96 protein-coding genes (2 of these 96 running past the window's edge) are annotated in these 115,343 nt (G+C 40.8%); 36 read left to right on the top strand and 60 right to left on the bottom strand.

Annotation, left to right across the window (positions count from 1 at the left end; translation table 11 throughout):
* The 5 genes from M5X66_RS08335 to M5X66_RS08315 all read right to left on the bottom strand — a co-directional run.
* Positions 1-1,375 carry the 5' portion of an SWIM zinc finger family protein gene (locus M5X66_RS08335; protein WP_270104006.1) on the bottom strand. It extends 695 nt beyond the left edge of the window, so the window shows 1,375 of its 2,070 coding nt (coding positions 1-1,375); it begins with the start codon at positions 1,373-1,375; the stop codon falls past the left edge of the window.
* Positions 1,372-2,532, bottom strand: a complete 1,161-nt coding sequence (locus M5X66_RS08330; protein WP_036948005.1) for a VWA domain-containing protein — start codon at positions 2,530-2,532, stop codon at positions 1,372-1,374. The genes M5X66_RS08335 and M5X66_RS08330 overlap by 4 nt, the downstream gene beginning before the upstream one ends.
* Positions 2,525-5,083, bottom strand: a complete 2,559-nt coding sequence (locus M5X66_RS08325; RefSeq protein ID WP_270104029.1) for a DUF5682 family protein — start codon at positions 5,081-5,083, stop codon at positions 2,525-2,527. Before M5X66_RS08325 ends, M5X66_RS08330 begins: the two co-directional genes overlap by 8 nt.
* A 78-nt stretch (positions 5,084-5,161) precedes the next feature.
* On the bottom strand, positions 5,162-6,271 hold the full coding sequence (locus M5X66_RS08320) for an ATP-binding protein (protein WP_108478133.1): 1,110 nt from the start codon (positions 6,269-6,271) through the stop codon (positions 5,162-5,164).
* 37 nt (positions 6,272-6,308) lie between these two features.
* Positions 6,309-10,043: a DUF4132 domain-containing protein gene (locus tag M5X66_RS08315; RefSeq protein WP_270104005.1), complete on the bottom strand. Its 3,735-nt coding sequence runs from the start codon at positions 10,041-10,043 to the stop codon at positions 6,309-6,311.
* Positions 10,044-10,432: 389 nt separating this feature from the next.
* On the opposite strand from M5X66_RS08315, the gene M5X66_RS08310 reads away from it, so the two are divergent.
* The 3 genes from M5X66_RS08310 to M5X66_RS08300 all read left to right on the top strand — a co-directional run bounded on the left by M5X66_RS08310 (position 10,433) and on the right by M5X66_RS08300 (position 12,577).
* Complete coding sequence (locus tag M5X66_RS08310) at positions 10,433-10,849, top strand: RidA family protein (RefSeq protein WP_036948013.1); 417 nt, start codon at positions 10,433-10,435, stop codon at positions 10,847-10,849.
* A gap of 44 nt (positions 10,850-10,893) precedes the next feature.
* A complete protein-coding gene (locus M5X66_RS08305; protein ID WP_036948014.1) occupies positions 10,894-11,862 on the top strand; it encodes a threo-3-hydroxy-L-aspartate ammonia-lyase in 969 nt (322 codons plus the stop codon).
* An 85-nt stretch (positions 11,863-11,947) separates the two neighbouring features.
* Positions 11,948-12,577 (top strand): helix-turn-helix transcriptional regulator, encoded by a 630-nt coding sequence (locus tag M5X66_RS08300; protein ID WP_036948015.1) that lies wholly within the window; start codon positions 11,948-11,950, stop codon positions 12,575-12,577.
* Here the strand turns inward: M5X66_RS08300 and M5X66_RS08295 are convergent.
* Positions 12,574-13,500, bottom strand: coding sequence for a LysR family transcriptional regulator (locus M5X66_RS08295; RefSeq protein WP_036948020.1), 927 nt, complete (start codon positions 13,498-13,500; stop codon positions 12,574-12,576). The genes M5X66_RS08300 and M5X66_RS08295 overlap by 4 nt on opposite strands.
* Before the next feature lie 110 nt (positions 13,501-13,610).
* Here M5X66_RS08295 and M5X66_RS08290 point away from each other — a divergent pair, with 110 nt between their 5' ends.
* Together M5X66_RS08290 and M5X66_RS08285 are read left to right on the top strand one after the other, a co-directional pair.
* A complete protein-coding gene (locus M5X66_RS08290; RefSeq protein WP_270104004.1) occupies positions 13,611-14,798 on the top strand; it encodes an MFS transporter in 1,188 nt (395 codons plus the stop codon).
* A 136-nt stretch (positions 14,799-14,934) separates the two neighbouring features.
* Positions 14,935-15,828, top strand: coding sequence for an alpha/beta fold hydrolase (locus M5X66_RS08285; protein ID WP_036948025.1), 894 nt, complete (start codon positions 14,935-14,937; stop codon positions 15,826-15,828).
* A 43-nt stretch (positions 15,829-15,871) separates the two neighbouring features.
* Here the strand turns inward: M5X66_RS08285 and M5X66_RS08280 are convergent, their stop codons facing one another.
* The 3 genes from M5X66_RS08280 to M5X66_RS08270 form a co-directional block, all read right to left on the bottom strand.
* A complete protein-coding gene (locus tag M5X66_RS08280) occupies positions 15,872-16,756 on the bottom strand; it encodes a 4Fe-4S binding protein (protein ID WP_154610131.1) in 885 nt (294 codons plus the stop codon).
* Positions 16,757-16,846: 90 nt separating this feature from the next.
* Entirely contained in the window at positions 16,847-17,509 is a 663-nt protein-coding gene (locus M5X66_RS08275) for a CerR family C-terminal domain-containing protein (protein ID WP_036948028.1), read from the bottom strand.
* Positions 17,510-17,546: 37 nt separating this feature from the next.
* Positions 17,547-18,809, bottom strand: a complete 1,263-nt coding sequence (locus tag M5X66_RS08270) for a M24 family metallopeptidase (protein WP_195848061.1) — start codon at positions 18,807-18,809, stop codon at positions 17,547-17,549.
* 289 nt (positions 18,810-19,098) lie between these two features.
* On the opposite strand from M5X66_RS08270, the gene M5X66_RS08265 reads away from it, so the two are divergent.
* Both M5X66_RS08265 and ydeE read left to right on the top strand, forming a co-directional pair.
* The gene (locus tag M5X66_RS08265) at positions 19,099-20,256 is read left to right on the top strand and encodes an iron-containing alcohol dehydrogenase (RefSeq protein ID WP_270104003.1); all 1,158 of its coding nucleotides are present in this window, start codon (positions 19,099-19,101) and stop codon (positions 20,254-20,256) included.
* A 450-nt stretch (positions 20,257-20,706) separates the two neighbouring features.
* On the top strand, positions 20,707-21,900 hold the full coding sequence (gene ydeE, locus M5X66_RS08260) for an efflux MFS transporter YdeE (protein ID WP_036948034.1): 1,194 nt from the start codon (positions 20,707-20,709) through the stop codon (positions 21,898-21,900).
* 99 nt (positions 21,901-21,999) lie between these two features.
* Here ydeE and M5X66_RS08255 read toward each other — a convergent pair whose 3' ends face one another.
* The 3 genes from M5X66_RS08255 to M5X66_RS08245 all read right to left on the bottom strand — a co-directional run bounded on the left by M5X66_RS08255 (position 22,000) and on the right by M5X66_RS08245 (position 26,231).
* The gene (locus M5X66_RS08255) at positions 22,000-23,406 is read right to left on the bottom strand and encodes an aminotransferase-like domain-containing protein (protein ID WP_230082444.1); all 1,407 of its coding nucleotides are present in this window, start codon (positions 23,404-23,406) and stop codon (positions 22,000-22,002) included.
* Between the two features lie 499 nt (positions 23,407-23,905).
* Positions 23,906-24,970 carry a bifunctional DNA-binding transcriptional regulator/O6-methylguanine-DNA methyltransferase Ada gene (gene ada, locus M5X66_RS08250; RefSeq protein WP_036948039.1) on the bottom strand — a complete coding sequence of 355 codons (1,065 nt, stop codon included), beginning with the start codon at positions 24,968-24,970 and terminating at the stop codon, positions 23,906-23,908.
* A gap of 76 nt (positions 24,971-25,046) precedes the next feature.
* Positions 25,047-26,231 (bottom strand): MFS transporter, encoded by a 1,185-nt coding sequence (locus tag M5X66_RS08245; protein ID WP_036948041.1) that lies wholly within the window; start codon positions 26,229-26,231, stop codon positions 25,047-25,049.
* Between the two features lie 107 nt (positions 26,232-26,338).
* Here M5X66_RS08245 and M5X66_RS08240 point away from each other — a divergent pair, with 107 nt between their 5' ends.
* On the top strand, positions 26,339-27,238 hold the full coding sequence (locus tag M5X66_RS08240; RefSeq protein ID WP_036948044.1) for a LysR family transcriptional regulator: 900 nt from the start codon (positions 26,339-26,341) through the stop codon (positions 27,236-27,238).
* On the opposite strand, the gene M5X66_RS08235 is transcribed toward M5X66_RS08240, so the two are convergent.
* Positions 27,235-28,077 (bottom strand): AraC family transcriptional regulator, encoded by an 843-nt coding sequence (locus M5X66_RS08235; protein ID WP_154599274.1) that lies wholly within the window; start codon positions 28,075-28,077, stop codon positions 27,235-27,237. The two genes, M5X66_RS08240 and M5X66_RS08235, sit on opposite strands and share 4 nt — an antisense overlap.
* A gap of 174 nt (positions 28,078-28,251) precedes the next feature.
* Here M5X66_RS08235 and M5X66_RS08230 point away from each other — a divergent pair, with 174 nt between their 5' ends.
* From M5X66_RS08230 to M5X66_RS08220, 3 genes are all read left to right on the top strand, one after another.
* Positions 28,252-28,794, top strand: a complete 543-nt coding sequence (locus tag M5X66_RS08230) for a GNAT family N-acetyltransferase (RefSeq protein ID WP_036948047.1) — start codon at positions 28,252-28,254, stop codon at positions 28,792-28,794.
* Between the two features lie 200 nt (positions 28,795-28,994).
* Positions 28,995-30,422: a Na+/H+ antiporter NhaC family protein gene (locus M5X66_RS08225; RefSeq protein WP_154634037.1), complete on the top strand. Its 1,428-nt coding sequence runs from the start codon at positions 28,995-28,997 to the stop codon at positions 30,420-30,422.
* A gap of 15 nt (positions 30,423-30,437) precedes the next feature.
* Positions 30,438-31,427, top strand: a complete 990-nt coding sequence (locus M5X66_RS08220; protein WP_270104002.1) for a D-cysteine desulfhydrase — start codon at positions 30,438-30,440, stop codon at positions 31,425-31,427.
* Between the two features lie 45 nt (positions 31,428-31,472).
* Here M5X66_RS08220 and M5X66_RS08215 read toward each other — a convergent pair whose 3' ends face one another.
* Positions 31,473-32,396 (bottom strand): DMT family transporter, encoded by a 924-nt coding sequence (locus tag M5X66_RS08215; RefSeq protein ID WP_051422539.1) that lies wholly within the window; start codon positions 32,394-32,396, stop codon positions 31,473-31,475.
* A 108-nt stretch (positions 32,397-32,504) separates the two neighbouring features.
* On the opposite strand from M5X66_RS08215, the gene M5X66_RS08210 reads away from it, so the two are divergent.
* On the top strand, positions 32,505-33,374 hold the full coding sequence (locus tag M5X66_RS08210; protein WP_154636960.1) for a LysR family transcriptional regulator: 870 nt from the start codon (positions 32,505-32,507) through the stop codon (positions 33,372-33,374).
* On the opposite strand, the gene yqfB is transcribed toward M5X66_RS08210, so the two are convergent.
* Positions 33,371-33,700 (bottom strand): N(4)-acetylcytidine aminohydrolase, encoded by a 330-nt coding sequence (gene yqfB, locus M5X66_RS08205; RefSeq protein ID WP_270104001.1) that lies wholly within the window; start codon positions 33,698-33,700, stop codon positions 33,371-33,373. The genes M5X66_RS08210 and yqfB overlap by 4 nt on opposite strands.
* 118 nt (positions 33,701-33,818) lie before the next feature.
* Here yqfB and M5X66_RS08200 point away from each other — a divergent pair, with 118 nt between their 5' ends.
* Entirely contained in the window at positions 33,819-34,601 is a 783-nt protein-coding gene (locus M5X66_RS08200) for a GNAT family N-acetyltransferase (protein ID WP_270104000.1), read from the top strand.
* A 49-nt stretch (positions 34,602-34,650) separates the two neighbouring features.
* Here the strand turns inward: M5X66_RS08200 and M5X66_RS18720 are convergent, their stop codons facing one another.
* Positions 34,651-35,580, bottom strand: coding sequence for an acyl-CoA thioester hydrolase/BAAT C-terminal domain-containing protein (locus tag M5X66_RS18720; protein ID WP_270103999.1), 930 nt, complete (start codon positions 35,578-35,580; stop codon positions 34,651-34,653).
* 522 nt (positions 35,581-36,102) lie between these two features.
* Between M5X66_RS18720 and M5X66_RS08190 the strand changes: the two genes are divergently transcribed.
* Positions 36,103-36,891: a GNAT family N-acetyltransferase gene (locus tag M5X66_RS08190; protein ID WP_036948060.1), complete on the top strand. Its 789-nt coding sequence runs from the start codon at positions 36,103-36,105 to the stop codon at positions 36,889-36,891.
* A gap of 70 nt (positions 36,892-36,961) precedes the next feature.
* Here the strand turns inward: M5X66_RS08190 and ddlA are convergent, their stop codons facing one another.
* On the bottom strand, positions 36,962-38,065 hold the full coding sequence (gene ddlA, locus M5X66_RS08185; protein ID WP_154609368.1) for a D-alanine--D-alanine ligase: 1,104 nt from the start codon (positions 38,063-38,065) through the stop codon (positions 36,962-36,964).
* A gap of 135 nt (positions 38,066-38,200) precedes the next feature.
* Positions 38,201-39,076, bottom strand: coding sequence for a LysR family transcriptional regulator (locus M5X66_RS08180; protein WP_270103998.1), 876 nt, complete (start codon positions 39,074-39,076; stop codon positions 38,201-38,203).
* Positions 39,077-39,278: 202 nt separating this feature from the next.
* Here M5X66_RS08180 and M5X66_RS08175 point away from each other — a divergent pair, with 202 nt between their 5' ends.
* Entirely contained in the window at positions 39,279-39,902 is a 624-nt protein-coding gene (locus tag M5X66_RS08175; protein ID WP_036948068.1) for a LysE family translocator, read from the top strand.
* Positions 39,903-39,908: 6 nt separating this feature from the next.
* Here the strand turns inward: M5X66_RS08175 and M5X66_RS08170 are convergent, their stop codons facing one another.
* A complete protein-coding gene (locus M5X66_RS08170; protein WP_036948071.1) occupies positions 39,909-40,388 on the bottom strand; it encodes an NUDIX hydrolase in 480 nt (159 codons plus the stop codon).
* Between the two features lie 28 nt (positions 40,389-40,416).
* Positions 40,417-41,754 carry an aminotransferase-like domain-containing protein gene (locus M5X66_RS08165; protein ID WP_270103997.1) on the bottom strand — a complete coding sequence of 446 codons (1,338 nt, stop codon included), beginning with the start codon at positions 41,752-41,754 and terminating at the stop codon, positions 40,417-40,419.
* 86 nt (positions 41,755-41,840) lie between these two features.
* Between M5X66_RS08165 and M5X66_RS08160 the strand changes: the two genes are divergently transcribed.
* The 3 genes from M5X66_RS08160 to M5X66_RS08150 all read left to right on the top strand — a co-directional run bounded on the left by M5X66_RS08160 (position 41,841) and on the right by M5X66_RS08150 (position 47,039).
* Positions 41,841-42,752, top strand: coding sequence for a DMT family transporter (locus M5X66_RS08160; protein ID WP_036948077.1), 912 nt, complete (start codon positions 41,841-41,843; stop codon positions 42,750-42,752).
* 112 nt (positions 42,753-42,864) lie between these two features.
* Positions 42,865-43,956, top strand: coding sequence for an efflux RND transporter periplasmic adaptor subunit (locus M5X66_RS08155; protein WP_230083117.1), 1,092 nt, complete (start codon positions 42,865-42,867; stop codon positions 43,954-43,956).
* Positions 43,953-47,039: an efflux RND transporter permease subunit gene (locus M5X66_RS08150; RefSeq protein ID WP_270103996.1), complete on the top strand. Its 3,087-nt coding sequence runs from the start codon at positions 43,953-43,955 to the stop codon at positions 47,037-47,039. The genes M5X66_RS08155 and M5X66_RS08150 overlap by 4 nt, the downstream gene beginning before the upstream one ends.
* Positions 47,040-47,124: 85 nt before the next feature.
* Here M5X66_RS08150 and M5X66_RS08145 read toward each other — a convergent pair whose 3' ends face one another.
* Positions 47,125-47,931 (bottom strand): tetratricopeptide repeat protein, encoded by an 807-nt coding sequence (locus tag M5X66_RS08145; protein ID WP_270103995.1) that lies wholly within the window; start codon positions 47,929-47,931, stop codon positions 47,125-47,127.
* Between the two features lie 165 nt (positions 47,932-48,096).
* Complete coding sequence (gene leuE / locus M5X66_RS08140; protein ID WP_036948086.1) at positions 48,097-48,738, bottom strand: leucine efflux protein LeuE; 642 nt, start codon at positions 48,736-48,738, stop codon at positions 48,097-48,099.
* 460 nt (positions 48,739-49,198) lie between these two features.
* Between leuE and M5X66_RS08135 the strand changes: the two genes are divergently transcribed.
* The 3 genes from M5X66_RS08135 to M5X66_RS08125 all read left to right on the top strand — a co-directional run bounded on the left by M5X66_RS08135 (position 49,199) and on the right by M5X66_RS08125 (position 50,780).
* On the top strand, positions 49,199-49,900 hold the full coding sequence (locus tag M5X66_RS08135) for an AzlC family ABC transporter permease (RefSeq protein ID WP_036948088.1): 702 nt from the start codon (positions 49,199-49,201) through the stop codon (positions 49,898-49,900).
* Positions 49,897-50,211: an AzlD domain-containing protein gene (locus M5X66_RS08130; RefSeq protein ID WP_036948090.1), complete on the top strand. Its 315-nt coding sequence runs from the start codon at positions 49,897-49,899 to the stop codon at positions 50,209-50,211. Before M5X66_RS08135 ends, M5X66_RS08130 begins: the two co-directional genes overlap by 4 nt.
* A gap of 101 nt (positions 50,212-50,312) precedes the next feature.
* Positions 50,313-50,780: a DUF1456 family protein gene (locus M5X66_RS08125; protein WP_036948092.1), complete on the top strand. Its 468-nt coding sequence runs from the start codon at positions 50,313-50,315 to the stop codon at positions 50,778-50,780.
* 57 nt (positions 50,781-50,837) lie between these two features.
* Here the strand turns inward: M5X66_RS08125 and M5X66_RS08120 are convergent, their stop codons facing one another.
* From M5X66_RS08120 to M5X66_RS08105, 4 genes are all read right to left on the bottom strand, one after another.
* Entirely contained in the window at positions 50,838-51,728 is an 891-nt protein-coding gene (locus M5X66_RS08120; protein WP_270103994.1) for a LysR family transcriptional regulator, read from the bottom strand.
* A 44-nt stretch (positions 51,729-51,772) separates the two neighbouring features.
* Positions 51,773-52,732: an acetyl-CoA carboxylase carboxyl transferase subunit alpha gene (gene accA / locus M5X66_RS08115; protein WP_036948095.1), complete on the bottom strand. Its 960-nt coding sequence runs from the start codon at positions 52,730-52,732 to the stop codon at positions 51,773-51,775.
* 107 nt (positions 52,733-52,839) lie between these two features.
* Positions 52,840-53,361: a GNAT family N-acetyltransferase gene (locus M5X66_RS08110; protein ID WP_108478156.1), complete on the bottom strand. Its 522-nt coding sequence runs from the start codon at positions 53,359-53,361 to the stop codon at positions 52,840-52,842.
* 18 nt (positions 53,362-53,379) lie between these two features.
* Entirely contained in the window at positions 53,380-54,807 is a 1,428-nt protein-coding gene (locus M5X66_RS08105) for an AMP nucleosidase (RefSeq protein ID WP_442959376.1), read from the bottom strand.
* Between the two features lie 490 nt (positions 54,808-55,297).
* Between M5X66_RS08105 and M5X66_RS08100 the strand changes: the two genes are divergently transcribed.
* Positions 55,298-55,630, top strand: a complete 333-nt coding sequence (locus tag M5X66_RS08100; protein WP_132495912.1) for an MliC family protein — start codon at positions 55,298-55,300, stop codon at positions 55,628-55,630.
* Between the two features lie 78 nt (positions 55,631-55,708).
* On the opposite strand, the gene M5X66_RS08095 is transcribed toward M5X66_RS08100, so the two are convergent.
* Positions 55,709-56,617: an AEC family transporter gene (locus M5X66_RS08095; protein WP_036948104.1), complete on the bottom strand. Its 909-nt coding sequence runs from the start codon at positions 56,615-56,617 to the stop codon at positions 55,709-55,711.
* A 216-nt stretch (positions 56,618-56,833) separates the two neighbouring features.
* Between M5X66_RS08095 and M5X66_RS08090 the strand changes: the two genes are divergently transcribed.
* On the top strand, positions 56,834-57,373 hold the full coding sequence (locus M5X66_RS08090) for an NADAR family protein (protein ID WP_036948323.1): 540 nt from the start codon (positions 56,834-56,836) through the stop codon (positions 57,371-57,373).
* A gap of 63 nt (positions 57,374-57,436) precedes the next feature.
* Here the strand turns inward: M5X66_RS08090 and M5X66_RS08085 are convergent, their stop codons facing one another.
* Positions 57,437-57,895: a GNAT family N-acetyltransferase gene (locus M5X66_RS08085; protein WP_036948107.1), complete on the bottom strand. Its 459-nt coding sequence runs from the start codon at positions 57,893-57,895 to the stop codon at positions 57,437-57,439.
* Between the two features lie 102 nt (positions 57,896-57,997).
* On the opposite strand from M5X66_RS08085, the gene pdxR reads away from it, so the two are divergent.
* The 3 genes from pdxR to M5X66_RS18715 all read left to right on the top strand — a co-directional run bounded on the left by pdxR (position 57,998) and on the right by M5X66_RS18715 (position 60,734).
* Complete coding sequence (pdxR, locus tag M5X66_RS08080) at positions 57,998-59,485, top strand: MocR-like pyridoxine biosynthesis transcription factor PdxR (protein WP_036948110.1); 1,488 nt, start codon at positions 57,998-58,000, stop codon at positions 59,483-59,485.
* A gap of 94 nt (positions 59,486-59,579) precedes the next feature.
* Positions 59,580-60,161, top strand: coding sequence for a YebB family permuted papain-like enzyme (locus M5X66_RS08075; protein ID WP_036948113.1), 582 nt, complete (start codon positions 59,580-59,582; stop codon positions 60,159-60,161).
* Between the two features lie 246 nt (positions 60,162-60,407).
* Entirely contained in the window at positions 60,408-60,734 is a 327-nt protein-coding gene (locus M5X66_RS18715) for a hypothetical protein (protein ID WP_154599289.1), read from the top strand.
* A 108-nt stretch (positions 60,735-60,842) separates the two neighbouring features.
* Here the strand turns inward: M5X66_RS18715 and ahpF are convergent, their stop codons facing one another.
* The 6 genes from ahpF to M5X66_RS08040 all read right to left on the bottom strand — a co-directional run bounded on the left by ahpF (position 60,843) and on the right by M5X66_RS08040 (position 69,191).
* Positions 60,843-62,417, bottom strand: coding sequence for an alkyl hydroperoxide reductase subunit F (gene ahpF / locus M5X66_RS08065; RefSeq protein WP_154609875.1), 1,575 nt, complete (start codon positions 62,415-62,417; stop codon positions 60,843-60,845).
* Positions 62,418-62,543: 126 nt separating this feature from the next.
* Complete coding sequence (ahpC, locus tag M5X66_RS08060) at positions 62,544-63,107, bottom strand: alkyl hydroperoxide reductase subunit C (RefSeq protein ID WP_006659869.1); 564 nt, start codon at positions 63,105-63,107, stop codon at positions 62,544-62,546.
* A 222-nt stretch (positions 63,108-63,329) separates the two neighbouring features.
* Positions 63,330-64,457 (bottom strand): ABC transporter permease, encoded by a 1,128-nt coding sequence (locus M5X66_RS08055; protein WP_036948121.1) that lies wholly within the window; start codon positions 64,455-64,457, stop codon positions 63,330-63,332.
* A 2-nt stretch (positions 64,458-64,459) separates the two neighbouring features.
* Positions 64,460-67,201, bottom strand: coding sequence for a ribosome-associated ATPase/putative transporter RbbA (gene rbbA, locus M5X66_RS08050; protein ID WP_270104028.1), 2,742 nt, complete (start codon positions 67,199-67,201; stop codon positions 64,460-64,462).
* 41 nt (positions 67,202-67,242) lie between these two features.
* A complete protein-coding gene (locus M5X66_RS08045; RefSeq protein WP_108478161.1) occupies positions 67,243-68,313 on the bottom strand; it encodes an HlyD family secretion protein in 1,071 nt (356 codons plus the stop codon).
* Positions 68,314-68,714: 401 nt separating this feature from the next.
* Positions 68,715-69,191, bottom strand: a complete 477-nt coding sequence (locus M5X66_RS08040) for a GNAT family N-acetyltransferase (RefSeq protein ID WP_036948127.1) — start codon at positions 69,189-69,191, stop codon at positions 68,715-68,717.
* Between the two features lie 414 nt (positions 69,192-69,605).
* Here M5X66_RS08040 and M5X66_RS08035 point away from each other — a divergent pair, with 414 nt between their 5' ends.
* Positions 69,606-71,351: an ABC-F family ATP-binding cassette domain-containing protein gene (locus tag M5X66_RS08035; RefSeq protein ID WP_270103993.1), complete on the top strand. Its 1,746-nt coding sequence runs from the start codon at positions 69,606-69,608 to the stop codon at positions 71,349-71,351.
* Positions 71,352-71,550: 199 nt separating this feature from the next.
* On the opposite strand, the gene M5X66_RS08030 is transcribed toward M5X66_RS08035, so the two are convergent.
* The 7 genes from M5X66_RS08030 to pntA form a co-directional block, all read right to left on the bottom strand.
* The gene (locus M5X66_RS08030; protein ID WP_036948133.1) at positions 71,551-71,769 is read right to left on the bottom strand and encodes a hypothetical protein; all 219 of its coding nucleotides are present in this window, start codon (positions 71,767-71,769) and stop codon (positions 71,551-71,553) included.
* 1 nt (position 71,770) lies between these two features.
* A complete protein-coding gene (locus M5X66_RS08025) occupies positions 71,771-72,367 on the bottom strand; it encodes a PadR family transcriptional regulator (RefSeq protein ID WP_051422547.1) in 597 nt (198 codons plus the stop codon).
* 249 nt (positions 72,368-72,616) lie between these two features.
* Positions 72,617-73,765 carry a tyrosine transporter TyrP gene (gene tyrP / locus M5X66_RS08020; protein WP_270104027.1) on the bottom strand — a complete coding sequence of 383 codons (1,149 nt, stop codon included), beginning with the start codon at positions 73,763-73,765 and terminating at the stop codon, positions 72,617-72,619.
* 82 nt (positions 73,766-73,847) lie between these two features.
* Positions 73,848-75,788 (bottom strand): pyridoxal phosphate-dependent decarboxylase family protein, encoded by a 1,941-nt coding sequence (locus M5X66_RS08015; protein ID WP_036948139.1) that lies wholly within the window; start codon positions 75,786-75,788, stop codon positions 73,848-73,850.
* Between the two features lie 402 nt (positions 75,789-76,190).
* Positions 76,191-77,201, bottom strand: coding sequence for an NAD(P)H-quinone oxidoreductase (locus tag M5X66_RS08010; protein WP_080675593.1), 1,011 nt, complete (start codon positions 77,199-77,201; stop codon positions 76,191-76,193).
* A 516-nt stretch (positions 77,202-77,717) separates the two neighbouring features.
* Positions 77,718-79,106, bottom strand: coding sequence for a Re/Si-specific NAD(P)(+) transhydrogenase subunit beta (pntB, locus tag M5X66_RS08005; RefSeq protein WP_036948336.1), 1,389 nt, complete (start codon positions 79,104-79,106; stop codon positions 77,718-77,720).
* Positions 79,107-79,119: 13 nt separating this feature from the next.
* Complete coding sequence (gene pntA, locus M5X66_RS08000; RefSeq protein WP_154599294.1) at positions 79,120-80,649, bottom strand: Re/Si-specific NAD(P)(+) transhydrogenase subunit alpha; 1,530 nt, start codon at positions 80,647-80,649, stop codon at positions 79,120-79,122.
* Between the two features lie 387 nt (positions 80,650-81,036).
* Here pntA and ydgH point away from each other — a divergent pair, with 387 nt between their 5' ends.
* Positions 81,037-81,987: a DUF1471 family protein YdgH gene (ydgH, locus tag M5X66_RS07995; RefSeq protein WP_036948148.1), complete on the top strand. Its 951-nt coding sequence runs from the start codon at positions 81,037-81,039 to the stop codon at positions 81,985-81,987.
* A 331-nt stretch (positions 81,988-82,318) separates the two neighbouring features.
* Positions 82,319-83,710: an amino acid permease gene (locus M5X66_RS07990; protein ID WP_036948151.1), complete on the top strand. Its 1,392-nt coding sequence runs from the start codon at positions 82,319-82,321 to the stop codon at positions 83,708-83,710.
* 395 nt (positions 83,711-84,105) lie between these two features.
* Here the strand turns inward: M5X66_RS07990 and hrpA are convergent, their stop codons facing one another.
* Positions 84,106-88,005 (bottom strand): ATP-dependent RNA helicase HrpA, encoded by a 3,900-nt coding sequence (gene hrpA, locus M5X66_RS07985; RefSeq protein WP_270103992.1) that lies wholly within the window; start codon positions 88,003-88,005, stop codon positions 84,106-84,108.
* 222 nt (positions 88,006-88,227) lie between these two features.
* Here hrpA and M5X66_RS07980 point away from each other — a divergent pair, with 222 nt between their 5' ends.
* Positions 88,228-88,827 (top strand): FMN-dependent NADH-azoreductase, encoded by a 600-nt coding sequence (locus tag M5X66_RS07980; RefSeq protein WP_036948157.1) that lies wholly within the window; start codon positions 88,228-88,230, stop codon positions 88,825-88,827.
* 99 nt (positions 88,828-88,926) lie between these two features.
* On the opposite strand, the gene M5X66_RS07975 is transcribed toward M5X66_RS07980, so the two are convergent.
* The 4 genes from M5X66_RS07975 to M5X66_RS07960 all read right to left on the bottom strand — a co-directional run bounded on the left by M5X66_RS07975 (position 88,927) and on the right by M5X66_RS07960 (position 92,864).
* Complete coding sequence (locus M5X66_RS07975) at positions 88,927-89,256, bottom strand: YdbL family protein (protein ID WP_036948161.1); 330 nt, start codon at positions 89,254-89,256, stop codon at positions 88,927-88,929.
* Positions 89,253-89,438, bottom strand: a complete 186-nt coding sequence (locus M5X66_RS07970; protein ID WP_036948339.1) for a YnbE family lipoprotein — start codon at positions 89,436-89,438, stop codon at positions 89,253-89,255. The genes M5X66_RS07975 and M5X66_RS07970 overlap by 4 nt, the downstream gene beginning before the upstream one ends.
* 38 nt (positions 89,439-89,476) lie before the next feature.
* A complete protein-coding gene (locus tag M5X66_RS07965) occupies positions 89,477-92,119 on the bottom strand; it encodes a YdbH family protein (RefSeq protein WP_336432855.1) in 2,643 nt (880 codons plus the stop codon).
* A gap of 235 nt (positions 92,120-92,354) precedes the next feature.
* Positions 92,355-92,864, bottom strand: coding sequence for an AAA family ATPase (locus M5X66_RS07960; protein WP_270103990.1), 510 nt, complete (start codon positions 92,862-92,864; stop codon positions 92,355-92,357).
* A 276-nt stretch (positions 92,865-93,140) separates the two neighbouring features.
* Between M5X66_RS07960 and M5X66_RS07955 the strand changes: the two genes are divergently transcribed.
* Together M5X66_RS07955 and M5X66_RS07950 are read left to right on the top strand one after the other, a co-directional pair.
* Positions 93,141-94,139: a 2-hydroxyacid dehydrogenase gene (locus M5X66_RS07955; RefSeq protein ID WP_036948169.1), complete on the top strand. Its 999-nt coding sequence runs from the start codon at positions 93,141-93,143 to the stop codon at positions 94,137-94,139.
* Positions 94,140-94,153: 14 nt separating this feature from the next.
* Positions 94,154-94,591, top strand: coding sequence for an META domain-containing protein (locus M5X66_RS07950; protein ID WP_108478170.1), 438 nt, complete (start codon positions 94,154-94,156; stop codon positions 94,589-94,591).
* 82 nt (positions 94,592-94,673) lie between these two features.
* Here M5X66_RS07950 and grxB read toward each other — a convergent pair whose 3' ends face one another.
* Positions 94,674-95,318 (bottom strand): glutaredoxin 2, encoded by a 645-nt coding sequence (gene grxB / locus M5X66_RS07945; protein WP_270103989.1) that lies wholly within the window; start codon positions 95,316-95,318, stop codon positions 94,674-94,676.
* Positions 95,319-95,940: 622 nt separating this feature from the next.
* On the opposite strand from grxB, the gene M5X66_RS07940 reads away from it, so the two are divergent.
* Complete coding sequence (locus tag M5X66_RS07940; protein WP_132495890.1) at positions 95,941-96,252, top strand: helix-turn-helix domain-containing protein; 312 nt, start codon at positions 95,941-95,943, stop codon at positions 96,250-96,252.
* Between the two features lie 239 nt (positions 96,253-96,491).
* Here M5X66_RS07940 and M5X66_RS07935 read toward each other — a convergent pair whose 3' ends face one another.
* The 8 genes from M5X66_RS07935 to M5X66_RS07900 form a co-directional block, all read right to left on the bottom strand.
* Positions 96,492-97,508, bottom strand: a complete 1,017-nt coding sequence (locus M5X66_RS07935) for a fimbrial protein (RefSeq protein WP_270103988.1) — start codon at positions 97,506-97,508, stop codon at positions 96,492-96,494.
* A complete protein-coding gene (locus tag M5X66_RS07930; protein ID WP_270103987.1) occupies positions 97,499-99,973 on the bottom strand; it encodes a fimbria/pilus outer membrane usher protein in 2,475 nt (824 codons plus the stop codon). Before M5X66_RS07930 ends, M5X66_RS07935 begins: the two co-directional genes overlap by 10 nt.
* A gap of 8 nt (positions 99,974-99,981) precedes the next feature.
* Positions 99,982-100,683, bottom strand: a complete 702-nt coding sequence (locus M5X66_RS07925) for a fimbrial biogenesis chaperone (RefSeq protein ID WP_036948187.1) — start codon at positions 100,681-100,683, stop codon at positions 99,982-99,984.
* An 88-nt stretch (positions 100,684-100,771) separates the two neighbouring features.
* A complete protein-coding gene (locus tag M5X66_RS07920) occupies positions 100,772-101,347 on the bottom strand; it encodes a fimbrial protein (RefSeq protein WP_036948189.1) in 576 nt (191 codons plus the stop codon).
* Positions 101,348-103,017: 1,670 nt separating this feature from the next.
* Complete coding sequence (locus tag M5X66_RS07915) at positions 103,018-103,461, bottom strand: YcgN family cysteine cluster protein (RefSeq protein WP_196231028.1); 444 nt, start codon at positions 103,459-103,461, stop codon at positions 103,018-103,020.
* Between the two features lie 17 nt (positions 103,462-103,478).
* Positions 103,479-104,135 (bottom strand): fumarylacetoacetate hydrolase family protein, encoded by a 657-nt coding sequence (locus M5X66_RS07910; RefSeq protein WP_036948193.1) that lies wholly within the window; start codon positions 104,133-104,135, stop codon positions 103,479-103,481.
* 20 nt (positions 104,136-104,155) lie between these two features.
* Positions 104,156-105,259 carry a lytic murein transglycosylase gene (locus M5X66_RS07905; RefSeq protein ID WP_036948195.1) on the bottom strand — a complete coding sequence of 368 codons (1,104 nt, stop codon included), beginning with the start codon at positions 105,257-105,259 and terminating at the stop codon, positions 104,156-104,158.
* Between the two features lie 49 nt (positions 105,260-105,308).
* Positions 105,309-105,578 (bottom strand): YcgL domain-containing protein, encoded by a 270-nt coding sequence (locus M5X66_RS07900; RefSeq protein WP_036948197.1) that lies wholly within the window; start codon positions 105,576-105,578, stop codon positions 105,309-105,311.
* Positions 105,579-105,707: 129 nt separating this feature from the next.
* Here M5X66_RS07900 and minC point away from each other — a divergent pair, with 129 nt between their 5' ends.
* The 3 genes from minC to minE are packed head-to-tail and all read left to right on the top strand — an operon-like array spanning position 105,708 to position 107,572.
* A complete protein-coding gene (gene minC, locus M5X66_RS07895; protein WP_036948199.1) occupies positions 105,708-106,433 on the top strand; it encodes a septum site-determining protein MinC in 726 nt (241 codons plus the stop codon).
* A gap of 23 nt (positions 106,434-106,456) precedes the next feature.
* Positions 106,457-107,272 (top strand): septum site-determining protein MinD, encoded by an 816-nt coding sequence (minD, locus tag M5X66_RS07890; RefSeq protein WP_036948201.1) that lies wholly within the window; start codon positions 106,457-106,459, stop codon positions 107,270-107,272.
* A 3-nt stretch (positions 107,273-107,275) separates the two neighbouring features.
* Positions 107,276-107,572, top strand: a complete 297-nt coding sequence (gene minE / locus M5X66_RS07885; RefSeq protein WP_036948203.1) for a cell division topological specificity factor MinE — start codon at positions 107,276-107,278, stop codon at positions 107,570-107,572.
* 73 nt (positions 107,573-107,645) lie between these two features.
* Here minE and M5X66_RS07880 read toward each other — a convergent pair whose 3' ends face one another.
* The 5 genes from M5X66_RS07880 to rnd form a co-directional block, all read right to left on the bottom strand.
* On the bottom strand, positions 107,646-108,425 hold the full coding sequence (locus M5X66_RS07880; RefSeq protein ID WP_154599301.1) for an energy transducer TonB: 780 nt from the start codon (positions 108,423-108,425) through the stop codon (positions 107,646-107,648).
* 50 nt (positions 108,426-108,475) lie between these two features.
* A complete protein-coding gene (locus tag M5X66_RS07875; RefSeq protein ID WP_270103986.1) occupies positions 108,476-111,508 on the bottom strand; it encodes a TonB-dependent receptor domain-containing protein in 3,033 nt (1,010 codons plus the stop codon).
* An 18-nt stretch (positions 111,509-111,526) separates the two neighbouring features.
* Positions 111,527-112,951, bottom strand: coding sequence for a surface lipoprotein assembly modifier (locus tag M5X66_RS07870; RefSeq protein WP_270103985.1), 1,425 nt, complete (start codon positions 112,949-112,951; stop codon positions 111,527-111,529).
* 101 nt (positions 112,952-113,052) lie between these two features.
* Positions 113,053-113,820, bottom strand: coding sequence for a Slam-dependent surface lipoprotein (locus M5X66_RS07865; RefSeq protein WP_154599304.1), 768 nt, complete (start codon positions 113,818-113,820; stop codon positions 113,053-113,055).
* A gap of 516 nt (positions 113,821-114,336) precedes the next feature.
* Positions 114,337-115,343, bottom strand: the 3' portion of a protein-coding gene (gene rnd / locus M5X66_RS07860; RefSeq protein WP_270103984.1) for a ribonuclease D. Its footprint extends 115 nt past the window's final position; only the last 1,007 of its 1,122 coding nucleotides appear in the window; its start codon lies off the right edge, out of view; the stop codon is at positions 114,337-114,339.

The following is a 115,343-nucleotide window of genomic DNA, read 5'->3' as shown; positions in this document are numbered from 1 at the left end:
AGGTCGTTGCCGCTTTCCAATCCTCAAATCCCAGCTCACTTTTCAATGCTTGGTAATCATCGAATGAAATGTGCGGCGCTTGGCTAACTGCACTGCGACTGATTGCATAACTATCGCCGCTAGCAGCAAGTTTGCCCTCATCGGATAAGCGTGGATTGTGCAATTCAAAACCACTGCGCATCAGGTTATCTGCCGTTTGTTTCCAAATGGCTAGCGTTTGCCAGACACTGTGACGGGTGAAATTCGAGTCGAGGGTATTGGCGCGTGCTTGGCTACACTGCACCACTTTTTTCTCTTGGTTATCCCAAAAACTAAACGTTCCCCCAATGGCGCCACTTTGAGTTTGCCACCACTCGGCATGGATTGGGATCAAAGAGAGAATGTCCGTTTTACTGTCATATTGACGACGACCAAAAGCGCGCAATTGCGCAATTTTATCGTCGCTGGCGTGAGTTAATTGGTAAAGATAGCCTCTGATCTGCGCGATAAACCGCAATACTTGCCCTTCATCTATCGTGAAATGGCGCTGGGCTAATAATTTCACTTGATAGCTTAAACGCTTTAAATAATTGGCTAAGCGAGGTAAACCTTCCGCACGCGCCGACATATTCAATAAATGTAATTGCGCAGCACTGCTTTGGCTTATATGAGAAAGCCCCTGACGCAGCATATCGTGAATAAAACGCTGGATAGTCGCAATCACCGTTTGCTCATCGTCGCTCAATGCTAGCGTGACCTCGCGGTTAGGCATCAGATCATCAGGCCAACTCCACGACTGGTTATGCTGAAGAAATACCTTAGCGACCGCTGCCAAATGGAGGGCTTTTTGCTGCTTCTCCGGTAATGACGACAGCATCCCTTGAAAGCCATTCCCCCGAATATAGATAATTGGCTCATCATAATTGGGGATCGTGATTTTCAGCTGATTCGATTGGTCATCCAAGATCACTGCATGATCTTGCCAATCCTGTAAGATCTTCACTGCCAAGCGGCAATCTGGCTTACTGTTTTGCTTGATTAATGCGGGAACATCGAATGCCAGCAACTCGGGTAATAGTGGTTCAATATCGACAGATTCTGAACTATCTTCTGTAGAATCAATCGATTGTTCATCGCTGTTTGTTTGTACCCAAAGCACCGCGGCCAGAATATGTTTGCAGCAACCCGAGGCCGAACAATCGCAGCTGGCTTTTTGCACCCCTTGAGGATCTAACGTGACTTGCTGACCATCGCTGGTAAAAGTTCCATTCGCTAAACAAACCGGAGAAACTTTACCACTTTCCAGATCCTTACGGGCGCGGCGCAGCAACCCGATGTTGGCAAATACGGCCAATGCGTCGTCATCATAATGTAAATAAACGGTTTTCCAACTCATTGCATCACCTCAGCCAGCCAGTGAGCAAAATGCTCTGGGGTTAACGCCGCCACACTCATACCGCGATCCGCCAGCTTCTGGGCAATTTCCGTATCATAAACCGGCAATGCATCATCATCTAAAGCGGCTAATCCCAACAATTTCACTTGCTGGCTATTCAAGCGCTCGGTGCAATTGAGCAGATTATTCAATGCCCCGCCTTCTTCAAAGTCGCTGATCAACGAAATCACCGTGCGTTTCGGGTTGCGGATCAAGCTTTCACAATAATGCATCGCTTTCGCGATATCGGTTCCCCCGCCGAGCTGCACGGTCATTAATACTTCCACCGGATCGTGGGCTAAATGACTGAGATCCACCACTTGGGTATCAAACACCACCAAAGAGACACGTACTGTCGGTAATGCCGCTAAAATACTGGCGCACACCGCCGCATACATAATCGAACTCGCCATCGAGCCACTTTGGTCGACGCACAAAATCACATCCCACGGCAAGTGCTGTTGCTGGCGGGAGTTAAAATACGGGGTTTTAATCACTAGGCGCTGATTTTGTTGATCATAATTCTTTAAATTCGCAGCAATAGTAGCTCGCCAATCAAAATTACGGCTATTAGGGAGTAGCGATCGCTTAAAGCGGTTACGACGCCCTGTTAACGCTTGGCGAAATTGGTTTCGCATCTGGCTTAAAATATCATCCACCACTTTGCGAATAATATTCTTCACCGCATCCCGCGTATCTTCGCTCATTTTACCGCGTAAACTTAATAACGATTTAGCTAAGGCTTTGGTGGGCTCCATTGCATTCAAGGCTTGCGGGCTTTTTAATAAACTACTAATTTCATAACGCTCTAATGCCTGCGACTGCATTCGCTCAAAGGTGCTGTTCGGGAACAATTTACGGGCTTGGTTCAGCCAGTTAACCGCCGTCAATTGGGACGCATCTAGCGAGCCATGACGTCCGCCTTCTTGGCGTAAACCGCGACGTTGATATTCACGTCGATATAAAAAATCCAATGACCGTTCGATTTTGAGCTCATCGCCATTTAGCGCCGCTTGCCCCAGAGCGCCATCCGCATATTGGCCTAAAATAAGGCGCCAGCGTTTTGCTAATTGAAGTTGTTCTTCGGTTAATTGCGCATCTTCTGGCTGCTTATCCATGAGATAGCCCCTCATTTTGCAACGAAAACCACTCAGTTAACCCTTGGTTTTCAAGCTGAAGCTGAATTTTTTGTTCGAGTTCCATGGCTTGGAGTAATTGTTGCTGATTGAATTGTGTCTGATGGAGAGTTAAATCTTGGATATCCATCGATAATTTTTGCGCGACCACCCGCGCCATTTGCGCATTCTGTTTCGGGGTTAATTGGCTAAACGCAAAGCGCAGATCCGGCAATACTTGCAAGAAACGTCCATCATCCCACTCACTCAACAGTTCATTGAGTAACTCAATTAATAGGGGTAAACGCACAACCAATTCCGGTGCGGTACGCATAATGCCAATGAAATAACCGATAGCCAGTTCCGGGTCGCTACCTAAACTGAACGTTCGCTGAATTTCCTCGGTCAGTACCGATTCATCAATTTGACCACCAAGATAACGAATAGCATCCACCGCCCCTTTAATTAGCGGTGCGTGATTAAGACGCCCATCCAACCGGCTCAATTGTGCATAAAATTCTGCGGAATAATCCATATCGCAGCTAATTTCAGGCATAAAGGTGATTAATTCACGGCAAGACAGTAACGCATTAAAATAGTGTTCTTGTTGCTGTTCATCCCCTTGAGCCACCTGATCTAAGCAGAAAAAGGCCTGGGAGAGTACTTTATCAATCCGCTGTTTGATGCCCGTTTCATCTTCGAGGTCAAAGAAACTACGCCCGCGCCATAGGTGTACCAGTTTATGACCACAGGTCACCAATGATTCAAACTGACTATCTTGCTGAATATAGCTATCTAATAACGTAAATAACGTTGGAATACGCTGATGAAGCCCAATCAATGCCGCTTGCATTAGCAATGTCACCGCGCTTTGGCTGGAACGGCTGACACCTTGCTCTTCAAGTTGCTTTTCCATCGCCAAAATTTTATTCAGTGCAATGGCTTTTAATTGCGTGCCTTTTTCAGAAAGCGCGATCAGCTCCCCTTCCACATTTGGCGTCCACGCGTATTGCCACTCTTCAAACAGTAAATCCAGCTGGTTGCCCGAAAGAAAATTGGGACCAGAAAGCGGTTTGGCGAAGTGGATTTCTAAAAAACTCAAAAGATGCAGAAAACGGCTGCGTAAACGGTGCTGCTTATTACGGTATACATCTAAGCGGCTGACTTTGGCTAAAGTATCGTCCAATTTGAAGCGAAAGCCTTTCGCCAATGAATAGGTTTCAGAAACCAATGGCGGTGTGATGGTTCCTTTAGGAATCTGCCCCAAGGTAAAACCAGAAAAACAGGTTTTGATTTGCTGCCACAGTTCATCTTGGCTTTCATCTAAGCTGCCTTTGATAAACGCACTTTGCAGCCCATCCAATAGATCATAGCGACCCGCGCCCGTGTGCCCACGAAATACGGCAAGTCTCAGACTTTGCTCTGCGGCGAGCTTAACAGATAAAAACCCTGGCGCTGCATCAAATTGCTTTTCCCGTAACACTTCAGCCACGTAAGCCAAAAATTGAATACCAAGCTGATTTCGATAAGCCGCGGTAGCAGTCATTTTTTGCTGAGCTTGATCAGTGCGTTGTGCCAGCAACCCTTCCCACACTTTTTGATAAAAGGCTGGCGAAGGCATGCCGGAGGCATAACCATTTAACGCATCAAGCCGGTCAAAGCTATAACGGATAAGCCAAGCGCTGTCACGGTCTGCCAACTTTTGCTGAGCCATAAATTGCTTTTGTTGCTCGGAAGAGAGTTTAAATTGCTGCGACGCCGCTTTACCAAGCCCTTCAAGCAGTGCCAAGGTATGAAACCCGCCCGTCACGACCACAATTTTCGCGTTTGGCTCTGCCGCTTTAATGGTTTGAATGTGCGCTTGCATATGGGCTTCACGCTGAGTTGAACCCTCCGAAGCCAGTACTTCTGGCTCGTAATCTAAACGCGCCAAGGCACACCAAATAAAGGTATCGCGGAAGAAATCAGCCCAATTGGCAACCGACGTTAATGGGCGCAACTCAAACAAATGTTCCCACAGTTCATCATGATCACGGCACCCACACTTTTTCGCTAACTGAGCAATAAATAAGCTATGGGCAAGGTAGCGTTCCCGTTGCAGGCTTTGATGCTGGCTTTCGCCTTCCAGATCAAGTTCCACCTGTGCTGTCCACGGCAAATCAATAAAACGCAGTTGAGCTTGATGCTGCTGCCCTACGCGTAACGCTTGCCACTCAGGGGAATATTCACAAAATGGGAAATACGCCGATCGCGTGACAGCGTCACTTTCATCTGATTCAGTAGGCGCACTTTTCAAGGTAGTCTGCCCCATAATCGCCACGGGCGGACGTGTATCGCCATCCAATAAACCCGCGATTAATGGGTTAAAACTGTCAGGACCTTCTATCAGCACATAGTCAGGCTTAACCTGCTCAATTAAGCTCAATACGCTATAAGCACAGGCGGGGCTATGATGACGAACAGGCGCAAAATAGAGCTGATGCTCTCCTAGCCTTTGCCACTGTTCAAGGGCATTTTGTAGCCGTTCCGGCAATGTGATGTGTTGCAATGTGATCGTTGATAAACTCACCGATGATGTCTCTCATAGGGACAGTGTGGCGATGTATTTACCACCACACTGCGACGACGGATATTATTGCCAGAATTCACGGGATGCATCGAAAAAGGCTTTCCATGCTTCGCTCTGTTTCGCACGTTCGCGGGCAACATTATCAATGTAATAACGCATCCGTTTGATATCATCCGCATTATCTTTGAGTACCACACCAATCAGCTGACGCGCGACAGCGCCTGCGTTCAGTGTTCCATTCCCCAAATAGTGAGCTTCCAATGCACAGGCATAGGCGATGTTAACTGCTTCTGCCGTAGACATCACCGCATCTGGGGTTTTGATGCTCCCGCCATCTTTGGTATTGCCTGAACGTAATTCTTGAAAAGTCGTGACTAATAATTCGATCACGTCCGTTGGGACAGTCACTTTGCCATCCAGCTCGCCAAGCTCAACAGTCAGTTGTTTGTTGATCAGTTCAATTTCAAATGCCGGATCTTGAATGGGTTTGACGGTTTCGAAATTAAATCGACGCTTAAGTGCCGATGACATTTCATGCACACCGCGGTCACGTAAGTTGGCAGTACCAATCAAGTTAAAGCCTGACTTGGCGCTGATCCGTGCATTATCTTTCATCTCAGGGATCATCATTTGCTTTTCTGACATCATGCTAACCAGCACATCCTGAATTTCAGGTGGGCAGCGAGTGATCTCTTCAAAGCGCACAATTTTACCTTGTTGCATTCCTTGGTAGAGCGGTGAACTCACTAAGGCTTTTTCTGTAGGACCTTCCGCCAGTAGCAGCGCGTAGTTCCACGAATATTTAATATGGTCTTCTGTGGTACCCGCCGTGCCTTGAATGGTTAAACCTGAGTCACCACTAATCGCCGCCGCTAATAACTCGGACAGCATGGATTTCGCCGTACCAGGCTCCCCCACCAGCATTAACCCTTGTTTACCCAGTAAGGTCACAATGGCGCGATCAACCAGCGCATCGTCACCAAAAAATTTAGGGGTAATTTGCAGTGCCTCATCCCCAAGAATAAATTGACGTACCGCCCGCGGGGAACGTAGCCAACCTTGTGGTTTAGGGTTGCCTTTATCCGCTTGGGTTAATCGTTCTAATTCATCCGCAAAGCGCACTTCTGCGCTTTCACGCAGAACGCCTTCTGTTACTTGTTTCGCCTTAGCCATGTTGGTTTCCTAAATTTATGCGTCGATTAATCAATGATTACCACGGGGTTTTCTTTTCCCATTCAGGGTCAAAACCGCTACAGGCATCCGCGACTTTCAGGTAGTCAGCATAGCTTTCGGCTAACAGGATCGGCGGCACGTTTTTCAGTTCCACATAGCCTCTATCCCACGAGCTTTTTTGTGCTTGGTCAAAACTCAAGGAGTACAACACCGCAGGGATATTTTCTTCTGGGACATAGCTACCACTGAATTCCATATACACATAGCAATCTAGGCTGGAGAAATATTTGAAGTAATGACAGAAGCTTCCGCCGTCTTCCGCTTGGCCGCGCTGATAACCCATTTTGGTTAACACGCCACGTAGGGTGAAGGTATCCGTTAGCCAGCCTTTTCTATCTTCGATTTCCGTGAGCGTTAACGCCAGATCTGGAATGGTGTGATCCATCTGCGAGAATAGGAATTTGACTTTGTAATCTTTAAAATGAGCAATCCACGCTTTACGATCAGCGTCTGATAATAACGCCGCATGAGCGAGCTTGATGCTGGAATCTGCGCTCAATTCGACTTCATCGTCATCAAGGTTCAACAAGCAACCATCATCGGATGGACGGAATTGGTTGATCACTTGGTCATCTTTCACTTCTAACCAAACCAGTCGTTCAATCAGACCACGCATCACTGGGTGATTTTGAATGTATTCCTGCCAATCCGCCGTGCTCCACAAACGTTCTGCACACATCGCTTCATACAAACGCGCAGTCTGTAATTCAATAACTTGCTTAAGCTCTTTTTTGCTGGATGTTAGGAGTTTTTTCGACTCTTTAATCAGCTCTTCGTTGTCGGTTTTACGTGCCGCCGGCAGCGCTTTGATCTCTTTACCTTCAGGGTTAAATAGCACCAGTTTTTGCTGAGCATCGAGCTTGGCAGTAAACGTGCGATCCCCATATTCCAGTACTAAAGTCCCCGTTTCATCCATACCCGCAGTTGGAATAGTTCTGTCTGCCAGTTCATCCGCGCTCCAACCGTTACGTTGCGCGATATCAGCCACCAGTCCGCGGGCTTTTTCTTGGACTGATGCGGTGCGATAACGGCGCGATAATGATAATAAAAGCTGAATGATCAGCGGATCGTTACTGACGGCAATCGCGTCAATCATCGCTTCAATTTGGGCACGGCGCTGGTAATGGTCACGCATATAGTTACGCAGCATGGTTACGGCAACATGTCCCTCCACACCACAAATCAGCGCAAGCATCCCTTTTTCACTGATAGCCGAGCCCAAATAACGACCTAATACTTCGTTTTTGATCTCGTTGATGGTCTGCTCAAGGGTGAAGTTTTCATACTTGGCATAGTATTCAGGCCAGCGTTTTAGCCAATCTTGGTAGTTTTTCAAGCGTGATGGCGCATCTCTTTGTGCTTCCGCCATCGCCGCTTCCAGTGATGGTCCCGCCACATCTTGGCTAATAAAGCTGTTGAGAATAAAGCTACCTAACTTACGCTGGCTGTCTAATGATAATAAGCTGATATAGCGCTGTAATAGCCCATTACCCGCCGGCATTTTTAATTTCACCGCCAGAATGATCCACCAGCGGATGATATCCGCATCCACCTTTTTATTATCTTGCCAGGTCATGGCTGGAATGGCGTCCAAATCAAACCATGCCATGCTCGCGGGTGCTTTGGCTTTTAAGCCTTTTTGCGCTTCCGCCAACAAAACTTTCGGTGCCAAGTAACCGGAAATATCTTCGCCAAATTGCTCTAATGCCGTTAATAATGCGGCTCTTACCACTTCACGTTTCTCTTTTTTCAGCAACGCGTACAGCGGTTTTAGTGAATCTGGATGTTTTAAGCGAGCTAACCATTCGATAGCAGTAACGCGGATCTCTTGTTTACCAGAATCAAGGCCTTCTGCCGCATTAACGTGAATGCTTGGTAAGGTTTCCAGCAATTTTTGAGCACTTAAACGGTGAGTTTTGTTTTCACCCAGCGCCAACTCCATAATACGAGGAATGAATCGTGCCGGAATGGTCGGGTATTTACCTAAAATGGTTACCGCATTAGACGCATCATACTCTTGGTAATAACGATGCCCTTGGTGCTGCGGGATAAGCCCCAGCGCTTCACTTAAGAAATCGGGGTACTGCATAAAGAACGGCCAAATTTGTTCCGGCGCTCTAAATAGCCCTAATCCATCACTGTATGAACGCAGGCATAAGTCAGCAATTAAGCGACTCGCATTTTTAAAATGGCACTGCTCAAGCCCTTTTTCTAATTGACGTAAATCGAGTTGCGATAAGATGCGAACGGGAACTTCACGAGTGAGTTGATAGTGAGAAAAATGCTCAACATCAGAGCGGTTATGACTCAGCAAACGCAACGCGTGGAATAGCGTGAATTCCGGTAAATTATTAATGCGCTCTTTGTGCTTAATGACATTGTATTCATGATCGGTAATCACTCCGACACCCGAGTTTAGTTTAGCTAATAAGCCAGCACATTCGTCTTCACTGTGTTGACTGAACTCTTTGTAATGGCGTTGTGACCACGTGTATTTATGCTTTTCTTGTTTGTTTTCTTCCAGTTCGCGCTCAGCATTTTCTTTGGCTTTTTGCAGCATTTCACGGAAGTTAGATACCAAAACATCGACTGCGCTTTCTGGTAGTGGCGTATCTTCCATCGGGATAATCTCTGGAATTTCGACCTCTTCCACTTCACTCGCACAATCCATCACATCAAAGCGAGAAATCGCACTTTCAATGCTCTTGAGGACGGTTTTGTTGGTCTCCACTTTCAACGCTGCTTCAAGAATATCTCGATCTTTACCAATACGGGCGAACAGATCCGCCGCTTGCGTACGTTGTTTTGGCGTTCCTTCAAGCAGCACTTTGGTTAAGTGGGTTTTAACCGCTTCTTCCGGCAGAATAGACATCACTGGCTCAGCTGCTGAACGCACGGTTTTCAGTGAACTGGTTGCCAATAGCACTAAAATATCGGCAAACACGCTATACAGCGCTTCGTCTTTTCTCAGCGTGTCGATCAATTGGATCTGACCACAAGCGGATAAATTGCTCAGTAGGCTTTGGCGAATAAAATCTTGCTCAGCAATTAAATATTCTTTTAAACCTGGGATAGCGAATAATAACGCCATATTTTCGTAGTGATAATCCGACAGATTTTGTCTATCAAAAATGCCGTATAGCACGGTGTTACCCGGTTGTTCGGCTTCATTCTCCACTAACTGACTGAGCAGCTCGTAATTCCAATGTTTACGATGTTCATATTTAGCATGGCGTGAATTTTCAAAGGTGGTTACAAATGCATCACACAGTAAATACAGCATCCAAGAAGGCAATTCTGGCGTCAGAATTTTGATATTCACCTCTTGGCAGGCGGACGCGAGTACTTTAGCAAAACGCGCGATCTGCGCGGGCGTAATATCATCACCCACTTTAGAATACAGTTTATGGCGAGCATTTTTACCTTGACGGATCACTTTGCTATACGAGCCGGCATCAAAACTGTGGCTTCCCCACCACCAATCAACCGTTCCCGGTTTGTCTAACAAAATTGTGGCTTTTTCTTTGTCCAACTGCCCCAGCTTCATGAGAATTTCAGGGGATTTACCCTCAATGACATAATCAAAGAGCGATTTGGGTAAGCTTTCTTCAAATGCGGCAAAAGGAAGCAGGGATTCTTGTAAATATTGTAATCCTGCGGTTTCCCCTTTTTCGCCATAAATAGCCAGAAGGTCAAAGGTAATTTTAGCCATGTTAATTTCCTAAATGTAGTTATATAACAACTTCTTATCATTTTTAGTTGTTCATCTCAATTTGATTATTCTTATTCCTGATTATTTAACTTTATTGCTTAATTATTCATCTGGAATTAAATACCAATAATTTAATTATTCCCCCGCTATTTTCCCAACACTTGCTTCAAATACCGCCTGTTTATGGAAGATTGATCAGTAATGTATGACGTTGTGAGCAAAATGCTGTCTATAACAATCTTTCTCATTTTTAGCTTGATCTGCCCAGATATCATCGGCAAGTTGACGAAAATTTTTAGTTCATTTAAACAGCAAAAAAGCCATTGACTAAACATATAATCTAATATTAGACTTATTGTATAAGTTAAATTTCCGAATGAGGAAAATCAATGAGCCAAAATACCGCTTACACAGATATCGTATACACTAATGCTTCCCAGCTGGTTCCACCAAGAGGGCACTATTCACACACAGTCACAGCGAATGGTTTCGTGTTTGTATCGGGGCAATTACCCACAGATAGCCAAGGAAATGTTCATGCGGACGCACCCTTTACTCAGCAAGCAGAACAGGTATTAGCAAATTTAGAGGCTTGCTTATCTGCCAGTGGTGTCGGTCGGCAACAATTAGTTCAGGTTCGGGTTTATATCTCGGATATGGACAATTGGCCGGTTTTTAATCAAATTTATGCCAATTGGATTGGCGAGTTTCGTCCTGCTCGCGCCGTTGCGGGTGTTAGTGAACTGCATTTTGGTGCAGGGATCGAAATTGAAGCAACCGCTGTCGCGGCGAACGCGTTGTTATAAAAATCAAGTTATTACCAATGAGCCATTTAATAATGGGGTATATCATGTCTGAATTAACATTACCGACCTATCAAGATGTCGAAGCCGCAGCACAGCGCATTGCAGGTATTGCTCACAAAACCCCAGTGATGACGTCCACGACAGTCAACAAAGAGTTTGGCGCTGAGTTATTCTTTAAATGTGAAAATTTCCAACGTATGGGGGCATTTAAATTTCGCGGCGCGTTAAATGCTCTTTCACAACTTACTCCAGCGCAAAAAAAAGCAGGAGTAATCGCATTTTCATCAGGAAACCATGCTCAAGGTATCGCGCTGGCGGCACAAATGTTGAATATTCCAGCCACCATTTTGATGCCGATTGATTCTCCAGAAGTCAAAGTTGCCGCCACTCAAGGCTATGGCGCTAAAGTGATTAGATTTGACCGCTATACCCAAGATAGAGAGCAACTTTGTCGCGATCTTGCCGAAAAAGAGGGATTGACCATCATCCCACCTTACGACCATGTGGATATTATTGCGGGTCAAGGTACTGCGGCTAAAGAGCTGTTTGAGGAAGTTGGCGAGCTGGATGCCCTCTTTGTTTGCTTAGGTGGTGGTGGGTTGCTCTCTGGATGTGCACTCGCAGCGCGCGCATTATCGCCGAATTGCAAAGTGTATGGCGTTGAACCTGAAGCCGGTAATGATGCGCAGCAATCTTTCCGTAGTGGAAAAATTGTGCACATTGATACGCCAAAAACTATTGCGGATGGTGCACAAACTCAACATGTGGGGAACTACACTTTTGAGCTAATCAAACAAAATGTGGATGACATTTTAACTGTGACCGATGCGCAATTAGTTGATCGCATGAAGTTCTATGCTGAGCGTATGAAAATAATTGTGGAGCCGACAGGTTGCCTTTCTTTCGCTGCCGCCTTGAAAATGAAAGAACAGCTGCGCGGCAAACGTATTGGGATTATTATTAGCGGCGGAAATGTGGACATTAAACGCTTCGCAGAATTAATGTTAGCTTAAGCAATTTATGCCCCTTCTCTATTAGAATTGAAAAAAATAGTTTAATATTTAAAGAGATATCCAAAATAGATGAAGGGGTAGAGTTATGGCAAAGCCACAAGAAAACAGTTTATTGGCACAAATTGAAGCCATAGCACAAGGGTTAAGTGAGACCTTCGCCCCTTTCTGTGAAGTAGTGGTTCATGATCTGAAAAACCCCGAACATTCGATTATTTCGATTCATAACAACCTCTCTGGGCGCAAAGAAGGTCAACCGACAACTGAATTGGGTCTCGCCCGTATTGAATCCGCCGATTTCCCCAATATCATCGCCAATTATGCCAATCAATTTCCAGATGGACGCCCAGCCAAGAGCACATCAATCGGTATCAAAGATGAAACTGGGCAATACGTTGCTGCATTGTGCCTCAATTTAGATATGACCCAGTTTCGCAGTATGCAAAGTATGCTGTCACAATTTACAGAGGTGGGATGCAGCCCCGTCAAAGAGCATCTAGAACCCAACGGCAGCGAAGCTATTCGTACTCGCATCGATCAATACGCCGCTTCTATCGCCGCCACTCCACGTACCTTGAAGGCGGATGACCGAGTTGCCTTAATCGAGATTTTACGCAAAGAAGGTCTTCTTGATATTAAAAAATCCATGGATACCATCGCGCAACACCTTGGGGTTTCTCGAGCTTCGGTCTATTTATATGCCAAAAAAGACAGTTAAAAATCCCAAATTGCTTTTCCTTGCCAGCATTCATCGATCAACGTTAGGAAGTAGCTCACTTTGAGCGGCAAATAACGTTTTGTCGGATATAAAGCGCAAATCGATGATTCTTGGCGAGAAAATTCACTCAATATCGGTAGTAGTCGCCCTTGCTGAATAGCAGTTCCCACTAAGAAAACCCCTAACTGGCAAATTCCTTCACCTTCAATGCTGGCATCTAGAATTGCCTGAGTGTCATTCAACGTCAGGCGCCCTGATACGGGTAATAGTTGCTTTCCCTGAGGGGTATGAAATTGCCACGAAACCACACTGCCCCGATGTTTAAACGCCAACTTTTGGTGCTTTACTAACTCTGAAATGCTCTGCGGAGTACCATATCGTTGTAAATAGGCAGGAGATGCACAAGTGACCATGCGATGTGGCGCTAAGACTTTACGGATCAGCCGGTTATCATCATTTCCCCCAATACGAATGGCGAGGTCAAACCCTTCCCCGACAATATCGCTATAGTCATCCGAGAAATGAACATCTACCTCCACATTAGGCCATCGCCGTACATATTCTTTGACAATAGGCATGATGTACAAACGTCCAAATATGACCGGAGCCGTAATGCGCAATAACCCTTTCGGTTGTTGTTGTCCCTGACTCAGTTCATTTTCGATATTGGCGACTTCGTGTAAAATTTTGAGCGCCCCTTCATACACCGTTTGCCCTTCATCACTTAAGCGAAGACTTCGCGTTGTGCGATGCAATAAGCGAATTTGTATTCGGTTTTCTAATCGCGCGACACATTTCCCGACGGCTGAACGCGAAATACCCAGTCTTTCCGCAGAATGCGTGAAGCTTCCTGTTTCAACCACATCCACAAAGACTTTCAAGTCGAACAAGTTATCCATCAGTAATGATGCTGAATTAGACACGATTTATCCCCAATGAAGCCACAGCAGTGATATTTATTATCAATAATGTCCCAGATAAGATCAATTCACGCTTGAAACTATTTACTGACCGTAATTATTTGGAACTTTATATGATGAATACAATAACGATTGAAGCCAATGCAACTGTTCAACAGCGATGGGGAGCCATCCTGACGCTCATGTTGGCGACCTTCAGTGTGGTGACAACCGAGATGATCCCTGTAGGGCTATTAACGCCGATTGTGGAAGATTTTTCTGTTTCTTTAGCAACCACCGGTTTCTTAATGACACTTCCTGCTATCAGCGCCGCCATCAGCTCACCGCTGATTGTGTTATTTACGCGTTCTGTTGACCGCAAAACACTGTTATTGATTGGGGCGCTTTTACTAACCCTTTGTAACTTAGTGGCGGCTTTAACACCGTATTATTGGCTACTCTTGATCAGTCGTCTTTTTGTTGGCGTTTGTATTGGCATTATTTGGGCATTAGCAGGCGGGTTAGTGCCTCGCTTAGTGGTAGCCCCCTCTGTCGCGCTAGCAACGTCGTTAGTTTTTGGTGGCGTGGCAGCAGCGTCTGTATTGGGCGTACCTTTCGGCGTTTTAATGGGCGAATGGCTAGGCTGGCGTGTCGCATTTGCTTCAATGTCCTTTATTTCATTGCTACTTTTCCTCTCTTTACTCACGCAATTACCTTCTCTTCCCGCGATGACGTCTCCCACATTCAAAACGTTTATCACTGAAATTAAGCGTCCCATCATTATCAATGGGCTGCTAATAACGCTGCTTATTGTATCCGGGCATTTTATGGCATTTACCTATATTCGTGCGCTGCTATCCAATAATGATTTGATTTCAGTCGACCTTTTAGGGGGTTTATTACTGATTTACGGGTTGGCAGGTATCGTAGGTAACTTCCTATTTGGGCTCACCGCCAACAAACACCTAAATTTTACGGTCGTGATGATAGCCAGCGGTCTTATCTTAAGTTTAGGAGCATATATATTCTTTCCAATGAGTGTATGGATGGCATTATCCATCATGGTACTTTGGGGAATTGCTTATGGTGGCGTATCTGTCACTTTAATGACTTGGATGATGCGTTACAGCGCCCATAATATTGAAGCCACAAGCTCCCTGTATATTGCCTTTTTTAATAGCGGAATCGCCTTAGGCTCTGCGCTTGGTGGTGCTTTCGTCTCACTGTATGGGTTAATTGGCAATTTACATGTCGCGGTATTGTCATTTGTAGCTGCGCTTGCGCTGTTAGGGATCAATGATTACCAGAAAAAAGCTCGCTAAATTCTCTAACAAAGTCGATTTATTATTAATAACTAAAGTAAATGGCGTTTAAATTAGTAACGATTGTTTTTTTTAGCGCTAGCCTTTCTTGCTGAGTTATTGCATAAATAGCTATCACCAAAAATAGGGAAATAAAATGACAAAAACAGCACCATTAACACTGTATTACGATACCTTTGGTCAGTCAGAACATCCTGCTGTCGTACTTATTGCAGGGTTAGGTGGACATAACATTAGTTGGACATCAGAATTTTGCCAACAAATTGCAGATGCAGGCTTTTATATTATCCGTCCCGATAACCGTGATGCGGGCTTATCGCCACATTTAGATAATTACCCGCCACTGAATATCGGAGAAATGGCTGAGCGATTACAAAACGGCGAGCATGTCGATGTTCCCTACACCTTATTTGAAATGGCCAATGATATTATCGCCTTGTTAGATGCCTTATCCATCGAAAAAGCCCATATTGTAGGGCGTTCAATGGGCGGAATGATAGCGCAAGTAGTAGCATCAAAAGTTGCGAACCGCACTCTTTCACTTTGTCCAATTATGTCATCAACTGGCAATCCGCAATTACCGCAAAGCGAGCCGGATGTCATGAAAATGCTCATGTCTCCTAGCGTAGATCCTAAACAGGATTTTGAAGGCTACATTGCTGGGCAACTCGCATTTTACCGCCGTATTAGCTCAACATGCGTACCGTTTGATGAAGAAAATTGCCGTGACTATATTACGCAAGCATTCCAGCGTAACTACTCTCCTGAAGGTACTAAACGTCAGCTAGCTGCCGTTGCAGTAACGGGTGATTTAAGACCTCTCCTCGGTGCCATCACTGCCCCAACGCTGGTAATTCACGGCTCTGTTGACCCATTATTCCCCGTCACTTCAGGTCAGGATATTTTTGATAATATTGAAACGGCAAAATTAGAAGTGATTGAAGGTATGGGGCACGATACGCCAGCCGCATTAAACCCTCAAATTGCTGAAATGATTATTGAGAATATGCGAGATAGTGAAGTTAATTAATAAAGTTAAGTTTGTAAATAAGCGCCTGAATAAAGGCGTTTATTTATAGCCAGCCTTGCTGTTTATGTTGTGCGCAAATTGGGCACAGAGTTTCTTCCGAAGTCCATGCCGAAAAAGGTAATTGGCATTTTTGGCATATCCCATCAAAATAATGGAAATGCTGTGGTTCGCTATTTTTTGCTACGTGAGGGTGAACTTGAATTGATTTTGGGAAACAAACCACTTGGCAACTCATACAACCGGTACAACGCTTATCGTCTAAACTAAATTGATGATCTTCTAGCTCTATCGCCTGCTCATCACACACTTTCGCGCATGCGCCACATAAAATGCAACTCGCCGTATCTAATGCAATATGGAACCAGCTATCTTCAGGATAAAACTGTTTTCTGGCATTTAATCCCGTTTTAACCTTGCCACTATCTAATGGCTGACTATCTAATTTTTGACGAAAAAGCATTCTACGCCGCCCACTATCCACTTCCGCAGGTTTGGTGATAGTCAAACTCCAAATAGGCTCTTGTAATGCTTCCAGTTTTAAATTTAATGCGGCTAAGGCTGGCAACCATTTGTCCACCAACGGTTCGGGAATTTGCATACCTCGAATGGCATATTGACGATGCCAAACAATCAGTTCTTCAGGGCTAGCAAGTGGCTCATCATGGCTGATAACCAAAAAGCCATTTTGGTAGGTTCGTTCATGAGGTTGAATATTTTCAATGGCATCGACTGGACAGGTAAACAGGCAGTTACCGCATTGATAACACAGTTCATTATCAATTTTCGCATCCATAAAACCAAAAGAAATCGCACCCACAGGACAGCTGCTCGCACAGTTGTCACAAACACTATTTTTCAAGCGCTTATGGACACACTTTTCATTAATAACAGGTTCTGGAGGAAGATCTAACTGAATGAACCGCCGCATAATCTATTCGTTTACCTTTGATGATTAAGCTTAATAACTTTCTATCATCTTAATGCAACGGCTTAAAATTAACATGACATAAATTAAAAATTAACGAGATATGACGGCATTACACGCAAAGACACTCACTTGCTCTAGGATTTTGTCCAATAAATCTTTATCAAGATTTTTTTGATTCAAGCGTTTTAATAGTGATTTTTTCGCAATCACAAATCCCAAAACTTGCCCAATTAAAGCATGTGCTGAAATAATCGCCGTTGCTTGATCTTTATCCGTAATAAATTGGACAAGTGAAGTTAAGCGAGAATGAAAAGGTTCGATAAACTCTTTAAAGATAATATCTGCATTTTCTGTAGGTTCTAACTGCTCTCTTAAGATTAATATTGAATAATACTCATGTTCCGGTGACAGCAACGCCAACCCTAGCCCTTTTATTAATAGTCGGAGTAATGATTCAACCTCTATTACCTCATGACTTGCCCGTGATTTTAATTGCTCAAACTGCACATCAAATATGCTCACATTGCTCATTTGGGCAAGATCTGCCGCAATTTTATGGATAACAGCTGCATAGACCCCCATCTTTCCTCCCATATGATAAGGGATGGCAGATTGGTTAACTCCAGCACTTTCAGCCAGTTGACGAGTTCTCACGCCATTAATACCATAAAGAGCAAACTGTTTGATGCCTTCATTGATTAATTTTTCTTTCGTCAGCTCCGAAGAGAGTGTGTTTTTGTTTATTTCTGTCATATGCAGCTGAAACCCTAATTACATTAAATGAGTAACATTATACGTCGGCACGCATTAAATGCGTCGAATTATTATTTAATTCTATCCCCTTATCTTTTCCCACAATAACGGTACCGCCTAAATTACATAAATGATAATCAAAGGCACAATTGGGTTCAAACGCAAATGTCATTCCTGCTTTTAAGATTAATTCACGCCCAGGATTAGGCAGTCGGCTTATATGTCCATATTTTTGAGCTAACGGTAATATTTCGATTCCGGGAGCCGTACCAAAACCAATTGGACCATAAGGATTAATGCTATGAATAAGCGGATGAACATGCCAACCTTTTGCCTTTAATAATGGTTGTTCCATTTTGTCCACCAACTCCCCAAAGGTAATGCCTTCTTTGAGATTCTCTACACCTATCTCATAACATTCTCGCGAAACTTGCGCAGCTCGCTCAATATTCGGATGTATTTTCCCCACCGCTACCGCAGCTTGATGCTGAGTTTCATACATCCCATACAGTGCAAAAATTTCAGTTAATACAATATCTCCATATTGTATTTTCCTCGGTTTTTGCGAACGGTACTGCCATGCTGGTTGTCCCCAACCAATATATTCAGGACCTGACCCCATCAAAATTTCTGCGGTAAACCCACCCATCGATAAACACGTTGAAGTCACTGCCGCAGCAATATCCGCTTCGGTATTTCCGGGAATAGCTGTTTTGCGCATCGCCTCACTCATGGCTTCACCAATCATGGCTGCATGTTTGATGTGCGCGATTTCCTCATCACTTTTGACCGAGGCTAATTGGAAAAAGGCTTTATAAACAGGCACAAAATTTACATTCGGTAATTGCTCTTTAATACCTGACAGCGTATTAAACGGCATCGCACCATCAAAATAGAACGGCGGATATGGTTCAAGCCCAATGACGCCTATCTGAGCATTCGGTGATACCCCTAACTGAATCAAAATATTGCCGATATTGCGCCCTGTTTTTCCCACCATAATCTGCTCAGGTGAAATCCATTGCATATCATTGCGTATAGACGCCTGCATATGGTCAGCCACCATCATCGGCGCAAATGTTACCACTATTGGTGCTTTATCTTGATGGAACAGCACCACAGATCCTAGTCTGTCATTGGTAAAATAATGATCGATACAAAATGGTGCAGGTGCGGCGGACTCCCTATCGCCATACACCATCAAAACTTCCAAATCATGCTCCTTCATAATTTTACGAGCCAAACCCCATCGTCTATCACGCTCTTTAAGGGTAAATGAAGCTGGTATCATTGAATTCATCATAATTTCCTCGTTTATATTATATTTAATTCATTTGAATGAATTAAATATTGATCGCAATGATACTGAAGTCAAATCAATCATAAGCATTAAGTGCTATCACTTGGAAATTACTTGCCCCAAAAACGGATAATGAATTGAAAATTCAGCGATAAATAAACAACGCTCCAACCAAACATTTTGATCATCCTTTGAATAGTTTCGAGTGTATACTAGAGTAATCTCAACATTTTTAACCCTAACCGATGCCAAATGACATCCCCTACCATTCCCAACCAAAGGTTTGTATATGAATAATTTTGAGTTTTACAACCCAACGCGCATTGTTTTTGGTGAAGGTAAAATAAGTGAATTGGACCGATTGGTTCCCGCGAATGCAAAAGTCCTCGTGCTATTTGGCGGTGAAAGTGCTCGCAAGAATGGCACCCTCGATGAAGTTGCGAGTGCATTGAAAAATCGCCAGATTGGCTATTTTGGTGGGATTGAAGCCAACCCTCGCTATGAAACCTTAATCAAAGCTGTCGCGCAAATTGAACACGAAGGTTATGATTTTTTACTGGCTGTTGGCGGTGGCTCCGTCATTGATGGTACTAAATTTATCGCGGCGGCAGTCAATTACGCAGGAGATAAATGGGAAGTGGTGACCAGCGGCGGTGCCACTATTGAACACGCATTACCTTTTGGTACGGTGTTAACCCTCCCTGCTACTGGCTCTGAAATGAACAAAGGCTCTGTGATCACGCGTGAAGAATTACACGCCAAATTAGCCTTTATGAGTGACAAAGTTTTCCCTCAATTTTCTATTTTAGACCCGGTTAAAACCTACTCATTACCACCTCGTCAAATCAGCAATGGGGTTGTGGATGCGTTCGTACACGTTATCGAGCAGTACCTCACCTACCCTGTAAATGCCAATGTTCAAGACGCATTTGCTGAAGGTCTACTGAGAACCTTGATCGATATTGGTCCGAAAGCCTTAGCAAATCCAACCAATTACGATGTGCGCGCCAATTTAATGTGGACCGCAACGTTAGCGTTAAATGGTTTAATTGGTGTTGGCGTACCGCAAGACTGGGCAACCCACATGTTAGGTCATGAAATCACCGTTCTCTACGGTTTAGATCATGCCCAAACCTTAGCCATTATCCTGCCTTCCTTAATGGAAGAAAAACTGCCTCAGAAACAAGCGAAAATGGCGCAGTATGCAGAACGCGTCTGGGATATCCGTGATGGCAGCGAAAAAGAAAAAGCACTCAAAGCCATTGAATTAACAAGAAACTTTTTCGAAGCAATGCAAGTAAAAACACGCTTTAAAGATTATCAGCTCAACCAAGATATCGTAGAGCCTTTAGTTGAGAGCCTCGTGGCGCATAGCATGGTGACACTCGGGGAACACCGTGATATTACCCCTGAAGTGAGCCGTCGAATTTATCTCGCTTCATTATAATGACCGTGTATTATCAAAAGAGCGCATTCCCTTGCGCTCTTTTTTAATGACTCGAACAGGGTTTTAAGTTCACTTCCGCGACCAACCATTTCAACAATAACGCCGCGCACCAAAAACGATGACTTTTGATATTGAGAAAGGCAACCGACTCTTAATTTATATGCCGATTAAATAGGATGATGAATCAATAATTAATTGATTTTTTATGCAGTTAAGCTGATAGCAGATAACTCTACTATCTGCGTCGCCGCTATCTTTAGCCAGATAATTGGTTGGCAATGGCACAATAGCATGATCAAAATATTGTTTTGATTTCCCGCCCTAATAACCCGTTTCTTGGTGCCGCAATTTTATGTATTTTATATAATAAAATTATATAAAACATTTTTGTAACAATCGTTTTTATAACAACCATTTTTATAACAACAATGTACTCCTAGGTCGTGAGCCATGTTTTCTAAATCCAATATCTCGAATACTGCCCTGCTCGCGTCTTCGCTGCTATTAACCATCGGGCGCGGCGCCACATTACCATTTATGGCGATTTATCTGACACGCCAATACCATATGGCGATCGATATCGTCGGTGTTGCTATGACTATTGCCTTAACGGTCGGCGTGCTATTCAGTATGGGATTTGGCATGCTGGCGGATAAAGTCGATAAAAAACGCTGCATGCTTATTGCGGTGATAGCGTTTATTTGTGGATTTATTGCAATTCCGCTGATGAACAATGCACTATTGGTGATTATATTTTTCTCACTAATTAACTGCTCTTATTCTGTTTTTTCGACTGTATTAAAAGGCTATTTTGCAGATACTTTGTCATTATCCTTAAAAACTAAAGTATTTTCCCTCAACTACACCTTTATCAATATCGGTTGGACGGTCGGGCCCCCAATGGGCACATGGTTATTAATGTACAGCATTAATTTACCATTTTGGCTAGCGGCAGTCTCCGCAGCCGCCCCTATCTTTTTTATTCAGCGATTTGTTCAAAGCACCAAACCTGCTAGCCATGTTGATGGTCAACCGCGAGTGTGGAACCCTAAAGCAATGCTCCACGACCGTGCATTGGCTTGGTTTATTCTCTCCACTTTTCTCGGCTCACTCGTTTTCGGCTCTTTTACCACGTGGATCTCCCAATATGTAATCACCGTTGCTAACAGTGATTTTGCACAAGCAGTAATTGGTGTGATTTTACCTGTCAACGCCGTCGTCGTTGTCACTTTGCAATACACGGTAGGTAAACGTATTACGCCGGATAACTTAAGACGCTTAATGACCATTGGTAGCGTATTCTTTCTAGGGGGATTAGCGGTATTTATGGGATCTGGGGATAATCTCTATTTATGGGCGTTAGGTTCATTTATCTTCACATTGGGCGAACTTATTTACGCACCAGGGGAATATATGCTAATTGATAGCATTGCCCCTGAAGGCATGAAATCCAGCTATTTTTCTGCTCAAGCGCTGGGGCTACTTGGCGGGGCATTTAACCCTATGATGACGGGGTTCGTTCTGACTGAACTTCCTCCGTATTTTATCTTTATTATCTTAATGGTAGTGACAGTGCTGGCATGGTTAAGTATGCTTAATGGCATGCGAATTAAAAATAAACAAACCCTCGCATTAGCAATATAAACTGCGGTAAACGTAGTTTGCTGTATAAATAATGTTCCTTATGTTTAATTACCCGCTAATAGCTATTATTAGCGGGTTTCTTTTTTCTGTTTCAATGCCCTATTTCAACAGACTCATTTTTAAGGTTTCTCCGAGAATTTTTATCGCGTTACGCCGTCTTGGGATCAACTCTAAAGCATAATTAATACGCAGGTGGTTTGGGTAGCAATCGCCTGTAGCAAAGTGGGTTCCCGTCAATACCGTCACTTTATTGCGATGTAAAATCTCCATCAATTTCGCAGTATCTGCTGCCGGATGCTCGACCCATAATGAAAATCCACCTTGAGGCCTTGAAATTCGAGTATTAGCAGGAAAATGCGTTTCAACTAATTCCCGATATTGACATTGTAATTCACGATATTGCTGACGCATTCGGCGTAAATGCAAAAAATAGTGCCCTTCTTTTAAGAAATTACTCATCACTTGCTGCATAAAAACTTCGCCAGAACAATGCGATAAGTATTTTAAATGCATAACTTTCTCTTTGTATTTACCGGGGATTATCCACCCCGTCCGTGTTCCCGGTGCAACGGTTTTAGAAAATGAACTGCACAGAATCACATGACCTTCGGTATCCAGAGATTGGATCGTTGACGGACGCGGATAAGCATATGCAAGAGGCGCTAAACAATCATTCTCGATAATCGTACCTTGATATCGATTAGTCATCTCAAGCAACCTTTGTTTATTTTTTTCCGGCATAATACTGCCCATCGGGTTATTGCATGTCGGCGTGACCACCACCGCTTTGACCTGCCAACATTGGAAAGCTTCTTCTAACCTCTCCAAGTTAATCCCTGTTTGGGGATCAACGGGAATTTCGATGATTTTACGGCCCAGCCCATAAAGCGTTTGCAATAATCCGGGAAACGTCGGTGATTCAACAGCAACCACATCATTGGCTTGGGTACATGCTTGAATTGCAATAGAAATCGACTGATGGGCGCTGGTGGTCGTCACGATATCATCAGGGGTAAATGACTGACGATAATCAGATACATGATAGATTTGCTCTCTGAGCGCGGCTAACCCTTGCAAGCTATCATACTCAAGTGTTAACGGATTACGACGCCGCGCCACCATATTCATTTCTTGCCATAATGGCTCTAAGGTTTTATCTGCAATATTAGGTACCGCACACGATAATGATGTGACTCCTGCACGCTCTTCAACACGCAGGAAGTCCATCGTCGGGTTCCATTTATCAATATGAACAGGCTTTTGAATATAGTTAGCCACTTTAGGCAATGGTGCTGTGGCCTTTTCAGGGATCACAAAATAACCCGATTTCGGTACTGCATAAATGAGCTGACACCGTTCCAGTTCACGATAAGCCAGTTGAGCCGTGGTAATGCTCACATCATGGCAGCGACTAATATCACGTACCGACGGCATTTTCTCCCCACCAAGAAACTCTCCTCGATGGATTTTGCTCTGCAGCATTTGGGCTATTTGTTTATAGAGCATCGCACTCATTTCCTTAAAATCGAATCCCGTATCTGTAATGTAATACAGATTTCGCTGAGATGATCTGTATTTTACAAAAAAGCCAATCTGTCACTTTTTTAAGTCAATTTCTCATGCGAAGCTAAATAAACAAAATACAGCAATAGGATTTTATTTATGGAATATGAAAAAAATATAAAGGGCAAACCATACCCAAAATTTATATTAACACAACCAATTACATTCATCTTTCGATGGGTAATCTCATTATTTACAAGGAAAAAATATGAGAAATATAAAAATCAAAAAATCTAAGAGTTTATTTAAAAAAATTAAATCGACCTTAATTAAATTAATTTTCGAAGGATATAAAACAGAAACCGCGCACTATAATAAATAGAAAACGATAATTGTAAATTCAAAACTATCTAATTAGAGAATATATATGATATTTATATTGAAAATTGCTGCGGCAATAGAGATATTGGCGCAGCCTTATTCTATTTCAAAATAGATCTTATTATTTTTTTGCAGATTCTTTTAGTAATAATGCCCGCTTTCGGTCGATCCCCCAGCGATATCCCGATAATCCACCATCCGTTCTCACTACTCGATGGCATGGAATCACTACAGCTAGCATGTTTGCACCACATGCATTCGCCACTGCTCTAAACGATTTAGGTGTTCCCATCTTTTCTGCGATTTCACGATAACTCACCGTTTTCCCAACAGGAATATTCCTTAACACTTGCCACACTCGTTGCTGAAATGCAGTTCCTCGAATATCCAAAGGAAGATCAAAACCTATTTCTGGGGCTTCAATAAACCCAATAACTTTAGAAACCACTTGGTCGAATGCTTTATTTCCACCAATCAACTGAGCATGGGGAAATTTATCCTGTAAGTTATTTAGCAATTGTTCAGGGTCATCTCCGAATAAAATTGCACAAATGCCTATCGGACTTTGTGCAACCAGTACATTTCCTAGCGAGCAAACGGCCAGAGCAAAATAGATTTTGCTTCCTTCACCACCTAATTTCCACGCTGTCGGCGTCATGCCCAATCGCGAATTTGCTGTTTCATAAAAACGACTGTTCGAATGAAAACCCGCATTATAAATAGCGTCAGTGATCCGTTCATTTTCCTGTAATTGTGCTTGTACTTTCTGATGAAGATAAGCATCGCGATAGGCTTTAGGCGTTAATCCAGTTTGTAATTTAAATAATCGATGAAAATGAAACGGGCTTATTCCGACATAATCAGCTAACTCAGCCAATGTATATTTCTGGGTATTTTGCTCAATATACCGACAAGCAAGCTCAATTTTTTCTTGATAAAACTGAGCTTGCTGTGACATTTCGTGACGACGACGTTTTCCCGACTGAAAACCCTGCGCTATCGCTTGCTGCTCATTATCAAAAAACAGCACATTATCTCTCTTCGGTAATCGCCCCGCAGCGGATGGATGGTTATAAAGTTTCGATGTTTTCACACCATACACAAAATAACCATCTGCAGCTTTATCGCGTAGTTTCAGTGCATTCCAGCGCTGCTCATCTGTGGCCCATTGATTTTTCGTCGACATATATTTAGCCCTTTACTGATTTCACCGTGATCAGTATCTCTGGTTATTATATGTCGAACACTCCAAACCTTGCTTTTTAATTCGCGCTACACATTACGTCCTGCGTTTGTGTTTCGCTATTTTTCCGGCGTACAATCAGCAAAATCACTATAAACCCGACTATCGCCAATAATGCGCCCATAAAACTCATCGTCGTGTAGCTGTAGCCATGGGATAAAATCGCCGCACCGACAGCCGCTCCAATGGCATTTCCCAAATTAAATGCACCAATATTCACGGAGGATGCTAGCGCTTGCGCGCCAACAGCCGCATTCATCACTAAAATTTGAATGGGTGGGACGAGTGCAAAGCTAACAATACTCCAGAATAATAAACCAACGGTAGCTCCAGCGATATTTGTCGCAATTATTGGAAACATCACCATGCTTATTGCAGATAATACAAACAAGGTTAATAAAGTTGGATATAAGTTTTTATCCGCAAAATAACCACCAAGATAATTACCGATACTAAAACCAAGGCCAATGACCATTAACATCATTGTAATTGTCTGATCTGAAGCCTGAATAAAATTCATTAACATTGGTGTTATAAACGTATACAAGGTAAACATTGCACTTGCTCCGAGTACCGTCGATAACATACCTAACATCACTAATGGGCGCTTTAAAATACGCAATTCATTTTTAACGTTAACCTGGCTACCTTGTAAACGTGCAGGAATCGCAAAAATTAAACTGGCGATCGTGAGCAATCCAATACCCGAAATTAAATAGAATGCCTCACGCCAGCCGATTAATTGCGTTATTTTAGTGACTAATGGAACGCCACCAATACCCGCAATGGTCAGCCCCATAAACATTGCCGCAATCGCACTCGCTTGTTTACCAGCAGGAACCACACTGGCCGCAACAATGGCACCTAAACCAAAAAATGCCCCGTGATTTAGGCTAGTAATTAACCTTGAAAGTGACAGCGTCACCAAGTTAGGCGCTAAACCCGATAATAAATTCCCCACCGTGAAAATAGCCATTAAAAAAACCAACGCAACTTTTGGGCGCTTACTCACTAATAATAGCGTCATGATTGGCGCTCCAATCATCACTCCCAGCGCATAAATCACCACAATCGCACCGACAGAAGGAATGCTTTCATTCAGGTTTTCAGCGATATAGGGAAGCATTCCCATCGGAGAAAACTCGGTAATACCAATGGCGAATGCTCCAACAGATAACGCGAGCAATGCTGTGTTTATTCTCATTTTTATGCCTTATAAACCAATATCAATTGACCGGCGGCAATTCTTCCATATTGAAAGCGGTTGAAAAACCCATTATGGTGAGAATAACTTTTGCGGGAAATGCAATAATGAAAATCACATTAGAAGAGCTCCAAACATTTATCAGCGTAGTCGATTACGGCTCTATTACAGCAGCAGCCGACCAGCAATGCATGACGATATCCACCGTGAGTCGTGCATTATTGCGTTTAGAAGAGAAAGTCAAAACCACGCTACTTTACCGAACCACTCGCGCCATCAAACTTAGTGATGAAGGTGCTGCATTTTTGCAAAAAGCGCGAGAAATAGTCCGACTAGCTCAAGAAGCCGAAGATTTGCTATCCGCTCGCCAATCGATTCCATCAGGTAAGCTACGCATTGATGCTTCTACCCCGTTTTTAACCCATGTAATTGCTCCGTTGATCCCTCTATTTTATGAACGATATCCCCAAGTTGAGTTAGAAATAAATAACTATGAAGGTGTGACAAACCTATTAGAGAAAAAAACGGATGTCGCGTTTAGAATTGGCACGTTAAAGGATTCTTCACTCAGTGCAACACTATTGGGTTATACCCAGAAAAGGCTAGTTGCTAGCCCCGCTTACTTAGAAAAATATGGAATACCGGAAACGATAGAGGATCTCCATAAGCATTGTTTGCTCGGTTTCACAACGCCAGAGTCATTAAATTATTGGCCACTCGAAAACGCCGATGGCAGCTTACTCAAAATTACCCCCCATATCGCCTGCGCCAGTGGCGAAGTGCTACATCATTTAGCGCTGCAAGGAACTGGCATTCTCTCTTCTTCCGACTTTGTAAGCTTAGATGCCTTTGCCAATGGCGGACTCGTGAAGGTGCTAGAACAAAAAACGATAACAATGAAACAGCCGATTAATGCTGTCTATTATCGCAACCAAGCTGTTTCTCCAAGGCTACGCTGCTTTATTGATTTTATTAAAAAACATTCGACAAAAATCGACCCGAGTTAATTCTTATTCACTCTTTTTCTAAACTCACTTAATGTTGCACCAGTATGCCGCTTAAAATAGCGGCATAAATACGAGGTGTCTTCAAAATTTAATTCATCCGCAATACCCTGAATGGTGAACGTTCCTCTCTCTAACAGAGCTTTAATCTCTAAAACCACTTGTCTATCAATCAGTGCCTTGGGCGGATCGTTGAAGAAGTCCTTCACAATTTGCGATAAATAAAACGGTGTAATCGAAAGTTGATTCGCATAGAACTTAACCTCTCTTTGCTGTTTACAATGCTGGGTTATTAATGTCCAAAATTGCCAACATAATTGTGATTTACGGCTACGTTCATCTGAAAAATGGGATTGTGCATGATTGACCTGATTAGCAATTTCTAAAAATAGATTTTGTAAATGTTGCCGTAATTGTAATTTCCCATACTCTGCGCGTTCTTGGTGGTAATATAAAAATAGCTGATACCAATGTGAAAATAGTGTGGATTGTGCCGATGACATTGATAAACGTGGTTGAAAATTAAAATAGGCAAACAATGAATTAGGTAAAACAAATGCAATATCTGTGGCAAACGTCTTATCAATATGGATGTAATCTACAATAAAATTCCGAGAACGCTTCTGTAACGTAACAAAAGTGTCATTATACAAAACAAAGAGCTCATTTTTGCGTAAGGCATAGCGCTTAAAATTAATATTGAAAATCCCAGCTCCTTGCCTACAAATACATAGCGTCACATAGTCTGGAGACAATACTGTATTTTGCAATTCTTCCAGTGTCGTCGAGCCGATGCTGACTACCCCTTCCCATACAGATTGATGCTGCTGCAACTCTTTCATGTTCAACACACTCACATTTCATTCATGCCATTAGCTTTATTAACCTATTCTACCTAGTTTCTTTAAAATGTCAGTTTTCATAAGTACCCAAAATACCGAGGTTAAACTATTAAAAAAAGCAAATAAATACCTAAAATAGGTGGCATAATATCAATGCAATAAAGAGAAAATAACATGATTTTATATACACAAAGGCTGATTTTACGCCCTTGGCATATTACTGATGCGGCAGACCTTTATCATTATGCAAAAGATGAACGTATCGGCCCTATTGCAGGCTGGCCACCTCACCAGAGCGTCGAAGAAAGTGCGAAAATTATTCAATCCATTTTTATGCGCGATGGTGTGTTTGCCGTTGCGCTAAAAGAAGATAACAAAGCCATTGGCTTGATTGGTTTATCTATCGGAAAAGAGAGTAATTTTCCAATTGGGGATAACGATGCGGAAGTGAGTTATTGGATAGGCGTACCATTTTGGGGAAAAGGGCTCATTCCTGAAGCTATCCGAGAAATCATGCGACATGGATTTAAAAATCTCAAACTGGATAATCTATGGTGCGGTTATTTCCAAGGTAATCAACAATCTAAAATTGCTCAAGAAAAATGTGGTTTCCAATATTACACAACATTAGCCCCACAATTTATTGAGCTTATTGGCGAGACAAAGACTGAAGAAATTAGTCGCATCACTTATCAGCAGTGGCAATCACAAGCTTAATAACCCTTACTACGCTATCCCAAAAAGATAGCGTACCCTTCAATACCATAATCTTGCAGTTTATCTGACTTTCAGCATGGATTTTGTAACAATCTACGGCAATATAATGAAAATATCCGACAGCCTACTTCCATCAATGCTATGATTTCCTGATATTTATAAACTACACGTCATACAATAAAAATATCCAAGGTAAACACATGCACGACTATGGTATTTGGACAATTATCACGCCAATTGTCACTATCCTTTTAGCTATTCTCACTCGACAGGTGATGCTTTCATTAATGCTCGGTATTTTAGTCGGTTTTACCGTCATTAATGACCACAATGTATTACTCGGCATTCGCGGAACTGTGGATGGCATCATCGATACATTTTCTTCCGCCGGCAACACTCGTACCATCGTCTTTATGGTCATGATTGGTGGGATTATGCGCCTAGTCGTCGTCACAGGCGGTGTTCGTGCATTAGTTCAGCTACTGACAAATAAAACAAAATTAATTAAGAATAGAACGGCAACACAATTACTCGCCATAGTCATTACTGCCTTAATTTTTATTGAGAGTTCCATCAACCAGTTAGTCGCGGGGGCATCCACTAAGAATTTAGCCAGACAATATGGCGTTGCCCCAGAAAAAATGTCATATCTTATTCAAACCGCCTGCGTTTCTGTTTGTTCATCAGCTATTATAAATGGTTGGGGGGCAGTGATTATGGGACTCATTGGTGTACAAATTTCCCAAGGTCTTATTTCCGGTGAACCCTTCGATATTTTAATTAAATCTATCGGCTACAACTTAATGGCATGGCTATCATTGGTCACCATTTTATTCTATGTGTTCACCAATGTTTCATGGGGACCAATGAAAAAAGCCGAAATGAAGTATCAAGAAAATTTCATGACAGGAAAATTAGCCGAATCTTCACTTACAAATGAAGAGGAAGAGATTATTGAACATCCGAATGCCCATTCAGCCTTGAACTTTTTCATCCCTATTCTTTCTACTGTATTAATGGTTCCAGTGGCCTTATATATCACAGGTGATGGGGATTTCAGTAAAGGGAGCGGCTCAACGTCCGTTTATTGGGGCGTTATGTTCGGTACCGCAGTTTCTTTTTGTTGGTTTATCGGAAGAAGGCTATTAAATATTGATAGCTTCTTTAAAGAGCTATTTATTGGCTATGCCAGCATGTTAAAAATCAGCTCCATCATGATTTTAGCTTTCTTGATGGGAAATGTATCTTCTGAACTGAATACGGGCGCTTATATTGCTGAAGTCACTCAAGGCATTATGGCACCTGGATTCTCTATCGGCTTTATCTTTATCATTAGCGCTATTATGTCGCTGGCTACGGGTACCTCATGGGGAACCTTTGCCATTATGATCCCGATTGGTGTTCAATTAGGGTTATCCGTCGGTATGCCAATTGAATATATGATTGGCGCAGCCATATCAGGGTCTATTTTCGGCGACATGACCTCACCTATTTCTGCGGATGCCATTGTTGCCTCTATGGCTACTGATTGTGATCATATTGAACATATTCGCACTCAAATGCCTTATGCATTAGTAACAGCAAGCTTCGTACTTGCCATTTATCTCTATTTAGGATTTACCAATTAATACAGGGGAATTTAGATGTCTCTTCAACAAAAATTAACTCAGTTCGCAAAAGTTGACTTGCTTAAAGCATCGACCCCATTGAATCAACTCGATAATTTATCGCGTTTATATGGTCGAGAAATCTACATTAAACGCGATGATATGACGCCGTTAGCAATGGGCGGAAATAAGCTGCGTAAACTTGAGTTTTTAATGGCGGATGCCTTAGCCCAAAATGCAAAGATTATTGTGACAGCAGGTGCGATTCAATCAAACCATGTTCGTCAAACTGCTGCGGTAGCGGCAATGTACGGACTGAAATGTGTCGCTTTATTAGAAAATCCTATTCAAAGTGAAGACAGCAATTTCCTGCATAATGGCAATAAGCTCCTGACCGATTTATTTGGTACTCAATGCGTCATGTGTGACGAATTAACCGATCCACAAGCACAAATGGCAGAGTTAATTAAATCATTAGACTTGCAAGATGCTTATATCGTCCCTGTTGGTGGTTCCAACGGTCTGGGCGCATTAGGTTATGTTCAATGTGCGATTGAAATTGCTCAACAAAAACCGACCAATATTGAATTTGATAAAGTGATTGTGGCTTCTGGCAGTGCCGGAACTCACGCTGGCTTAGCGATTGGCTTACAAGAATTACTCCCTACTTCACAACTCATTGGTGTCACCGTTTCTCGTAAACAGCAAGATCAGGCACCAAAAGTTGAAAAACTGCAAACTGAATTAGCAGAATTACTGCAAATTAAAAAAACACCAGACATTACACTTTGGGATGATTTCTTCGCACCAATGTATGGCATGCCAAACCGCGGTGGTTTAGATGCAATAGCGCTATTAGCTCAAAAAGAAGGGATCCTTCTTGACCCAGTTTATACAGGAAAAGCCATGGCGGGTTTGATTGATTATTTAGACAATTCCTCTGAAAAAACACCTGTATTATTTGTCCATACTGGCGGTGCTCAAGCCCTTTTCGCCTATTCAGAAATTAACAAAACCATTAAATAATAAATATCGCTCTATGGAGTCAGTTATTTCCATAGAGCGCCTATTTTATACTCGCGATTTATTCGTTACCCATAACCCGAAGATAATCACTATCCCCCCCAATAATGCAGAGAATGTAATTTCCTCATTTAAAAACAGCGTTCCTATTATTACCGCCGTCAACGGATTAAGTGCAATGAATGACCCGGCTCCCGCGGCACCTAACTGATCAACACCTTGGTAATACCAAATATAAGCCAGTGCTGAGCCTAATATTCCAAGGTATAACAGGCTCATAACATCGGTATTTGTTAAGTGTATAATCGCGCTAAGTGTTAATTGCCCCATGATACTTGACGCGATAACCAATAGTGCAGTTCCTAATAGCACGGCATATGCAACCGTATGTATAGCGCCAATTTCGCGGATAACATTTTTACCTGCAACGGTATAAATCCCCCAACTCACTACACAACCTAATATGGCAAGATCACCTTGGTTTGTTAAAAACCCACTCACATCTGACGTTTTTGCTGATAACAATATTGTTGCCCCTAATACACAACAACCAATACCCACACCTTTAATTTTCGTGATTTTTTCTCGCCATAATAAATAGGAAATTAAAGCAATCATCGCAGGATTAATTGCCACCAACAGTGCCGCTCGAGACGCAGGAATAAGCTGTAGCCCATAGAAAAAAAAGACTTGGTAGATAAATACACCGCTACATCCCAACAAGAGAATTTGAAAAAACTGACGCGAATTCACTTTTACCCAACCAATACGAGTGCAGCTCAGCAAAATAAGCAATGCAACACTCGCAAAAATAAAGCGAAGCGTCGCTGAAAATAATGGTGATATATCGGTTTGTAACATCCTACCAGCAATGAATGTTCCTCCCCATAATATCGAGACACAGATCATTTTTAGAACAACAATATTGACTGACTTTTGTTGAACCTGCCTTTTGGTTATTTTTAATTCCATCGCGATGTTTCCCCATCCATATCAGATATTGTGTACTTTATTGACTCAGTCATTCGATACGGATAAGGTATTTGTTATCCAAGATCATAATCAAATGAGTATTTACTCATGACACTAAGCCAACTGGAAATATTTACCCGTGTTGCTGAGCTAAAAAGTTTTACCTTGGCGGCAATGTCTTTGAATATTTCCCAATCTGCGGTTTCACATGCCATTAAATCCCTTGAAAAAGATTTCAATGTCAGTCTATTTACGCGAGAACAAAACCAAGTCACTCTGACCGAAATTGGTAACACACTGCTAAATCGCGCCCAACATATACTGAGCCTTCAAGAAGCAATGCGGCAAGAAGCACTAGCATCCAATGGATTAAAGAAAGGTGTTTTACGGATAGGATCTTTCGGTCCCGGCTCTTCAACGGGTATTTTGCCCCCATTATTAAAGGTCTTTCGTCAGCAATATCCAAGCATTGAAATTATTGTTGATGAAGGAGACGATGAGAGCGTGGCTCAATGGTTGCAAGAAAAGCGCATAGATATTGGTGTTGTGGTCTTGCCAGACGAACGCTTTGATACTTTTCCCATAAAACACGACCAATATGTGGCAATTTTACCGCTAAACCACCCTTTGACTCAGTACGACGGAGTTACACTAAAACAATTGTGTGAGTACCCCTTCAACTTAACTCAAGCCGGTTCAGGTAAAATTGTGATGGGACTATTTTCTGCACAAAAGCTGACACCTAAAATTCAATTTAGGACCCGCCAGCTTCTCAGTACGTTTTCATTAGTTGCACGAAATGAAGCCGTATCGATTGTGGCTCAACTCGCAATCCCCGAAAATATTAACAACATCGTCGTAAAACCATTAATTCCCCGCGTGACTCGGGATATTGCCTTTGCTGTTAATAATTACAGTGATGCGTCTCCAGCCACAAAAGCATTCATTAAACTAGTAAACAGCCGTTATCGTGATTAAGTGTTTTTCGTTGTTAATCGGTAATGAATAACATACAGGCAATTTTCTGTTGGATATATTTCACGAATTAAAGCCTTCAACGTTTCTAATGTCATCGCTTCTTGAGTCGCGTGATACTCTGAAATATCATCGTAGTTTAGTGGCTCAACAGAAAGTATTTCAATGTCGGTATAGTACTCGCCAGTTTCTAACGCGTGGACTTTGACAACGGAGCCTGGTACATAATGACTCTCACTTTCATCACGAATGGTGATCACTTTTTCACCGGAAACAACCAGTGGTAATAAACGCTCAAAGAACGTAATGGTTTCGGGGATATTGTTCACAGATATTCCTTAATTTTCTCTTAATTAAATAAATGCTATCCCATGTACCATAGTGACAGCAATCTCAATTTGCTCAATAGACTAGGAACGTTCAGTTAATTTATTAGGACACAATGAAATGACTCACAACGAAGCGTGTTTTTACTCATTAGAAAATATTTTTTGGTCTGCTATTTGCCTAAAGACGCATCATGTAGAGCCAAATACGTTTGCCTATTTTACTGAGCTAAAAACTCCCGCTTTTAATTATATTTACTTACATTCAGGAGCAACTATTGCTGGCTTTGAAGCGGCAAATACATTATTTCAACAACAGTCAAAACCCTATATTTTAGTTGTTCACACCGATGAATTACCCAAGTTCTCAAATTGTATACAACAGCATGATCTTATTGATGATGGTGAATCAACAGCGATGGTCTTTGAATTTACGGGAAATGAACTCAAAACGGAAAATCAGTTACCAGACGACTATCATATAAAGCTTAGCAATCATAATATCTCTGACTGGTCGAAACCGCTTATTACTGCGTTTCCTGTAGTCAATGAACTTGATTGTGATAATGATGAATCCATCATTGATGAATATATTCGCTATCACCAGCGTGCGTTGGACAAGCAAACCAATATCATGCATTTTGTCTTATTTAATCAGCAGACCCCTGTATCATCACTGACACTCACGTTACACAATGACATTGCGCGCTTAGATGATATTGGTACAGATATTGAATTCCAGAGACAAGGATGTGCCACGGCATTGATTAAACATGCCTTACAGGTTTGTCTTCAACATAAAATCAAGCAGTGTTATTTGGAAGCGTCTAGCGATGGTTTGTCGGTTTATCAAAAACTAGGTTTTAAACCGATTTTTAAATATCACAGCTACATTTCAGAATAGAATCCCTAAATACCCAACTAAGAATTCTTTAGCTGGGTATTTACCCAACCTATTTTTTGATATTTAATTTTGTATACCAATCCTGAATATCAGCGATAACGACTGCTGTCTGATTATTGTCCTGACTGTCTTTAAAATAGTGGTCTAATGTGGAATAAGTTTTATAGGTAATATTGGGGTTATTAATCTCATTCATCATTTTCTGTGAGCCTTCCACATCCACATTAATATCGGTGAGCGTTTGGATCACTAAATGGGGTTTACTAACACCTTGAAGTAGTTTTTTATTATCTATCGTTAAGGCTTCATACCACCAATTTTGTCCGTGATTACTGGGAAACTGGTCATCGTCTAAATGATCATGCAAAACTGCATCTGCAAACTGGTTAAATCCTTCTATTGCACCTTGCGCTTCTTCAGCGGGTAGACTTTTATTAATGCTGTAAATCACATCATTAATAAAAAATTGTCCGCCACCATTTAGTGAAATAGCCGCATCAATAAAATTAACTCTAGACGCAATAATATTCGTGACTACCGCCCCTTCACTACCACCTAATACAACAATATGCTGATACTGATTTTTCAACTGGTTCAGCACAGCAATATAGTTATCCACTCTCTCAAAATAAGAATCATTTCTCATATATTCCACAGGGCAGTTCTCTTCTAAGGAATTTGGATCATGTAACCCTACATCTGGTGTTAAGCCTGTTTTTTCCACTAAAAGCACATCACTATTAGGTAATACTCCCCTAAAATTCTTAATCAGGTTTTGGTTATTAACGACACTTTTACAGTCGGAGCCTTGGATTAATACCAATAATTCTTTAGAGGGATTAGAGTCACTTTTAAGTAGGTAATAATGGATTTCTTTATCATCGTGTTTCAGTATTTGCCTATCAAAAGGATTTTCAGCAGATTCTACAAACACTGAATAACCCACTAAATACAGGGCAACCAATATAAATTTTTGCATTACCTTAACGTAACCCCAGTCATCTTTTATTTTTCAAAAACAATACATTGAAGCATATAACATTTACAACTCTATTTATCTTATTTACGTCACTCTATTTAGCATATTTATGCAGGTACGATCTCTTTATTTCCACTATCATAATGGATGAATTAGTAAGATAATCTCATTGAGTTCCAAAGCTTTTTATAAATTTACATGACATTTTATAGAGTAAATGAGCAATGTAAGATAGCATTAAATAACAATCTATCTGCATATCGCACGAAACGCCTTAATTTATCTTCAAATTTACTTTATAGATATTGATTAATGACACTGAAAACGTTGCACAAGAGTGGGATCTAAGGCTAAAGATAAGATGACAACTGCCTCAACGGTTGCTGATTTTAAAGGTTTAGTTATTATCAATAGATAGATCACAAAGGCTTTACTGCCAATAAGTTAACAAAATTTTACATGGGGCCAGATTTATTATTTGCTCCATTTTGACTAACACATTTTGTATCAGGTAACTGACTAATGAACATACCGCTCTACTATTTACGACATTACCAATCGATCGAAAAGACGTTTTGGACTTCGATTTGTGAGCACAGTATCCAGATTGCACAACATACAATTTGTTATTTAACGCCATTAAACTCCCCAGCGTTCAATTTTATTTATCTGCAACCCGACTCTACTCATCATGCTTTTATGCAAGCATACAACCTGTTCGTATCGCAGAAAAAGAATCACACTTTGGTGATCCCTGAAGAGATGTTGCCAAAAGTCGTCAAAGATATTGAAGCACTTAACTATAAACGTGACAGCGTCACAACTGCAATGGCACTAACATTGTCACAGCAAAAAGAAGTTGATTTGCCTGATAATCAGGTAGATATCGTGCTCGCAAACCATGATTTATCCCTTTGGGCTAAACCATTGGTTTCTGCGTTCTACCTTTCCGAAGAGCATGATACCGTGATCCAAGAGTATGTTCGCTACCACGAAGATGCCCTGCAACAAGGTGCACCGCAATTCCATTTAGTCTTATTGGTCAATGGAGAGCCCGCAACATCCATGACGGTCACCATTGAAGGCGAATTAGCACGTTTCGACGATATCGGTACTGAACCTAAGTTTCAGGGTAAAGGCTATGCTTCTCAGCTTATTGATTATGCTCTCGCATTTTGTCGTCAACAACGAGTCGAACATTGCTTCTTAGATGCTTCAGAAGCAGGATTTGATTTATATAAAAAATTTGGATTTGAGCCGTTATTCCGTTACATCAATTATGTTTGGTGCAACAAAAACACAGTGAATTAATGAGATAACTTTATAGTGATATTGCCGATAGCAGGCCGCTATCGGCAAAAATTGCGGAAAATATCAGAGATTAAATTTCATCGCAGGCTGTTTTTAATGCAGCTGTTTGCTGGAATTTTTCAATCCCAAGTTCAATTAAACGACTGATCAATTCTTGATAAGTCATACCGCCTTGTTGCCACAGTTTCGGATACATACTGATATTAGTGAAACCCGGTAATGTATTGATTTCATTAATCACAACATCATTCGTTTCAGTTAAAAATACATCAACGCGGGACATACCGCTACAGTTTAAGGCTTGATAAGCTTCAAGTGCAATTGCACGGATCTTTTCACTCACATCTTGCTCTAAATCCGCCGGAGCAACAACAGACGCACCATTTTCATCAATATATTTAGTATGATAAGCATAGAAACTGTCATGCAGCACGATTTCGCCACATGGGCTAGCTAGTGGGTGTTCATTTCCAAGCACCGCACACTCGATTTCACGCCCTTTTACAGCGCTTTCAATCAGCACTTTTACATCGAATAAGAATGCAAAATCTAATGCCGTGTTAAACTCGCTTTCATTATTAACTTTACTGATCCCAACCGATGAACCTTGGTTAGCTGGTTTAATAAATAATGGTAAGCCCAGTTTCTCAACCGTTGCAGCATAGCTAATTTCACCACGACCGCTTTTCAATAGCGTAATAAACGGTGCAATGTGCAACCCTGCATCCCTTAAAAGGCGTTTGGTGACATCTTTATCCATGCAAGCTGATGAGCCTAGAACACCCGGTCCAACAAATGGCAGATTCGCCATACGCAGTAAACCTTGCAAAGAACCATCTTCACCTAAGTTACCGTGGACAATTGGGAAAATCACATCAATTTGTGGGAGAGGTTTAGTATCTTCTAGAGAAATGAATTGTTCACTTTGTTTGCCTGGAACGATTGCAATGCTACGCTTTGGAGTATTTAACGCGATATGAGCAGGATCATCGCCATGTAACAGGAAGTTCGCTTCATCATACTCATGCCATTGCCCTTCTTTATTAATACCGATAAGGCAAACATCAAACTTACTACGATCTAATCCATTAATAATATTTTTAGCTGATTGCAACGAAACTTCATGCTCAGTGGATTTACCACCAAAAATGACACCAACCCGAATTTTGCTCATTATTTACTCCAACATAAAGACATCAAAAACGATTCTGGGAAATATAGCACGCAGCGAAATAGTTAGGGCATAAAAACTTCACTACGCAAGTAGGTTCGGTGATTAAATGACCAAACCCTTAAAAGTATACAAATTTTATGCCGATTGCTGAGTTAACAACAGGCTTTGATTCACGTTTGTTTCCAACCATTCCATAAAAATGGCCGCTGGGGTATCTGCTTTTATTTCTTTGGGTGAAAGTAAATAATATGCCGAACCATCTTCAATGAAACCTTCTGGGGCCATTAATTGTTGTGTATTAATTTCATCAGCAACCATTAGGAACGATGCAATAGCAACGCCCTGTCCTGCTAATGCAGCCTGCAAACACAAGTAGAAATGTTCGAAATTAACTTGTTTATTATGTTGTAAATTGGTGCCACTACGGGCTTGCCATGTACGCCAAACATTTGGCCGAGAGGCTGGCACAAGTAAGTTCATCTCATGATAGGGTTGGCTATCATTTTTCTTGATAATACCCATCCATTCTGCACATATTTTCTTCGCATAAATATTGTCATCCCAAGTGAAGTCATTACGGCGAAGAGCAAGATCGACCCCCGCCTTATTAAAATCAATAGGACCACCCGCGGCAATCAAATGCACCGTCATTTCAGGGTGTTGCTGATAAAAATTGGTTAAACGAGGGATCAGCCATTTCATTGCGATGGTCGGTTCACATGACAAGCTAACAACTTGGTTATGAGAGCGCTGCGTAATTTTTTCGACGGTATCAGAAAGTTGCTGGAATAAGTGAGTTGTTGTTTGAAATAACAATTTACCTTCTTCTGTCAAAAAGATAGCTCGATTACGCCGTTCAAACAGTAAAACACCGAGATGCTCCTCAAGTAATTTTATCTGGCGGCTAATTGCACTGTGCGTAACATGCAGCTCTTGCGCGGCTTTAATAATACTTTCATAGCGTGCAGCAACATCAAAAAACCGTAACGATGTTAATGGAGGCAGTTTCATAAAATTAATGTCTTCATAAAATTAAGGGGCTTATAAAATGAGTAGTTTCACAATTAAATAGGTAACGAAAACTGACAGATTTCATTGAGAATAAATCGCTTTTTATCTAACTACAATCTATTGATAATCAATATATCTAATTAATCAAATCTATTTTCCACCCCAAAATTAAGTCAGTTTTTATTACCATTAGGATCTCACTATGAATGAAATTATCGCTGTTGCCACCATCACTATTTTGGCGGTTATTAGCCCTGGTCCCGACTTCGCTATGGTCACCAGAAATAGCTACTCCTATGGCACCAAAACGGGTTTACTCAGTGCCCTTGGTATTGCTGCTGGAGTGCAAATTCATGTGTTGTATACCATTTTTGGCGTGACTCTGATCATTATGAGTTCCCCTACATTATTTATGGCAGTCAAACTCCTTGGCGTCGCTTACTTGGTGTATATCGGCTTTAAATCCCTAACAAACAAAACAGCCATTAACGCCAGCGATAACCTTAACCCAACATCAGCACCCTCTTCATTTTCCGCATTTAAAATGGGTTTTTTAACCAATGCACTCAACCCTAAAACGATGTTTTTCGTTGTTTCGGTCTACACCCAAGTGATCCAAGCTGGTAATTCTCAATGGCTAAACTTCAGCTACGGATTATTTATTTCTTTTGCACATTGGGTTTGGTTTAGTTTAATTGCTCTATTTTTTGCAGCACCATTGATTAGAAATAAAATCTTAAAATATCAATTCATTATGGATAGAGTTATCGGCGCCTTATTAATTATTCTGGGTATCTCTTTGCTCTTTTTTAGTATTTCATCATGACTGAATTCATTTCGAATGAACCGAACCATTTTGAAAATGTTCATTCACCATAATGGCAAGCTCCACCACATCTTTAGGAAGGTTTAAGTCATTCATTTTACTCAGAGAAATCCAATGAAAATCTGCATTGCATTGGATTTCTTCGTCTATGAGCTCACAGAGATAAACCATATCGATATGCCAATGATCTCCTTGGCGCTTATCTGCGATGAATTCTTTTAAAATAGCTAAAGGAATTGGTAAAGAGAGAGTATTTCTTGAATCATTTACCTTTGAGTGTAACGGATAGCGGCAATCAATCACTCGGCACCGTAAGCCTGTTTCTTCAAACACTTCACGAACAACGGTATCTTGTGGTTCTTCATTTGGATCAACGTGACCTCCAGGAGGTAGCCAGATACCTAGCTTAGGGTGCTCATGTAATAGAAATTCCCCTCGGGAATTACAGATCATCGCCGTCGCCGTAAAATGTTTGATATGTTCCACTATTTTTCTTCCTTTATACCTATCATCTTTATAAATCAATTAAGTACAATACAACGCCCCTAATCGCCGCTATTGCCACCGCCAGTTCTTCATGGGATAAGGTACTAATTGCTATTCTTAACGCCTGCGGTACTGAGTTTGATGTGCTGTAAGACTCTGCGCTGCTAATGGCTATATTTTGCTTTTTTAATTCACTGACGACTGCATCTGCGCGTACGCCATCAGGTAATGGTAACCAAACAAAATAGCTAGCAGGATGCGCAATATAGGGTATATCCGTAAAAATTTTCTGGACTATTGCTTGCCGTATTTTTGCATCCCGTAGCTTATCCCTTTCAATGCTATCTACCTCACCTTTTTCAATCCAATCACAGAGGATAGCCGTGGTTATTGCCGGTGTATTCCATGTTGTAATTCGGATAATACGCTCGATGTTTTCAATATATTGTTGCGGTGCCAGTACCGCGCCGACACGTAATCCCGTTGCAATATTCTTCGAAAAACCTGTTGTATAAAATGTAATTTCAGGTGCCAGCGTTGCTAATGGAACAACTGCTGGTCGCTGCAAAAAGGCATAAGATCCATCTTCAATTAAGAAAAATTGGTGCCGTTTAGCTATATCCACCAACTTTTTACGCTCCGATAAACTCATCACCCAGCCTAGTGGATTATGCAAAGTCGGCATCGCATAGTAAGCTCGAATTTTTCTCTGTTGGCATAGCTTATCCAACGCTTGTAAGTTTGGACCATTTTCTGCCGTAGGCACAGATGTCAGTTCTAAATGGTAAATTTTTGCAAGAGCCTTAAACCCCGGGTAAGTTAAGGCATCGACGGCAATAATATCCCCAGGACTGAACATACCTAAAATGATGGTAGCTAAACCATGTTGCCCACCACTCACTAAAGCCACTGTATCTGCCGTTGCATGAGTTAACCCACGCTGTTTTAAGTATTTAGCGACGGTTTTTCTTTCATGTTCCCGCCCTGTATGTTGTTGATAATAAAGAATCCCTTCTAGATCACCACCAACCGCTATTTCCCGTAACGATTCCCGTAATAGTTTGGTTTGTTCTTTCGCAATCGGATAACTGAAATTCAGGTCTAACGCGTTTTTAGCGACATCTTGCTCAATACTTAACTTGGGCAATAGATTGATATCTCGGACAAAGGTGCCTCGCCCGGTTTCCCCGATGATCAAGCCCCGTTCAATCAGTTCTCGATATACCCGAGAAGCTGTCACTAAGGAAATACCCGATTTTTCCGCAAAATGGCGATGCGTAGGCAAACGCTCCCCCGCTTTCAATTCGCCACTCATGATTTGCGCTGAAAGCAAGTCAACATACTGCTTATAACGATTCTGAGTCATGAAATTGTACCTATGACAATTTTTTGATTGTCATGATTATGTCGATTAGCTTAGTAAAACTCAATTACTAATAATAACGGTCAATTATGAATCAAAGTAAATTATTAACATCGAGCAGCGTTTCCATAACGGATCCCTCTCATACCACTCGCGGTTGGATCAGTGGATTTATTGGTGTTGCTATTTTTAGTGGCTCACTTCCCGCAACCAAACTGGCTATCAGTGGGTTTTCGCCCGATTATTTGACCATTCTACGGGCTACCATCGCTGGAATTTTGGCTCTGATTGTTTTGATAGCTTTACGCCAAAAAATCCCAGCAAGACAAAAGTTGATTCCTCTTCTTATCGTGACATTTGGTGTGGTGCTTGGCTTTCCATTCTTAACTGCTGTTGCATTACAGTACATTAGCTCATCTCACTCCATTGTATATTTAGGGATGCTTCCTTTGTCTACCGCTTTATTCGGCGTTTTACGGGCAGGCGAGCGCCCTCGCAAATTGTTTTGGTTGTTTTCAGTCATGGGAAGTTTATTTGTAATCGGCTTCGCAATTCTTCAAGGAGCCACTCACGCATGGCAAGGTGACTTATATATGGTCATTGCTGTGATTGTCTGTGGATTGGGCTACGCAGAAGGTGCTGTACTTTCAAAATCATTAGGGAGTTGGCAGGTGATTTGCTGGGCGTTGGTTTTAGCGTTACCCATCATGGTGATATTCAGTATTTTGCGCTTACCACCCACGTTTTCTACTGTGCCATTTGAAGCATGGATGGGCCTAGGTTATGTCTCTCTATTTAGTATGCTAATTGGTTTCTTTTTTTGGTACCGAGGGCTGGCTGAAGGCGGAATTTCGGGCGTCAGTCAATTGCAACTATTACAACCGTTTATTGGATTAGTACTTTCCGCTTGGCTACTTAATGAAACAGTTAATAGCGTCATGATCATGTCTACGCTCGGAGTCATTCTGTGTGTCGCTGGTTCAAAACGTTTTTCACGTTAAATATTGAAATAACTAACCTTAACGGAAAATTAAGGTTTAACTTTGGTTTATGGTAATGCTGAGGCGATTTCATTAATTTACCCTCAATATCACGATTAGGATTTATGGGTTTATGAAACGTTTTAGTATTACCTCCCTACTGTTTTGTATGCTGTTTATATCGCCGGTCTCATTTTCTGAAACCATGCGATTAAGTGTGACTTCGCCTAAGCAAATACCCTATACGGAAACCTTGTCCTTACCGGGAACATTTGTTGCAAAAAATGAAATTGCGATTGGCTCACCTTTGCAACAACAAATGGTGATTGATGTACTGGTTGAAGAAGGTCAATGGGTTGAGAAAAACCAACTACTCGCCATATTAGAATCTCCACTCCAAAATGCATCTGTAAGCCAGTTACAAGCTGAAACTGAAAAAGCCACAGCCTATATTAAGCAGCAAAAAGCAGTGGCAGAACAAGCGCAAAAAGAACTTTCTCGTCTAGCTCCGCTGGCTAAAACTGGGGTTATTTCTGCCAACGACTTTGAAAAAGCAAAATCAGAATCTTTAGCGGCTAATGCACTTTTAGATGCTAATAAAGCAGAACTGCGTCAATTACAAGCTCAGCTCGCGAAAGAAAAAAGCCAACAAGATAAGTCACGGATCATTGCGCCTATTTCAGGCGTGATCAGTGAGCGTCATGCTATTCGCGGAATGTTAACGGATAATCAGTTACTGTTTAAAATCATTGAAGATGGTGAAATTGAATTTGATGCGTTAGCGCATATTTCAGAATTAAAACGTTTATCAAATCTGACGTTTATTCAATTAAAAGCGCCTAACAATCATCAAATAGCAGGAAAATTACGTTACTTAGCACCGAAAGTAGATCCTATTTCACAACAAGGAAAGATTCGTATTTCTCTCGCCGAAAATGGAGATAATCTACAAGCTGGAGAATCAGGTACCGCGATTATTTCCAATCCAGAAAAACTGCAAACTACGCTCCCATACAGTGCCATTCGAACATTAGATAATGGTGAACGAGTTATTTTCACTGTTGTTGATAATAAAGTGAAGCAGCAAAAAATAGCCACCGGAAAAATTCATGATGGTCGTATCGAGATTTTATCCCCTATTTCGAGTGATACCGTTGTTGTCACCAATGCCCAAGCCTTTTTAACTGAAAATGATACAGTGACCCCAGTCAAGGATAGTCAATGAAACTCCAACTATCTTCATGGGCAATCACGCGCCCTATTCCTACTATAGTTATGTTCTTAGCACTCACAATTGCGGGTATATTTTCTTTTAATCAATTGCCTGTTACTGCAAACCCGGTAGTTAATTTTCCAATAGTCACAGTGACCATTACGCAAGATGGCTCATCCCCGACCGAAATGGAAAACGCTATCACGAAACCAGTTGAACGGGCAGTTTCTGGTATTCCAGGGATCCGTCATATCACATCAACCATCACTGAAGGCATTTCCACCACCACGGTTGAATTTGATTTAACTGTGGATGCCTATATTGCAACCAATGATATTCGGGAACAAATCGCACAAATCCGCAGTGATTTACCGCAAACAATTGATGAACCATTAATTAACCGTATTGATATCGAAGGCGGTGCAATATTACGTTACGCCGTTTCATCAGATAGCCAATCCCTTGCCGATTTATCTTGGTTTATTGATGATACAGTCAGTAAGCAGTTAATTACGGCTCACGGAGTACAAAAAGTTAGCCGCCTTGGTGGTGCTGATAGCGTTATTCGTATTGAGCCTGATACCGATAAACTTGCAGCATTACAATTGTCTATTCTGAGCATTAATGAATTACTCAGAAGCGTGCATCAAAATTCCGCTGGTGGCTCGTCTAAATATAATGACCTACAACATACTATTCGGATTTTAGGTGAAAAAAAGAACGTTGATGAAATTAACGATATTCAGTTACCTATTGGTAATCAACAGTGGATTAAACTCGGGGATATTGCTGCAATTTATCAGGGTCAAAAAACAGCCAAAACTATTTCGCAATTAAATGGTAAAGATGTAGTTGGTTTCGCCGTATTTCGTGCAAAAGGTTCCAGTGATACCGAGGTAGCAAATAATGTTGAACATGAACTTGCACAATTAAAACTGAAACATCCTGATATTTCTATTCAGCTTGTTTCATCAACTGTGAAATATACGGAGTCAAGCTACCATTTAACAATCCAAACTTTATTAGAAGGTGCATTTTTAACCGTTATCATTGTCTTCTTCTTTTTAAAAAGTTGGCGAGCTACCTTGGTCGCGGCTGTTGCATTGCCTTTATCTATCCTTCCCACCTTTTTGGTATTGGCAATATTTGGTTATTCACTTAATAGTATGACACTGCTTGCTTTGACATTAGTCATCGGTATTTTGGTCGATGATGCAATTGTCGAAATTGAGAATATTCAAAAATACATAGAGCGAGGCGAACGCCCTTATTTAGCCGCTTTAAAAGCCTCAGACGCGATAGGTTTTGCCATTGTCGCCATCACACTCACTATTGTTGCGGTATTCTTACCCGTCAGTTTTATTGGCGGTTTTGTTGGTAAATACTTTGTGCCTTTTGGTATTACCGTTTCCGCGGCTGTTTTATCTTCGTTACTAGTAGCCCGATTAGTTACGCCATTAATGGCGGCCTATGTTTTATTACCTGCAAAAAAGAAAGTGACCGAACATTCTGTACCTAACTGGATCAATCGATATTCTCAATTGTTAGTAATGACATTGAAACATCGCAAACTCGCCCTTTCATTCGTATTTATATTTTTGATTGGTTCAATCTCCAGTATTACTTATCTGCCTATTGGCTTTATGCCTGAAGGCGATATTAGTGTTAGCCAGATTGAAGTGGAATTACCGCCGGGAACCCCTGTCGAAGAAACGCAAAAAGCGGTTAGGAATATGACTGAACAATTGAAGTCACGTACTGAAATAAAGTCAATTTATACCATTGCGGGGATCAGTGATGACGCCGATGGAATAGCTCAGCATAAAGGCCAAATAATTCTGACATTAACAGAACCAAATGAACGTGAAATGTCACAAAAACAGTTTGAAAACTCAATTTCTCACCTATTACAACAAACTCCAGATGCACGCTATACCTTCAGTAATAGCGAAGGAAATAAAGAATTTTCATTGACCTTTACAGGAGCTGATCCCAAAGAGCTAGAAATTCAAATGCATAAGCTTCGCGATGCAGTTGCCAACGTAAATGGCATTAATAATGTGCGTGTTATTAAACCACTTTTACGTAAAGAGCTGATTATTTCCCCTGACCTGCAAGATTTAGGAAGAACTGCAGTTAATGTAGAAGAAATCGCCAATACATTAAGAGTGGCAACAATGGGAGAATCGAACTCTCGCAGCGCTAAGTTTAATTTACCGGATAGACAATTAACGTTACAGGTTGTTTTACCTGACAATCAAAAAAATGACGTAAGCGCGTTGCGTAATCTCTATATTCGTAGCGGTAACGATTTAACTGTGCCACTTAAATCCGTTGCTAACATTAATTTTAGCGATGGACCATCACAGATTGACCGCATAAATCGAGCTAGGAAAATGTCTATTGAAGGTAATTTAGATGGGTTATCACTTGGCGAAGCATTGGAACGCGTTGTCGAACTTCCTGAATATCAATCACTACCAAAAAGTATTGAGCCATTAGAGTATGGTGATATGGAGTTCATGCTCGATATGTTTGAACGTTTTAGTACAACAATGCTTTTCAGTGTACTACTGGTATTCGCCATACTCATTATTTTGTTTAAAGATTTTATGCAACCTATAACGATTTTAGTGGCACTACCATTCTCTATCGGGGGAGCCATTATCGCCTTAGTGTTATATGGTGCAATGATAGATCTTCCTGTCATTATTGGTATTTTAATGTTAATGGGAATAGTCACCAAAAATTCGATACTTTTGGTGGAGTTTATTCTTGAAAAAGAACGAGCTGGTTTAAATCGACAACAAGCTATTATCGAAGCGGGTCAGGAACGAATCCGTCCTATTATTATGACCACCTTTGCCATGATTGCAGGGATGATCCCCCTCGTACTCACAACTGGAGCTGATGCGGGATTTAGAGCACCAATGGCAGTTGCTGTTATCGGCGGCTTGATGAGTTCAACCGTTCTCAGCTTACTATTTGTTCCCGTTATTTATAGCTTGATGGATGATTTGAAAAAGAAAACATTGCCGCTATTAGCGAAATGTACATCTGTCACTCAATCTGATAGAGATATAAAACGCTGGTAGGAATAATTGCAATAATTTGGCTCTCCATACCAACGATGGAGAGCCAATAACGAGATGTTTTTAATGATTGTATTTGAAAGCTAACTTATTCTATTAACTTACTATTTTTTAATTTCACAGCCGTTTGATACCAGTGCTTATTATAATTTTGTGCCGCTTTGGGTAAAAGTGAATAGGTTTTAATCACTTCATCAATTAATGGCATCGCTTCAATCACACGTTTTTGTTCAAATAAAAACTCAGCGTAAGCAACCTTGTATTCAATATGATCACGATGACTTAATAAGGCACGAAACTCATTATCAGCGTCTGTAACCAAACCTAAGCGTACTAAAGAACGAGCATATAAAAAATGACCTGCATTCGAGTTGAACGTTGAATTTTTTTCACACAATAGGTCTAACGTCTCTTTACAACGCGCGTACTCCCCCGCTTCATACAGTGCATCCGCATATTTCAACATAATATCCGGTGAATACTGATTAATTCCTTGCAGTGATTCCTGATAGTATTTAATCGCATTTTGATAGTCACCTTTATCGGTATATGCATCTGCTAGTGTTACACAACTATTCGTAGTCGGATTTAATTCATACTCTTTTAGAGCTTGATTGATGCTTTTATTTGGGGCTAATTGTTTTTTAATCGCTCTTTCTAACTTATACCCATGGCGGGAATAACGCATAGTCGGCATCCAAATGACCAGCGCATAAACAACCGAGCCCAAAATTGGGAAAACAAATAAAATGAACAACCAATAAGAGTTTTGATTACTTTTTATTGAATGGACAGCGAAATAAATTGCAGGAATAAAATAGATTAATAATCCCAGAATGTGCATAACAACCTCAGTTAATATCAATTCGATGGTTTTGTATATAGCCGTACTCATACTTCCTTGTACAGCGGCTTACTTAGTCGTGACTAAATTAGCATCATGATGACAGGCATCACTCTGAAGGCAAACAGGAAAAAACCTGAAAAGATAAATTAAAAACAAAAAAATAGCTGGCACATTTGCCAGCTATCCTTTAGTAAAAATTTATAAATCAATAAATTAGGCTGTTAATGCTAATTTTGCACCGAACATTAAAAAGACGGCACCAATACAGCTATTTGAAAATTTAGATAATTTTTTATTGTGTTTTACCATGTTGGTCACTGCAACAGCACCAAATATCAGCATTGATAGATAAAACATGCTGCATGCTTCTAATATCACGCCGAGCACGAAGAATGGTACCCCTGCACTTGGGTACGCTGGGTCAATAAATTGAATAAAGAATGAAACATAAAAAATGATCATTTTTGGATTTAGTAAACTTAGAAAGACGGCTTTCTTATAAGTGCCTTTTGTTTCTAATATGATCCCATCGACATCTGTTGCAGATTCTTTTTTATGTAATACTGCATACAACGTTTTAATACCTAAGTAAAATAAGTAGGTAGCACCCGCATACTTGATCACGCTAAAAAATATAGGAGACGTTTTGACTAAAGACGCGACACCTAAGAATGATAAAAAAATGAGCAATGCATCACCAGTAAATACACCAAGTGCTGCTTTGTAACCATTTTTTACACCATATTTTGCGCTACTCGTTAAAACAAATAGAGAATTAGGGCCTGGTACCAATGTAATAAAAATTACACCGATAAGATAAGTCCATAAGTTTGTAATACCGAAGTTTTCAAGCATAATAAACCCGCTAACTCAATAAAAGTTATAACAATTAATTCACATTCTTGCTTAATGGGTACTATGATACACATTTTTTATTTTTAATAAAAGATACCACCAGAAATATGTTAATATACAGAATATAAATCTAGCAATTTAATTATAATCTAGTCATTGATATAGATATTGACAGTTGAAATTGGAATTAAACTCCAATCAAAATCACTTAATCAGCATCAAGCCAAAAAAAAATTTTAATCAATATAAAACTTCATAAACTAATAAAAAGTTAGTTTTTAATACCATTTAAAGTCTGTAGGTAGAGATAGTGATTTGTTCCACATTTCACGATATAACAATGGATACCTACAGCGTATTGAATAATAATTTTTACTCTAAATACCTGTAGTTAAATCAACATTGTCTTTGTTTAGACTTTTATTCAATGAATGACATTTCAACATACAGGTGCACATCGATGTCGTCTCAACAACCAAAGCCATGGCAACGCGCAATGATGGATGGAGCTGTCCATACATTACCCTTAAATCTTGCAGTTATTCCGTGGGGGGTTCTTGCAGGTTCCATGGCCATTGAAACAGGGCTTTCTTTTTGGCAAAGCATCGCAATGTCTGCAATGGTTTTTGCAGGCGCAGCTCAGTTAGTCACCCTAGGTTTACTCAACTCTGGGGCAGGCTATATTACAATTGTGATTTCTGTCTTCTTTATTACATCACAACATCTTTTATATGGGCTAACCATGCGCCCTCACGTAAAGAATTTTACGACACCACAACGTTTAAGCATTGGCTTTCTATTAACTGATGAGCTATTCGCCATTAGTGCAGCCAAGCGTCAAGCCCTCAGTTTTTCCTATTTATTTGGTGCCGGATTTAGTTTTTATCTTGTGTGGTTAGTCACCAGCTTATGCGGCATTGTGATGGCAAATTTGGTGGGTGATTTAAGTAAATTACATTTAGATTTCTCAGTCGTCGCGACACTATTGGCCATTGTCGTTCCACTCACTAAAAAAATAAGTACCGCCTGTGGTGTTTTATTTTCATTAATTACAGCAATTACCTTATCAATGCATTCGTTCAGTAGTGCAATTGTGATTGCCGGTGTTGGTGGAATGTTTGTTTCTGTTGGTGTCTCCCGTTTATTAAGGGAAGAAAAATGATCTGGATTTTAATTATCAGTTTAACGGCTGTTGTTTTCTCTCTCCGTTATATTTTTCTGATCCCTCAATTACCCATACGGTTACCATTAATTGTACGCCAAGCGCTCAGTTATTCTGCCCCCTGTTTGCTTACCGCAATTTGTGCTCCTGTAATCTTATTAGAAAACCATGAATTGCGTAGTTTTCCTGATAATCCTTATCTTTGGGGAGCGCTATTTTGCGTTGTGGCTGCATCCTTACTGAAAAATATGTTAGTAACCGTCGGATTAACTTTAGTCTTTTTCTATGGACTGATTTACTTTATGGGCTAACCAATAATTTATAAAGCATCGGTAGCCGCCTTTGCTTTATAATAACGTTTCATGGCTAATATAAGCCTGTTTTTTAATCGATCCGTTGGATAATTAACCCCATGCTAAATAATTACGTTTTACGAAGTGTTCGTTATATGTTGGATTTGAGCGATGCTCAGATGGTTGAAATCGTAAAACTTGCAGACTTTTCAGTCACAAAAGAAGAAATGAGCCTCTGGCTAAAGAAAGATACCGATCCAGACTACGTTGAATGTAGCGACCTTGTGCTCGGTCACTTTCTTAACGGATTGATTTACCATCGCCGTGGTAAAGATGAAAGTCGTCCAGCGCCTGAAGTTGAAGATAGAATCAATAACAATATTATTTTCAAGAAATTACGTGTTGCCTTTGAACTGAAAGATGTTGATTTACTGGAAATCTACCAATCTGTTGATTTCCGAGTTTCAAAACCAGAATTAAGTGCTATTTTCCGTAATCCAGAACATAAAAATTATCGTGAATGTGGCGACCAACTATTACGTTACCTATTAAAAGGCTTAACACTACGCCTACGCGGAAATAAATAACTCGGATCACCATAATGTTTATTGGCATTATGGCAATAGGCTGATAGTAATATCGGCCTAGATATTTTTCAGCAAATAACTCAAAATGGTATCAACTTTCGGCGAAAGTGAACGTTTTGAAGCATAAACAGCACGTAGCTCAATCGGCGCTGGATACATATCATCAAAGCTAACTTCCACCAACGTTCCCGCCTGAATTGCACTTTGGCACCCCTCTTTTGATAAAATAGCAAATCCCAACCCATTGAGTGCTGCCGCACTGGCAAGAATACCGCTATTAACACGGTACTGACTGTTTATACTGACTTTTTTTAACTGACCATCATGTGTGCTAAAAATCCATGGCTGCCCCTGCAACGCACTGAAACTCGTGATACAGGGCATCATGCTGAGTTCATCCACGGTGCTGGGTATCCCTTGTTTTTCAATTAATTTAGGAGCAGCAACGACAACACTTTCCCATGACTTAACCAATTTTGAGTGATAACTACTATCAATCAATGCTCCACGATGAAAAGTCAGTAATAAATCCACGTCATCACCAATAACATCCAGAGGGGCTAGCTGCGTGTCACAGTGGATGGCAAGGTCAGGATGAGTAAGCGCAAATTGAGCCAGTAAATCTGCAAATAATACACTGCCAAATTCACTTGGAATAGTTAACCGCAAAGTGCCACTTAATATTTTTGAGGTGCTAATTTGTTGCAAGGTTTCATCTAATTCTAAATACAATTTTTGGCTTTTATTTAATAATAAAGTACCTTGTTCAGTTAAACGCATTTGCCGTGTAGTCCGTTCAATCAATCGGCAATTAAGTTGAGTTTCAAGCTGCTTAATTTGCCGACTCACATTTGATGTTGGCATTGAGAGATGTTTTGCTGCATTAGCAAAACTTCCCTGAGTGGCCACTGCAACAAATACCTTTAGTAAATTAAGATCAACAGGCATAATACAACCTAATTTTAGTGTTCATTAATGCCCCACTAATAACATTAGCAATAGCCAATTTCCATTATTTTTTGGTAGCGTAGATCCAATAACGTATCCTTATCTAATGCACTAAGTTGGTTTAAATCGTAGATAAGTTGCTGCTTCAGATATTGTGCAGCCAATGCGTAATTTCGATGCGCTCCGCCTAACGGTTCAGGAATAATTGTGTCGATAATTCCCAGCGCTTTTAGTCTAGGCGCGGTCATTCCCATCACCTCAGCCGCAACTTGCGCTTTTTGGGAATCTTTCCATAAAATAGAAGCGCAGCCTTCCGGAGAGATTGCTGCGTATGTACTGTATTCCAACATATTAATTCTGTCCCCCACACCAATCCCGAGCGCGCCTCCGGAACAACCTTCTCCGGTGATCACACAAATAATCGGCGTTGTTAGGCAAGACATTTCCTGAATATTGCGCGCAATTGCTTCAGCTTGCCCACGTTCTTCAGCGCCAACACCAGGATAAGCCCCTGCTGAATCAATGAAGGTAATAACTGGCAGTTTAAATCGCTCCGCCATTTTCATTAATCTAAGCGCTTTTCGATAACCTTCAGGGGATGGCATTCCAAAATTACGTTTTACTTTTTCCTTCGTATCCCGCCCTTTCTGTTGCCCCATTACCATAACTGGGCGACCGTCTAAACGTGCTAATCCACCAACTAAAGCTTTGTCGTCAGCAAATGCTCTATCCCCCGCTAATTCCTGAAACTCAGTAAATATAAGAGAAATATAATCAAGCATGTAAGGACGCATTGGATGACGTGCTAATTGCACTATTTCCCATGCACCTAAAGAAGAGAAAATATTCTCAGTGAGTGATTGGCATTTTTTTTCTAATAATTGGATCTCTTCATCAAGTTTTAGTTCTGATGGATGACCCTTTTGCTTAAAGGCATTTAATGCTTCAATTTTTTCATGAAGCTCAATAATAGGTTTTTCGAATGCAAGAAAGTGGCTAGACATAGTGACCTTAAAATCAACCAAGTAATTTTAAGAGTCTACTGAGAGGATCAATCCTATTCTATAAATAAGAATAGGATTGATAGTTATCAAAAATGGGATAATTAAGGCTAGATAAGATTTTTACGCAACAATACCGAGATACTGCCGTTCATGAACACTTCTTTATCTTGTATATACCCTAACTTTTCAGCAACACGCAGTGACGGTATATTTTGTGGTCCTATAAAGCAGATACTTTCTTGGTGTTTCTGCTCCGCGATTAACCAAGATAATGCAGCTTGCATCGCCTCCGTCGCGTAACCTTTGCCTTGATATTCAGGCGCAATCACCCATCCCGCTTCTGGAATACCTTTAACGTGGGGTTCAACAATGCGATGAAAATCGGCAAACCCAAGGTCTCCCACATAATTTCCTGTCGCTTTTTCTCTCACCGCCCAATAACCAAACCCGAGTAAAGGCCAAAGTCCGCCATACGCGAGCATACGCATCCATGATTCGCGCTCCGTTGAGGGAACACCGCCAATATGCTGAACCATTGAACGTTGTCCCCATAACTGCGAAAGTGCTGAAAAATCACTAACCTCATGTTTTGCTAAAACTAACCTATCTGTTTCAAGTTTAGGGATCACGAATTTCCCTCCTCTAGATTATCTAAATGGCGGCTCGTCGAATGTTCTTAATTTTCGGGAGTGTAGCTTATCACCTTCTTGTCGTAGCAGATCGATGGCACGGATCCCAATTTGTAGATGCTCCGATATTGCGCCTTCATAAAAACTATTTGCTTGTCCCGGCAGTTTGATTTCCCCGTGAATCGGCTTGTCCGAAACGCAAAGTAATGTGCCATATGGGACACGGAAACGGTAACCTTGTGCGGCAATGGTGGCACTTTCCATATCCACAGCAACGGCTCGACTAAGGCTAAATCTGCGTGCGGTTGCAAAAAATCTTAATTCCCAGTTACGGTCATCGGTTGTAACCACAGTTCCCGTACGTAAACGCTGTTTAACTAGTTCACCAGGCATATTACTTACCTGTTTAGTGGCGTCATAAAGCGCCCGCTGAACTTCAGCAATACTTGGAATAGGAATATCTGGTGGTAATACATCATCTAAAATATGGTCATCACGTAAATAGGCGTGAGCTAGAACATAGTCACCTATTTTTTGGCTTTCACGCAGCCCACCACAGTGACCTATCATTAGCCACGTGTGAGGACGCAATACTGCTAAATGGTCGCAAATGTTTTTCGCGTTTGCTGGACCAACGCCAATATTCACTAATGTAATTCCTCCGCCATCACGTGCAATCAGATGATATGCAGGCATTTGGAATTTTTTCCATGTTAAATCGGATGTAGCAAATTGAGGATCGGCATTTTCAGCGGTTAAATAATTATGCCCTACACAAGATAACGCGATATAGCGGCTTTCTGGATCACGAATTTGCTCACAGGCCCAATTCACAAACTCATCAACATAGCGGTTATAGTTGGTAAACAAAATGTAAGGCTGAACATGCTCAGGTGGTGTTCCCGTATAATGTTTTAGTCGCGCTAAAGAGAAATCTACGCGGAGTGCATCAAAGTGGGATAATGGCATATCGTCCGTCACATGATATAAGCCATCCGTAATATCATCACTGATATGAGAGAGATCTGTAATAGGAAAATGAGCAGCTAAACTGCTACTCATACTTCTATCAAGAATTAAATCTGAACCATCAATCACAAATGGATATGGAATTTCAGTCTTAGACGGACGAACTGCAAAAGATACGTCATAATCTTGTTGAAAAATGGTCAATTGCTCAACGAGGTAAGCTCGAAACAAGTCAGGTTGGGTCACAGTAATACTGTAATCTCCCCGTTTCACAAAACGGGCATAAGCTCGCGTTTTTTCACAATGATCAACCTTTCCTTCCCAAGTTACACACAACTCAGGGTAGGCAAACAACCCATTTTCTCGTGCGTTAACATCCGGTAATGTCCCTTTATCAACATAGGTTGCAATGGCATTTCTCAAGGCTTCAATGGCATTTGAATAGAGTAATGAGAGTGTTTCGATTGTCTCTTCTATAGAAAGATTTTCATATTTTCGGCATTGTTCCAAAGACACGCTTAACTCCTTATCAAATGACGTAAAATTTACGCCTTCAGTGTATGTTATTCATCGAACACTCACAAGAAATTGCATTTAATCCTTGAAAATTTAATAAGTTAAAATTTTCGTTTATCCTATTTGTTATTTAGCTATTTTTACCTATCACCAATTTCAAGATTAATTAAAATTAGAAAAAAAGTATTTAAATCAACTTTAAGATAGTGCTTATAGATTATTTTAAACCTTAAATGAATTATTAACCTTCAGAAAAAACATCCTCTACGATATTTGTAATATTATTTAATAAAGGAATAGACCCGAAATTAAGAATATTATTAAATTTCATCAAATAGTGAATAAATGTTTATACAATGTATATTTAAAAGTAATACTATGTCGCTGTAGCTTATGGTTTCAATGTTTATGAACGCTGGTATAAATACTTAAAAGGTATTAAGGAAATCCAATGAAAAAAACACTTTTAGTTTCTTCTATCGCTGCATTATCAATTTTGGCTGCTTCTTCATCTGCATTTGCAGCGAAAACACAGACTTATAACTGTGATGGACAAAAAATTAAAGTTTCTTTCCCTAATCAAGATACAGCAGTGATGCTTTACAGCGATGAACTGATTTTACTGAAAAGCAAAGAAGCCGCGAGTGGCGCTCGCTATGTTGGTGAAAACTTCCAACTATGGAGCAGCAAAGCAGGGTTAAACTTAGCCACTATTTCTGAAGATGATGCTGTTAATAACCGTATTTCTGACGATAAAGGTCGTGATTGTAAACTGGTTAAATAATTGCATATCTAACTACACGTAATCGTAAAAAGCAGCATAGCAATAATTATGATGCTGCTTTTTTATATAAAAATAATCTTATTGGGTAATTAATGTTAAAACTAGCGGTAATGTAATAACGGCAAAAATAGTTTGGAAAGTAATGATCCCCGCCATTAATTGACTATCTCCATTAAGTTGCTTAGTTAAAATATAGGATGTTGGTGCAGTAGGTATGGAGAAAAAGATAACTAAAAGCACACTTTCTAATGTAGGTAATTCAAATAAATAAGCCGTAAATGAGGCTAGAATAGGCATAGCAAGCAAGCGAAACAATGTTGAAACCATAATAGGCTTAAACTCTTTTCTGAGCGTTGCTGTTTGTAATGCCCCACCAATGCAAATTAGCCCCAAAGGTAAGCTGGCTGCTGCCAATAATTTTAAAAATTGATCAGACCCAAATGGTAAACCTATCGGTAATAAATTTAATAATATTCCTACGACACAAGAAATAATCAATGGGTTTTTCACAATAGGCATGGCTAACTGCTTTAATGAAACTTTTTTTCCTGCACTTAACGACAGTACCGCAATAACATTACAGCTGGGAACTAAAATCGCCATAATCACCGCTGAAATCGCAATCCCTTCTGATCCAAAAAGATCCGCAACAATCGCCAATCCTAAATAAGTATTAAAACGAATGATTCCTTGAATGTGAGCTCCAAATCGTGGGATTGGTATTCTAAATAAATATTTATTTATCACGACAAGCAGTGAACTTACAGCAAGGATGAAAAAAATGGCACAGGCAAGATAGGGTAATTTGGGATTATTGAGTGGCGCACTCGCCAAACTGTTTATTAATAATGCAGGAAATAAAATAAAGTAATTGAGTTTTTCTGCGCTAGGCCAAAAATCGGCAGAAAATAGTGCTGTTCTACGTAAAACAAAACCCATTGCGATGAGAGCAAACAACGGCCACAACACGAGTAAGATCTTTTCCATGATTAAGAAATTCTTTTTTTTCAAACCATTATGAATTGATAAATGTGACTATATCGTTAAAATCAATGAGACGTTAGTTAAAAAAAGCGATACATATAGATACCTTTCCAGAGTGTGAGCTTTATTCAAAAATACAGTGCAGCTTTTTCCGATAGCCAACACATTTATTTATCGTTACTCTCATTAAATCTAATTATTATTTTTCAAGTTAGTCCTATGGATATAAAAAACCTTTGTAAGCTCTACCGAACTGGTAAGAAATTTAAGTATGTCTTTTTCTGGGGGCATCAATCCAAACAACAGCAAATTACAAAAAGCTGTTTTAGCCAATGGTATCCCGCCCCTTTTATCGTTGATGGTAACCGTTTCGCCAGTGCTGAACATTTTATGATGGCAGAAAAAGCGCGTTTATTTGGTGATAGTGAAATTCTGCAAAAAATTATCCATGCTCCGAATCCTGGAGCAGCCAAAGCCTTTGGACGAGAAGTTCGTGGCTTTAAACAAGATATTTGGGATGCAAACCGATTTGATATTGTTGTAAAAGCTAATTTAGCCAAGTTTTCTCAAAATGACGCGCTAAAGCAGTTCTTATTGGCAACCAATGAGCGTGTCCTTGTGGAAGCGAGCCCTGTCGATAAAATATGGGGAATTGGTTTAGCGGAAGATACGGAGAATATTGAAAATCCGCTTACGTGGAAAGGCTTAAATTTATTGGGCTTTGCATTAATGGAAGTACGGACACAATTAGCCAATTAAGATTTTTAGCACAAATATCCCGCTGTTATCAAACAGCGGGTCTGCATTTTATTGAATACTCATTTATAGTGGCATTCTATATTCAATAACACCCGGTTTTTCTGCTACCCAATTGTATAACTTTTGTCCACGTAAATTGGTTTCCTGGGTATGCCAATATAAACGTCCACACTGTTTCTGCTGCGCTTGTTGCTGAACAAACTCAATTAATTGCTTCCCTACATGGCGGCCACGAACTTCAGGGGTCACATAAAGATCTTCTAAATAACAAAAATCATTTTCTGCCCAAGTGGAACGGTGGTAAAGATAGTTCACAAAACCAACTACTTTACTCCCTTCTAATGCGACAGCACAGTGCATTGGTTCTTTTTCGTCGAAGAAACGAGCCCATGCTTTTAATGTAATTTCTTCGCTTAAATCCACTTGATAAAATTTTTGATATTCCAGCCAATAAACTAACCATTCTGGGTAGTGTTCAGGGGAAACAAACTCAATAGATACCGGTAGTTCTGCATTATTCATAATAACCCTTCCATTTGTAGACATATAACTGAATGAGGTTATAGTACAGAGCTATCTGGTACTGTATAAGATACACTTTTGTTATTTATTTAGGATCCACTTATGAGACGAAAGCAGCAAGCTCAGTTCCCACTGTTATTAATTGAACAGGGTCGAATTAATGAAGGAGTTTACCATACGATCCGTAATGCAATATTGGATGGACGAATTGCTGCTGGCCTAAAATTACCTTCGACTCGGGCTCTAGCTGAGATGATGTCAATTTCTCGTAACTCGGTAATTGCAGGGTTTGAACGCTTAATCGATGAAGGTTATTTATATTCAAAGCAAGGCTCTGGAACCTATGTTTCTGCACAAATTCCTGATGAGCTAGTTCGTCCAATCAGCACCAAACAGGCGGCTTCCCAACAAGAGAATCCTGCACTTTATCTGAACCCCATATTGAATAACCTTCAGCCACTTTGGGAACAATCACGTCCAAATACCAATAAGCGCTCAATATTTAATATTGGCGTTGGTTGTGTTGATCAGTTTCCCCATGACCTTTGGGGGCGGTTATTAGGAAGAGTTTGGCGAAAATCCAAGCATGATATCACGCACTATAATCATCCTGATGGCTATATACCACTCAAAAAATTATTAGCTGATTATGTGCGTTCAACCCGAGGTGTTCATTGCAATGACAAGCAAATTATTATCGTCAACGGAACCCAGCAGGCAATAAATTTAGTAGCTAAAGTCTTATTAAAACAAAGCGATACTGTTTGGCTCGATGACCCTGGTTATGATAGTGCTCGTGCAATTTTAACCGCCGCTGGCGCCAATATTTCACCGATCCCTTCCGATAATGAAGGAATGAATATTGAATACGCGGCTGCACATCATGGTGATGCCAAACTGATTTACACCACACCATCACATCAATTTCCACTTGGAACAACTTTAAGTTTACCCCGCCGTCTTGCACTATTAGATTGGGCGCAACAGAACAATGCTTGGATATTTGAGGACGATTACAACAGCGAATTTCGTTTTCTATCCAAACCGATTCAAGCCTTACAAGGGCTTGATAATCATCAACGTGTTATATATGCCGGTACATTTTCTAAAATGATGTATCCCGGTTTTCGCCTTGGATTTTTAATTGTGCCAGAAAGTCTGAGTGAAGCTTTTACGATGATGAAATATTACAGTGACAGTCATTGTAGTTATTTAGAACAAGCCGCTTTAGCGCAGTTTATTCAAGAAGGTCATTACGCGAGACATATTCGTAAGATCCGCAAAATTTGTTATGAACGCCAAACTGCTTTTTGCCAATCCATCAATCAATATCTCCCGCATATTTTTGATGCCCAAATGAATGATTCAGGAATTCATACCGTCTGTTGGGTAAGAAAAGGCTATAACTTAGAGATTATCCTAGAACAGTGTCGTAACCTTGGTTTTGGTGCACAACCATTATCTCGTTATTGTATTAACAGCCAAAATAATGATGCCATTCTATTTGGATATGCCGCCCACACTGAACAAAAAATCATCCAGAATATTCAGTTATTAAGTGAAGCATTGTTGAAAATATACCCAAGTTAAACAGAAATGATATTCGCCGCAATTCCGATTGCCGCTAGTATTGGACGGCTTATAAGATGACCTCAATGTAACTTTTCACTCTATTGAGGTGTCTATGACAAAAATAAGCTACCCATATGAACTGGAAATCGGTGACATTGTTTTCACCAGTATCGGCACTGAAGTTTTTCGCCAAATCGCTTCTGCATCAAAGTGTTGGAGTAACCATGTGGGCATGATCATCGGTCATGATGGTGACGATTATTTAGTGGCTGAAAGCCGCATTCCTTTATCGACTACCACCACATTATCCCGTTTTATTGCCCGCTCATCTGAGCATCGTTACAGTGTGCGCCGCTTATCCACACATTTAACCGAGGCACAAAAACAAGCGTTAGTGACACAAGTTTTTCCACGATTAAATAAGTTTTACCATACAGGGTTTAAATACGATTCATCACGCCAGTTTTGTTCCAAATTTGTATTCGACATTTACCAATCTGCCCTATCTATTCGTATTGGTGAAATCGAAACTTTCCAAGAATTATTAACAAAAAATCCGAATGCCAAATTAAAATTCTGGAAGCTGTGGTTTATTGGTTCCATTCCTTGGGAGCGCACGACCGTCACCCCTGCTAGCTTATGGCATCATCCAGAGCTTTCTTTGGTGTACCGTAGTCACGAAGATATTCATTAATCCCTGCATTTAACAACTGATTGATTGACTCTGACTACACAGATAAAGAGCCCTGAACCACAGGGCTTTAGCTAGCAACTCAACGTTTTTAGGAGTAACTTCAGCACTATCTTCACGCTATTTTTTGACTCTATTTCCTCATCAAAATACCCTCCTACCCCATACACCGATTTTTATGCCCGTTCGTTTGTTCAAAACGCAATTAATGGATGAGCACGTTCAGTAAAAGGATTGAGGAGAAACGCAATGGCGAATCAATTCCGAGAAAAACAAGTCCCTTTAATGTTATTTGTTTCTTACAGCGATAATTCATTTAAACAACATCATCCAAGAGCATCTCATGGGGGAAATAATATGGATTCAAAGTTAAATAGCTTAGAAAAAGAGATCGATAAAATGAAAAATGATCTGCATGAAGTCAAAACCAATATCGCCATAATTAAATCCAACTATTCCACCAAAGAAGCTTTAGCCGCCAGCGCCAATAAAATCATTTTATGGTTTGTGGGTAGTGTGATATTGACTCAATTACTACCAGTGGTGGCTAGAGTTGTGGATGTGTGGGTAAAGTGATTAGCAATTATATTAATGAAATTGCCTTACTTATCTTGATTATTAGAACCACAAAAAAAAGGCACTCGCCCCCGAGTGCCTTTTGGCTACAACCCGCTAAACTATGAGCTATTCAGCGGTTCTGGTACTTGTGCGGATCAGGTAATCAAATGCGCTCAATGCGGCTTTGGCACCCTCTCCGGCGGAAATGATAATCTGTTTATAAGGCACTGTTGTACAGTCACCAGCGGCGAATACGCCCTTCACACTCGTTTCATTACGTGCATCGACTTCGATTTCGCCCATACGATTGCGAGCAACAGTATCACCTAACCAATTGGTATTTGGTAATAAACCGATTTGAACAAACGCACCGGCTACTTCCAAAGAGTGCACGCTTTCATCCGTGCGGTCTTTGTACTCTAAGCTAGTCATCTTGCTGCCATCGCCTTTAACTTCAAGCGTTTGAGCATTCAAAATAATATCGATATTGCTCAGGCTGCGGGCTTTGGCTTGCAGCACGGAGTCCGCTTTCAATTCTGACGCGAATTCCAATACCGTCACATGCTCAACGATACCCGCTAAATCGATAGCTGCTTCGATACCGGAGTTACCACCACCGATTACCGCGACGCGTTTGCCTTTAAACAATGGACCATCACAGTGAGGACAGAATGTCACTCCTTTTGTGCGGTACTCTTGTTCGCCCGGAACCCCCATATTTCTCCAGCGTGCGCCAGTAGCAATAATAATACTGCGCGCCTTCATCACACCGCCTGATGCAGTTTCGATTTGGTGATATCCGCCAATTTGTTCAGCAGGAATAAGCTTAGTGACGGATTGACCATCAATCACATCCACATTGTAGCTATCCACATGATTTTTCAGGGCGCCAGCTAAAATTGCACCTTCAGTTTTTAATACCGAGATATAGTTTTCGATATCAACGGTATCCATGACTTGCCCACCGAAACGCTCACCGATAACACCGGTACGAATGCCTTTACGCGCAGTATAAACCGCAGCGGATGCACCCGCTGGACCACTACCGATGATCAGAACTTCAAATGGGTCACGTTCGCTAATCGCTTTTGCCGCACGCGCGTCAGCATTGGTATCCAACTTGCTCACGATTTCGCTTAATGTCATGCGACCTTGACCAAATTCTTTGCCGTTTAAGAAAACAGCAGGAACACCCATGATGTTGCGTTCATCAATTTCGTTTTGGAACAGCGCACCATCAATCGCCGTATGGCTGATGTTCGGATTCAATACCGCCATTAAGTTCAGCGCCTGCACGACGTCAGGGCAGTTATGGCAAGATAATGAATAGTAAGTTTCAAAGTTAAAGTCGCCTTCCAGCCCTTTCACTTGATCCAACAATTCTTGTGCTTCTTTAGATGGATGACCACCCACTTGCAGGAGAGCAAGCACTAAAGAGGTAAATTCATGGCCTAATGGTGAGCCCGCAAAACGCACGCCAATATTAGTCCCTGGGTTGGTGATTAAAAATGAAGGTGTTCTTTGTGCAACATCGTGCTCTTCACGCACAGTCACCTTGTCAGACAGCGACGCAATTTGTTCAAGTAATTGTTTTATTTCAATTGATTTTGCGCTGTCATCTAAATTCGAAACTAACTCTACGGGTTTAGTTAATCTTTCCAGATAGGCTTTTAATTGAGCCTGTAAATTATTATCGAGCATGTAATCCCCTTGGTCATAAAATCGGGTACATATACCCGTCGAATAGCCCGTTGCAGGCTTTTACTTAATTGTGTTTAGCGCCTGCAACGTGGCTTATTTTGCAATATTCTTATCGAGGGTTATCGATTAGATTTTGCCGACTAAATCTAAAGATGGAGACAGTGTTGCTTCACCTTCTTTCCATTTAGCTGGGCAAACTTCACCTGGGTGGCTTGCAACGTATTGAGCAGCTTTAACTTTACGCAGTAAGTCAGCAGCGTCACGACCAATGCCTTCCGCAGTGATTTCGATAGCTTGGATGATACCTTGTGGGTCAACAACAAATGTACCACGGTCAGCCAGACCTTCGTTTTCACGCATGTTTTCGAAGTTACGAGTCAGAGCACCTGTTGGGTCGCCGATCATCGCATATTTGATTTTACCGATGGTTTCAGAGCTTTCGTGCCATGCTTTGTGAGTAAAGTGGGTGTCAGTCGATACAGAATAGATATCTACGCCCATTTTTTGGAATTCAGCGTAATGGTCAGCAATGTCGCCTAATTCAGTTGGGCAAACGAAAGTGAAGTCCGCTGGATAGAAGAAGAAAACGCTCCATTTACCCGCAACATCTTTCTCTGTTACTTCGATAAATTTACCGTCTTTAAAAGCTTGATTAGAAAAAGGTTTGATTTGAGTATTAATTAATGACATTTGATGTCCTCCTGTTTGGTTGACTATTAAGTTACTGTTTCGCAGAGACTTAATCCAATCAGTCGTTGCTATCGATTTGATAGGCAAAATCTAATCATTAATTAAAAATTGATAGGCATAGTATTTTATATGGTGCAGCATTAGAACGCTTGCCGATAAAATCTGCAAGCGTTTTGTGAGAAGTAATTCGAGGTAATTTAATGGGAGCTGATGCAATAAAAACTATGCCATTGTGGCAATGGTTTTGCGAAAGCGCATTAATGCAAAGCTGAAGAATACGCTACCAATGACCACTAAAATAACAAACTGCGGCCACACAATTTCGAATCCCGCACCACGATATAAAATGGCTTGCGCTAGGCTAACAAAGTGGGTTGTCGGCATGGTTAGCATGATGTCTTGCACCAGTTGCGGCATACTTTCACGGGCAGTCATCCCCCCAGAAAGCATGTTTAATGGTAACAACACTAAGATCATCAATAGACCAAATTGTGGCATTGAGCGTGCAATCGTCCCCATAAAAATCCCAATCGATGTGGTGGCAAACAGGCTGAGCGCCACCCCACACATAAACAGCAATATCGACCCTTCAATCGGTACTTGCAGCAAGGTTTTCACCACCAGCAACAGGGAGACTGCCGAGGCAATCAGTACCACTAATCCCATCGACCAAATCTTTGACATCATGATTTCGAAAGGCGTTAACGGCATCACCATTAAATGCTCGACGGTACCATGTTCACGTTCTCGGATCAGTGCAGCGCCAGTTAGAACAATCGATAACATTGTAATGTTGTTAATGATAGCCATCACCGAACCAAACCAAGATTGCGTTAAGTTTGGGTTAAACCGCATACGCACTTCAAGATCAACCGGTAAACGCCCTTGGCTGCGGTATTTCGCCAAAAATTCGTTCACTTCTCCTAAGGTAATATTCTGAATGTAGCTATTCCCTAAAAAAGCCTGACTCATACGTGTTGCATCGATATTAACTTGCAATTGAGGATGGCGCCCTGCAAGTACATCCCGTTGAAAGTTAGGTGGAATATCAATTGCAAACGTATAGGCACCTCTATCCAGTAAGCCATCTATTTCATTCGGTACAATATCCGCTGGCGGTAAGAAATACGGTTCATAGAAGCTATTAATAATACGGTTTGAAAGCTGGGATTTATCCTGATCTGCAATGGCTATCGGAGCATTATGCAGTGAACCCGGCGTTACCGTTGCAGATGAATAAATCGAGACAGTAAACGCAAACACAATCAGCGCCAGCATCGCTTTATCACGCCCTAAGCTTCGTAATTCTTTCACGCCTAAGTTAAAAATATTCTGTATTTTACGAAACATCCCTATGCCTCCTGCTTTTTCAGGAAATAAACACTCAAGCCAATCACAATCGGGATCGTGATGGCTAGCGGGATAAATGAAGCTTGTAAATCAAAGAAATTAAGCCCTTTAGAGAAGGTTCCCCGTGTGATCGTCAAAAAGTGGGATGTTGGGTAAATCTGCCCTACCCAGCGACCAATCCCTTCCAAGGAAGAAACTGGGTCTATCATGCCGGAAAATTGTGTCGCGGGGATCAAGGTAATAATCGAGGTCCCAAAAATGGCCGCGATTTGGCTTTTCATAAAACAGGAAATCAGCAGCCCCATTCCCGTTGCAATGGTGATATACAAAAATGCCGCTAAACTCAATGACAAGAAACTACCTTTAAATTCCACACCAAAAACATAGACGGATAAAATGCAAAGTAAAACAAAGTTGAACATCCCTAAAACAATATAAGGAAGTTGTTTACCGAGCAGGAATTCTAATTTGGTGATCGGGGTGACATAAAGGTTAATAATTGAGCCCAACTCTTTTTCACGCACCACACTGAGCGCGCTGAGCATTGCAGGGATCATCATTAATAATAGAGGAATAACGGCGGGAACAATCGCCGGTAAGCTACGAACATCCGGGTTATAACGATAGCGTGTTTCAATATCAATAGCCGGAATTCCTGCAACACCTGCCGGCTGACGCGCCGCCATCGTGCTTAACCACGCTAAATGCATCGCTTGCACATAACCACGCACCGTTTCCGCTCGGTTTGGCATCGCACCGTCTATCCATACGCCCAGTTTAACGTTATTTCCTTTGGCAATATCACGAGCAAAATTAGGTGGAATTTCAATCGCCACAGTGATTTTTCCGCTGCGCATACCTGATTCGAGCTGCTCATAATCTTGCAATGGAGGCTGCTCAATAAAATAGCGAGAACCTGCTAAGTTCAGCGTATAACCTTGGCTTAAGCCCGTTTGGTCTCGGTCGAGCACAGCAAAACGTAGGTTTTCCACGTCCATGCTGATCCCATATCCCATGATAAACATCAGGATCACCGTCCCTAATAACGCTAATGTGGAACGTACAGGATCCCGCCGTAACTCCATACCTTCACGAATGCTATAGCTAAATAAGCGTCGTAAACTGAAGCGTTTTTTGAGTGCTTCCGCTGCTTGCTCTTTCAGTTTTGCATCCACATGAAATTCAGGGGCGGTCTCTTTGCCCGTATCTTTATCGCCCACCGCATCCTGCAAATAGGCAATAAACGTGGCTTCTAAGGTATCTAATCCACGCTTTTCGATCAGGTTTTCTGGCGTATCGCAATCCAGTACTTTGCCCGCATGCATCAATGAAATACGGTCGCAGCGTTCCGCTTCATTCATAAAGTGGGTGGAGATAAAAATAGTGACACCGTCACGTCTTGAAAGATCGACCATTAAGTTCCAGAACATATCCCGCGCGACAGGGTCAACCCCAGAAGTCGGTTCATCAAGGATCAGCATTTCCGGCTGATGGATAACCGCCACAGCCAAAGAGAGGCGTTGGCGTATCCCTAGGGGTAAGTCATCAGGCAGCGTTTCACGCACATCCTCCAAGTCAAAACGCTGGCACATTTCATCAATGCGCTGGTTAATTTTATCTTCGGGAATGTGGAATAGTTTGGCATGTAATTCAAGGTTTTGCTGAACACTTAATTCGCTGTACAAGGAGAAAGCTTGGGACATGTATCCCACGCGTTTGCGGGTTTCAATATCTTTTGGATCAATCTCTTGCCCGAAGAGCCATGCTTGCCCTTCACTGGCTTGCAATAAGCCTGTTAACATTTTCATGGTGGTGGATTTACCACACCCGTTGGAACCTAAAAAGCCGAATATCTCCCCTTTCGGAATTTTAAAATTCACATGATCCACCGCCACAAAGTTACCGAAACGCATCGTTAAATCCTGAGCTTCGATAGCGATAACGTCATCACCTCGTGTATCTCGAGGAGGAATAACCACTTTTTGGTGACCAGCACGTTTTTCTTCGGGTAATAACGCGATAAAGGCCGCTTCGAGGTCATTACAACCCGTTTGGGCTTTTAATTCAGAAGCATGCCCAGTTGCCATCACCTTGCCATCATCCATCGCCACCAACCAATCAAATCGCTCCGCTTCTTCCATATAGGCCGTTGCCACCAGCACGCTCATATTGGTTTGGCGTTCTCGAATGCGGTCGATAAGATCCCAAAACTGTGCCCGAGATAAGGGGTCAACTCCCGTTGTCGGTTCATCAAGAATTAATAAATCTGGGTCATGAATTAACGCACAGCATAACCCTAGCTTTTGCTTCATTCCTCCCGATAACTTTCCTGCGGGTCGGTCTTTAAAGGGAGCTAGCCCTGTACTTTCAAGAAGATCCTGAATGCGATACGCTCGCTCTTCATTGGATTGCCCAAATAATCTGCCGAAAAAATCCACGTTCTCGTACACGGAAAGCGTATGGTAGAGGTTTTTTCCTAACCCTTGAGGCATGTAAGCAATTTTAGGGCAAACGTTGCGACGATGGTCTCTGTTATGCATGTCCCCATTGAGTACATTGACTTGCCCCTGCTGGATCACACGGGCGCCTGCAATCAGTGACATTAAGCTTGATTTGCCCACGCCATCGGGACCAATCAGCCCCACCATTTTTCGAGCAGGAATTGCGAGAGTGATGTCATCCAACGCACAGTTATCACCGTAATGTTGGCTGACATGCTGTAAATCAACAATCACATCATCCATCAATTTATCGGTCTTTGTTTTATGGATCATTGTGTTAGCGATCATTGTGGTAATCTCACCTCAAGATCAGTTGGCCATGCGGCTTGTGCATCTAAGCGAACGTATGCTTTTCCGGGCAAACCTGTTTTGACATATTCAAGGTGTTTTTCCAGCAATTCAGGAGAAATACGTGCACGAACGCGGAACATTAGTTTCAAGCGTTCATTTTGGGTTTCCACTGTTTTAGGCGTAAATTGTGCAACACTGGCAACGAATGAGGTTTTGGCTGGGATCACAATATTTGGGGCTGCATCGAGAATAATATGAACTTCACTTCCAAGAGCAACCTTGCCAGCTTGTTCTGTTGGCAAGAAAAAGGTCATATACACGTCACTTAAATCCACCATGTTCAGCACGCGACCACCCGCACCAAGGACTTCACCTGGCTCCGCCACTCGATATTGAATGCGTCCATTACGTGGTGCTTTTAGAATACTGTCTTCTAAATCAGCCGTGATGCGTCTTTCTGTTGCCGTTGCAGCTTCTACGCGGTTTTTCGCTTGGACGATACCCGCTTGTGCAGAGTCAATGGCGGCGGTGGATGCAGCAACTTGAGCCTTTGAAGCTTCAAGCGCAGCCTTTGCACCTTGCATTTGTGCTGTGTCGTCATCCACTTGCTGTTGAGAAACGGCTTTAGTTTTCACTAGGACGCGAGAACGATTTAACCGTTTTTGTGCAGCATCTAGCTCCGCTTCACGTTGACGAACAACTGCCTGAGCCGCCAGCTTTTCACTTTTGCGCTGTACTAACCCTGACTCTGCCGTGGCAACCGCACTAATGGCTTGGCGTAACTGAGCTTGTACTTCATGGAGTTGTTCCTGTAGGGCACGGGTATCCATACGGGCGAGTTCTTGCCCTTGTTGGACAAAGTCCCCTTCTTTGACAAGGATGGTATCGATTCGCCCCGCTGTTTTAGTCGCTATATCTATCTCGGTGGCTTCAATTCTGCCATTACTTTGTGCAAAACCCTCTGGAAGACTACTCGAGTTTTGGCTCCAGTAATAATATCCGGCCGCTATAATTGCCAGAACCAAAATAAGATAAAACGATACTTTGCGCTTATTTATTTTCATACCATCCCTTCTCTATTCATTGAATAAATTAGTGAACCACAGTTGTTTTTGGTCGATAATTAAATTAATTAGTCACATTACAAAACTGTTTTCTCTTGAAATAAATATCATCTACATTTTATTGTTTTATTATTTTTATAACGGACAAAGTCTATATAACAGCCATTTTGCGATGCTATCTTATTATTTATTATAACTTTATCAGAATTTAGCTTAGGTTAAATCGTTATGTATCACAAAAAAGTCACCCTCTCGAAAAAAGAGATTGTTTCAAGTGTAGATAGGAATATAAAAAAGTAACAATAAAGCCAGCAACGTTATTTGCTGGCTTTGACATGGTGATGAAAATATTATTTAAGCGTTAATGTTTTTTTAGCAGTTAATATTGCTTTACTAGCAAATTAATTGGCAAACTTCGCAATTGTTTCAGCATCCATGCGATATCGAACCCATTCGTCTTGTGGTTGTGCACCGATGCTTTGGTAAAAATCAATGGCTGGCTGATTCCAATCTAATACGCTCCACTCTAAGCGCTGGCACTGGCGTTCAAAAGCCAATTGAGCAATGTGCTTGAGGAGTTTTTTTCCTGCCCCCGCGCCACGGCACTCGGGTGAAACGTACAAATCTTCTAAATAAATCCCATTATTGCCTAACCATGTTGAATAACTGGTAAAAAATACGGCATAACCCGCCGGTTTACCGTCAACGTAACACAGTAACGCTTCGGTTTTGGAGTCTGGTGCGAACAATGAGTTTTCAATATCAGCAACACTGGCTTTTACTTCATGACGCGCTTTTTCATAGACGGCTAACTCAATAATCATGTCTAAAATCAGCGGGGCATCTTCACGGGTTGCCGTTCTAATTTGTATATCCATTATTATCTCTCTTGTTGTTTGAGGCTCAATTTTAACCATCGATGGCGCTAAACCCTAACGCTCAGCAGTTTTATTCATCAAAGCAACGCCATTATAAGAATGATTTATACCAATAATTCGCAACAACAGATAAACAGAATGAATGGGTCTATTGCTCTAAAATCCCCTTCTTTGCTATCATCCACCCCATTGTTCAACCGAAATATTGAAAATAAAAAAGGAGGCTAATCTTATGCTGTTGTGTGATCTTATTGAATACTCACACTTCTTTGGTAATCGCCAGAGCTCAGGCTTTCACAGTGTTACACTGCGATAACCCTGCCTGAGCAAAGCAGCTAAAGAGTCTTTTCTCAGCTTACTGGGTTGTCGTATCGACGATACCCGGCGTTTTTACGCCTAGAAATTGAGTAAGCTATGAGCACATTATTATCTGTAAAATCATTAAACTACGATACCTCCACCACCTCATTACTGTCTGATATCAGCTTCACTTTACTTCAAGGTGACCGTATTGGTTTGATTGGTCACAATGGTAGCGGCAAAAGTACCTTATTGAAGCTTTTGACCTCTCAGTTATCGCCAAATAGCGGGCAAATTACCTATTCCAATCATTGTGTGACTGCGTATATCGAGCAGCATCTTCCTGCGGAAGTCGCCCCATTAACCTTGATAGATGCGCTACTGCAAAAACTGCCCACGCAAGAACATGTTTCTGAACGTTGGCGAGCAGAAGTGTTATTAACGGAATTAGGGTTTGCACCTCATCAGTGGGAGCAATCGGCAAATGCCATTAGTGGCGGTCAACATACGCGTTTACTGTTAGGGCGTGCGTTAATCAGCCAGCCTGATTTATTGCTGTTAGATGAACCGAGTAACCATTTGGATTTACCTACCCTTATTTGGTTAGGGAATTTCCTTCAAAGTTGGAAAGGTAGCTTTGTGTTGGTTTCTCATGACCAATCTTTGTTGGATAAGGTGACAAACAGTACGTGGATTTTGCGAGATAAAACTCTGCATTTTTATCGGCTTCCATGCAGCCAAGCACGCCCAGCATTAGCAGAAACCGACCGCGCCGATGAGCATCGCTTTAACGCCGAGCAAAAGGAAATTGACCGTATTGCTTCAAGTGCCAAGCGGTTAGCGATTTGGGGCAAAGTTTATGACAATGAAGGGCTTGCTCGAAAAGCGAAGCAAATGGAAAAACAGATAGATCGTTTAAAAGAGGATCAAACAGACCTCACTGAAGGCTATCAATGGCAATTGTTACTGAATGGAAAAGCGATACCTGCGGATCGAGTACTTGAGTTAGATAATACACAAGTCACCACGCCGGATGGACAATTTCTGTTTTCAGTCCCCTTTTCGCAAGTGAAAAGCGGTGACCGAATTGCCATTATGGGTGCCAATGGCTGCGGAAAGTCCACGCTACTGCGTTTGATTTGGCAGCAATACCTTGCTGACCTGCGTTATGAAACACAGTTAAAGTTCCATCCAACGATTTCAGTAGGTTATTACGATCAGCAATTAACTCAGTTGAATGACCATGATAGTTTAATCGATGCATTGCGGCATTTTGCCCCTATCACCGATGAACAGCGAAAAATGGCGCTGATCAGTGCAGGATTTGCCTATTCTCGCCATCAGCAAAAAGTGGCAACGCTAAGTGGTGGTGAACGAGCGCGTTTGTTATTTATTGGGCTAAGTTTGGCGCAATATGCGCTAATTTTGCTGGATGAACCGACAAACCACCTTGATCTTGAAGGTAAGGAAGCGCTGAGTGAGCAAATTTCCCAATTCGAAGGGGCGCTGTTAGTCGTTAGTCATGATAAATGGTTAATTGAAAATAGTTGCCAGCGTTATTGGTATATTCATAATAATCGCTTGGAAGAGTATCTGGATCTGGAAGAAATTTACCAGAAGATAGAGAAACAATCCGCCTTCTCAGAGAACGAGTTGGAAGAGAGCCAAACCCGTTTAATTTCTGAAAATACACAAGGGGTCATGCCTCATTCTCATGAAGATGACCTACTTGAGCAGCTGTTGGAGCTGGAAGAAAAGTTAGCAGCAGATAAACAACGTAAAGTTGCGCATCAGAAGCCTCTTCTTCAGCAACAGTGGATTGAGGAAATGAAGCGAATTCAAACTTTGCTAGAGATCTAAAATAATAAAGCCCCTAGATGCCAACGTGCACTAGGGGCTTTTCATTGCTTCAATAACAAAACAATACCGTGATAAAATAATACCGTGACAAAATAATTATTAATAAAGTAACGCAAATCCTTATCGGTGAAATGGGGTCAATCACCCTATTTACTCTCATTTTATGAATAACTGTTTTGCCACCTGTGTTACATCTAACTTAATATTTCTGTTTTTTTGCTCGCTTAAAGTATGACATTGGCACACTAGGACAAACTACCTCTTTAAATTTAACCTTACTCTTCGGCACGGAATCTGCCTGTTCTTCTTTTGGCTCAGTTTGCTTATTTTCTTCCGGCTGCATCACTTGTTCTGGCTGCATGGTCTCTTTCATATGAATTTGCTCTTTAACTTGGATAATATGACGGGTTTTTGCCATGTTATTTTCCTTCTACTGCGTTCTTCTCTAAAACGGCGTTATTTTCCGAGACTACGTTATTTTCAGAAACTAATAGCGCCTCATTCACTTGCTCAATTCGTTTTACGGCTTGGTTGATAATATCCACCACTTGAGCCGATTCTTGCTTTGATAACTGCTGTAATACAATTTTATGCCGGAGTAATGATTTGAATTTATCTACCGCTAACTCAATTTCATTGGCAAATTGGTTACCCGCTTTCAGCTCTTGCGCATAATTTAGCTTCATTTTAACTTCAGCCAGAATGTCCGCTTTCAAAAGTAAAAAGCAGCGGCCTTCCGGCGTGATAGCAAAGCATTTACGCCCTTTACCCGTTTCTTTACTGGTTGAAATAAAATTCAGTTCTTCCAGTAATGTCAGTGTCGGATAAATCACGCCAGGGCTTGGGCAATAAAATCCAGCTGTTTCCTCACTGATTTTTTTTATCAGTTCATAACCATAATTCGCGCCATCTACGAGTAAATGCAAAATATAAATACGCAGCTGTTTTGGATTAAACATGCGCCGAACACTTTTACCCCCACATAGACATGTATCGAGGGTTTTTGGATTGTCCATTTGGTCTCTCAGTAAATGTGCAAAAAATAAAAACCGATATATCTAATATCATAATCGGTTTTCTGAATAATGCCAGAATTAGATATATCTGTTTTTATCATTACGTGCTAATGATAACTATTATCATTATGATAGCGAGAAAATTAGCGTCTTAGAGTACAAAAAGTGTTTTTAGTGATCCAAGTAAATGAAAAAAGCCAGTTCTGCGAGAGAACTGGCTTTCTAAATCAAAACAATAACTCGTTAGTGTTAGCCAATATCCGGCAGAACTTTGAAGACAATACCGAGCTGGATGCCGATAACTGCGATACCACACAGGAACACAATCACTAATGCTGGCTTACCACCAAGTACTTGGTATTTGCGAGGGTTAACATGGCGAGATTTCAGAGCCATCGCACTTGGCAGTAATAACGCTAAGATAGACAGCGCGATTGCCGCATAACCCAACGCCATCACGAAACCTTTCGGGTAAAACAATGCGAAAACAAGCGGAGGTAAAAAGGTAATCAGCCCGGTTTGGATACGCCCAGATGCATTATCTTGGCGCTTAAACAAGTCAGCTAAGAAGTCAAACAAGCCTAACGCAACCCCAAGGAATGATGTGGCTAATGCAAGGCTCATAAACATTTGCGCGACGAATTCAGTTTTACCTGACTGCGCAACTGTTTTAATGGCTTCCAATAGTCCATTTAACCCAGAATTCTCAGCTAAAATACCCACAAAGGTATTCGTGCTAATACTGCCCAGTGTAGCGATTTGCCATAAAATGTAAGCAACTAGCGGAATCGCACTTCCTAACACAAAGATAATTCGCAGTTTTTTGACATCACCGCCCATATATTTCACAACACTTGGCACACTTCCGTGGAAACCAAATGAGGTAAAGAAGACTGGGATAGCCGCGAGGATCAAAATTTTATCGGTTGGTGCTGATAGTAAATTTAACTGTTCCACATGCGGGAACATCATTGCCAGAATGATCACTAAAAAGACGATTTTCGCGGTAAACAAGATGCGGTTAATAAAATCGACGGATGAGGTACCAAAGCAAACAACCCCACCACCAATGATGGTAAAGACGACAATGCCCATCCAGTCTGCCATTTCAATGGCAAAACTACCTTTCAGATTGGAGGTAATGATTTGCCCTGCTCCCGTCACATAGGCGGCGGTTAAGGCATACATTAAAAACATCATACTAAAACCCGTGATGAACTTCCCACTCGAGCCTAAATAGCGCTGAGCAACGCTACCTATCCCTGTTTCATGGGATTCATGCTGGTAAACTTCTACCAGCAATAATGCGGTGTAGCACATTAGCGCCCACAGACCAAACAACATCACCAAACTAACTGAAAACCCATTACTTCCCGCTGCAATTGGCATTGCCAACATTCCAGCGCCGATCGTAGTACCTGCAACAATAAAAACACTACCAAGTGTGCGATTTTTCATATTGAGATCCTAACAAAATTAATTAAACACTAACTTTTTGAATGGAATGATTACGTTTATTTTCTTCATCAATGAGCTGTTGTAGTTTGTCTTCAAAGATGTTTCTTAATTCATTCCAGTAGTTATCGAAGTGCTGTTTATCACGCAGGCAATGGGTCATAATTGCGGCCCTTAATACATAAATTGAATGGACTTTGTGCCATTCCTCTTCCTTGAAATTCGCCTCTAGACACAGATTCTGAGGATTATCACCGTACTCTTCATGGGTTAGTGATGTTGACGACGTTAAAAAATCATTTGCATAAGTGCGTCCTGCTGCATAAGAGCAGAGTTCATACAAACGTTTATTTAACTGGTTTTGTTTCTCTAGTGAGGTGTTTCCCGTTTCCCTGAACATAAAGTTGATCATGTGGAAATCTGGTGCAGGCATCGCTGCCAATGTAAACTCACGCCCATCAATCACAAACGGCTCGCTGGCATTGATTTTTTCAATCATCCAATTGGCGGTTGTTACCCCAGCCGCAATGACTTTGCCATACCCCAATAAGTTCAGCGGAACTAACCGATGTGCAGCCCATACCGCCGCTGCCGTCGCACCAGCTTTTGAGCCTTCCATAATCGATGAACCCAGTAATACATTCTGTTGTTTATCGGTTTTACGACTACTTTCTTTCACTTCTTCAAACACATAGGCAGCATGATAGGAAATCAAATCGACAATGCGTTTGTCCTTCATACAAATCGCCCCAGCAGCATAAGGGATAAAACCGACTTTATGCGGATCGACTGTGATGGAGTCAGCTTGGTTTAAAGCTCGGAAACTCTGATAAACATCAGGCTTTGGCCAAACGATATCTGGCGGGAAAACACCTTCGTCATGGTAACGAGCAATAAGCGCATCATATTCAAGGAATTGGTTGTTTTCATCACGGAACATTGCACAGGCATAACCTGCATACGCCGCATCAATATGCACATAGAATGAAACGCCAAAGCGTTGCTCACATTCCTCGCGTAATTTAATGACTTCAGCGACGTTATCAATAGCACCTGTTTCAGTGGTACCTACAACAGCGACCACTGCAAGAATAGGCTCGCCTTTTTCAATCAATGAGAAAACAATGTCACGCATTTGCGAAACATCCGTGCGATAACGTTTATCAACGGGAAGTTGAACAATGTTTTGCTGCCCTAACCCTAAGATATCCATCGCTTTCATCCACGAATAATGCTTGGATTGCGGCACTAACAATTTACCGAGTTTACCTTGTTCAACACCGGTGCCTCGGCAGGTCAGATTGCGAATTTCTTCAAACAACCCTTGCTTTTTCAACTCATCAATCAGATCCAATACATCACTGGTACGCATATTCAGTAACGCGTTTTCTGAAACATCCGTTAAGAGTTGTTTGGCTTGAGGGTGGGATGCCATGGCTAAAGGTAAGGTTTTAATGTTTCTCGCGACCCATAACCCTTCGTAGTTAGCTACTGTGCCACCCGAGGTAATGTGCCCCCAAGATTTTTGCACGTCATACCCAAACATACCGCATAAATCTAACCCCGCTTCGATTTCTAATACCGTCGTTGTCGGTGAAGATTCTTGTGCGCAGTTATTTGGGTTGTACATCATAGCCATGACATACGCGAGATTGGAGATCATCAAAGTATCCGCGTTCATATGCCCCATGTAACGCGGTGAAAACCAAGGCACTGACGTAGTTTTTAACTTTGAGGAAAGCTGATTAAGGATACCTTCAGTGCGATATAACGTATCCCGATATTCCGGTGCATATCTATCGACGGTAGTAATTAAATCGGGATCTTCAGGATGATAACCAGAACGCCAATGCATATGCTCAGTCACTGCATATTCCATCATTTCTCTGAAAAATACCGCATTTTCAGATTTAGGTCCGAGGAACAATGCATCTACGTTCATGCTTTTATTTTTAAAATTATTCATTATCACTACACCTTCAAACTACAGCTGGCTGGCACCAGCTGCATTAAGTTACTCAACTCATTATCATTGGAAAGTGCAATAACGGGGGGATGTCTGTGTCGAATGACAACTTGTTAATGATATGACTAGACTTATATCCTTAACCTATATTCAGTAGTAGACAAGCCGTTAATGAGCCAACTTGTCTATAGATATAATCCATCTTCATTAAAACATTAACAAACTCATCTTAATTTTGTTCGGATTTGTGGACAGGCACAAAAATTCAAAAATTAATCATCTGTAAAGAGATATTTACGCTCAAAAGACTTGATAATGTAAATTATTTGTTATAAATAACAAATAATACCCTACGTAATTATTATCTAATTATATAAAGATTAAAAAATAGTTAGGTCGTAGCTACCTGTTTACTAAAATAATTTTACCAATCAAATCCCCTGACTCCATATGGTGATGTGCACGTTCCACCTGACACAATGTATATATTTTGTTAATTATTGGTTTTATCTTACCATTCTGTAACATTCCCCAAACTTGCTGATGCAGCTCTTTTGCGATTTGCGCTTTCTCTTCATTACTTCGAGAGCGCATTGTCGATCCAGTGTGAGTTAAACGTTTTACCATCATTGGCATCATGTTCAGCTGAGTTGGGTTTCCTTTCATCATGCCAATTTGGATAATCCGTCCAAATTTTGCGGCTACTACGTAATTTTTACTGACATAGTCTCCACCAATAATATCGACGACCATATTCACACCATGATGATTTGTATACTCCTGAGTCACTTTAACAAAATCGTCTGTTCGGTAATTAATCACACAATCCGCACCAAGTGATTTCGCCGCTATCGCTTTATCTTCTGAGCCAACCGTCGTTATCACCGTGGCACCAAAGGCTTTTGCTAACATGATGGCGACACTACCAATACCCGAGGTACCACCATGAATAAGTACTGTTTCCCCTTTTTTCAACTGCCCAATCTGGAACATATTCGCCCAAACAGTAAAAAAGTTTTCTGGGATAGCAGCCCCTTCTTCAAAGGATAAATTTCCTAATGGCAAAGCAATATCCTGATGCACTAAGCAGTACTCTGCGTAACCACCACCTGCTACAAGTGCACAAATTCGGTCGCCTATCGCCCACGTTGTTACATCATCAGCTTTAGCCACAACTGTACCTGATACCTCAAGTCCCATGATTGGTGAAGCATCTGGCGGTGGTGGGTATGAGCCTTTGCGTTGGAAAATGTCAGGACGGTTAACACCTGAGGCTTCCACTTTAACGATTAAATGACCAGGAAGGAGTTTAGGGAGCGGAATTTCTATTAGCTGCAGTTCATCCGAAACGCTTGGATCAATAATGTCGACAGCTGTCATTAATGGGGGCAACGACATCAAATTGTTATTCATTATGACCTCTTTTTATAAGTTAATAGGAAAAAATGATATTTTTCTGTTTATTCTTGTGTTAATTTAATGCTAATAAATGACGTAAAATAAAACGTGTTTTTATTAAGTTTTTTGTCCCTCTTTTTATATATTAAATTTATGTATTTAATATATGTCAAATCATGAAATTGCGAATATCCCGTAAATTAGCATGATCTGCTGAATCTATTAGATTGGTAAATTTAGCATTCTTTGCTTTTTTATTTAATAACTCGTTTCTGTCTTATATAGCCCTTACCTGATCAATTATCTTATGCTAAAATTGACTCATATCAATAATTTTAACCTGATTGAGCATTTAATATGATCCCAGAAAAAAGAGTTGTTCGTCGCATCCAGTCTGGTGGTTGTGCTATTATCTTTCTAATGACCATTCTTAATTACTCATGATTCGATTAATAATAAAAAACAAAATATTCAGATATAAAAACGCCCTGAATTCAGGGCGTTTTATTTTATATTGTCAATGATAAGCAATTACAGCGCTTTTAAAATTGCATCCACGCTGGCTTTCGCATCACCAAATAACATTTGAGTATTTTCTTTAAAGAACAGTGGGTTTTGTACCCCTGCATACCCTGTATTCATTGAGCGCTTAAACACAACGACATTATTTGCTTTCCAAACTTCTAACACAGGCATACCCGCAATTGGGCTGTTTGGATCCTCTTGTGCCGCTGGGTTCACGGTATCATTCGCGCCGATAACCAGCACCGTATCTGTTTCGGCGAAATCATCATTGATTTCATCCATTTCTAATACGATGTCATAAGGAACTTTCGCTTCCGCTAACAGTACGTTCATGTGCCCCGGTAAGCGCCCTGCAACTGGGTGAATACCGAAACGAACATTGATACCACGTTCACGCAGTTTTGCCGTAATATCATGCACCGGATACTGCGCCTGAGCTACCGCCAGACCATAGCCCGGAGTGATGATCACTGAAGTGGAGTTTTTCAACATTTCAGCCACTTCTTCCGCTGTCGTTTCGCGGTATTCGCCCATCTCTTCTTCAGAACCTGTTGATGAACCATCAGTACCAAACCCGCCAGCAATAACACTGATAAACGAACGGTTCATTGCTTTACACATGATATAAGAAAGGATAGCACCCGATGAACCAACTAAGGCCCCTGTCACGATAAGTAAGTCATTACTGAGCATGAAACCTGCCGCTGCCGCTGCCCATCCTGAATATGAGTTCAGCATGGAAACAACCACTGGCATATCTGCACCACCGATAGAGGCAACTAAATGCCAACCGAAGGCTAATGCAATCGCGGTCATGATCAACATGACAAACACTTGTAAGCCAACGCTGTCAGTTTTAACGAAAATAACCAGCAAAATAAATGAAACGACTAAGGCTGCAAGGTTAAGCTTATGGCGATTTGGTAGCATCATCGGCTTCGATGACATTTTTCCTGACAGTTTGCCATAAGCCACAATTGAGCCTGTAAACGTGACCGCACCGATGAAAATGCCCAAGAAAACTTCCGTTAAATGAATATTTTCCATCACGCTACTGGCATGACCTTCACTTGCAATAAAGCTGTTGAAGCCCACAAGTACCGCTGCCAAACCCACAAAGCTGTGCAAAATAGCAACCAGCTCAGGCATTTCGGTCATTTCAACTTTTTTGGCTAAACGAATACCAATTACGGCACCGATCACCATTGCCACAATCATCCAACCCACATTCGCGCTATGAGGTCCTAAGATGGTTGCAATCAGGGCAATCCCCATACCGATAATGCCGTATGTGTTCCCTCGTTGAGAACTTTCATGGCGAGATAGCCCCGCAAGGCTGAAAATAAATAGGATAGCAGCAACGATGTAGGCTGCTGTCACAACTCCACTTGACAACATAAGTTACTCCTTATCCCTTACGAAACATTTTTAACATACGTTGAGTTACTGTGAACCCACCGAAAATATTGATGCTTGCGATCAAGATCGCAATAAAGGATAAGAAACTTACCCAGCCACCGCTGCCAATTTGCAGCAATGCACCAACAACAATAATCCCTGAGATGGCGTTAGTGACCGACATCAACGGGGTATGCAGCGCATGGGTGACGTTCCACACCACGTAGTATCCCACCACACAAGCCAACGCAAAGACGGTAAAGTGCGATAAAAACTCGGCTGGAGCTGAGTTGGCGAACCATCCAAACAAGATGATAGCCAGTGCCATCAGCGCCATTTTGGTTACCGGTGACATCTTTTTCTCTGGCGCTTTCACCTTTTCAACGGCTTTCGGCTTCGCTTGTGGCTGAGCTGAAACTTGAATTGGCGGTGCTGGCCAGGTGATTTCGCCTTGCTTGATAACCGTAACGCCGCGAATGACTAAATCATCAAAATCAATCGTGATTTCGCCATCTTTTTCTTTGCATAACAACTTCATCAAGTTAACAAGGTTAGTACCATATAGCTGAGATGATTGCGTTGGTAAACGGCTTGGTAAATCGGTGTAACCGATGATTTTGACACCATTATCGGTGACAACCAATTTATCCGCTTGAGTCAGCTCACAGTTACCGCCCGTTTGTGCAGCAAGATCAACCACCACACTTCCTGGCTTCATTGATTCAACCATCTCTTTGGTGATCAATTTTGGCGCAGGTTTACCCGGAATAAGCGCTGTCGTTACAATGATATCCACGTCTTTTGCTTGTGCAGCAAATAGCGCCATTTCTGCCTTAATAAAGGCTTCAGACATCACTTTCGCGTAACCATCTCCACTCCCCGCATCCTCTTTAAAATCTAATTCGAGGAACTCAGCACCCATACTTTGAACTTGCTCTTTCACTTCAGGGCGAGTATCAAATGCGCGAACAATTGCGCCTAAGCTACCTGCTGCACCTATCGCAGCCAGGCCCGCCACACCCGCACCGATGATCATCACTTTTGCTGGCGGTACTTTACCAGCAGCAGTAATTTGTCCGGTGAAGAAGCGTCCAAACTCATGAGCTGCTTCCACAATCGCGCGGTAACCAGCGATATTTGCCATTGAGCTCAATGCATCAAGCGATTGCGCCCTAGAGATACGCGGCACTGCATCCATTGCCATTACGTTGATATTACGGGCTTTTAATGCCTCCATTAACTCAGGGTTCTGCGCCGGCCAAATAAAGCTGACTAAAGTCGCCCCTTCTTTTAATAAAGGAATTTCGTCCGACAATGGTGCATTCACTTTAAACACAATATCCGCAGAAAATGCGCTCTCACGAGAGACAATTTCTGCACCAGCTTGCTCATAAGCTGCATCATCAAAACTTGCTAAATGTCCCGCATTTTGCTCAACACACACCGAAAAACCCAATTTTAACAATTGGGTGACTGTTGATGGTGTAGCGGCAACACGCGCTTCATTGGCAAGTCGTTCTCTTGGTATACCAATTCGCATAATATTCCCTTTTTAAAGCTCGAAGTAATCTATGTTGTAGGTTATTCGCCAAAAAAATGACTGCCTTATCAAAAGGAAAAGTCCTATTTTGTCGTTGAACAGATGTAAAATGTTCTAATAACCTACTGAAATTAGCCTTATTGATCCATAATTGATCACGATTCTAAGACAGTAAATGGAATTCACCGTGGAAATCTTAGTTTTAGGTCAATAAAATACTGGATACTTTAAAAAAACTGGTAAATTTGACTAGTCAATCATTATTTGTGTCTTATAAAAATAAAATAGTGCGACAACATGGGCAGTTACGTGTAATAATCACCGCCATGTGTTACAACTATTATTCAGCATGTTTATAATAAATTGCGCAAGGCGGAAGGATTTTGTATGAAGCTGAAAACTACGGTCATCGCAGCCGCGGTGCTATCATTAACTAGTATAACCGCTACACAGGCGGCTGTTGAATTAACGCCAAAACAGGCTACCGAATTACAACCTTATGAGCGTATAACCGTCACTGGGCGTTTTAATGCTATCTATGAAGCATCCGATGCAGTTTCCCGTAGGGCTGATAAGATGGGGGCTTATGCCTTTTACATTCAAAGCCTTGATGATATAGGTGACAGTGGCAACATGCGTGTTGTTGCTGATGTGTACGCAAAAGATGCATCAAAACGTGAAGAATCTGCTCGCCGAGTTTTCGGTGGTGTTGAAGAAATGTCTAAAGCGGACGCAAAAGTGTATCAGCCTTTTGATGCCGTCACTGTAAGTGGTTTCTACCCATCTGAACCGGACTTATACGAAGCAATCGCGAAAAAAGCCAAAGAAAAAGATGCAGCCTCATTTTATGTGGTTCGCAACGTAGCCATGAATGACGGTGGTAACACTTTAGCAACCGCATATATCTATAAGAAAGATGCACCTAAGCGCCAAATTCAAAAAGAAGAAGCAGTTGTTCCTGCTGATTCAGAGGCGGGTCGTGCGTTATTAGCGCAGGGTGGTGAAGCTGCTGATAAAGTTCTGATCCCTGGCGTTGCAAGCTCAGAAGAACCAACCGAAGCTGTTGGTCGTTTCTTCGAAACGTCCTCAAGCCAACCGGGTCGTACTAGCGTGACATTACCAAGTGGTTATGTCATTGAAGAAGTGAACAAAACAGCAGCAGCCATGATGGTTCCATTTGATTCCATTACTTTCTCCGGTTATTACACTAATACCCCAGAAGTTCGTTATCAAATCGCCAAACGTGCAGAAGCTAAAGGTGCAAAATACTACCATATCACTCGTGAATGGCAGTCGAATGGTGGCAGCGTCACCATCAGTGCAGACCTGTTCAAATAGTCGATAGCTCTACTTTATTATGAAAGCCAGCTTAAATATTAAGCTGGCTTTTTTTGTTTGCATTGCCCTACTTCCTGATACCTATTCCTGAACAGCTCAAATTAGCACTTTATAAAATGTGAGCCTATTTACCATAAATAGCGAAAGTGAATAAAACATCTTGTTCTGTGCATATTTTCCCATTGCATCTGGCGCATTTCATTCGTAGAATCCACACTCTAATTTAGCAGGTGATCCAACTGGATTTAAAAGCTGTGACAGTGAATCCATTTATAGCATTGCTATCTTAACGTGATTTTAACTTTTGATTGCACAACAACCAGGATATACATTGAAAAATACATTAAGCCTTACTGCACTCACCGCGCTAGTTCTTAGCTCAATGGTTGGTGCTGGTGTATTTAGCCTTCCTCAAAATATGGCTGAAGTGGCAAGCCCATTAGCATTAATCATCGGCTGGTCCATCACGGGCGTAGGGATCTTATTTCTTGCATTCTCTCTTTTACTCCTTTCCAGAATTCGTCCTGACCTGGATGGCGGAATATTTACTTATGCAAAAGTAGGATTTGGTGAGTTTATTGGCTTTTGTTCTGCATGGGGCTATTGGTTGTGTGCTGTTGTCGCCAACGTTTCCTATTTAGTGATTGTCTTTGCCGCGATCAGCTTCTTCACCGATACACCGGATAACATTGTGTTTGGCGATGGTAATACTTGGCAAGCTCTAATCGGTGAATCTATCTTACTGTGGGTTGTGCATTACTTAGTTCTTCGCGGTGTGCAAACTGCGGCGGGGATCAACAAACTCGCCACGATGGCGAAATTAGTCCCTCTTGGGTTATTTATCGTACTCGCATTCTTTGCCTTCAAGCTCGATATTTTTGATGCCGATTTTAGCGGTATTGACCTTGGCATTCCCGTTTGGGAACAAGTAAAAGACACCATGCTGATCACTCTGTGGGTCTTTATTGGTATTGAAGGGGCAGTCGTCGTCTCCGCTCGGGCGAAAAACCGCCGAGATGTCGGTCTAGCTACCATTTTTGCGGTAAGCTCCGCATTAATTATCTATATTCTTGTCACCCTACTATCTCTTGGGATCATGCCTCGTGCCGATCTGGCTGAGATTAAAAACCCGTCGATGGCGACTTTAATGGTCTCTTTAATTGGCTCTAGCGGTGACATCATTATTGCCGCAGGTTTGATTATCTCTGTTTGTGGCGCGTATTTGAGCTGGACAATTATGGCCGCTGAAGTTCCGTATATTGCCGCACAATACCAATCATTCCCTAAAATTTTCAATAAATTAAATAAGAATGATGCACCATCTTCCTCGTTATGGTTCACCAACGGTGCAGTTCAACTATCATTAGTGCTAATTTGGTTAAGTGGCAGTAACTACAATACTCTGCTGACTATCGCTTCAGAGATGATTTTGGTTCCTTACTTTTTAGTCGGTGCCTTTTTAGTCAAAGTTGCTTATCAACGTCATAGCAAAGCCCTGCTCGCGGTTGGTTTTGTTGCTGCTGTCTATGGATTATGGCTGTTGTACGCATCTGGATTGATTAACTTAATGCTCTCTGTAGTGCTGTATGCGCCGGGGATCATTATTTTTCTGTATGCCCGTTCACAGCAAACAGCAAAAGCCCCACTGAAGTTAATAGAGAAAATCTTAGCATTTGGAATTGCAATAGCCTCAGTGCCAGCGTTATATTCCCTATTAGCTTAATCCCGCTCTTTAGTCGCGAGCTAAATTTAACGTATTGAATTTAGCTCGCTTTGTATTATCTTCTTTTCCCCTGACCAACCTCCTCGCTTTTTACAATTATCATCCTTTTGGTGATGTAGTTTTTGAATGACTATTCACCAATACAGAAATTCAAAAAACGATAAGCCCCAAACCACGCTAGCAAGGCAAATATATTGCAGACAACTCAGTTGTTAATGTAGGCATGGTAAAAACCATTAGTATGTTGTAACTAAAATGAGATTGGGTAGTAAAGCTTATCCGTAATTAATAATTTCACAATAAAAAATGCGCGAGCGGTACCGTTACCACATCACGCATTTTTATCTTATTAAACAATAAATTATCCCCAGCCTAACGCTATCATTGACCCCTAGCTATAGTTGCTGCGTTAAACTTTCCATGGTTTGAATGATCCGTTTATCCGATATCGGGTATGGCGTTCCAAGCTGTTGAGCGAATAAACTCACTCGTAACTCTTCAATCATCCAGCGAACTTCCTGTACTTCCGGTAACTGCTTTTGTAGTGGCGTTAGTTTACTCATCCACTGCTGCCACATGGTTTGTACGTGTTCAACTTTGCTCATCTGAGCACGGTCACGATTTGGATCGATAGCTAACTTTTCCAATCGGCGTTCAATTCCGTTTAAGTAACGCAAAATATCCGGTAATCGCTTCCAGCCCTGCTCTGTCACAAACCCTTTAAATACCAATCCTGACATTTGAGCTTTGAGATCAGACAATGCGAGCGCCATCGAAAAATCAACGCGGCCTTTCAACCGTTTATTGATAGCAAATACAGCCGTTAAGATTTGCTCAACTTGTTTGGCGATATTCACAACCACATCGTTCAATTCCGCTCTCGCATACTCTTTCAATGATTCGAACTGCTCTTCAGTCCATACCGCGCCGCCATAAGTTGCAATCAGCTGATCAATACCACACGCGATACAGTCATCAATTAACTCAAGCACTTTACCGTAAGGGTTAAAATAGAGCCCCAATTTGGATTTATTCGGCAGCTTTTCATGCAAATATTTGATTGGCGATGGAATATTCAAGAGTAATAATCGCCGAATTCCGCCCCACATTGCTTGCTGTTGTTCAAATTCGGTTTCAAAAACACGGATCCCCACACTGTTCTTTTCATCCACTAACGCTGGATAGGCTTTAACTGAATATCCTCCGCGTTTTTGTTCATAACGTTGTGGCAACTCTCCGAAACTCCAAATATGCAAGCCACTTTGTTCAATACCATCATCCACAACCTCGGACAGTGTTTCTTGCACTTTTTCCTTAAGGCTATCTTTTAAGACATCCAGATCTTGCCCTTCCGCGACAGTTTTATTTTTGTCATTCACCACTCGGTAGGTCATTTTTAAATGTACTGGAAGTTGGTCTAACTGCCAAGCTTCACGCTCGACCGTAACCCCCGTCATTCGGCGCAGTTCACGTTCTAGTTTATCTAACACGCTGCCTTCTGGGGTCGGAACTCGCTCCAAAAATGCAGATGCATAGTTTGGTGCAGGCACAAAATTACGACGGATAGGTTTAGGCAATGATTTGATTAACGCAACGATTAATTCATGGCGCAGACCCGGTACTTGCCAGTCAAAGCCCACATTTTGCACCTGATTCAAAATAGCTAATGGGATATGAACGGTGACTCCATCGGCATCAGTGCCTGGTTCAAACTGGTAGCTTAAACGGAATTTAAGATCGCCTTGATGCCAATAATTCGGGTAATCAAGCGCCGATACATTTCCTGCATCTTCTTTGATCAGCATATTTTTTTCAAAACTGAGCAAATCCGGTTGCTGTTTTGATACAGCCTTCCACCATTTATCAAAATGGCGAGAGGAAATCACATCATTCGGGATACGCTGGTCATAAAATGCAAATAGCGTTTCGTCATCCACTAAAATGTCACGGCGACGTGATTTGTGTTCCAGATCTTCTACTTCTGATAACAGTTTTAGGTTAGCTCTAAAGAACGCGTGACGGGTATTCCAGTCACCTTCCACCAGTGCATGACGAATAAAGAGTTCGCGGCATAATAATGGATCAATAGAGCCATAATTGACTTGGCGTGAAGCAATAATCGGTAACCCGTATAAAGTCACTTTTTCCGATGCTGTGACAGCACCTTCTGATTTTGACCAATGGGGTTCGCTATAGTGGTGTTTCACTAAATGCTCAGCTAGAGGTTCAATCCATTCAGGATCAATCGAAGCCGCAATCCGCCCCCACAACTTTGATGTTTCAACCAGTTCAGCAACCATCGTCCACTTCGGTGGTTTTTTGAATAAACCAGAACCTGGGAAAATAGTAAATCGCGCATTTCGCGCTCCCGTAAACTCGTGTTTTTCAGCATCTTTCTGGCCGATATGTGAGAGCAACCCTGCCAATAGCGAGACATGAATACTGCGAAAATCTGCTGGAGCACTGTTGATAGCAAACCCTTGTTCTTTCACGACTTGACGCAACTGCGTGTAGAGATCTTGCCACTCGCGAATTCGCAAATAATTAAGGAAATCCTGACGGCACATTTTTCTAAATTGTGCGTTAGATAATTCTTCTTGCTGCTGTTTTAAATAATCCCACAGATTTAAAAATGCCAGAAAATCCGATTGCTTATCATGGAAACGTCGGTGTTTTTCATCAGAAGCTTGCTGTTTATCAAGTGGTCTTTCGCGGGGATCTTGAATCGATAATGCCGAAACGATCACCATTGTTTCGCGTACCGCGCCATACTTTCTGGCTTCAATCACCATTCGCGCTAAACGCGGGTCAACGGGGAGCTGTGCTAGCTGGCGTCCGATATCGGTTAATCGATAACCTTTATCTGCATCTTTGTGAGGTTGGATCCCACCAAGCTCTTCCAGTAATTTGACACCATCTTGAATATTACGCTTATCCGGTGCTTCAACGAATGGAAATGCCGCAATATCCCCAAGTCCGATTGAGGTCATCTGTAAAATGACCGACGCCAGGTTGGTTCTTAGGATTTCAGGATCGGTGAACTCCGGTCGAGATAAGAAATCCTCTTCAGAATACAAGCGGATACAGATACCGTCCGAAACACGGCCACATCGCCCTTTACGCTGATTGGCAGAGGCTTGTGAAATCGCTTCGACCGGTAAGCGTTGTACCTTGGTGCGATAACTATAACGGCTGATACGTGCATAACCCGTATCAATCACATACTTGATCCCCGGAACCGTCAGTGAGGTTTCTGCCACGTTCGTTGCGAGAATAATTCGGCGACCACCATGAGGATGGAAAATTCGGTTTTGCTCACTGTTAGATAACCGTGCAAATAGCGGTAAGACTTCCGTATGGCGCAGCTGTAGTTTGGATAGTGCATCAGCGGTGTCACGAATTTCTCGCTCACCACTCATAAAAATCAGAATATCGCCGGCACTTTCACGCCCTAGCTCATTAACAGCATCGATAATACCGTCAATTTGGTCGCGTTCGCTGTCATTGTCGTCCCCCATAATTGGGCGATAACGCACTTCAACTGGGTATGTTCGCCCTGAAACTTCAACAATTGGCGCATGACCGAAGTGTCGAGAGAATCGCTCTGGATCAATCGTCGCTGATGTAATAATGACTTTTAAATCAGGGCGCTTAGGCAATAATTGACGTAAATAACCTAAAATAAAATCAATATTTAAACTGCGCTCATGGGCTTCATCGATAATAATTGTGTCATATTGCAATAGCAATTTATCATTCTGCAATTCCGCCAGTAAAATACCATCCGTCATTAATTTAACTTGGGTGGTATCGCTCACTTGGTCACTAAAGCGGACTTTATAACCGACATTTGTACCTAGCTCACACTCTAACTCTTGTGCAAGTCGCGAAGCCACTGAGCGAGCCGCTAATCTTCTTGGCTGAGTATGACCAATAAAGCCCTTCACGCCACGGCCCAGCTCTAAGCAAATTTTAGGGATCTGCGTGGTTTTACCTGACCCCGTTTCACCAGCAATGATCACCACTTGATGCTGATTAATCGCATCAAAAATAGCTTGTTTTCTTTGGCTAACTGGTAAGTTTTCAGGATAAACAATTTTCGGCATATTCAGACGTTTTTTCTCAACCTTCTGTTTTGCCTTTTCAATATCCCCTTTGATGACTTCGATAACTGCCATACGAGATTTTTGATCTTGTATTTTTGAGATGCCGTGAAGGCGTTTCTTCAGTTGCCATTGATCACGCAGTGATGTTTGTTCAATGTCAGCATGTAATGCTGATAGAATGGAATCCATTCTTAAATCCTTATTTTTCAATTCATTATAACGCCACTCATCAACCTATAATCATGTGGTGGCTAAAGATAATATTTAGGTTTATTTTATGATTTTAGTTATTTCATACAAATACCATCAGTTTTTTTGAAGTATGACTTCTAAATTTCTTCCTATTAATCTGCCACATACCGAGTATCATCATTATCTGATGAGATAGACACATGAGTTTCGAGGAAAATAATGAGTAAAGTACTACTATTGAAATCAAGCATTTTGGCAGATTATTCACACAGCAATAAAATGGCTGATTATTTTGTACAACAGTGGCAAGAAAAAAATCCCGATGATGAATTTATAGTTCGAGATTTAGTTAACCAGCCGATCCCTGCGATTGATGGCGAAATTTTAGCAGCTTTTGCACCTACTGACACTAAAACTGAGCAGCAACAAGCACATTTAAACCTATCAAATCAACTCATTGATGAGATTAAACAAAGCGATGTTTTAGTGATCACCGCACCGATGTACAATTTTTCAGTGCCTTCTCAGCTGAAACATTACTTTGATTTTATCGCCCGATCTGGTCATACCTTTAAATATACCGAACAAGGTGCTGTGGGGCTATTAACCAATAAGCGTGCATATGTTCTGACTAGCCGAGGCGGGATTTATAAAGATACACCAACGGATATCATGGTGCCTTACATCACCCTATTTTTGAATTTCATTGGCATTAAAAACATTGAATTTGTTTTCGCGGAAGGCACCTCGTTAGGCGCTGAATCAGCAGAGAAAGCGCAATCACATGCGAAAAACCATATTGATTCACTGATTGCTTAACAGTATGCCTCGTTAAATAACGCTTTACTGCTGGTTCTTAATTTAGCATCGAAAATAATGCGCACTTATTTCATCTAAAATTAAAAATAGTGCGCATTTTTATTTTTTCAGCATCCATTGCCCATTAATACCGCGTACATATTCTCCCGCGGGTGCACGTTCAACCAATTTTTGCCCTGCCATTCTTGCGACATCGTTGGTTTTAAGCCCATTTTTATCTGCAATTTCTGTATATCGGTTTTTTCTTTCAGTATTAATATGTTCAACCAATTGCTTTGCATCTGCACTACTTTGGTCAATTACCGCCAAATATCCTGATAAGGTTTCCCCTACCAGACCGTGAGTTTTACCTTCTTCCACAGTCAGAGCAAATGCAGAAAATATGCTTAATGTGGAACATAACGTGACGACTTTAAACCAGTTCATCATTTTGCAGGTACCTCACCGAATAGATCGCTGTTTTCTTTCAATAACTCTTCGACTTGTCGGTCAGCTTTAATTTGGATTTCATGTTCAATCTTAACATTCATATTGATGTTAATTGGCTTATCTGGCGTAGCGACTTCTACGCGTAAACATGCCGTTAATAGCGATGCCATTGCCATCATCATGATCAATTTTAATGTTTTCACGTTAGTCCTTTTCTCTTCTATATATTCTTTTCAAGCCATTCTTCTAAGCCAGTGCCAAAACGTAAGCTACGCCATAACTGAAAAATATTCTCTTCATGGTGATAATTTAAGTGAACTTCACGTTTCTTGGCTTCTTTGGTGTTATATCCTTCAAGAATAGTCGACATGGTGAGTAATCCCAAGTTGGTAACATTCACATCCGTACGACTGCGTTGAATTTCAAGATATTGTAGCCAACCAATTGCCGATCCCGCTGAAATATTATCTTTGGCGATAGACTCCACAAAATTGGTATCTAAGCGTAATGTCAAAGGCCCACTATTTTCCATCCATCCCCCTTTAATAATCCAATCAGGGTTATTCAGGTAAAATGGCAACTCGCCATTTACTCGACCAGAAACAGCAAATTGTGAGACTTTTAGTTTTGTGAATAATTCGCTAAGTTCCACTTGGTGGACACTTATCGTCGCGGGTTTATTTTGTGGCCAACGAAGTAAATCGAGATTAATTTCACCACCTAACATTTTAAATCCAACATTACTCAGTTGGATCGGATGCGTTTCCGTTGGAGGATATGTTCCCGATAAATCCGCTTTGATATCGGTGAATTCGAATAAGTTCGAGACATGTTTTATTCGTAATTTAACGGGCGATTTTTCACCTAATGTCCACGTACTATTATGTAATTTCCACGGCAAGACAAAATCCAAACCATTAAGCTCACCATCCTTCATCCATAAGCTCGTATTTTGCACTCGCCAATGCCCACCAGCAATAAAACCATTTTCTGGAGTCATGGAAAAAGCGGCTTGAGAAAATAGTTTACCCTCCCGTAATTCAATATTTAGGTCTTTCGGAATTAATGTTTGAAATGCTTTCACTGACTGCTCTGGCCAACGTGCTTCACCACGCAGACGTTCACCGTCCCAGCGCCCAAATATCACGATAGGTCCTACTTGCCTAGTACTTAAATCCCCTTTTAACTGAAAACTGGCTGGGGATGTACCTTTAAGTTCTGCATTCGCCGTAATTTTAGGTAAATAGCTGTCAGCACCAAATAACATTCGATTACTAGTTAATTGCAATGCGCCATAAAAATCAGCTTTTGCTGGGTCTCTCTGCCAAACCAGTGGCGATGTCAATTTAAGGCGTGGAGCAGACATGGAGAGTAAACCATATTTAATTTGGTCAAATCCCGTATTTAAACTATTGAGCGTTAATCGTGTATCTTGCCAATTACCGTTACCTTTCACATCCCAACGAGCGGCTAACGCGGGTAGCTGAGCATTTCCCCAGTAATTCCAGAACCATTTACCTTTATCAATATTAAACTTATTCGCGCTACCATCGAGGTGAATATCAAAATCCCCCCAGTACTGTTCTTTTACTTTTAAAATCGCTTGTAAGCGCCCCGAAATTCCGTCGGCATTTAAACGCGTACCCGCCAAAGGTAAGCGTATTTCCCGTAACAGAATTGTCGGTGAAACCTGCCCATAGGCTCTCATTAATGAGCCGGGCATAAATGCAACGGTGGGTGAAACCAACTGACCTGCAATTTTTGCTGGCAAATTGATATCCAGCACCATGTCATCGTATTTCACTTGACCGTTGAGTCTAAAATCAATATTTGCATCGAGGAGATTGATACGGCTAGGTTCAAGGGTAAGAACTAAGTTAGCTTTTCCTTTTTTTGCATCAGTCAACATATTCAAACGTCCTGAAACCACAAACTCACTCAGGGCTTGATTCCAGTTATCAATTTGAAATGCAATTCCACCATGAAGTGGAACTTGTGCATCATCCCAGCGCCATTGGCCATCCGTTACGATCACTTGTGATGATGAAACCTGCCATGGAAGATGGAATAATTCTTGTTGCTGCTCAAGATCCGTCACAGTCAGCAATCCTTGGTCGCGCTGCCAATGCAATTTTGTATTTAAGCGTTTATTTAACTCAATAAGCTTAAATTGCGCTTCGATATCTCCCGTTTCGGGCAGTTGAGCCGTCGTCAGAGGTAAAGCCAATTGCGCGGTTAATTCAATATGTTGTGGCTCTTCTTGTGGCTTACGTTGATCCAGTGTTTGCAACTCTTCTAACGCTAATGTGCTCTGAGGTAATGTTGCCGAAAATTGCTGCACAATCAGTTGATTTTGTGAATTAACAAAAGAAGAAACCCGTACATTTTCCCCCTGATAATCCAACATAAGTGGAGAATCAGCGGTACTGCGTAACCATAAACTCCCTTGATATTGTTCCCAAGAATGCAGTGTGATTTTATCAATGACGAGTGAAAATTGAGGGAGTGCATCCAGTATCTCGGTGATATTGATAGGAGAACTTGGTGACTCCTCACTCGTTTTGATGCTATCCAAACATTCCGCATTAACATCAAGCCCATCAATTTTGGCTCTAATCGGGAAAAAAGAGATTCTGGCATCCGTTACTGTGACAAGAGAACAATTATTTGCACTTAATCCCACACTCGGGAATCTAATTTGATGATTAACAAGTTGTGGCTCAGAAAGTGACAGCGTCACTGGCGGCGGTAAAAAATGACTCGCAACAATGGGCGCCCAACGGGTTAATGTTGACCATAATATGATTAGGAGCACAACACTCACCCCTAATAAGAAAAACAGTATTTTTATTGCCCGTTTCATGAATATTCTCTGAGCATCATCTTCATGAAGCAGCGATAAATATCATTGATGATATGGATGAAAATAAAGCGAAAGGATGCATTGGAACGAGCAGTTCAACGACTTGCATTGCGATGTAGGTCATTTCCATAATAACTATCTCCATTCAGATAAATATATTCTAATCTTTTAAAGCAGAAATGAACAACTTAACCCTATGTGTTCACTCCGTTACTTCATTATTTTCAGTCAGTTCTTAGTGAATATGTGATGCTGTATAGTTGGCAATTTCACGAAAACATGATGGTGTATCATGTGCAAATTTCACTTTCTCGGCAAATATCGGATTAGCTGCAAAAAACTCATCCAATCGCTGATCAAAGTGTTTAGCAAAACGCAGCAGTTCTAACGTATTCATCAAGGTTTCTTTTGGTCGCATGCCCTTTAATTGCGATATTAAAAAGCGTTTAATGATCCGAAAAGCGCAAACTCGATAAGGAATGTTGAGCCGAATGATTAATGAGCAATCGACAAAAAAAGGCGCTAAACGCTTGTCATAAGAGCCTTCCATTATCCAGCTTTCTTTAGATTTTATCTCCGAAATCAGTGAGTTCATGGTTTCCGGCGTATTTTTAACGTACTCCATTTGGGTTTTATTCCAATAAATGTCATCGTAGCCATATGCAGGGAGATTAAATTCTTCCGATAACTTTTGAGCGAGCGTTGTTTTCCCTGCTCCTGATATACCAATAATGCAAATTTTCACGCTGCTCCTTAACGTTCTTTGTTCTTTAAAACCAATCTATTCTGTAAAAGAAGAAAAATAAAACTTAACAATGGCATTATTTTAACACTAAAAATGACCGTCTTTGTTAAAGATAGTGAGCAAACGAAAATCAAACGTAAACAGTAAGATATTTTCTTAATTTAGAGGTGATTTACATCACTAATTGTCTTATTCTGAACGCATATTTTTGTAGGTTTGTTTATTTTACCTACACTTTGTCATTTATTGGTTCCTATAAATTATGGAGTTCCTCTGATGAAAATTGTTTCCTATAGCACCAAACAGTATGATCGCAAACATATGGAACAGGTCAACCAACAATCAGAGTTTAATTTTAATATTGAATACTTTGATTTTCCATTAACGGTTCAGACAGCTAAAAATGCCGTCGGTGCTGACGCAGTTTGCATTTTCGTTAATGATGAAGCAAACCGTGCTGTGCTGGAAGAGCTCGCGGCTCTCGATGTGCATATTCTCGCGTTACGCTGCGCTGGCTTTAATAATGTTGATTTAGATGCAGCCCATGAGTTGGGAATTCAAGTCGTTCGCGTTCCTGCTTATTCTCCTGAAGCTGTTGCAGAACATGCTGTTGGCATGATGCTATGCTTGAATCGCCGTATTCATCGCGCGTATCAACGTACTCGAGATGCTAACTTTTCTCTCGAAGGCCTAACTGGCTTTAACATGCATAACCGCACTGCGGGCATTATTGGTACAGGTAAAATTGGTCAAGCCACGTTACGAATTTTAAAAGGGTTTGGAATGCGCCTACTGGCTCATGACCCATACCCAAGCCAAGCCGTCCTTGATCTGGGTGCCGAATATGTCGATTTAGACACCTTGTATCGAGAATCCGATGTTATCTCTCTGCACTGTCCTTTAACACCGGAAAACCACCATTTGCTGGATGAAAACGCGTTTAATCGCATGAAATCAGGCGTAATGATCATCAATACCAGCCGTGGAGCTTTAGTCGATTCGGCTGCCGCGATTAATGCGCTCAAATCCCAAAAAATTGGCGCATTAGGTATGGATGTGTATGAGAATGAAAGAGATCTATTCTTTGAAGATAAATCTAATGATGTAATTCAAGATGATATCTTCCGCCGATTATCTTCTTGTCATAACGTATTATTTACCGGCCATCAGGCATTTTTAACCGAAGAAGCCTTAACAAGTATCAGCTTAACAACACTGAGTAATATTCAACAAATCAGTCGTGGCGAAAATTGCCCGAACGTTGTGAAGCCTTAGCAGGATCTCGCATCATGAAAAGATTGATCCCTCTAACGCTCTTTGGGTTGTTACTTGCAGCTTGCCAAACCCATCAGGTAAAGGCAGGTAGTAGTCAGCAATCCCTTGAGCAGCAGCTGATGCATCATAATTTTGTCTTAACTGAAGTGGATGGTCAGCGCATTGCCAAAAAACAGACCGCACCGTCCATTTCATTCGGTGAAAAAATGTTTGTCTCTGCCTCTATGTGTAATGACTTTAACGGAATGGGTGCAATTAATAATGCAACACTAAAAGTTAAAACATTAAGTAAAACAGAATTAGAGTGCGTAGATGAAGATCTTTCACGATGGGATACCTTAATTAACCGTATGCTGACAAATGGTGCAACAGTAACATTAACCAAAGATCATTTAACGTTGACACAAGGCCATTATAAACTTGTTTATATCTTGAGTGATTATATGCAGTAATCCTGCTTTTATTGCAAAATAAAAAACCGCCATTCTTAATTTGGCGGTTTTTTTATCTTCCTATATTAGTATTGCTTAAATATTATTTGGCTTGGCTGAATAACAAATTAATTCCTGTCGCTTTTGATGTGCGGTCCATATAGTCATGAATTGTGGTGCTAAAACCTATTTCTTTCACAATACTTAAGCTACGCAACACAGGGAAGATAATAAAATCATTAATATCTACAAGTGCTTTGTTACGCTTTTCTAGCCATACATCTAATAGATCCATATGCGGCTCTAACTCAATCAACAGCGTGTGCGTTTCTTTACGCAGTACAGATAAATCATCTCCATGAAACTTGCTAACACGCTGGATATACGCGGTTTTAGCCGCTTCCGTCGCTATTTCAGGAAACTCAGATTCAGTAAAACGTGGTGTCACTAATTTAGATACCGTCGACGAAACTGCTTTATACCAACTATCAATTTCAGGGCTAATTTCCCCTGCGGCTAAACGAGGCTCACTTAATTGGTCAATATAGCGCACAATATCTAAACTCTCAGGTAAATAGCTACCATCTTCTTTCTCTAGAATAGGTACCATTTTACGCCCTATCATACGTGTTGGGGTTTCGATATCGTTATCCAACAAAATCATTTCTTCTACCGCAACTTTTTTTAAGCCAAAAATCATTCTGGCGCGAACACAAAATGGACAATGATCATAGATATACAGTTTCATATTACCCTCACACACTCAGTGATAAAGCGAATTAAGTTAACTTAAGTATACTTGATATTTATACTTAGTGTAGTGCTAAAGAAATTTCTTTTTTATTATTTAATATAATAAATCTAGTTATATTTAATTATAAAAACAAAAATAAATAAAATTAATTGAAATTTAATTCACAAAAAAAGTAACACATTGCATTTTAAATTCCTGATTTTATATTTTAATTTAGAATTAAAATGAATAAATTATAGGATAACAAAAATGAAAACCATCCAAAATCAACCCCAACGTTTCATAATGAAACGGTTAAACTAATCTAATTAACATATTAAACAATTAACTAACAAACAAGATAAATGTTGATTTTATTAAACAGACAGGTTTAACCGCGTAATTCTAGCGGGATATTCTTATTGTTATTTTAATTCGGAATATTCAAAATGGCACTACAGAAACAAACGTCGAATTTTTGAATGTGACTATCACAAAATGAAAGACCATCATTGAAAGTTAAATACTTTAATTTGACGTTAATTTTAATTATTAGCTTTTAAACCAGCTTGTAATTTAATATAATATATAGTGAAAACGACTGATAATAACCTTAATAATAAGTTGAGTATGTCATATGGACATTCATAGTGTCATTGGTCTTAGAATAAAAAACCGGAGAAAAGAGCTAGGCTTGTCAGGTGCAAATCTAGCAAATAAGTTACATTTAAGTCAGCAGCAAATATCGCGGTATGAAAATGGTGTTAACAAGATCCCAATTGACCATCTGCTTGATATTGCTGAAATTTTAATGTGTCCTATTGAATGGTTCTTTAACGGTTATAAAAGTGAAATTAATAATAACGATGACCATTCATTCGACATTCCGAATAGAGAATTACAATACGCAGCAGAAAGTGTAATTATTCCATCTAAACATCACGCATAATAATCTTTTTTCGATTATCTAAAAATACCCAGTTAACGCTAATGTAGACCATTAATCTTCATCGATTAAAATTAGCTTTCTGGGTATTTTTTTATTTCTTTTAAAAAATTAAAGCTGCATATTATATATATAATAAAACATCCGACCTCACACCACTGACCAGCATTAATTTAAAAACAAAAAAATCGCATATGTTTTATTAAAAATATGCGATTTCCTATTGAAGTTGAATATGATTTTTAATCGTAAGTGACATTGAAAACTAAGTGTGACCGAACATCACCTGCCGAAATGGCTCTCTCATAAGGAAAATATCGAGCGGTTAAAGGAAAAATCAATAAGTCATCCTGATTATTCACTACCGTACCGACTTTATAACTACGAGTAAAACTTAATGGTGCTTTACTACTTCTTTCTATTACTTGAATACCAACACCCTTTGCACCATTAGTTCCAGCTTCTTCATTTCTTAGTACGCCATTAACATCACTCGCCGACGCATTTCCACGAAAATCAATATTAAATGTAGTTAATCCTGAAGAGGTAATTCCACCGTTACACTCCATGGTAATATCAAAATCAATCTCTCCTACAGGCGCTTGATAAGCGGTCAATTGATTACGCTTTATCGGCGCGAGTGTCACATTCTGTTCTCGTCCACCATTGATTAAGCAAGATGGCGATACAATCGTGATCGCATTTCCTTGTAGATACGTTCGAATTAATGGATCCGTATTATGTTTATAACCATATTCGGTGTACTGCCCATTGGCAATTGTGCCAGAACCTGTTTTTCTTGCGGTTTTTATCAACGTTAATGTGAACGTTGAGTTTTCAAGGTATACGCTTACGCCATTTCGTCCGCCATAAATCGTATGAGTACCGGGATAGAGAATATTGACTTGGTTTCCACCTCGTTCAAATTTCATACCTATTCCTGGAATACTGGATTGATAAACGCCATCACCTAAATGACGCAGACCCCCCATCACCACTTCAGCTTGAAGCGTATTCGTTCCATAACATGTTAAATACGATTGATAGCCATTAGTACGCATAGGCCATTGTTTTCTCATAATAACCCCTCCAACAGGAAGGTTTGGATCAACAACAACATTGCCTAAGGTCATATTGAGATCTATGGGTCTTACATTCTTGCGATAACAAACATCTGCATACCCGAAAGCTAATGCATACTGAGTAGTAAGGAGAACACCAGCACCAATTAGCCAGCGCCATTTTTTGATCATTGACATAGACTCTCCTGACTATTTTCCGTCGTTAATGGGAACGAACACTCTCCGCCTTCCCACTTCACTGTCGCAAGTTTAGATTCATTATTACTGATAAAGACTGTCCCACCTTGCCCTACAACACCAATGTAATTCCCTTGAGGATCCAACACATTGGCACCGAATGGCAGCGCTTTACTGTTCGGTCGAACGACGCTATACACTGCGTTTTTCTCAACTTTCGTATCAAAAACAACTTTTACAACGCTACCTTCATACGGTACAACTTGCGCTGTGGTACTGTTAAACACGATATCTTCAGGGCTACCTTTCGGGTCAATGTCGACATTATTAATACGATAAGGGCGAACATAAGGCGCTAACGCATACCCATGGCTATCAATTTTGGTGTTCTGTGACCCCATGACAGAAGCTCCTTCGGCCCCCTTCGCTTCTATTAATGCAATCGTTGAAGAGGTATTCGGCGAGAATGTGACTCCACCCTCATGCACCACCATTGATCCATTAGCAGAAGCACCATATTGACGATAACCATTACCTTGGCTGTAGTTAGCATTCGTATTCACAACCGAAGTTTGATATCCCGTATTCAGTGCAAAATTACTATTACCATGTTCTTCAAACGACGTATTTAAACCATAAGTCCAATTATTATCTGTATCAATTGCCCCATTAACTCCCACTTGTGAAGAACCAAATTTATCATTATTAAAGATGGTGTTTGAGGTAATGGCAGCGTAATTGCGATCCCCGAAATAGAGAGGGAAGTTCACATTTAAACTCACACGGTCATCTTGCGTTCTTTGCGTATTATCTGAATAGACTCGCATAAATGAGATGCCATACGAAAAGCGTTCAAATTGGTTGTTGTAATTTAATTGGTACTGTTTTTCGATACCGCTACGGTTCCAATAACTTGAAATACGTCCAGTGAAATAGAAACTACCTAAGTCGTACGGTAAATTTTGGTTAATTGTGTAGCTAAAACCGTTTTTCTCACGCCCTAATGAACTATCTATTCCTTTCTTATCCGCATCAATCGTGTAAATCGCATTAGAAAGACTGTAATAATCTTCTGTTGAATAACGGTATGCCGCTAATACAAGGTTTGTGTCAGTATCAGAAAATAACTTATTAAAAGTAAACCGATAACTCTGCCCCATATCCGTTTTTTGATTGAATACCGTTCTTGATTGGGTAACATCGACGGCAACCGCACCAATAACCGTATTCACACCCGCACCTAGCAAATAAGCCTGATAGTCATCAAATGCCGTGATTCCACCATACAGTGTGAACGTGTTATTTAAACCGTGCTGCAAAGTACCTTGCATAATGAACGGTTGGTTACTGATGCCTTTAGCATCTGATTTACCACCTGACAGTTGATAACGGGTATAACCGGGACGTAGTAACTGTGCCATAGACGTGTAAGGCACACTAAAAGAAGATTCACTTCCATCTGCCTCTTTGATAGTCACAACAAGGTCATTACCATAACCAGATGGGTACACATCATTGAGGTTAAATGGCCCAGGGGAAACCGAGGTTTGATAAATAACGACGTCATTTTGTTTGACGGTAACAAGGGCATTACTTTGTGCAACACCTCGAATTTCAGGTACAAAAGAACTCATGCTATCAGGATACATTGTATCGTCAGTGGCAATTTTAGCCCCTAATAAACTGATACTGTCGAACATATCCCCGTCAGTATAAAACTGACCTGCGGTTGCTTTAGATTTCAATCCAACAATAGGACGTTGTAAATAGGTTTGGTTACTATGCCAATTAGCACCCTCTTTACGTTGCCAATTTAAATTTCCAATATGCTTTAATAACCAACCGTCATAGCTTAATCCTGCATTTAATCCGAGATAAGCACTCGCATTATTGTTACCATTTGAGCGACTATCATAATAGTTACTCATATACCCCAGATTCAACGCAGGGACTCCAGTTTCCCAAAATTGTTCAGAGACATAGCCACGAGATGATTTCTGCTCATAAATTTGAGGAACAGAAATATCAACTCGTAATGTTGATGAGTGAAATGTGTCACTAACATCAGGATCACTATTCCACTGAGTTAAAAAGAGACACTCTTTGCTATCGGGTTTCGCCGTCGGGGCAAACTTTTCGACATTAATACCCAAGTCAGATAACAGGGCTGGGGTATAGCAGGTTCCTAACTGTCCATTTTCTTTTGCGACGAAATCAAGGTCGTATCGCCCTTTCCAACTCCCATTGGTATATACATCAACGGAATATTTTCCTGGGCCAATCCCTGTTGTATTAAATCTGTCAAAATCAACGTTTTCTTGGCTACCTATAATGAAACCACTGTTAAATTCATACGTGGTATCTTCTTCACTCCAAGCATAAAACGACGGTAAAGCACAGACTGTGACTAAACCTGTCACTGAGAGTAAGTTTGTATATTTATTTTTTAACTCTCTCTGCTTCATTCTAAATCCTATTTAACGGTAGTTTTTACCGCTACATCTGAGCCGTAATCGTTGATATTGTTAATAATAATTTTAGTTCCTGACGTCAGTGCTCGCTTGAGTGTCACTGTCGACTGGCTTTTAGGCTCTAAAAAAATTGTTTCATTATTCAATCCGTTAGAACCATCAGTAGAAATTTTTGTAATAGTAATAAAGTATGGCGACGGGTTGCCGATATTAAGTTTGCTGCCATCTGCTTTAACAACGAGTTGCTCAGGAGCAAGCTCTCGGCTACCTAGGCCTGATGGGCGATAGAAAAATTTAAAACGAGAACGGATAGCCAATTGCAGCACATTTTGATTTTCTTCTGCTTTATTTTTGACCATTGGTGGAATGTCTAACAAATTCAGCCACCATAAGGATTCTCTGTCTTGTGGTAAGGCGGATTTATCCATCAGCTTAATGCGGATAGTTTGTCCACCTTTTGCTTCAATTCGGGAAATCGGTGGCGTGAGTTGAAATGGCGTTTTAATCGTATCAGGTGTTTCAGATGCATCACCTGTATCAAGCCATGCCTGGGCCATAGCCGGGCGGTCAGCCGTATTATTTAATTGGATAGTGATTTCTTTCTCATCGCTAGGATAAACAAAACGAGTACCGTTAACGATGATGTTATTTGCAAATGCTGTCATACTCGACAGTAAGCAAAGGCTAAATAGAATGGCTTTCATGTAGGCCTCAAAGCAAAAAGCGGCAGTTAGCCCACCGCTTACTAACTCATGCTTTTATCGAAAATGTCGATAAAAACTGACTGAAAAATTAGTTATAAGTAATTTCGTAAGTCGCGTAGCTTTGGATTTCACCCGCGCTTACAGTGTCAGGAGTTGCTGTTGAGTAACCAACATAGTAAGTGAAACGAGTATTGCTACCGTTTTTCTCACCAACTGCTTTTGGTTGGCTTGCTTGACCTGGGAAAATTTTAGTGGTTTTTTCGCCGTCAGTAGACAGTGCTAATTGGATGTTTTTAGCGCCATTAACAACAGTGTTAGCTAAGCTACCGTTAGTATTAGCAGCTAAGTTACCACCAGTCCAACGCACGCCTAAGGCTGCAGTATCAGTAACAGGTTTGCCGCTTTGTGCACAATCACTGATTTCGATAGCGAAAGTTTTTGGTTTTAGAATAGTATTAGCGCCACCGTTTTTAACTTCTTGTAAAGAAACAGGTGCTAAATACACAGTTGCATCGCTGCCTTGACCATCAACAGAAACGTTACAAGAAACATCCATAACTTTACCGTTAAAGTTAACTTGGCCACCGCCAACTGAAGTTGCTGCATTTGCTGTTGTGAAACCAAGAACTGTTGCTGCGATAGCAGTCAGTAAAACTTTTTTCATTTTCAATTCCTAAGATGAGTTTTTTATTTATTGCTTATACAAATTATTAAGAGGTCTTTTATTCAGTCTTGGGTAACAGCAAAAACAGAGCTCGACCGTATTAAAATACAGCCAGAAGTCAGCATATTTAAAGCTTCTAACAGATCCCTGTAATGCACAAATCAAAAGTAGCTCAGTGCATTCTGTTTTTGACCAACAACTTGTATGACCATCTAATTCGAAGCAAAGAATACATAAAAACTTATGTGTCATTAAATCGTTTTTACCTTAGCTTATTAACATTTTGATAGGCGTAGACTATTGCAAATGATCTATTAATCGAAATGGTCAATATATTAATTACACTTAATAAGTCATATTTAGAGGCTGAATAAGCATATTCAAAAATAAATATTTAAATTTATAAAATTTAATTTCGATTTTATAAGATATAAAAGATTTTTGTGAATATTTTAAATTTGAGATATAAGTTAAATTTTGTATTTTTATTTACATTTAGACACTTTTTCTAGTCTTTTGATTACAAAATAGAGTCACGCTATACGTGTTAAAAATACGTAATTGATAAATTTTTCTTATTAAAATAACCCATGTTCATATTGAAACATTTGCCAATAAATAAAATTAAATATCGAATTATTATTCCAACCCACAAATTAACCCTCATTGAGAGTAAAAGAATTATCTATAACTTTATTGCGCATTAGGGCAAAGTAAAAAGTTATATAACAACAATTTTTCAGTGACTACCACTATCGTAGAGGGAATAGAAAAAACACAGTAAAGAAGCAGGGAGAATATTTATGATAAAAAATCATAAATACCGCAAGATAATGCTCCTGTCATATAATAAGACTTTGACAATTTAATCTTATTAAGAGTATCAGGGTGTGAGGCTATGTAAGCGGAAATAATCATTTCTGATCTAACAATACTAAATAAGTGGTACTTTTTAACCAAAAACTTGATCTGTATCAAAATTTGGCGAATTTGCGTAATTCAGTGATATATAAGGTTATTTGCCAATAATAACAGTTCGACCAAATTTATAAAAATTGCCTAAAAAATGCATATTAGGAATATTCCTAAAAACGCATTTTGTGAGTTTTTGATTTGTCTTATGTCTTCATTTTGAACAAAAAAGCATTTAAAGCTAAGTGCTAATCGATTTTAACACTACCTATTCTACCCATCTTTTCAGTGAACTAACGTGACAATAACGTTAATAATAGTTCTATTTAGATAACATTGACTCATTAAATTAGCTCTTGAATGACAATATGATATTTGAGTGAAATAAGACAGAAAAAGTATATTATTTCAATATGCTATGAAATATCACTTAAAATCACCATGTGTGTGAATTAGGCTGACTGAATATTATTTAAATATCACTCTACTTTTTATTAAAGAATATTTAACATTTGAACATTACTAAATATAAACCAAGTTTGTTCTCATTTATAAGTAATCTATTTCAATAGGTTCCACAAAGTACAAATATCTTCTTTGTAATAAAAAATCTTGACAGGTGATTAATAGTGATTGTTTTTTGTTCGATTTGTCATTTTTAATCGAATTGATGGCGTTGGATCTAATGAGGGCGTAAGGATAAAAAACCCGCTCAGTGTAAATGAAGCGGGTTTTTAGAAGAGTCGATTAGTGATGCATTATCTGTCGTTTGGTCGGTTCATAATATGATCTTCCCACTCTACCACATCAATTTCTCGTACTGCGATATGGCGAACTGAAATACCTTCATTATGCATTGCAGCTTTTGAACCAGTTTTCAATGGATGCCATGCAGGAAGCGGCTTTCCTTCCATTAACAAACGGTATGCACAGGTACTTGGTAACCAAGCGAATGTTTCCAGATTATCCCGAGTCAGTTTTATGCAATCCGCTTCATATTTGAAACGATCTGCATAATGTCTGCACTGACAGGTTTTAATATTTAACTGGTTGCAAGCCACATTAGTGAAATAGATCTCATCGGTGTCTTCATCCATTAATTTATGCAAGCAGCATTGCCCACATCCATCACAGAGAGATTCCCACTCTTCATCGGTCATTTCATCTAAGGTTTTAACCTGCCAGAAAAACTGAGACATAATACTGCAAAATCCTATACTTAAATGACTCTAGTGGTCAGTGAATTATCATTAATCGTTAGCTTTAACATATCCCCAGAAGCCAATGGCCCCACACCTTCCGGTGTGCCGGTTAAGATAACGTCTCCAGGACGTAGGGTAAAGAAACGGGACATATAGCTAATGAGCGGTAAAACTGGCGTGATCATATCACGGGTCGAGCCAGACTGACGAATCTCGCCGTTGATTTCTAAACTCAGTGACATATTTTGCAGGTCACTGGTACCACTAACGGGAATAAATCCTGAAATTGGACATGAACCATCAAAAGCTTTGCTTTTTTCCCATGGCTGCCCTGCTTTCTTAAATTTCGCCTGTAAATCCCTTAGGGTTAAATCAAGTGCGACTGCATAACCGGCAATTGCACGAGCAACCCTATCTTCATCCGCATTTTTAAGAGGCATACCGATCAAAATCGCCATCTCAACTTCATGGTGAACCGAGCCTAATTCTTTAGGAATAACAATTGGCTGGTTCACATCACACAGGGCAGTTTCCGGTTTAATAAATAAGACAGGTTCCTCAGGTAATGCTGAACCCATTTCTTTAATATGTTTGGCATAGTTACTGCCCACACAAACTACTTTATTGGCAGGGAAATCTAATAAAGCACCTTGCCAGTCGCGATGTTGATACATATCGGTAACTCCTATTATCGTTATTGTATTTTTGCAGCGATACCATCCGCCATCATACAAACACTTAATGCGAAATAATATGAACGATTCCAATGCATAATCGTGCGGAAGTTTTGGGTCACTAAGAACGTTCGACCTTCAGGGTCATCAGGAATAACCACCCATGTTTTTAAATCTGGCGATAGTCGAGAAAATGCAGGTAATTTAACCCCTAATTTTTCCCACTCCTGAACGGTTTTTCCTTGTTCCGTTTTAACCCCTTCTAAGCTACGGTTAAAATCAGCTGGTAGTGAAACTTGATAGCCCCATGGTAATGCAGATTGCCATCCTTCCGTGGATAAATAGTTGGCAACTGAAGCAAAGACATCGGCTTTGTTATTCCAAATGTCCATTTTGCCGTCACCATCGCCATCTGCGGCATAGGATAAATAAGACGTTGGCATAAATTGGCTCTGCCCCATCGCCCCAGCCCATGAACCTTTCAGTTGCTGATCTTCAGGAATATAACCTTTATCCATGATTTCCAAGGCTGCTAATAATTGCTTACTAAACAGTGCTTCACGACGCCCTTCAAAAGAGAGTGTGGCAAGCGCTGAAATTACATCTTCTTTACCCTGTGAACGACCAAAACCACTTTCGAGTCCCCATAAAGAGACAATGTACTGTGGCGGTACACCATATTTCTGGCTAATTGCGTTCAATACCGCTTGGTTTTCATAGTACTTTTCAACACCCGCATTAATGCGAGATTGTGGTAAGACATTTTTTAAATAGCTGGCTAACGTCACTGTTGCGCGTTTTTCAGGTTGCCCTTTATCCGCTTTTACGACACGTTCAAGGAAATAAATGTTAGCAAAGCCACGATCAATCGTAGACTGTTTGATACCTTGAGCCGCAGCATGTTGTTTCAGCAATTCCACATAGGCAGGAAATTGTGAAGGCTCACGTTGTTCAATTGGAAAAGCTTTATCTAGTGCGATAACTTCTTTCTCAATCGCAGCTTCTTGTGCCGTTGTCAGAATTCGAGTTTCGTTTGCTTGAGTTGCAGCTTTTTGGGTTTGCGGAGCACTGCAACTTGCTAAAAGTACACCAGCGACTAAGGTATATAATAACGTTGGCTTCATTTTTATCCTCCTGACGATAATGGCTTTTTAAGGATCATCCTAAATTGTCTTAGTCGTTTAATTCGCGATATTCAGAAAGTAAATTTTCAACCGGAGGTGGAAATTGCAAGTAGTAGCCAACGTCTTGAAGGTCAGCTCGAACTCGCTCAATGTCCGCATTTGCTAGCTTTTCACGTTTATCCAATGAAATTAACATTGAAAACTGTGGTTTGCCAAATTGCTTCAGGAGTTCTTCTGGTACGCGTGAAAAGTCATCTTTCTTTTCGACATATAAATAAGTTTGATCACGGTTCGGGCTTCTATAAATTGCACAAATCATTATATTTAACTCTTTTTCTTAGTTCGTAAGCTTGCTTGAAGTATGCAGTAACTATAACATGCTATTGTTTTACTGAGTATCTTCACCCGAGGATTGTTTCGGAAATTTTAATTTGCTGAGTCTAGATAGATGCCACAATCGCCAATAGAACTTAAAGGCAGCAGTTTTACTCTTTCAGTCATTCACTTACACAGTGAAGAGCCTAAACTCATCAAAAAAGCGCTGCAAGACAAGGTCAATCAGGCTCCTGATTTTCTTAAAAATGCCCCAGTTGTTATTAATGTTGCGGAATTAACTCACCATGCGGATATGTACAGTATCCACAAAGCGATTGTCTCTGCAGGTCTTCGAATTGTGGGTGTCAGCGGCTGTACTGATCCACTGTTAAGACAAAAGATCAATGAAGCGGGCTTACCAGTGCTTATTGAAGGTAAAAGCAAAAAAGCGCCAGAACCATCAACGGATGACGTTACTTTTGCGAAATCGGATATTGCCCCACAACCTGCTCCAATTGAATCTGCTTATCGCAAAACCCGTATTATCAATACTCCTGTTCGTTCAGGTCAGCGTATTTATGCGCCAAATAGTGATCTCATCGTCACAAGTAATGTTAGTGCAGGTGCAGAATTATTAGCAGATGGTAATATTCATATCTATGGCGTTATGAGAGGTCGTGCCCTTGCTGGTGCCTCAGGTGATATGGAAAGCCAGATTTATTGTACTCATTTGCAAGCAGAGCTAGTGTCCATTGCAGGCGAGTATTGGTTGAGTGATCAGATACCTACTGAATTTCTCGCCAAAGCAGCTAAACTTTGTTTAGTTGATAACAAACTTAATATTGAATACTTAAATTAGACCTTATTTACAAGGAATTATTCATGGCACGCATAATTGTTGTTACTTCTGGTAAAGGTGGCGTTGGTAAAACCACTTCAAGCGCGGCCATAGCTACCGGCCTAGCTCAAAAAGGGAAGAAAACCGTAGTTATCGATTTCGATATCGGTCTGCGTAACCTTGACCTAATCATGGGGTGTGAACGTCGAGTAGTCTATGACTTCGTTAACGTTATCCAAGGTGATGCAACTCTTAATCAGGCGTTAATCAAAGATAAACGTACTGAAAACCTTTATATTCTTCCTGCATCACAAACTCGTGATAAAGACGCGCTGACTCGTGAAGGTGTTGAAAAAATTCTTGATGAACTCAGCAACGAAATGGCGTTTGACTTTATTATCTGTGACTCTCCTGCCGGTATTGAAAGTGGCGCATTAATGGCGCTTTATTTTGCTGATGAAGCCATTATCACAACTAACCCAGAAGTCTCTTCTGTTCGTGACTCAGACCGTATTTTAGGGATCTTATCCTCTAAATCTCGTCGCGCAGAACAAGGTCAAGACCCAATTAAAGAGCGTTTATTATTAACTCGCTACAACCCAGGTCGAGTGACTCGTGGTGATATGCTGAGTATGGAAGACGTTTTAGAAATTCTGTGCATTCCATTAGTGGGTGTGATCCCAGAAGATCAGTCTGTTTTACGTTCATCTAACCAAGGTGAACCTGTCATTCTGGACTCTGACTCTGAAGCAGGACAAGCATATAGCGACTGTGTAGAACGTATTTTAGGTGAAGATCGCCCTATGCGTTTCATTGAAGAAGAGAAAAAAGGCTTCTTAAAGCGTCTATTTGGGGGATAAATAATGGCTTTATTGGATTTCTTTCTGTCGAGAAAAAAGACGACAGCAAATATCGCAAAAGAGCGACTGCAGATCATCGTTGCTGAACGTCGTCGCGGTGATAGTGAGCCAGCTTATCTTGCTGATATGAAGCGAGATATTTTGCAAGTTATTTGCAAGTATGTTCAAGTTGACCCAGAAATGTTATCCGTACAATTTGAACAAAAAGATGATGATATTTCTGTTCTCGAATTAAACGTCACCCTTCCTGAAGCGGAAGAAGGTAAAGACGTTAAAGAAGCAAAACCAGCAGAACAGTAATATTGTACAATGCCGCTATATCGCTATATTTATATAACGCCATAGCGGCTTGATTTTGTTAGCGATTTCAGTATTAGTCTAACTTGAAGTTAATTTTTAATATCATTTTTCTGTTCATATTTTCAGGCGGCTTACCGAGTGGCTTGCAACGCTTAATCGCATCCAATATCGCCTGTTCAAAAAATTGGCTCTTTTCTGAATCCACCACTTTCGCATTGACCAACTCACCTTTCTCTGTGACATCAAACTGAACTTGAATACCCCCTTGTATACGCATTTTGCGTGCTCGTCGCGGGTACTGTTTATGTCTATCAATTTCCCGTTTGATCTGGTCTAAATAGCGCTGTTTGGCATTGATGCTATTTTCACCATCAGAAAAATGAGCGAGATCACCTTGCTGCCCTGCTGCTAAAGAATTTGCTGTGTTTTCTCCTTCTTTAGCTCTTTGGGTTTGCAAATCATCTCGAAGGCTTTCTTTCTTGGTTTTTTCTTCCGGCTTAGCCTTATTTTTTATAGAACTACGTTTTTCAGATTTCACTTCTTTGGGTGTTCTTTCAGCGACGGTATTTGAGGTATTATCTTGCTGGTTACGCTGCTTTCTGACCTTGATATTGGCGTACTCAAGCTCCTCAATAACATTGAGTTCACCGCCAGTTACCGATTGGCTTTCTTGGGGGATGCTCACTTGTTGCTCAACTAAAAACTGGGTTAACGCGACGGTCACTACTGGCGAAATTAACGGTGCTGTCATTTTGAATGACAATGAATTGAATGCAAAAAAACAGAAATAAATAATGGTGCCGTGTAATAAGCCAGAAAGCGGTAATCCATAATAAATTCGAAAATAATTCATGGCGATATTCCTAATCAGCCCCAGCAAATGTGCTTTGCTGGGGCTGAGCCTTAGAAGTGACTGGTCACACTTAAACGAAGGGATCTCCCCGGTGCTGGCATCATGCTACGTGTCAGCGGGTCAATGTAATATTCGTTTAATACGTTAGAGGCCAACAATTCCACTAACAGGTTCTTATTCACTTGATAAGTGACATAGGCATCGGTGACAAATACCGCATTCCCACTCATCGGGTTATTGTTTAAAGGTGAATAGGAAGGGCCAAACTTGCTCGCCATCTGTGCTTCATCTTTATTTTCTGTTTTGGCGTGATATCGCACCCGCCCGCCAACTTCCAAACTTTCATTAAAGAAGCGCATACCAAGATTAGTATGGATACTGTATTTAGGTTGCAACTGGGTTCGGAGATAACCGAGTGGAAAGCCACCTTCAGTACAAATTGACCCTTTGAACTTGTTCAACGGGTCTAAGAGAACCATCGAAGCATCATCACAAACTTCATTTTTCAGTCGGAAATCTACCCCTAAATCGCCAAAGAAACGCCCATTATCATAGCGGGCTAACACTTCTAAACCGGCGGTTCGGTGCTGATCCATTTGCGCAAAAACCAAATTACCATCACGATCAAACGCATTATCGATAATATTATGGTAGTAATTGATTCTAAAATCGGCGGCATTTTCTGCTTTCAACCAACTTTGCAAATTACGTACATAACCGATTTCAAAAGTATGGCTACGTTCTGGCTTAAAGGGGTGATGCCCTATAGTGACTTTACCTCCGCCAGAAAAACCGATGGTATCTTCAAAAATACTTGGCATTCTAACGGTTTCAGCATAACGAGCAAAAACGCGATCATTTTCTGAAAGGTAAATTGAACCTCCCAGTGATGGGCTCCACGCTGAGTTAATACGTTTACCCGGTTTTTTATACTTTTCATTCTCACTGACTAAAATATAGTCCCATTCTTTATTTGGAGCACGATAGGCTATAATTGCTTTCACTTTTTTCTGGCTAATCGGGTCAATCACTTCTTCTGATAGGTCAATTTTCCCATTATAGAATGGGTTTTTCTCTGTAGTGAGTTTGCCATCTTCATCCACCCGCCATTTGATATAGTCGAATCCGGTAATACGAAATCCCTCATACTCTTCATGGATTGTAGAATAGTGCTCGGCTTTTTTTAGGGAATACTTAGGAAGTGATAATGCTTCTGCGACAAACCACTCAATTTTAGAAACACCAATGGTACTATCCGGCCAGAGCCCTGTCTTATTGTAACCATCAAAAGTACGTCCTTTGTTATCCACATACTCTCTCACTTTACGCGCTTCCTCTTCCGTTAACGGCCGAGAGTATTCAAAGTTCATAGCTGTCTCAATTTGATGCATAGCAAAGCACTCATCTTTTACTTTTAATCGGCGTTCTCTTAATAAATCTCGCGACCAATAATTTTGATACTGAATACCTGCATTGACATTTAGCCAATCCGTTGGTCGCCAATCCAATCTAATTGCTCCACTGTACTCTTGGCGCTTTCCTTCACGAGGGATAGCCCGAAATGAGCTGTATTTAGGTATTTCTGCGTTAGGGTCATAAATATCATCATGACTGTGAATTTTCTCATTTGTAAAGTTACCAATGAAAGTCACATCAAAGCTAGGCAGTAATTGGGTCTTATTAGATAAGGAAATACCTTGCCTATCATTGAGTTGACTCAGTTTTATTCCATCTACTAATTTCCCGTTAACATGTGGATTTCTACGATTACCATTTACATACCAGTCATACTCCATCGCTTGCCTAGGCAAGTCACCCGCCGTATTAGAATTTAAATCCATTTTTGTTAGCCAATAACTTAACTGAAAATCAAAAAACGGCTGGTCGCTGGGTTTAAATCCATAGTTAACATAGAGAGAGCCTAAACTAAGATTTGCCAACGGCCATTGGGGAATTTCCCCTGCCAAATCATGAAAGCGAATTTGCGAGGGCATAATTTCCCCATAATGGCTTTTGGTATGCACATAGCCGAAGGAGACACTCTGGGATTCAGAGAGCTGCACATTCATTTTTTGCAGAAAAGTTTCGATATTACTGGAAGTATTACCTACTTCTTTAGTTGGCAAGTAAACATTGGCAACAAAAGGGATATTAGGATCTAACGTTTTTTCTGAGTATTTATTGTCTCGAGGAATAATTGGTTCTCGGAAATAGTTTGCGCCATGACGCCCCGCAAAATAGTTACCTTGGTTTCGGTGGCTATATGCAAATAACAAGTCAAATTTGTCTTGCCGTAACCCCAGTGCTACTCGCATTGCACTGTCTTTTAAATTAAAGAAATTGGAACTTCCTGGTTGGTCTGGCTCTACCGTTGTCTCTGGGTCTCGGAACCTCACTAACGACAGAGAGTCATCATAGTGATTAAGCAAACTATCCATGAGCATAGGGTTATCTCTATAATCGCTTCCAAGATGTAATTGATTGATTCGAGGCTTTGTTGAATTAGTTCGTGTTTCAAGTTTAAGATCGACAGAAAAACGTTCATCTGATGGGACAATATCATCAATGCTGAGGGTTTTTACTGCCACGCCACCACCAATAGAGGTACGAATATCACGATCTAACATCGGGCTTTTTACTACGGTGATACTGCTGATCATATTGGGGTCTACATAGTTTCGGTTATTGGCCCCGTTGTAGCCACGCCACACGGTGATGGCTTGCTCCGTACCATCCACCGTAACAGGTACACGCCCTTGACCTTGAATGCCTCGAATATTTGGGTCTAACGCCCCACTATTACGTGCATCACCGCTATAAACACCAATGCCATGATTCAAAATATCGGCGGGGTTAGTGCCTTTATAACGCTCGACCGCTTCTTTGCTGATATAGATATTTGATTCGTCTTTATCATATTGGTCATCAGCACCCTTTTGATCCCGTATTTTAATCGTATCAGTCTGGTCTTTTACTTGTATATTGCCCACCTGTTCCCTTGAGCTGGCATAAGACGAAAGTGAAATGACACCCATCGTTAACCCTGTGGCAATTTTCATTGCTACCACTGCTGTTACTTTCATATTAAATCTCAATACGAACTAAAACGTTTTACTTAAATTTAAACCCACTTCGCTTTTATTATAGGAATAGCTTATTTTTGCACTGCTATCATTGAATTTATAATTAACATACAGTGTTGGTGTTAATGATAAAAATGTGTGGCCTAATAGGGTTATTTGGCTATTTAACTCCCATGATTCATCGTGTCGCTTTGTATTAAGTGCACTGTCAAAATCAAAAAACTTATGATTACTACTTGTTAATTTATTGACTAACTTATTCGAGCTAAATACATTGATTGAGCCCACAGTTAACCCTGACACTTGATAACTGTCACTTTTATATTGCTCAATGTTTTTACCACCATATAAATTTGAAAATAAGCTCCATTGTGGATTGACCGAATAAATTGCCGTTATACTATAATTAATATCATAACCTGATCGCGATACTCGTTTCCCAAAGAAAGCTTGATTTTTATACGTTAGATTGGATAGCAAATAAAGCTTATTACTAGGGGAGTATGCCCCTGTAATGCTCGCGCCGACACTGTAATGGTCAAACAAATGCCCTCGCCAATTAATATCTACAATCGGTGAAAAAGCGATCTTTTTATTCCCATAAAGATACTGATAGCTTACTGATGAATAACTTGAAAAACGCCTTTTTACTGAGCGATGTGGGTATTCCCATACGTATCCACCAAGGCTGGCCAACAGTGAATGTCCTCGATTCTGCCAAAGGACTTTATTGGCATTTCCTGAAAAGCCATACACCAAACCGGATTTGATTTCGCTACCTTGCATGCACCACATCGAATTACATTGCTGTTCCTTGTTACCGTGAGCCTCGGTATAGTTTGTGTCATACTTTAAATCCGCATTGAAATTTCCCTGCCAATTAGCTCGATTTTCTAATGCTGTAATTTCACTGTCTATCTGTTTTATTCGCTCTTCAGGTAAACCTACTCGATATTTATTCTTTATTTTTCCGTATAAAACTAATGCTTCACGATAATAACTATTCTTTATATAGATATGAGCCAGTTTCATTTTAGAAAACACTGAGTTAGGGTTTTCATTAACTATTTTTAAATAAAACTTAAGTGACAATGGGTAATCACCATTAAAATAAGCCCTTTCTGCTGAAATATAATCCACCATACCTTTATCGTGATTTTTATCATTTAGATAATCAGGTAATAGTTCATCGATTTTTTGAAACTGCTGCCGATTGGTTAAATCATAAAGAATAAAACCAAGGTCGTCGACATTTTTGTTTATTTTAAGTGGAATTATATTTGACGAATTATTTCTTGTGTTATTTATTTCAGTTAAAAATCCGATTATTTGTTCATATTGTTGTTGCCCATATTGTTGACCGCCATAGCTTTGCTCAGAAAATGAATTTACAGAAAACAATAATAGAATTAATACCTCAATCTTGCTGATTGTTTTTTTCATCCGTTTTCCTTTTTTTTCCCATAAAAATACAGGTAGGCAAAATAACTTTTGCCTACCTGATAACAATCATATTGCTAAACAAAGAGTGTTAAATAAAGAAATTACTCTTCGGTTTGGCTACCACCAAAGGCAGTATCATGTTTGTGATTATCATTAAATACCAACACACCACCAACATGTTCCGCATTCTCACCAAAGAAGCGCCCATAACTCAAACCTGTATTCTGCTGAGTGTTTTCGAGATTTTTAACAATGGCATCCCCAGAAAACGAACCTCCATCCATTATTTTTCCTTTAAAATCATAACTATGTGCAGTTCCTTGTAATGACCCAGTATAATCTTTATCCCCAAAGTTCGCCTCAAAACTACCTGGAAGCTTTTTCTCACCATCATATTGGTTAATTCCTGCAATGGTGTAAGTGGCTTTACCTTCGGTTGGTACCGCTGTTGTTGCATCTTGGCCAGAGAAGAAAGCGGTATGCTTAGCATCGTCTTCCGTTCCAGTTTGTGACCAATCCCCATAATAAACTTCTGCATCCGCGATTTTAGAAAATTGGAATTTTCCCATATCGACTTCATGCTGTGGAGTTCCAGGGACAATATAAACATTACCTTCTTTAGGGAGCATCACAATTCTCGCTAAACTCGAGAATGATATTTTTTTCCCATTAGCTTTATCACGATGACCAATACCCGGAGCACCTATAGAACCACCATATGGCCCATGAGCGCCTTGTGTTCCCCCAATTGTTACATCCGACCTTTCTGTTTCATACGTTTGGCTTTGTGCAGATTCCGTTACCGCACTCGCACAAGTAGAAACCCCCACCAACATAGCAATTAATGTAAATTTAGTGCTTTTATTCATATTCAATTTCCTTATTTTGAAAATAAAAAATTAAAAGGAGATGATGCTTTTTGCTCTGTGATCTTGGACGTATTTGCGAGCCCACAAACTGGAAATGATTTTATGAGAATGAGTTTTATTTACAAATGGAGATTTTATAATTCAATTAAAAATCATTGTATTAGAATGATTTTTTCTTTTTATTTTTCAATAAACTATAAAATAACCCTCCCCATACAAATGTTAATCATCGCTGTAATGGGTTATTTTAAGTTCGATTTTTATTTATATTGGCTATTTTTTAAGAGTAATTACAGAATTGAAATGCATTAAAGTGAGGCATTAATATTAGAAAGAAACATTATTTTTAGATTGGCGATAAATAATAATCTTCATTATTTAAAGAATAATAAATATTGAATATTGGCAGAATGAGAATAAAACTTATTGATATGAGTAACAAATTACCGAAGAAAAAAGTACTTTAAAAATGGGATAAAGGCACAAAATCATCGCTATTTTGTGCCTTTATCATAATTATGCTTGGCTAAGTAATTGGGTTAATGGCGCTTCCAGTAACCGACCTCGCCAACCAGCAAGCAGTTCAGGCTGACATGATTTCTCTTTTAGCCCCCAATGTACCGCTAATAACTGGTTAATTTGTCGACGAGATGCTAATAACTCTGGGTTGAATTTTTCATTCTCGGCGATTTCTTTCACCACCCCTTTGATCTCTTTAAAAATGCTTTTGTATTGGCTCTGTTCAGTAATATTAGCAACAGGCGCCGGATACTGGCTGGCATCCAGTTTCTTCGCGTCTTCGACAATACTTAACAAGCGGCGACCATGACAGCGAATTTCTTGCCCAGATAAACCAAGGGCATCCAACTCACCTAAAGAGCTCGGTAAATAACGTGCGACTTTCCACAGATTTTCTTCTTTAATCACGAAATTGATCGCCATATCCCGCGCTTTGGCTTGCTCCAAACGCCATGCCGCCAGCAACTGTAAGCAAGCAAGTTGTTCATCGCGTAATTGCCATGCATTCGTGATATTTAAGTAGGCTTTTTCAGGCTTAACTGTTTTTTGACGGCGAGCAACCACACGCTGACACTCGTCTTGGGCATCGGCCAAATAGCCAGCTTCCGTCACTTTTTCCATCAAAATTTTAGCCAGCGGCAGTAAATAAAGTACATCCGCCATTGCATAATCACACTGCTTCGAACTTAAAGGACGCGCGAGCCAGTCTGTTCGAGATTCACTTTTATCTAACTCAACTCCCAAATGTTCCGCCACTAACGTAGCGAAGCCGCAAGAAATGGGATAACCCAAAAATGCCGCTACGATTTGGGTATCTATCATCGGCTCTGGCACACAACCAAAATCATGCATAAACACTTCTAAGTCTTCACTGCCTGCATGTAAAAATTTCAATTGGTTTGGATTGGTTAACAGCGCCTTAAATGGGCTAAAATCCGTCATTAATAGCGGATCAATCAGTGAAACCTGTTTTCCATCATACAACTGCAATAAGCCCAGCTGTG

This window comes from Providencia sp. PROV188, from assembly GCF_027595165.1.
Classification (GTDB): Bacteria; Pseudomonadota; Gammaproteobacteria; order Enterobacterales; family Enterobacteriaceae; genus Providencia; species Providencia lanzhouensis.
This window is presented reverse-complemented; position numbering and strand designations above follow the sequence as displayed.

Bases quoted from the DNA above. Each gene is read 5' to 3' on its own strand.
- ydeE (WP_036948034.1), top strand. From the start codon at position 20,707: ATGTTTTCTAAATCCAATATCTCGAATACTGCCCTGCTCGCGTCTTCG.
- M5X66_RS08230 (WP_036948047.1), top strand. From the start codon at position 28,252: ATGATTTTATATACACAAAGGCTGATTTTACGCCCTTGGCATATTACT.
- M5X66_RS07975 (WP_036948161.1), bottom strand. From the start codon at position 89,256: ATGATGAACTGGTTTAAAGTCGTCACGTTATGTTCCACATTAAGCATA.
- M5X66_RS08330 (WP_036948005.1), bottom strand. From the start codon at position 2,532: ATGGATAAGCAGCCAGAAGATGCGCAATTAACCGAAGAACAACTTCAA.
- M5X66_RS08090 (WP_036948323.1), top strand. From the start codon at position 56,834: ATGGATATAAAAAACCTTTGTAAGCTCTACCGAACTGGTAAGAAATTT.
- M5X66_RS07970 (WP_036948339.1), bottom strand. From the start codon at position 89,438: ATGATGATGGCAATGGCATCGCTATTAACGGCATGTTTACGCGTAGAA.
- ahpC (WP_006659869.1), bottom strand. From the start codon at position 63,107: ATGTCATTAATTAATACTCAAATCAAACCTTTTTCTAATCAAGCTTTT.
- tyrP (WP_270104027.1), bottom strand. From the start codon at position 73,765: ATGTTGGCAATGCCAATTGCAGCGGGAAGTAATGGGTTTTCAGTTAGT.
- M5X66_RS08125 (WP_036948092.1), top strand. From the start codon at position 50,313: ATGCTAAATAATTACGTTTTACGAAGTGTTCGTTATATGTTGGATTTG.
- M5X66_RS08035 (WP_270103993.1), top strand. From the start codon at position 69,606: ATGAGCACATTATTATCTGTAAAATCATTAAACTACGATACCTCCACC.
- M5X66_RS08320 (WP_108478133.1), bottom strand. From the start codon at position 6,271: ATGGCTAAGGCGAAACAAGTAACAGAAGGCGTTCTGCGTGAAAGCGCA.
- grxB (WP_270103989.1), bottom strand. From the start codon at position 95,318: ATGAAACTGTATATCTATGATCATTGTCCATTTTGTGTTCGCGCCAGA.
- M5X66_RS07950 (WP_108478170.1), top strand. From the start codon at position 94,154: ATGAAAAGATTGATCCCTCTAACGCTCTTTGGGTTGTTACTTGCAGCT.
- M5X66_RS08190 (WP_036948060.1), top strand. From the start codon at position 36,103: ATGAACATACCGCTCTACTATTTACGACATTACCAATCGATCGAAAAG.
- M5X66_RS07880 (WP_154599301.1), bottom strand. From the start codon at position 108,425: ATGAATTATTTTCGAATTTATTATGGATTACCGCTTTCTGGCTTATTA.
- M5X66_RS08160 (WP_036948077.1), top strand. From the start codon at position 41,841: ATGAATCAAAGTAAATTATTAACATCGAGCAGCGTTTCCATAACGGAT.
- M5X66_RS07925 (WP_036948187.1), bottom strand. From the start codon at position 100,683: ATGAAAGCCATTCTATTTAGCCTTTGCTTACTGTCGAGTATGACAGCA.
- pntA (WP_154599294.1), bottom strand. From the start codon at position 80,649: ATGCGAATTGGTATACCAAGAGAACGACTTGCCAATGAAGCGCGTGTT.
- M5X66_RS08030 (WP_036948133.1), bottom strand. From the start codon at position 71,769: ATGGCAAAAACCCGTCATATTATCCAAGTTAAAGAGCAAATTCATATG.
- rbbA (WP_270104028.1), bottom strand. From the start codon at position 67,201: ATGGATGATGTGATTGTTGATTTACAGCATGTCAGCCAACATTACGGT.
- M5X66_RS08145 (WP_270103995.1), bottom strand. From the start codon at position 47,931: ATGAGTACGGCTATATACAAAACCATCGAATTGATATTAACTGAGGTT.
- M5X66_RS07935 (WP_270103988.1), bottom strand. From the start codon at position 97,508: ATGTCAATGATCAAAAAATGGCGCTGGCTAATTGGTGCTGGTGTTCTC.
- M5X66_RS07910 (WP_036948193.1), bottom strand. From the start codon at position 104,135: ATGTATCAACATCGCGACTGGCAAGGTGCTTTATTAGATTTCCCTGCC.
- hrpA (WP_270103992.1), bottom strand. From the start codon at position 88,005: ATGGATTCCATTCTATCAGCATTACATGCTGACATTGAACAAACATCA.
- M5X66_RS07940 (WP_132495890.1), top strand. From the start codon at position 95,941: ATGGACATTCATAGTGTCATTGGTCTTAGAATAAAAAACCGGAGAAAA.
- M5X66_RS08085 (WP_036948107.1), bottom strand. From the start codon at position 57,895: ATGAATAATGCAGAACTACCGGTATCTATTGAGTTTGTTTCCCCTGAA.
- M5X66_RS08255 (WP_230082444.1), bottom strand. From the start codon at position 23,406: ATGCTCTATAAACAAATAGCCCAAATGCTGCAGAGCAAAATCCATCGA.
- ahpF (WP_154609875.1), bottom strand. From the start codon at position 62,417: ATGCTCGATAATAATTTACAGGCTCAATTAAAAGCCTATCTGGAAAGA.
- M5X66_RS08025 (WP_051422547.1), bottom strand. From the start codon at position 72,367: ATGGACAATCCAAAAACCCTCGATACATGTCTATGTGGGGGTAAAAGT.
- M5X66_RS08275 (WP_036948028.1), bottom strand. From the start codon at position 17,509: ATGACAGAAATAAACAAAAACACACTCTCTTCGGAGCTGACGAAAGAA.
- M5X66_RS07980 (WP_036948157.1), top strand. From the start codon at position 88,228: ATGAGTAAAGTACTACTATTGAAATCAAGCATTTTGGCAGATTATTCA.
- M5X66_RS07930 (WP_270103987.1), bottom strand. From the start codon at position 99,973: ATGAAGCAGAGAGAGTTAAAAAATAAATATACAAACTTACTCTCAGTG.
- M5X66_RS08010 (WP_080675593.1), bottom strand. From the start codon at position 77,201: ATGAATAACAATTTGATGTCGTTGCCCCCATTAATGACAGCTGTCGAC.
- M5X66_RS07900 (WP_036948197.1), bottom strand. From the start codon at position 105,578: ATGATTTGTGCAATTTATAGAAGCCCGAACCGTGATCAAACTTATTTA.
- M5X66_RS08165 (WP_270103997.1), bottom strand. From the start codon at position 41,754: ATGACTCAGAATCGTTATAAGCAGTATGTTGACTTGCTTTCAGCGCAA.
- M5X66_RS18720 (WP_270103999.1), bottom strand. From the start codon at position 35,580: ATGCAAAAATTTATATTGGTTGCCCTGTATTTAGTGGGTTATTCAGTG.
- M5X66_RS08075 (WP_036948113.1), top strand. From the start codon at position 59,580: ATGACAAAAATAAGCTACCCATATGAACTGGAAATCGGTGACATTGTT.
- M5X66_RS07965 (WP_336432855.1), bottom strand. From the start codon at position 92,119: ATGAAACGGGCAATAAAAATACTGTTTTTCTTATTAGGGGTGAGTGTT.
- M5X66_RS08245 (WP_036948041.1), bottom strand. From the start codon at position 26,231: ATGAGAATAAACACAGCATTGCTCGCGTTATCTGTTGGAGCATTCGCC.
- M5X66_RS08135 (WP_036948088.1), top strand. From the start codon at position 49,199: ATGTCGTCTCAACAACCAAAGCCATGGCAACGCGCAATGATGGATGGA.
- M5X66_RS08290 (WP_270104004.1), top strand. From the start codon at position 13,611: ATGATGAATACAATAACGATTGAAGCCAATGCAACTGTTCAACAGCGA.
- M5X66_RS08310 (WP_036948013.1), top strand. From the start codon at position 10,433: ATGAGCCAAAATACCGCTTACACAGATATCGTATACACTAATGCTTCC.
- minE (WP_036948203.1), top strand. From the start codon at position 107,276: ATGGCTTTATTGGATTTCTTTCTGTCGAGAAAAAAGACGACAGCAAAT.
- M5X66_RS08015 (WP_036948139.1), bottom strand. From the start codon at position 75,788: ATGAATAATTTTAAAAATAAAAGCATGAACGTAGATGCATTGTTCCTC.
- M5X66_RS07875 (WP_270103986.1), bottom strand. From the start codon at position 111,508: ATGAAAGTAACAGCAGTGGTAGCAATGAAAATTGCCACAGGGTTAACG.
- pdxR (WP_036948110.1), top strand. From the start codon at position 57,998: ATGAGACGAAAGCAGCAAGCTCAGTTCCCACTGTTATTAATTGAACAG.
- M5X66_RS08120 (WP_270103994.1), bottom strand. From the start codon at position 51,728: ATGCCTGTTGATCTTAATTTACTAAAGGTATTTGTTGCAGTGGCCACT.
- M5X66_RS08150 (WP_270103996.1), top strand. From the start codon at position 43,953: ATGAAACTCCAACTATCTTCATGGGCAATCACGCGCCCTATTCCTACT.
- M5X66_RS08235 (WP_154599274.1), bottom strand. From the start codon at position 28,077: ATGAAAGAGTTGCAGCAGCATCAATCTGTATGGGAAGGGGTAGTCAGC.
- M5X66_RS08240 (WP_036948044.1), top strand. From the start codon at position 26,339: ATGAAAATCACATTAGAAGAGCTCCAAACATTTATCAGCGTAGTCGAT.
- ydgH (WP_036948148.1), top strand. From the start codon at position 81,037: ATGAAGCTGAAAACTACGGTCATCGCAGCCGCGGTGCTATCATTAACT.
- M5X66_RS08215 (WP_051422539.1), bottom strand. From the start codon at position 32,396: ATGGAATTAAAAATAACCAAAAGGCAGGTTCAACAAAAGTCAGTCAAT.
- M5X66_RS08270 (WP_195848061.1), bottom strand. From the start codon at position 18,809: ATGAATTCAATGATACCAGCTTCATTTACCCTTAAAGAGCGTGATAGA.
- M5X66_RS08175 (WP_036948068.1), top strand. From the start codon at position 39,279: ATGAATGAAATTATCGCTGTTGCCACCATCACTATTTTGGCGGTTATT.
- M5X66_RS08130 (WP_036948090.1), top strand. From the start codon at position 49,897: ATGATCTGGATTTTAATTATCAGTTTAACGGCTGTTGTTTTCTCTCTC.
- M5X66_RS07870 (WP_270103985.1), bottom strand. From the start codon at position 112,951: ATGAAAAAAACAATCAGCAAGATTGAGGTATTAATTCTATTATTGTTT.
- M5X66_RS08200 (WP_270104000.1), top strand. From the start codon at position 33,819: ATGACTCACAACGAAGCGTGTTTTTACTCATTAGAAAATATTTTTTGG.
- M5X66_RS08225 (WP_154634037.1), top strand. From the start codon at position 28,995: ATGCACGACTATGGTATTTGGACAATTATCACGCCAATTGTCACTATC.
- M5X66_RS08045 (WP_108478161.1), bottom strand. From the start codon at position 68,313: ATGAAAATAAATAAGCGCAAAGTATCGTTTTATCTTATTTTGGTTCTG.
- minD (WP_036948201.1), top strand. From the start codon at position 106,457: ATGGCACGCATAATTGTTGTTACTTCTGGTAAAGGTGGCGTTGGTAAA.
- M5X66_RS08300 (WP_036948015.1), top strand. From the start codon at position 11,948: ATGGCAAAGCCACAAGAAAACAGTTTATTGGCACAAATTGAAGCCATA.
- M5X66_RS07905 (WP_036948195.1), bottom strand. From the start codon at position 105,259: ATGAAGCCAACGTTATTATATACCTTAGTCGCTGGTGTACTTTTAGCA.
- M5X66_RS08100 (WP_132495912.1), top strand. From the start codon at position 55,298: ATGAAAAAAACACTTTTAGTTTCTTCTATCGCTGCATTATCAATTTTG.
- M5X66_RS08220 (WP_270104002.1), top strand. From the start codon at position 30,438: ATGTCTCTTCAACAAAAATTAACTCAGTTCGCAAAAGTTGACTTGCTT.
- ada (WP_036948039.1), bottom strand. From the start codon at position 24,970: ATGTCGACGAAAAATCAATGGGCCACAGATGAGCAGCGCTGGAATGCA.
- M5X66_RS08040 (WP_036948127.1), bottom strand. From the start codon at position 69,191: ATGGATATACAAATTAGAACGGCAACCCGTGAAGATGCCCCGCTGATT.
- M5X66_RS08285 (WP_036948025.1), top strand. From the start codon at position 14,935: ATGACAAAAACAGCACCATTAACACTGTATTACGATACCTTTGGTCAG.
- M5X66_RS08055 (WP_036948121.1), bottom strand. From the start codon at position 64,457: ATGTTTCGTAAAATACAGAATATTTTTAACTTAGGCGTGAAAGAATTA.
- accA (WP_036948095.1), bottom strand. From the start codon at position 52,732: ATGTCTAGCCACTTTCTTGCATTCGAAAAACCTATTATTGAGCTTCAT.
- minC (WP_036948199.1), top strand. From the start codon at position 105,708: ATGCCACAATCGCCAATAGAACTTAAAGGCAGCAGTTTTACTCTTTCA.
- M5X66_RS07920 (WP_036948189.1), bottom strand. From the start codon at position 101,347: ATGAAAAAAGTTTTACTGACTGCTATCGCAGCAACAGTTCTTGGTTTC.
- M5X66_RS07955 (WP_036948169.1), top strand. From the start codon at position 93,141: ATGAAAATTGTTTCCTATAGCACCAAACAGTATGATCGCAAACATATG.
- M5X66_RS08155 (WP_230083117.1), top strand. From the start codon at position 42,865: ATGAAACGTTTTAGTATTACCTCCCTACTGTTTTGTATGCTGTTTATA.
- M5X66_RS08210 (WP_154636960.1), top strand. From the start codon at position 32,505: ATGACACTAAGCCAACTGGAAATATTTACCCGTGTTGCTGAGCTAAAA.
- M5X66_RS07865 (WP_154599304.1), bottom strand. From the start codon at position 113,820: ATGAATAAAAGCACTAAATTTACATTAATTGCTATGTTGGTGGGGGTT.
- M5X66_RS08315 (WP_270104005.1), bottom strand. From the start codon at position 10,043: ATGGCTAAAATTACCTTTGACCTTCTGGCTATTTATGGCGAAAAAGGG.
- M5X66_RS08305 (WP_036948014.1), top strand. From the start codon at position 10,894: ATGTCTGAATTAACATTACCGACCTATCAAGATGTCGAAGCCGCAGCA.
- M5X66_RS18715 (WP_154599289.1), top strand. From the start codon at position 60,408: ATGGCGAATCAATTCCGAGAAAAACAAGTCCCTTTAATGTTATTTGTT.
- leuE (WP_036948086.1), bottom strand. From the start codon at position 48,738: ATGCTTGAAAACTTCGGTATTACAAACTTATGGACTTATCTTATCGGT.
- M5X66_RS08265 (WP_270104003.1), top strand. From the start codon at position 19,099: ATGAATAATTTTGAGTTTTACAACCCAACGCGCATTGTTTTTGGTGAA.
- M5X66_RS08180 (WP_270103998.1), bottom strand. From the start codon at position 39,076: ATGAAACTGCCTCCATTAACATCGTTACGGTTTTTTGATGTTGCTGCA.
- M5X66_RS08095 (WP_036948104.1), bottom strand. From the start codon at position 56,617: ATGGAAAAGATCTTACTCGTGTTGTGGCCGTTGTTTGCTCTCATCGCA.
- M5X66_RS08280 (WP_154610131.1), bottom strand. From the start codon at position 16,756: ATGCGGCGGTTCATTCAGTTAGATCTTCCTCCAGAACCTGTTATTAAT.
- ddlA (WP_154609368.1), bottom strand. From the start codon at position 38,065: ATGAGCAAAATTCGGGTTGGTGTCATTTTTGGTGGTAAATCCACTGAG.